Origin of the sequence: Pedobacter sp. MC2016-14, from assembly GCF_020991475.1 — a bacterium.
GTDB lineage: Bacteria > Bacteroidota > Bacteroidia > Sphingobacteriales > Sphingobacteriaceae > Pedobacter.
In genome coordinates, this window is record NZ_JAJMPA010000003.1 from 459,741 (window position 1) to 575,083 (window position 115,343).

Annotated in this window: 105 protein-coding genes, 1 tRNA gene, 1 other RNA gene and 1 riboswitch (2 of these 108 cut by a window edge); of the genes, 40 read left to right on the forward strand and 67 right to left on the reverse strand. The window is 39.0% G+C overall.

Annotated features, from left to right (window positions below; translation table 11 throughout):
* The 3 genes from gyrA to LPB86_RS17370 form a co-directional block, all read right to left on the reverse strand.
* Positions 1-1,226, reverse strand: partial view of a DNA gyrase subunit A gene (gene gyrA, locus LPB86_RS17360; RefSeq protein WP_230646298.1) — the 5' portion only. 1,390 nt of this gene lie to the left of the window's left edge; the window shows 1,226 of its 2,616 coding nt (coding positions 1-1,226); it begins with the start codon at positions 1,224-1,226; its stop codon lies beyond the left edge, outside the window.
* A 97-nt stretch (positions 1,227-1,323) separates the two neighbouring features.
* Positions 1,324-2,220: an oxygen-dependent coproporphyrinogen oxidase gene (gene hemF, locus LPB86_RS17365; protein WP_230646302.1), complete on the reverse strand. Its 897-nt coding sequence runs from the start codon at positions 2,218-2,220 to the stop codon at positions 1,324-1,326.
* A gap of 123 nt (positions 2,221-2,343) precedes the next feature.
* A complete protein-coding gene (locus LPB86_RS17370; protein WP_230646304.1) occupies positions 2,344-3,564 on the reverse strand; it encodes an MFS transporter in 1,221 nt (406 codons plus the stop codon).
* A 154-nt stretch (positions 3,565-3,718) separates the two neighbouring features.
* On the opposite strand from LPB86_RS17370, the gene LPB86_RS17375 reads away from it, so the two are divergent.
* Complete coding sequence (locus tag LPB86_RS17375; protein WP_108157071.1) at positions 3,719-3,943, forward strand: CDGSH iron-sulfur domain-containing protein; 225 nt, start codon at positions 3,719-3,721, stop codon at positions 3,941-3,943.
* A gap of 41 nt (positions 3,944-3,984) precedes the next feature.
* Here LPB86_RS17375 and LPB86_RS17380 read toward each other — a convergent pair whose 3' ends face one another.
* Positions 3,985-4,308, reverse strand: a complete 324-nt coding sequence (locus tag LPB86_RS17380; protein ID WP_230646306.1) for a hypothetical protein — start codon at positions 4,306-4,308, stop codon at positions 3,985-3,987.
* A gap of 154 nt (positions 4,309-4,462) precedes the next feature.
* Here LPB86_RS17380 and LPB86_RS17385 point away from each other — a divergent pair, with 154 nt between their 5' ends.
* Together LPB86_RS17385 and LPB86_RS17390 are read left to right on the forward strand one after the other, a co-directional pair.
* On the forward strand, positions 4,463-5,719 hold the full coding sequence (locus LPB86_RS17385) for an MFS transporter (protein ID WP_230646308.1): 1,257 nt from the start codon (positions 4,463-4,465) through the stop codon (positions 5,717-5,719).
* 19 nt (positions 5,720-5,738) lie between these two features.
* Complete coding sequence (locus LPB86_RS17390) at positions 5,739-7,367, forward strand: murein L,D-transpeptidase (RefSeq protein ID WP_230646312.1); 1,629 nt, start codon at positions 5,739-5,741, stop codon at positions 7,365-7,367.
* Positions 7,368-7,370: 3 nt separating this feature from the next.
* On the opposite strand, the gene LPB86_RS17395 is transcribed toward LPB86_RS17390, so the two are convergent.
* Entirely contained in the window at positions 7,371-8,546 is a 1,176-nt protein-coding gene (locus LPB86_RS17395) for an MFS transporter (protein WP_230646314.1), read from the reverse strand.
* Between the two features lie 216 nt (positions 8,547-8,762).
* Here LPB86_RS17395 and LPB86_RS17400 point away from each other — a divergent pair, with 216 nt between their 5' ends.
* Entirely contained in the window at positions 8,763-9,122 is a 360-nt protein-coding gene (locus LPB86_RS17400; RefSeq protein ID WP_230646316.1) for a two-component system response regulator, read from the forward strand.
* On the opposite strand, the gene LPB86_RS17405 is transcribed toward LPB86_RS17400, so the two are convergent.
* A complete protein-coding gene (locus LPB86_RS17405) occupies positions 9,123-9,896 on the reverse strand; it encodes a DUF3050 domain-containing protein (RefSeq protein ID WP_230646318.1) in 774 nt (257 codons plus the stop codon).
* A gap of 269 nt (positions 9,897-10,165) precedes the next feature.
* On the opposite strand from LPB86_RS17405, the gene LPB86_RS17410 reads away from it, so the two are divergent.
* Positions 10,166-10,894, forward strand: a complete 729-nt coding sequence (locus LPB86_RS17410) for a DUF4397 domain-containing protein (protein WP_230646320.1) — start codon at positions 10,166-10,168, stop codon at positions 10,892-10,894.
* Between the two features lie 59 nt (positions 10,895-10,953).
* A complete protein-coding gene (locus LPB86_RS17415) occupies positions 10,954-12,921 on the forward strand; it encodes a sensor histidine kinase (protein WP_230646324.1) in 1,968 nt (655 codons plus the stop codon).
* Between the two features lie 49 nt (positions 12,922-12,970).
* Here the strand turns inward: LPB86_RS17415 and LPB86_RS17420 are convergent, their stop codons facing one another.
* Entirely contained in the window at positions 12,971-13,291 is a 321-nt protein-coding gene (locus LPB86_RS17420) for a hypothetical protein (RefSeq protein ID WP_230646326.1), read from the reverse strand.
* 96 nt (positions 13,292-13,387) lie between these two features.
* A complete protein-coding gene (locus tag LPB86_RS17425) occupies positions 13,388-13,579 on the reverse strand; it encodes a coproporphyrinogen III oxidase (protein ID WP_230646328.1) in 192 nt (63 codons plus the stop codon).
* Between the two features lie 175 nt (positions 13,580-13,754).
* Here LPB86_RS17425 and LPB86_RS17430 point away from each other — a divergent pair, with 175 nt between their 5' ends.
* From LPB86_RS17430 to LPB86_RS17440, 3 genes are read left to right on the forward strand one after another with little or no spacing between them, the layout of a single operon-like run.
* Positions 13,755-14,240 carry a PaaI family thioesterase gene (locus tag LPB86_RS17430; protein ID WP_230646330.1) on the forward strand — a complete coding sequence of 162 codons (486 nt, stop codon included), beginning with the start codon at positions 13,755-13,757 and terminating at the stop codon, positions 14,238-14,240.
* A 30-nt stretch (positions 14,241-14,270) separates the two neighbouring features.
* The gene (locus LPB86_RS17435; protein WP_370632847.1) at positions 14,271-14,660 is read left to right on the forward strand and encodes a helix-turn-helix domain-containing protein; all 390 of its coding nucleotides are present in this window, start codon (positions 14,271-14,273) and stop codon (positions 14,658-14,660) included.
* Positions 14,661-14,719: 59 nt separating this feature from the next.
* Positions 14,720-16,078, forward strand: coding sequence for an MATE family efflux transporter (locus LPB86_RS17440; RefSeq protein ID WP_230646332.1), 1,359 nt, complete (start codon positions 14,720-14,722; stop codon positions 16,076-16,078).
* Positions 16,079-16,081: 3 nt separating this feature from the next.
* On the opposite strand, the gene LPB86_RS17445 is transcribed toward LPB86_RS17440, so the two are convergent.
* Positions 16,082-17,128 carry an aldose epimerase family protein gene (locus LPB86_RS17445; RefSeq protein ID WP_230646334.1) on the reverse strand — a complete coding sequence of 349 codons (1,047 nt, stop codon included), beginning with the start codon at positions 17,126-17,128 and terminating at the stop codon, positions 16,082-16,084.
* 83 nt (positions 17,129-17,211) lie between these two features.
* On the opposite strand from LPB86_RS17445, the gene LPB86_RS17450 reads away from it, so the two are divergent.
* Both LPB86_RS17450 and LPB86_RS17455 read left to right on the forward strand, forming a co-directional pair.
* Positions 17,212-18,363, forward strand: a complete 1,152-nt coding sequence (locus tag LPB86_RS17450) for a galactokinase (protein ID WP_230646336.1) — start codon at positions 17,212-17,214, stop codon at positions 18,361-18,363.
* A 15-nt stretch (positions 18,364-18,378) separates the two neighbouring features.
* Positions 18,379-18,915, forward strand: a complete 537-nt coding sequence (locus LPB86_RS17455; RefSeq protein WP_230646338.1) for an RNA methyltransferase — start codon at positions 18,379-18,381, stop codon at positions 18,913-18,915.
* A 63-nt stretch (positions 18,916-18,978) separates the two neighbouring features.
* On the opposite strand, the gene LPB86_RS17460 is transcribed toward LPB86_RS17455, so the two are convergent.
* Positions 18,979-20,445 carry a glutamate synthase subunit beta gene (locus LPB86_RS17460; RefSeq protein ID WP_230646340.1) on the reverse strand — a complete coding sequence of 489 codons (1,467 nt, stop codon included), beginning with the start codon at positions 20,443-20,445 and terminating at the stop codon, positions 18,979-18,981.
* Positions 20,445-24,956, reverse strand: a complete 4,512-nt coding sequence (gltB, locus tag LPB86_RS17465) for a glutamate synthase large subunit (protein WP_230646343.1) — start codon at positions 24,954-24,956, stop codon at positions 20,445-20,447. The genes LPB86_RS17460 and gltB overlap by 1 nt, the downstream gene beginning before the upstream one ends.
* 376 nt (positions 24,957-25,332) lie before the next feature.
* Between gltB and ffs the strand changes: the two genes are divergently transcribed.
* An RNA gene (gene ffs / locus LPB86_RS17470) (signal recognition particle sRNA small type) lies at positions 25,333-25,432 on the forward strand.
* Positions 25,433-25,559: 127 nt separating this feature from the next.
* Positions 25,560-26,231 (forward strand): fructose-6-phosphate aldolase, encoded by a 672-nt coding sequence (gene fsa / locus LPB86_RS17475; RefSeq protein ID WP_230646345.1) that lies wholly within the window; start codon positions 25,560-25,562, stop codon positions 26,229-26,231.
* Positions 26,232-26,301: 70 nt separating this feature from the next.
* Here fsa and LPB86_RS17480 read toward each other — a convergent pair whose 3' ends face one another.
* The 9 genes from LPB86_RS17480 to trxA all read right to left on the reverse strand — a co-directional run bounded on the left by LPB86_RS17480 (position 26,302) and on the right by trxA (position 34,841).
* Positions 26,302-26,796 (reverse strand): HAD-IIIA family hydrolase, encoded by a 495-nt coding sequence (locus LPB86_RS17480; RefSeq protein WP_230646347.1) that lies wholly within the window; start codon positions 26,794-26,796, stop codon positions 26,302-26,304.
* A 43-nt stretch (positions 26,797-26,839) separates the two neighbouring features.
* Positions 26,840-27,538, reverse strand: a complete 699-nt coding sequence (locus LPB86_RS17485) for a porin family protein (RefSeq protein ID WP_230646350.1) — start codon at positions 27,536-27,538, stop codon at positions 26,840-26,842.
* Positions 27,539-27,620: 82 nt separating this feature from the next.
* A complete protein-coding gene (locus LPB86_RS17490; RefSeq protein WP_230646352.1) occupies positions 27,621-28,754 on the reverse strand; it encodes a DEAD/DEAH box helicase in 1,134 nt (377 codons plus the stop codon).
* Positions 28,755-28,795: 41 nt separating this feature from the next.
* Complete coding sequence (locus tag LPB86_RS17495) at positions 28,796-30,976, reverse strand: response regulator (RefSeq protein ID WP_230646354.1); 2,181 nt, start codon at positions 30,974-30,976, stop codon at positions 28,796-28,798.
* A gap of 187 nt (positions 30,977-31,163) precedes the next feature.
* Positions 31,164-32,060: an AraC family transcriptional regulator gene (locus tag LPB86_RS17500; protein ID WP_230646356.1), complete on the reverse strand. Its 897-nt coding sequence runs from the start codon at positions 32,058-32,060 to the stop codon at positions 31,164-31,166.
* Positions 32,061-32,088: 28 nt separating this feature from the next.
* The gene (locus LPB86_RS17505; RefSeq protein ID WP_230646358.1) at positions 32,089-33,093 is read right to left on the reverse strand and encodes an aldo/keto reductase; all 1,005 of its coding nucleotides are present in this window, start codon (positions 33,091-33,093) and stop codon (positions 32,089-32,091) included.
* A 119-nt stretch (positions 33,094-33,212) separates the two neighbouring features.
* A complete protein-coding gene (locus tag LPB86_RS17510; RefSeq protein WP_230646360.1) occupies positions 33,213-33,665 on the reverse strand; it encodes a hypothetical protein in 453 nt (150 codons plus the stop codon).
* Positions 33,658-34,344 carry a hypothetical protein gene (locus LPB86_RS17515; RefSeq protein WP_230646362.1) on the reverse strand — a complete coding sequence of 229 codons (687 nt, stop codon included), beginning with the start codon at positions 34,342-34,344 and terminating at the stop codon, positions 33,658-33,660. The genes LPB86_RS17510 and LPB86_RS17515 overlap by 8 nt, the downstream gene beginning before the upstream one ends.
* A 200-nt stretch (positions 34,345-34,544) precedes the next feature.
* Positions 34,545-34,841, reverse strand: coding sequence for a thioredoxin (gene trxA / locus LPB86_RS17520; RefSeq protein ID WP_230646365.1), 297 nt, complete (start codon positions 34,839-34,841; stop codon positions 34,545-34,547).
* A 104-nt stretch (positions 34,842-34,945) separates the two neighbouring features.
* Here trxA and LPB86_RS17525 point away from each other — a divergent pair, with 104 nt between their 5' ends.
* Together LPB86_RS17525 and LPB86_RS17530 are read left to right on the forward strand one after the other, a co-directional pair.
* Complete coding sequence (locus tag LPB86_RS17525; protein ID WP_230646367.1) at positions 34,946-35,521, forward strand: sugar O-acetyltransferase; 576 nt, start codon at positions 34,946-34,948, stop codon at positions 35,519-35,521.
* Positions 35,522-36,196: 675 nt separating this feature from the next.
* Positions 36,197-36,946, forward strand: a complete 750-nt coding sequence (locus tag LPB86_RS17530; RefSeq protein ID WP_230646369.1) for a hypothetical protein — start codon at positions 36,197-36,199, stop codon at positions 36,944-36,946.
* A gap of 30 nt (positions 36,947-36,976) precedes the next feature.
* Here LPB86_RS17530 and LPB86_RS17535 read toward each other — a convergent pair whose 3' ends face one another.
* The gene (locus LPB86_RS17535) at positions 36,977-37,588 is read right to left on the reverse strand and encodes a hypothetical protein (RefSeq protein ID WP_230646371.1); all 612 of its coding nucleotides are present in this window, start codon (positions 37,586-37,588) and stop codon (positions 36,977-36,979) included.
* 432 nt (positions 37,589-38,020) lie between these two features.
* On the opposite strand from LPB86_RS17535, the gene LPB86_RS17540 reads away from it, so the two are divergent.
* Positions 38,021-38,599 (forward strand): hypothetical protein, encoded by a 579-nt coding sequence (locus LPB86_RS17540; RefSeq protein WP_230646373.1) that lies wholly within the window; start codon positions 38,021-38,023, stop codon positions 38,597-38,599.
* A gap of 24 nt (positions 38,600-38,623) precedes the next feature.
* Here the strand turns inward: LPB86_RS17540 and LPB86_RS17545 are convergent, their stop codons facing one another.
* A complete protein-coding gene (locus LPB86_RS17545; RefSeq protein ID WP_230646377.1) occupies positions 38,624-39,064 on the reverse strand; it encodes a hypothetical protein in 441 nt (146 codons plus the stop codon).
* A 264-nt stretch (positions 39,065-39,328) separates the two neighbouring features.
* Between LPB86_RS17545 and LPB86_RS17550 the strand changes: the two genes are divergently transcribed.
* Positions 39,329-40,387: an HNH endonuclease domain-containing protein gene (locus tag LPB86_RS17550; protein WP_230646381.1), complete on the forward strand. Its 1,059-nt coding sequence runs from the start codon at positions 39,329-39,331 to the stop codon at positions 40,385-40,387.
* 329 nt (positions 40,388-40,716) lie between these two features.
* Here the strand turns inward: LPB86_RS17550 and LPB86_RS17555 are convergent, their stop codons facing one another.
* Together LPB86_RS17555 and LPB86_RS17560 are read right to left on the reverse strand one after the other, a co-directional pair.
* Complete coding sequence (locus LPB86_RS17555; RefSeq protein ID WP_230646386.1) at positions 40,717-43,869, reverse strand: DUF3427 domain-containing protein; 3,153 nt, start codon at positions 43,867-43,869, stop codon at positions 40,717-40,719.
* Positions 43,859-44,254, reverse strand: a complete 396-nt coding sequence (locus LPB86_RS17560) for a (deoxy)nucleoside triphosphate pyrophosphohydrolase (RefSeq protein WP_230646389.1) — start codon at positions 44,252-44,254, stop codon at positions 43,859-43,861. The genes LPB86_RS17555 and LPB86_RS17560 overlap by 11 nt, the downstream gene beginning before the upstream one ends.
* A gap of 513 nt (positions 44,255-44,767) precedes the next feature.
* On the opposite strand from LPB86_RS17560, the gene LPB86_RS17565 reads away from it, so the two are divergent.
* Together LPB86_RS17565 and LPB86_RS17570 are read left to right on the forward strand one after the other, a co-directional pair.
* The gene (locus LPB86_RS17565) at positions 44,768-45,130 is read left to right on the forward strand and encodes a hypothetical protein (protein ID WP_230646391.1); all 363 of its coding nucleotides are present in this window, start codon (positions 44,768-44,770) and stop codon (positions 45,128-45,130) included.
* Positions 45,131-45,199: 69 nt separating this feature from the next.
* Positions 45,200-45,673 (forward strand): hypothetical protein, encoded by a 474-nt coding sequence (locus tag LPB86_RS17570; RefSeq protein ID WP_230646392.1) that lies wholly within the window; start codon positions 45,200-45,202, stop codon positions 45,671-45,673.
* Positions 45,674-45,698: 25 nt separating this feature from the next.
* Here LPB86_RS17570 and LPB86_RS17575 read toward each other — a convergent pair whose 3' ends face one another.
* On the reverse strand, positions 45,699-46,247 hold the full coding sequence (locus LPB86_RS17575) for a GNAT family N-acetyltransferase (protein WP_230646393.1): 549 nt from the start codon (positions 46,245-46,247) through the stop codon (positions 45,699-45,701).
* A 27-nt stretch (positions 46,248-46,274) separates the two neighbouring features.
* Positions 46,275-46,835 carry a GNAT family N-acetyltransferase gene (locus LPB86_RS17580; RefSeq protein WP_230646396.1) on the reverse strand — a complete coding sequence of 187 codons (561 nt, stop codon included), beginning with the start codon at positions 46,833-46,835 and terminating at the stop codon, positions 46,275-46,277.
* Between the two features lie 127 nt (positions 46,836-46,962).
* Here LPB86_RS17580 and LPB86_RS17585 point away from each other — a divergent pair, with 127 nt between their 5' ends.
* The 3 genes from LPB86_RS17585 to LPB86_RS17595 all read left to right on the forward strand — a co-directional run bounded on the left by LPB86_RS17585 (position 46,963) and on the right by LPB86_RS17595 (position 49,107).
* A complete protein-coding gene (locus tag LPB86_RS17585) occupies positions 46,963-47,580 on the forward strand; it encodes a hypothetical protein (RefSeq protein ID WP_230646398.1) in 618 nt (205 codons plus the stop codon).
* A gap of 16 nt (positions 47,581-47,596) precedes the next feature.
* On the forward strand, positions 47,597-48,022 hold the full coding sequence (locus LPB86_RS17590; RefSeq protein ID WP_230646401.1) for a hypothetical protein: 426 nt from the start codon (positions 47,597-47,599) through the stop codon (positions 48,020-48,022).
* A gap of 314 nt (positions 48,023-48,336) precedes the next feature.
* On the forward strand, positions 48,337-49,107 hold the full coding sequence (locus LPB86_RS17595) for an ATP-binding cassette domain-containing protein (RefSeq protein ID WP_230646406.1): 771 nt from the start codon (positions 48,337-48,339) through the stop codon (positions 49,105-49,107).
* A gap of 212 nt (positions 49,108-49,319) precedes the next feature.
* Here LPB86_RS17595 and LPB86_RS17600 read toward each other — a convergent pair whose 3' ends face one another.
* From LPB86_RS17600 to LPB86_RS17615, 4 genes are all read right to left on the reverse strand, one after another.
* Positions 49,320-50,171 (reverse strand): NAD(P)-dependent oxidoreductase, encoded by an 852-nt coding sequence (locus LPB86_RS17600; protein ID WP_230646408.1) that lies wholly within the window; start codon positions 50,169-50,171, stop codon positions 49,320-49,322.
* Positions 50,172-50,261: 90 nt separating this feature from the next.
* The gene (locus tag LPB86_RS17605) at positions 50,262-50,633 is read right to left on the reverse strand and encodes a DUF2784 domain-containing protein (RefSeq protein ID WP_230646410.1); all 372 of its coding nucleotides are present in this window, start codon (positions 50,631-50,633) and stop codon (positions 50,262-50,264) included.
* Positions 50,634-50,845: 212 nt separating this feature from the next.
* Positions 50,846-51,139, reverse strand: a complete 294-nt coding sequence (locus tag LPB86_RS17610; protein WP_230646412.1) for a hypothetical protein — start codon at positions 51,137-51,139, stop codon at positions 50,846-50,848.
* Between the two features lie 73 nt (positions 51,140-51,212).
* Positions 51,213-51,869: a hypothetical protein gene (locus tag LPB86_RS17615; protein WP_230646414.1), complete on the reverse strand. Its 657-nt coding sequence runs from the start codon at positions 51,867-51,869 to the stop codon at positions 51,213-51,215.
* Between the two features lie 188 nt (positions 51,870-52,057).
* Between LPB86_RS17615 and LPB86_RS20990 the strand changes: the two genes are divergently transcribed.
* The gene (locus LPB86_RS20990) at positions 52,058-52,288 is read left to right on the forward strand and encodes an ATP-binding protein (protein WP_370632858.1); all 231 of its coding nucleotides are present in this window, start codon (positions 52,058-52,060) and stop codon (positions 52,286-52,288) included.
* A gap of 38 nt (positions 52,289-52,326) precedes the next feature.
* Here LPB86_RS20990 and LPB86_RS17620 read toward each other — a convergent pair whose 3' ends face one another.
* Both LPB86_RS17620 and LPB86_RS17625 read right to left on the reverse strand, forming a co-directional pair.
* A complete protein-coding gene (locus LPB86_RS17620) occupies positions 52,327-53,064 on the reverse strand; it encodes an SDR family oxidoreductase (RefSeq protein WP_230646416.1) in 738 nt (245 codons plus the stop codon).
* A gap of 71 nt (positions 53,065-53,135) precedes the next feature.
* A complete protein-coding gene (locus LPB86_RS17625; RefSeq protein WP_230646418.1) occupies positions 53,136-54,023 on the reverse strand; it encodes an AraC family transcriptional regulator in 888 nt (295 codons plus the stop codon).
* Between the two features lie 305 nt (positions 54,024-54,328).
* Between LPB86_RS17625 and LPB86_RS17630 the strand changes: the two genes are divergently transcribed.
* Positions 54,329-54,946 carry a helix-turn-helix domain-containing protein gene (locus tag LPB86_RS17630; protein ID WP_230646420.1) on the forward strand — a complete coding sequence of 206 codons (618 nt, stop codon included), beginning with the start codon at positions 54,329-54,331 and terminating at the stop codon, positions 54,944-54,946.
* A gap of 87 nt (positions 54,947-55,033) precedes the next feature.
* Here LPB86_RS17630 and LPB86_RS17635 read toward each other — a convergent pair whose 3' ends face one another.
* From LPB86_RS17635 to metE, 8 genes are all read right to left on the reverse strand, one after another.
* Entirely contained in the window at positions 55,034-56,290 is a 1,257-nt protein-coding gene (locus LPB86_RS17635) for a thioredoxin family protein (RefSeq protein ID WP_230646432.1), read from the reverse strand.
* A gap of 12 nt (positions 56,291-56,302) precedes the next feature.
* The gene (locus LPB86_RS17640; protein ID WP_230646434.1) at positions 56,303-57,409 is read right to left on the reverse strand and encodes a TlpA disulfide reductase family protein; all 1,107 of its coding nucleotides are present in this window, start codon (positions 57,407-57,409) and stop codon (positions 56,303-56,305) included.
* A gap of 105 nt (positions 57,410-57,514) precedes the next feature.
* The gene (locus LPB86_RS17645) at positions 57,515-58,897 is read right to left on the reverse strand and encodes a RagB/SusD family nutrient uptake outer membrane protein (protein WP_230646436.1); all 1,383 of its coding nucleotides are present in this window, start codon (positions 58,895-58,897) and stop codon (positions 57,515-57,517) included.
* A 27-nt stretch (positions 58,898-58,924) separates the two neighbouring features.
* On the reverse strand, positions 58,925-62,452 hold the full coding sequence (locus LPB86_RS17650) for a SusC/RagA family TonB-linked outer membrane protein (protein WP_230646439.1): 3,528 nt from the start codon (positions 62,450-62,452) through the stop codon (positions 58,925-58,927).
* 120 nt (positions 62,453-62,572) lie between these two features.
* Positions 62,573-63,790 carry a FecR family protein gene (locus LPB86_RS17655; RefSeq protein ID WP_230646441.1) on the reverse strand — a complete coding sequence of 406 codons (1,218 nt, stop codon included), beginning with the start codon at positions 63,788-63,790 and terminating at the stop codon, positions 62,573-62,575.
* A 130-nt stretch (positions 63,791-63,920) separates the two neighbouring features.
* A complete protein-coding gene (locus LPB86_RS17660) occupies positions 63,921-64,547 on the reverse strand; it encodes an RNA polymerase sigma factor (RefSeq protein ID WP_230646443.1) in 627 nt (208 codons plus the stop codon).
* A gap of 70 nt (positions 64,548-64,617) precedes the next feature.
* Complete coding sequence (locus LPB86_RS17665; RefSeq protein WP_230646445.1) at positions 64,618-66,402, reverse strand: ABC transporter ATP-binding protein; 1,785 nt, start codon at positions 66,400-66,402, stop codon at positions 64,618-64,620.
* 288 nt (positions 66,403-66,690) lie between these two features.
* A complete protein-coding gene (gene metE / locus LPB86_RS17670) occupies positions 66,691-68,997 on the reverse strand; it encodes a 5-methyltetrahydropteroyltriglutamate--homocysteine S-methyltransferase (protein ID WP_230646448.1) in 2,307 nt (768 codons plus the stop codon).
* Positions 68,998-69,044: 47 nt separating this feature from the next.
* Positions 69,045-69,181: riboswitch (cobalamin riboswitch) on the reverse strand.
* A gap of 175 nt (positions 69,182-69,356) precedes the next feature.
* Here metE and LPB86_RS17675 point away from each other — a divergent pair.
* Positions 69,357-69,818 (forward strand): Lrp/AsnC family transcriptional regulator, encoded by a 462-nt coding sequence (locus tag LPB86_RS17675; protein ID WP_230646450.1) that lies wholly within the window; start codon positions 69,357-69,359, stop codon positions 69,816-69,818.
* On the opposite strand, the gene LPB86_RS17680 is transcribed toward LPB86_RS17675, so the two are convergent.
* Entirely contained in the window at positions 69,815-70,642 is an 828-nt protein-coding gene (locus LPB86_RS17680; protein ID WP_230646452.1) for a helix-turn-helix domain-containing protein, read from the reverse strand. The genes LPB86_RS17675 and LPB86_RS17680 overlap by 4 nt on opposite strands.
* Before the next feature lie 112 nt (positions 70,643-70,754).
* Between LPB86_RS17680 and map the strand changes: the two genes are divergently transcribed.
* Positions 70,755-71,516, forward strand: coding sequence for a type I methionyl aminopeptidase (gene map, locus LPB86_RS17685; RefSeq protein WP_230646455.1), 762 nt, complete (start codon positions 70,755-70,757; stop codon positions 71,514-71,516).
* Between the two features lie 11 nt (positions 71,517-71,527).
* Here map and LPB86_RS17690 read toward each other — a convergent pair whose 3' ends face one another.
* From LPB86_RS17690 to LPB86_RS17715, 6 genes are all read right to left on the reverse strand, one after another.
* Positions 71,528-73,735: a Gldg family protein gene (locus tag LPB86_RS17690; RefSeq protein ID WP_230646459.1), complete on the reverse strand. Its 2,208-nt coding sequence runs from the start codon at positions 73,733-73,735 to the stop codon at positions 71,528-71,530.
* A complete protein-coding gene (locus tag LPB86_RS17695; RefSeq protein ID WP_230646461.1) occupies positions 73,736-74,677 on the reverse strand; it encodes an ABC transporter ATP-binding protein in 942 nt (313 codons plus the stop codon).
* A gap of 73 nt (positions 74,678-74,750) precedes the next feature.
* The gene (locus LPB86_RS17700; protein ID WP_230646465.1) at positions 74,751-76,193 is read right to left on the reverse strand and encodes a RagB/SusD family nutrient uptake outer membrane protein; all 1,443 of its coding nucleotides are present in this window, start codon (positions 76,191-76,193) and stop codon (positions 74,751-74,753) included.
* Positions 76,194-76,204: 11 nt separating this feature from the next.
* Positions 76,205-79,744, reverse strand: a complete 3,540-nt coding sequence (locus LPB86_RS17705) for a SusC/RagA family TonB-linked outer membrane protein (protein ID WP_230646467.1) — start codon at positions 79,742-79,744, stop codon at positions 76,205-76,207.
* Positions 79,745-79,949: 205 nt separating this feature from the next.
* Entirely contained in the window at positions 79,950-81,131 is a 1,182-nt protein-coding gene (locus LPB86_RS17710) for a FecR family protein (RefSeq protein WP_230646469.1), read from the reverse strand.
* A gap of 93 nt (positions 81,132-81,224) precedes the next feature.
* Complete coding sequence (locus LPB86_RS17715; RefSeq protein ID WP_230646471.1) at positions 81,225-81,791, reverse strand: RNA polymerase sigma factor; 567 nt, start codon at positions 81,789-81,791, stop codon at positions 81,225-81,227.
* Positions 81,792-81,969: 178 nt separating this feature from the next.
* On the opposite strand from LPB86_RS17715, the gene LPB86_RS17720 reads away from it, so the two are divergent.
* The 7 genes from LPB86_RS17720 to LPB86_RS17750 all read left to right on the forward strand — a co-directional run bounded on the left by LPB86_RS17720 (position 81,970) and on the right by LPB86_RS17750 (position 90,876).
* Positions 81,970-82,992 (forward strand): sensor histidine kinase, encoded by a 1,023-nt coding sequence (locus LPB86_RS17720; protein ID WP_230646474.1) that lies wholly within the window; start codon positions 81,970-81,972, stop codon positions 82,990-82,992.
* Positions 82,989-83,765: a LytTR family DNA-binding domain-containing protein gene (locus LPB86_RS17725; RefSeq protein WP_230646477.1), complete on the forward strand. Its 777-nt coding sequence runs from the start codon at positions 82,989-82,991 to the stop codon at positions 83,763-83,765. Before LPB86_RS17720 ends, LPB86_RS17725 begins: the two co-directional genes overlap by 4 nt.
* A gap of 118 nt (positions 83,766-83,883) precedes the next feature.
* Positions 83,884-84,282, forward strand: coding sequence for a hypothetical protein (locus LPB86_RS17730; protein ID WP_230646479.1), 399 nt, complete (start codon positions 83,884-83,886; stop codon positions 84,280-84,282).
* 29 nt (positions 84,283-84,311) lie between these two features.
* Positions 84,312-85,364 carry an alpha/beta hydrolase gene (locus LPB86_RS17735; protein WP_230646482.1) on the forward strand — a complete coding sequence of 351 codons (1,053 nt, stop codon included), beginning with the start codon at positions 84,312-84,314 and terminating at the stop codon, positions 85,362-85,364.
* 12 nt (positions 85,365-85,376) lie between these two features.
* Positions 85,377-86,444, forward strand: coding sequence for a serine hydrolase (locus LPB86_RS17740; RefSeq protein ID WP_230646485.1), 1,068 nt, complete (start codon positions 85,377-85,379; stop codon positions 86,442-86,444).
* A gap of 152 nt (positions 86,445-86,596) precedes the next feature.
* Entirely contained in the window at positions 86,597-89,890 is a 3,294-nt protein-coding gene (locus LPB86_RS17745; protein ID WP_230646488.1) for a gliding motility-associated C-terminal domain-containing protein, read from the forward strand.
* Positions 89,887-90,876, forward strand: a complete 990-nt coding sequence (locus LPB86_RS17750) for a PorP/SprF family type IX secretion system membrane protein (RefSeq protein WP_230692748.1) — start codon at positions 89,887-89,889, stop codon at positions 90,874-90,876. Before LPB86_RS17745 ends, LPB86_RS17750 begins: the two co-directional genes overlap by 4 nt.
* Positions 90,877-90,901: 25 nt before the next feature.
* Here LPB86_RS17750 and LPB86_RS17755 read toward each other — a convergent pair whose 3' ends face one another.
* The 8 genes from LPB86_RS17755 to LPB86_RS17790 all read right to left on the reverse strand — a co-directional run bounded on the left by LPB86_RS17755 (position 90,902) and on the right by LPB86_RS17790 (position 97,110).
* Positions 90,902-92,086 (reverse strand): NRAMP family divalent metal transporter, encoded by a 1,185-nt coding sequence (locus LPB86_RS17755; protein WP_230692749.1) that lies wholly within the window; start codon positions 92,084-92,086, stop codon positions 90,902-90,904.
* A gap of 2 nt (positions 92,087-92,088) precedes the next feature.
* Positions 92,089-92,844: a LamB/YcsF family protein gene (locus LPB86_RS17760; RefSeq protein ID WP_230692750.1), complete on the reverse strand. Its 756-nt coding sequence runs from the start codon at positions 92,842-92,844 to the stop codon at positions 92,089-92,091.
* Between the two features lie 6 nt (positions 92,845-92,850).
* Positions 92,851-93,846, reverse strand: a complete 996-nt coding sequence (locus tag LPB86_RS17765; RefSeq protein ID WP_230692751.1) for a biotin-dependent carboxyltransferase family protein — start codon at positions 93,844-93,846, stop codon at positions 92,851-92,853.
* Positions 93,847-93,852: 6 nt separating this feature from the next.
* Positions 93,853-94,551: a 5-oxoprolinase subunit PxpB gene (gene pxpB, locus LPB86_RS17770; RefSeq protein ID WP_230692752.1), complete on the reverse strand. Its 699-nt coding sequence runs from the start codon at positions 94,549-94,551 to the stop codon at positions 93,853-93,855.
* Between the two features lie 38 nt (positions 94,552-94,589).
* Positions 94,590-94,663 (reverse strand) — tRNA-Pro (locus LPB86_RS17775).
* A 106-nt stretch (positions 94,664-94,769) separates the two neighbouring features.
* Positions 94,770-95,798, reverse strand: a complete 1,029-nt coding sequence (locus LPB86_RS17780) for a hypothetical protein (protein ID WP_230692753.1) — start codon at positions 95,796-95,798, stop codon at positions 94,770-94,772.
* Positions 95,799-95,918: 120 nt separating this feature from the next.
* Positions 95,919-96,632, reverse strand: a complete 714-nt coding sequence (locus tag LPB86_RS17785; protein ID WP_230692754.1) for a hypothetical protein — start codon at positions 96,630-96,632, stop codon at positions 95,919-95,921.
* 28 nt (positions 96,633-96,660) lie between these two features.
* The gene (locus LPB86_RS17790) at positions 96,661-97,110 is read right to left on the reverse strand and encodes a hypothetical protein (protein ID WP_230692755.1); all 450 of its coding nucleotides are present in this window, start codon (positions 97,108-97,110) and stop codon (positions 96,661-96,663) included.
* 140 nt (positions 97,111-97,250) lie between these two features.
* Here LPB86_RS17790 and LPB86_RS17795 point away from each other — a divergent pair, with 140 nt between their 5' ends.
* The 4 genes from LPB86_RS17795 to LPB86_RS17810 are packed head-to-tail and all read left to right on the forward strand — an operon-like array spanning position 97,251 to position 100,582.
* Positions 97,251-97,922, forward strand: coding sequence for an alpha/beta fold hydrolase (locus LPB86_RS17795; RefSeq protein WP_230692756.1), 672 nt, complete (start codon positions 97,251-97,253; stop codon positions 97,920-97,922).
* A gap of 30 nt (positions 97,923-97,952) precedes the next feature.
* The gene (locus LPB86_RS17800) at positions 97,953-99,029 is read left to right on the forward strand and encodes an acyltransferase (protein ID WP_230692757.1); all 1,077 of its coding nucleotides are present in this window, start codon (positions 97,953-97,955) and stop codon (positions 99,027-99,029) included.
* 17 nt (positions 99,030-99,046) lie between these two features.
* The gene (locus tag LPB86_RS17805) at positions 99,047-99,760 is read left to right on the forward strand and encodes a hypothetical protein (protein WP_230692758.1); all 714 of its coding nucleotides are present in this window, start codon (positions 99,047-99,049) and stop codon (positions 99,758-99,760) included.
* A gap of 36 nt (positions 99,761-99,796) precedes the next feature.
* A complete protein-coding gene (locus LPB86_RS17810; RefSeq protein WP_230692759.1) occupies positions 99,797-100,582 on the forward strand; it encodes an SUMF1/EgtB/PvdO family nonheme iron enzyme in 786 nt (261 codons plus the stop codon).
* Here LPB86_RS17810 and LPB86_RS17815 read toward each other — a convergent pair.
* The 4 genes from LPB86_RS17815 to LPB86_RS17830 all read right to left on the reverse strand — a co-directional run bounded on the left by LPB86_RS17815 (position 100,569) and on the right by LPB86_RS17830 (position 104,252).
* The gene (locus tag LPB86_RS17815; RefSeq protein WP_230692760.1) at positions 100,569-101,339 is read right to left on the reverse strand and encodes a TSUP family transporter; all 771 of its coding nucleotides are present in this window, start codon (positions 101,337-101,339) and stop codon (positions 100,569-100,571) included. The two genes, LPB86_RS17810 and LPB86_RS17815, sit on opposite strands and share 14 nt — an antisense overlap.
* A gap of 98 nt (positions 101,340-101,437) precedes the next feature.
* A complete protein-coding gene (locus LPB86_RS17820; RefSeq protein ID WP_230692761.1) occupies positions 101,438-101,989 on the reverse strand; it encodes a lysozyme inhibitor LprI family protein in 552 nt (183 codons plus the stop codon).
* Positions 101,990-102,046: 57 nt separating this feature from the next.
* Complete coding sequence (locus LPB86_RS17825; RefSeq protein ID WP_230692762.1) at positions 102,047-103,150, reverse strand: hypothetical protein; 1,104 nt, start codon at positions 103,148-103,150, stop codon at positions 102,047-102,049.
* Positions 103,151-103,250: 100 nt separating this feature from the next.
* Entirely contained in the window at positions 103,251-104,252 is a 1,002-nt protein-coding gene (locus LPB86_RS17830) for a 2-hydroxyacid dehydrogenase (protein WP_230692763.1), read from the reverse strand.
* Positions 104,253-104,476: 224 nt separating this feature from the next.
* On the opposite strand from LPB86_RS17830, the gene LPB86_RS17835 reads away from it, so the two are divergent.
* Positions 104,477-105,037: an arylesterase gene (locus tag LPB86_RS17835; RefSeq protein WP_230692764.1), complete on the forward strand. Its 561-nt coding sequence runs from the start codon at positions 104,477-104,479 to the stop codon at positions 105,035-105,037.
* Between the two features lie 121 nt (positions 105,038-105,158).
* Here the strand turns inward: LPB86_RS17835 and LPB86_RS17840 are convergent, their stop codons facing one another.
* From LPB86_RS17840 to LPB86_RS17855, 4 genes are all read right to left on the reverse strand, one after another.
* Positions 105,159-105,674 carry a protease gene (locus LPB86_RS17840; protein ID WP_230692765.1) on the reverse strand — a complete coding sequence of 172 codons (516 nt, stop codon included), beginning with the start codon at positions 105,672-105,674 and terminating at the stop codon, positions 105,159-105,161.
* A 22-nt stretch (positions 105,675-105,696) separates the two neighbouring features.
* Positions 105,697-105,954: a hypothetical protein gene (locus LPB86_RS17845; protein WP_230692766.1), complete on the reverse strand. Its 258-nt coding sequence runs from the start codon at positions 105,952-105,954 to the stop codon at positions 105,697-105,699.
* A 92-nt stretch (positions 105,955-106,046) separates the two neighbouring features.
* Positions 106,047-106,829: a M48 family metallopeptidase gene (locus LPB86_RS17850; protein WP_230692767.1), complete on the reverse strand. Its 783-nt coding sequence runs from the start codon at positions 106,827-106,829 to the stop codon at positions 106,047-106,049.
* Between the two features lie 85 nt (positions 106,830-106,914).
* Positions 106,915-107,886 carry an NAD(P)H-quinone oxidoreductase gene (locus LPB86_RS17855; protein ID WP_230692768.1) on the reverse strand — a complete coding sequence of 324 codons (972 nt, stop codon included), beginning with the start codon at positions 107,884-107,886 and terminating at the stop codon, positions 106,915-106,917.
* A 69-nt stretch (positions 107,887-107,955) separates the two neighbouring features.
* Between LPB86_RS17855 and LPB86_RS17860 the strand changes: the two genes are divergently transcribed.
* Positions 107,956-109,149, forward strand: a complete 1,194-nt coding sequence (locus LPB86_RS17860) for an MFS transporter (protein WP_230692769.1) — start codon at positions 107,956-107,958, stop codon at positions 109,147-109,149.
* 16 nt (positions 109,150-109,165) lie between these two features.
* Here LPB86_RS17860 and LPB86_RS17865 read toward each other — a convergent pair whose 3' ends face one another.
* The gene (locus LPB86_RS17865) at positions 109,166-109,477 is read right to left on the reverse strand and encodes a hypothetical protein (RefSeq protein ID WP_230692770.1); all 312 of its coding nucleotides are present in this window, start codon (positions 109,475-109,477) and stop codon (positions 109,166-109,168) included.
* Positions 109,478-109,720: 243 nt separating this feature from the next.
* Here LPB86_RS17865 and LPB86_RS17870 point away from each other — a divergent pair, with 243 nt between their 5' ends.
* Positions 109,721-112,324, forward strand: coding sequence for a PAS domain-containing protein (locus LPB86_RS17870; RefSeq protein WP_230692771.1), 2,604 nt, complete (start codon positions 109,721-109,723; stop codon positions 112,322-112,324).
* Between the two features lie 84 nt (positions 112,325-112,408).
* On the opposite strand, the gene LPB86_RS17875 is transcribed toward LPB86_RS17870, so the two are convergent.
* The 3 genes in view from LPB86_RS17875 to LPB86_RS17885 are tightly spaced (at most 31 nt apart) and all read right to left on the reverse strand, a layout consistent with a single transcriptional unit that may run on beyond the window.
* The gene (locus LPB86_RS17875; RefSeq protein WP_230692772.1) at positions 112,409-114,004 is read right to left on the reverse strand and encodes a PKD-like family lipoprotein; all 1,596 of its coding nucleotides are present in this window, start codon (positions 114,002-114,004) and stop codon (positions 112,409-112,411) included.
* Positions 114,005-114,035: 31 nt separating this feature from the next.
* Complete coding sequence (locus LPB86_RS17880) at positions 114,036-114,815, reverse strand: DUF4843 domain-containing protein (RefSeq protein WP_230692773.1); 780 nt, start codon at positions 114,813-114,815, stop codon at positions 114,036-114,038.
* 13 nt (positions 114,816-114,828) lie between these two features.
* A protein-coding gene (locus tag LPB86_RS17885; protein WP_230692774.1) for a RagB/SusD family nutrient uptake outer membrane protein crosses the window boundary here: on the reverse strand, positions 114,829-115,343 show its final stretch. It continues 910 nt past the right edge of the window; 515 of the gene's 1,425 nt are visible here — the last part of the coding sequence; its start codon lies off the right edge, out of view — the gene reads right to left on this strand; it ends in the stop codon at positions 114,829-114,831.

The window sequence follows — 115,343 nt, forward strand, 5'->3', positions numbered from 1 at the left end:
GCCTCTTCAGGAGTATTTGAACCTCTAATCAGTTTAATAACTTCATCAAGGTGATCTAAGGCAATCAGTAAACCCTCTAAAATATGAGCCCGTTTTTGTGCCTCGCTAAGCTCAAATTTAGTCCTTCTAACAATTACATCATGTCTATGGTCTACAAAGTGTCTAATCAGATCCTTCAAGTTCAACATTTGCGGTCTTCCGTTAACCAGTGCAATGTTATTTACACTAAAAGAAGTTTGCAGGGAAGTTTGCTTAAAGAGATTGTTTAGTACAATTGATGCATTGGCATCACGTTTTATTTCATAAACAATTCTGATTCCGTCTTTATTAGACTCATCTTTAATGTTAGAAATTCCTTCTAGTTTTTTCTCACCAACCAATTCAGCGGTACGCTCAATCATCATGGCTTTGTTAACCTGATAAGGAATCTCGGTTACAATGATGACCTCTCTGTCCTTTACGGCTTCAATTTCGGCTTTAGCACGCATTACAATACGGCCACGACCTGTTTCAAAAGCCTCCTGAACACCATTATAACCATAAATAATTGCTCCTGTAGGAAAATCGGGGCCTTTCACAAACTTCATCAGTTCAGGAATGGTCACCTCATTATTTTCAATATAGGCAATAGTGGCGTTAATTACTTCGGTAATGTTGTGTGGCGGCATATTGGTAGCCATACCTACAGCAATACCAGATGAACCATTGATCAACAAGTTCGGAACTTTTGCAGGAAGCACAGTAGGTTCCTGTAGGGAATCATCAAAGTTAAGTTGAAAATCAACTGTATCTTTATTGATGTCGGCCAGCATATCTTCAGCCATTTTCTGAAATCTAGCCTCAGTATAACGCATTGCAGCTGGCGAGTCACCATCTACAGAGCCATAATTACCCTGACCATCTACCAATAAGTAACGGAGGCTCCATTCTTGTGCCATCCTTACCATGGTCATATATACGGAAGAGTCACCATGCGGGTGATACTTACCTAAAACCTCACCAACGATACGGGCTGATTTCTTATAAGGTCTGTTACTTGCCAAACCAAGATCAAGCATCCCGTAAAGTACACGACGGTGCACCGGTTTTAATCCATCGCGTACATCAGGTAACGCCCTTGATACGATAACAGACATCGAATAATCGATATATGCAGATCGCATTTGCTCATCGATATCAATTCTGACGATCTTGTCGTTTTCCTGATTTTCTAAATCTTCTGCCATAAATATTAATGTTCGTTAAAAACGATTTAAATAAGGTATTGTTATAACCTTGCGAATTTAAGAAAATTATGGCGTTTAAGCGCATTGTGGAAAAAAATTAAACCCAGTCCACTCCTTTTATCAACTTTGTTAGAGTTGCGGCCTCTAAACTGTTTTCTGCAGGTTTGTGGTTATAGGTCCATTTTGCCATTGGTGGTAAGCTCATTAGAATAGATTCAATGCGGCCATTAGTTTCCAGTCCAAATTTGGTACCCGAATCATATACCAGGTTAAATTCTGCATACCTGCTCCTTCTCTGGTACTGCCACTCCTGTTCAACCTCTGTAAATTCAGTGTTGCGGTTCCTGTCAATTAATTCGGTGTAGATAGGCAAAAAGGAATTACCTACGGCGCATGAAAAGTTAAAGATCTGATCCCAGTCTAAACCTGTATGGTCTGGCTTTAAGCGGTCATAGAATATTCCACCAACACCACGGGTTTCTTCACGGTGTTTGATGAAAAAATAATCGTCTGCCTGCCTTTTAAATTTAGGATAAAATGAAGCATCATATTCATCACAGATATTCTTAAGGTAATGATGAAAGTAACGGGCGTCAGTATCAATCACATAATGAGGTGTCAAATCAATTCCACCACCAAACCACCTGGTTTGTTCATCCATTTCAAAATAACGGATATTCATGTGGATAATAGGCACAAAAGGATTTGAAGGATGGATTACAATAGATACACCGGTGGCAAAAAAATCTTCGCTATCCACTTTAAACGCCTTTTTAACGGCTTCAGGTAATTTACCATGAACGGCAGAGAAATTTACACCACCTTTTTCAATCACATTACCGTGCTGAATAACTCTTGTTCTGCCGCCTCCACCGCCTGCTCTTGTCCAGATTTCTTCTTCAAATCTCCCTTTTCCATCTGCTATGGTTAAACCTTCGCAAATATCATCCTGTATTTTCTTATATTCTGCAACAACCTTATCTCTAAACATCATATCTTCCTGAGTTAACTTCAAAGTTAGCCCATAAATGCCTTTATAAATTTCCTAATTACAGATAATACAAATTTTTGACATACTCTATAAGTCAATTATTAAGCCTTATGGTGGAAGACCATTTTATTTTTCAATAAAATTTAAATCCCTGCCATAAGTCTCATCCAAATTATAAAGTGCAATATAGGCTAAGGCCACTACAACTACAGCAATAATCAATGCCGAATTTACAATACCTACAATACCTGTAAGCCAGGTAAAAAGTAAAGTAACCAAAATCAGAGAGCCTCTAACCATATTAGGAACACTTGTGGTTACCGTAGCGCGAAGATTGGTACCAAACTGTTCTGCTGCAATGGTTACAAAAATTACCCAGTAGCCGGTAAATATTCCAAAACACACGCATAAAATATAAAAATTAGTAGCCGTCCATCCCGTTGTTAGCAAAAATACCAGCATGCTGATGAAGCTTAGCGTTACAAACAGGTAAACAATTTTTTTACGTGTTTTAAATAGCTGACTCAATGCACCGGTCAAAAAGTCGCCAAGAGAGATACCTATGTATGTAAACATTACTCCTTTGCCATTATCAAGCACATCTTTAGCGTGTAATGCCTTTCCAAATTCTGGTGCAATGCCCACTAAAATTCCTACTATAAACCATAATGGAACAGCTATTAAAATACAATTCAAGTATTTAAAAAAGCGTTTCCGGTCAGAGAACAGCATAAAGAAATTGCCTTTCACCACATCCTTAATGGCCATATTCTCAAACAAGCCCGATTCAAAAACACCAATTCTTAGCATGAGTAATAGCACACCCAAGCCACCGCCTACAAAAAAAGCAGTTCTCCATTCAAATAAATCACCCACAAAATAGGCCGCTACCGCACCCATTAAACCAATTCCTGCTACCAGCATTGTCCCGTAACCACGGTTTTCTTTACTCATACTTTCACTTACCAAAGTAATTCCGGCGCCAAGCTCACCCGCCAAGCCTATTCCGGCTATAAATCTAAATGTGGCGTACATGGGAATAGTGGTTACAAAACCATTGGCAATATTGGCAAGGGAATACATCAGGATAGAACCAAAAAGAACAGATAACCTGCCCTTTTTATCACCTAAAATTCCCCAGAAAATACCGCCAATAAGCAGTCCGGCCATCTGCCAGTTCATCAATCTCAAACCAGTTCCGGTAATTTCATCTGCAGGCACGCCCATATTAGCCAGGCTTTTATTCTTGATGATTAGAAAAAGCAACAAGTCATAAATATCTACAAAGTAGCCAAGAGCGGCCACAAGAATTAAAAAAAACAGGTTCTTATTTTTTACAGTGTTCATACAATTTGTTTGGTGCTCTGAAAGTACAAACAAAATCAAACATTGCAAAAAATCAATTACATACTGCCAGTATAATTAAGGAATGTTTCTAAATAGAAATGATATTCCGGGCTTTGTTTCCATTGTTCTAGCTTTGCCGCAAACTAACACACACATGTCAAAAACAAAGCTTACCATCAATAACAACGGATCTGTAAAAATAGAAGGCGATTTTGAAATCGTTGACAGAAATGGAGATACTTACGGATTACAAGGAAGAACAGTACTATCTATCTGCCGTTGCGGACTATCTAAAAACAAACCATTTTGCGACGGTGCACACAATGGTCATTTTGAGCATGAAGCCATAGCTTTTGATCTTCCGCCAAAAAAGGTATAGTAAAAAACGCTCTCGCTAATATTTTTATATAGCTTTCAATATCAACTAAAATGCACCATTTTATAAATTTGCTGCATGTAAGCCGCTTCCTGTAGGGCTTCAAAGAAATTATACCATTCTTTGCGCGTAAAAACAAGACTAATATCCGGATATGGTGTTGCCAGTACTACCACTTCCAACCCATTTGGAGAAGTTTCCATATAATTATCAAAGTCAAGGTCTTTCGTGGTTTCAATAAAGGCATGAAACTGCTGAAAAGAAAAACTGATCAATACATTTTGGTTCCAGATGTTTACCATCTTACAATTAGAACATTGAGAAACACTAATTTTTCCTTTTCTTGCGATTACAGTTGGCTTACACATAAAATAATGTAGTTTTTTACTCGTACAAAGATCATATTATTTAGAATTATTCCAAACAGTAAAAGAAAATAATCTGCAGCTTTAAGTAATTACTTGGTTACAACAAAGCCGCTTTTATCATGGTTCAAACCATATATTGTTATCTTTACCGAACATGAAACAGAATACCTCTGCAGAAAAAGCTACTTCAACTACAAAATATTACATCATTGCCTGGGTCTTCGGACTCCTTTTTTATTTCCTGGACTACTTTGCTCGCTCCGCTCCTGCTGTCATGATTCCGGAATTATCCTCTTTGTTTGAAATTGACCGCGTAGGTGTTGTAGCTATAATAGGCACTTATTATTTTACCTATTCGACCTGTAGTTTAGTAGCGGGTATTGCCTTTGATAAGTTTGGGGCCAAGTATTCAATGTTTACGGGTTGTTTAATCTTAGGGTTGGGCTGTTTGCTATTTATTGTTGCCAGTCAGTTTACAGGTAATACCGGCCGATTGCTACAAGGCGCCGGATGTGCTTTTGCTTTTCCTGGCTGTGTATATTTAGCCTCTAAAGGATTTTCAGCAAGGTCTCTGGCAACCGCTATAGGCTTTACACAATGCCTGGGTATGCTGGGAGGTTCTGCCGGACAGTTTTTGGTAGGCCCATGGATTGCCAATGGAATGACTATTAACTTTTTTTGGATTGTTACAGGTATAGCTATTATCCTGGTTGCTATAGGCTTGTTAATCATTACCCCACAGGCTCATGCATCACCAATACCTGCAGATCAAGAAAAGCAGAGCGGTTTTTTAAACCCTTATAAAATTGTCTTTAGCAATTCACAGTCCTGGCTGAGTGGTATCATATCCGGCTTATTGTTTGCTCCAACTACCATATTTGCGATGACCTGGGGCGTAGCTTTTTTTCAGACTGACCGCTCACTTACTTTTCAGGAAGCAACAATAGCCTGCGCAATGGTGCCGATGGGCTGGGTATTCGGTTGTCCACTCTTAGGATTTATAACAGATTACCTGGGTAAGCGTAAATCGGTTCTTATAGCTGGTGCAATTTTAATGGCTTTAAGTCTGGCACAACTACTATTTTTACCAACATTATATCCTCCATACGTCAGTACATTTATACTTGGTCTAGGCTCCGGTGCTGCAATGATTCCCTATTCTATTATTAAAGAATCTAATCCAGACCATGTAAAAGGCAGTGCAACGGGTGCAATAAATTTTATCACTTTCGGCGTTACCACATTATTAAGTCCCATTTTCAGCACTTTATTTGGTAAAACATTGCTAACGGCAACAAACAAAGATCTTCATTTTCAATCGGCTGGCTTATTTTGGATTGGAGGCATTGCTTTGGCGATTATCGTAAGTTTATTTCTTAAAGAGACAGGTAAAGGTGCTCCCGTAAAATAAAAATGCTACCTTCATCATAATGAAAAGCATTTGCCCTTTATATTTTCAAAAATCAAACCGCTCTATTTACCTGATGCTCTTGTTGCCTTTGTTTTATGCCCAATGTAAACCTAAAGCAAAAAAAGTAGAGCGAGATCAAACCATAACTATTAAAAATGCAGTCACCAGGTTAGTCATAGACAGTCTGGACTTAGAAAAGTACATCTCTGAAAAGGAACTGGAAGACAGTTCTGCCAACCGGCTCAGAAACTTTTACAACAGCCGTAACTTTCAATTTGCATGGCTCGCAGAAACCGGGTTAGCAGAACAGGCAAAAGTTTTTTATGACCTGGATAAAAATTATGTGGCCTCAAGCCGGGATAGTACTGCAGGTAACAAATTGCTGCAACTCAGGCTGGGCAGGTTGTTAACTAAAGACACTTTAATTAAATCTGTGAGTCCGGAACTTGTAAATTTCGAGTTGTCGCTAACCCAACATTTCTTTGACTTTGTTAGTTATTCCTATGCAGGTAAGTTAGATCCGGCAGCCTTACAGTGGTATATACCAAGAAAAAAAGTAGATGCAGTTGCATTGCTTGATTCACTCGTTGCCAAAAAGGGTGCCGGAGTAGATCAGTGGGAACCTGTGAATCATTATTACAGCACCTTAAACAAAGAACTGATGCGCTGGAATAGCATTCAGCAAAATGACAAATGGGAGCCAATTGTTCTACCCAAAGGGAAAAAATTTCTGGAAGGTGATACCGGAAAATTCATCGTTCAACTAAAGAAGAGATTAATTGCATTTGCAGCTCTTGAGCAGACAGATACCTCGGATGTTTACGATACAGCATTAACAGATGCTTTAAAAAAGGCCCAAAAACAATTTGGACTAACCACTAATGCAAAACTTAGCAAAAGTTTGTTAAAAGCATTAAATGTCCCTCTAGAACTGCGGATTCAGCAAATGCTAATTAACCTGGAACGGATGCGCTGGACACCACTTATCCCCCAAAAAAAATTTGTACTGGTCAATATTCCCGAATATCGGCTACATGTTTTTGAAGAACGAAAGGAGGTTTTAAACATGGGGATTGTAGTTGGAAAAGCGGCAAATAAAACGGTGATTTTTAGCAATGAGATTAAAAACATTGTATTTAGTCCTTATTGGAACATACCGCCAAGTATTGTCAGGGCAGAAATATTGCCCGAAATCAGAAAGAACCCCAATTTTTTAACAAGAAAAAACATGGAACAATATGGCAGTGGTGATGGCTTACCACTAATCAGGCAAAAACCCGGCAATGGCAATTCATTGGGCAGGGTTAAGTTTCTATTCCCCAACAGTTACAATATCTACCTTCATGATACACCTTCAAAATCACTATTTGCTGAAGAAAAACGTGCTTTTAGTCATGGCTGCATACGCCTTGCACAACCTAAAAAACTAGCTGCTTATCTTTTGGCAGAACAACCCGAATGGACTGATCAAAAGATAGAGAAGGCCATGAATTCAAAGAAAGAAGTTTGGGTAACACTAAAGCAGAAAACACCAGTTTTTATTACCTATTTTACCTCATGGGTAGATAAAGACGGTCTCATCAACTTCAGGGATGACTTATACGGGCATGATTTAAAAATGAGCAAGCAACTATTTAAAACCCAATAACAGTTATACCGCTAGTTCCAGTTTTAATGCTGCTTTTCTTTTGTTCATTGCTATTAACATCCACGCAAACGCGGCACCAATTAAAGCCATCAAGGCACCCACCCATACAGGTGAGGTATAATCGTATCCGGCTGCCAGTGGTAAACCACCTAAAAAAGCACCTAAAGCGTTACCAATGTTAAAACTGGCCTGACTCACTGATGCGGCAATCATTTCAGATCCTTTTGCTGTATTAATCATTAACATCTGGATCGGCGACGCCAGTGCAAAAGAGATTGCTCCAGTTATAAAAGTCATCAATAGCGCAAGCGGCTGACTGTATGAGATGTAATGTATAATTACAAGTGCTATGGCCATCAAAACCAGCAGTGCCACAGAGGCCTTAGCAGGAGAAAATTTGTCTGCAAGTCTTCCGCCAATAAAATTACCTACCAGCATTCCCAACCCTGCTAATGCAAGGATATAGGTGATGGAGTTGTCAGAAAAACCACCAACTTCAGTTAATAAAGGGGCAATGTAACTGTACCATGAAAACAGTCCACCGGTACCAATGGCAATCATAAAAATAATCAGCCAGGCTTCAGGGAGTTTAAAAAACCCCATTTCTTTCTTCAGGTTTCTATCTTTTGTAGCTGGCAATGCAGGCATCCACAATTTAATGCTCAGCAATGTTATCAATCCAACAATTACAATGATCACAAAAGTATATCTCCATGAAAAATTATGTCCTATATACGTTCCAAGTGGCACGCCTAAAATATTTGCAATTGTTAACCCGGCAAACATCAATGAAACTGATTGAGCTTCTTTTCCCTTTTCGGCTATACGACTGGCCACCACAGAACCTACGCCAAAAAATGCACCATGTGGTAAGCCTGCAAGTAACCGTGCAATAAACATAAAGGTATAATCCGGGGCAAAGGCAGATAAAGCATTAAAAGTCACAAACATCAACATCAGCACCATTAATATCTTTTTTGGGGGATAACTTCCTGTTATCGCAACCAATAATGGCGCTCCAATAACCACACCCAGGGCATAAGCAGAAATCAAGTGGCCTGCCTGGGGTATGCTAATGGTTAAGTCCTTCGCAATATCCGGAAGCAAACCCATCATCACAAATTCGGTGATGCCAATTCCCAGCCCCCCTAGTGTTAAAGCAAGTAAACTTTTTTTCATCTGATATAATTTGTTCTTAAAGTGAGGAAGCTATTTTATTTATAGTTAGTGTAAAAAATACACAGTGCAAAAATAGGCAATCAATTTATTTTTCTCGGTCTTATTAAGGTAAATATTAGCGTTTAAACACCTATTTTTATGCAAATCACAAATAAAAAGTACCTATTCTTTAAAATAGTATATTTTATTACCTTTACCAGAATTAATTTTTAATAAATGCGTAAACGCCTGTTAATCATTGATGCTGATCAATCCATTTGCGAGGAAATAGCCGCTGCCTGCAGCGCTAACTTTAATATCAAAAAATCCTTTGGTAAAGAAAATATTTTTAAACTCATTGATGATTTCAAACCAGATGTAGTATTGATAGAATATGTGCTTCCAATTCACAATGGCGCAACACTGTGTGATTTGGTTAAGTTAAATCCTGACACTACAAAAACGCCAGTCATTTTACTCTCCTCTGTTCCTTTAAATGAGGCCATCACAGATTGCTTTTGCGATAGCTTTATCAGTAAGCCCTTTAAAATCGAGGAACTTCAAAACATCATCAACTACTATTGCGCAAAGCATTAGCTATTTTCTGGTAATCTCATCATAGGCACCGTTCCATAGCTCTATACGTTGTTTTAGCGCAGCTATGCATATCTCTTTTGCCTCCAGCCATTTGCCTGCTTCATCTCCGCAAAGGCTTGCTGTCATCTCTAATGCCAAATGACTGTGATGATCCCCATCTACCTCAATATGCCTGTCAAGGTAATATTTAAACAAAGAAATCTGATCAGGAAATTTCTCATTCAAATCACTCACTATCGTAAAAAACATATTCGGGATTAAATCCTCTCTGCCAAATGTAAATGCACTCGCTTGTAAATGGGCTGCATTACTATTGATTACCTCAAATGTAAAATCAACAAAACGTCGTGCTGCCATCGGACTGTCGGCACGTTCGTAAGCAGTATTAAAATCAGCTCCAGACTTCAATGCTGTAGTAAAAGTATTAATCTCAACCGTACTTGCACCACATTGCTCCATCGCCTCTAAATACATTTCAAAATGACTTTTTCTTATGCCAGCACCATCCACATCAGATTCTTCCCCGGCTACAATCTCATTGATCAGGTATCTTGTATCTGCAGAGCCCACTGGAAACCATGGTACTGAGGTACAGGTTAAATTGATCTGTAAAGATTTCAGTAGTGACATAAAATCCCAAACGGCATAAACGTGGTACTTCATAAAAACCCTAAGGTCACTTAGGTTATTAATCACAGCATATACCTTATGTTCAATAATTTCCTGCCTTAAGACTGCTATTTCTTCTTCTATATTTTGTAGATACTGCTTCATTTGTTAAAAATAATTACGTGTCATAGTATGCTGGCAAACTAAAAACGGATGCAAAGGTACAATAAGTAATTACCAATTTATGTCAAAAGCAACTCCCGGCTCAGGGTATAATATTCGGTATTTAACAAAATTTAACGCCGTTTTTACCAAATAAAAGGCATATTTGCATGCTAAGCGTATTTTTGCCGCATTTGCTGTTCCAAACTCTCGTTAAGGTGTAGCATTTTTTAAAGCAAATCCGTTTTATCTTAAATAGAATTTAGAAAAAAATGATGAATATTTTTACGAAACCAAACGCTAAAAGATCCAAATTAATCCTTGCGTTTTCCACTTTGTCGCTAATGCTTTCTACTTTTAGTGCCTGTAAAAAAACAGATGATACGTCCACACCAATATCCTATTTGTCAGTTGTTAATGCCTCACCTACTGTTGGTACATACAATATTTATTTTAATGATGGACTGGTAAACACTTCGGGAGCCATCTCCTTTGGCGGTGGTGTAAATTACAAACAGCTTACTCCAGGAACCTACACTGTTAAGTTCACTACAGCAAGTAGTATTGACAATGTATTTAGTAAAAGTGTAACATTATCAGAAAATGCGGCTTATTCATTTTTCCTCATCAATAAACTTCCTACACTAGATGGTTTGCTGGTTCAGGACGATGTTTCAGGCGTTTCAACAGATAAAGGATTCATCAGGTTCATCAACTTATCACCAGATGCACCAGCACTTGATCTTTTTGTTACCGATGCCAGCACAAGTACCATTTCAGATAAAGCATATAAATCTGCCAGTGGTTTTGTAACGGTAGATCCTAAAACATACTCATTTACAGTTAAAAACAAAATAACTGGCGCAACAGTAGGTAAACTTGACGGCGCGGTAGTTGCCGCAGGTGTGCATTACACCATTATTGCAAAAGGTCTGATAAATGCCGATACCGAAGGTACCGACCGTGGTTTCGGTGTACAAATCATCACCAATCAACAATAGTTATTAATTTTTTAATAAAGCCAGGCATGATCTTCCATCGCCTGGCTTATTGTTTTTATATGCGCCTCGCGGTTCTACTTTTAATTTTTCTTCAAGCCTTTACCCTTCCTGCAAGTTGCCAGGTAGTAGATGCCAAAGCAGATTATGGCTACCAAAACATAGGTAAAAAGGTTAGTTACTATGAAGACAAAACAGCAGCACTATCCATCGCTCAAATTAAATCTATAGATAGCGCTGGTAAATTTGCTCCGGGCAAACAGGAGATACTCAATTTCGGAAACACTTCATCTGCCATTTGGATAAAAATAAATCCTCCCCATCATATTTCTTTCCAGGCTTATCTGGTTGTAGATGCGCCAAACTTAGAGCATATAGATTGCTTTCTTACTCATACCAACGGCGGCATAAAGCAAATGAGTTCAGGCTGCTTTTCCTATGCCAATCCAGACGTTAGCATAGAAAGTAACTTTGTGTTTAAACTGTTTCAGGAAAAAAACAACCTCAATCCCATCTACCTCCGGCTGCAAACCAACAACATTATGTTGGTACCTTTAAAAATTGCCGGCCCAGAGGCTATAATGAAAGGAAAGGCTTCCAAAGACAGGATTGAATACATTTACATAGGTGTACTCATGTCTTTGCTGCTTTTTAACCTGTTTCTGTTTACCAGCCTTAGAGATGTTACCTACCTTTATTACACCGTTTATGTGCTCACCCTCTCCTCTTATCTACTCATTTATATAAGGGGCTACGGATTTTTGTTTGGAGATGAGCTACGGATTTTTTTCAATACCTATCCGCATGTCTTCCTAAGTCTATCAATGGTTTCGTCACTTGCCTTTTGCTGGAAGTTTTTAAACTTAAGTAATACAGTGCCCTTTATGACCAGGGTATATTATTTTCTTGGCTGTTGTGCTATAGTATTGTTCGTAACCAGCATTAGTGGAAACAAATCCCTCTCAGCTGCTATCGCTCAGGTATTAACGGTAACCCTCTCTGTAATGGTTTGGGTTTCTGGCGTTATCGCATATAAACGTGGTCATAAACCTGCAAAATACTATATCATTGCCTGGTTTTTTATTTGGATTACAGTAGGATTGGTAACTTTTAGTTTAGCCGGAATTATCAAAAGCAGTGAGTTTACCATGCAGGTTGTACCTATTGGTTCAACTATAGAACTCTTATTGCTCTCTTTTGCATTGGGCGACCGATACAAAATCATCATTAAAGCAGAGCAAGACCTTCGCGATGAACATCTTTTACTTGTTCAAACTCAAAACCAGCGTTTAGAAGATGTGGTAAAAGAACGTACGGCCATGCTCAGCAAAACCATATCAGAACTGGAAGCTTCAGATGCGGTTAAAAACAAACTCTTTTCCATCATCGCTCATGATCTGCGGAGCCCGCTCAACAGCCTCATCAGTATGCTCTCTTTAAATGATATGGAAGCACTTACCATGGAAGACATCCAATTGATGCTCAAAGAAAATAAAAAGAACATCGAAACCATCTACAATACACTCAACAATCTTTTACATTGGGCCAAGAGCCAAATGAGTGGTATTAAAACTGAACCCAGTCCTGTAGATTTAAAAGTCCTTATCGAAGAGTTGATCCTGGTGTATGTTCCGCTGATGCAAAAAAAGGGAATAACCGCCGTTATAGATATCCCAGCTATTGCTTTGGTTTATGCAGATGAAAACCATGTCAAATTAATTTTACGCAACCTTATTGACAATGCAATAAAATTTACCCCAAAAGCCAAACAGGTTACCATCACTATCAGGCAACAGCAAAACAAAGTAAAAGTAATGGTTTCCAATGCGATAGAAAATGCAGCAGAAATAGACCCATCAGGCATGATGAATCAAAATTCAATTGCGCCAACCTATGGCACAGAAAATGAAAAAGGTGTTGGTTTGGGTTTACTTTTGTGCAGAGAATACATTAAAAGCAATGGCGGAGAATTGGATATTGTTCTCGATGCAGATGAAATTTCCTTCTCCTTCCTACTGCCAGTTGCCTGATACAGATTAAAAAAGAGGCATCCTAAGAGATGCCTCAACATTCCGCAATTTAAACGGTCTCTTTTGTAACGCTTATTGTTTTCTGCATCGCATTCACAATAGCATTTTTATACGTAACAAAATGCTCCTGCCTAGCTTCATCAGTTTCACTTTCTTTAACTAGTTTTTTACCTGCTTTAATGTCTTCAAGTTCATTTTTATACAGGTCCATAAAAAGATCCGGTTCTTTATTCTTTAAAATCCTAATCACATGAGAGTAGTTTTCGTGACCGTCACTCAGCACGGCTAAACCTTTTTCACTGTAAGCCTCAACTCCAACAATTTTTGTCAATAGCTTTTCCAGCTTTCCTCGTTCTTTTGCGTAACCCATAATTAGCGCAAATATATAAAAAGCTAAGTTGATAAAACAATACAGGCCATCCTTTACGCAAAGGGATGGCCTGTATGGTGTGTTATAAAAAGAATATTACATTTTGTTTGTGGTGTCTACTGGAGTTGTAGTTGTTGTGTCTACCACTGTAGAGTCTACAGGTACAACCGTTGTTGAATCTACCACAGCGCTATCTGAAGTTTCAGATGCATTTTTTGTTGAGTTACATGCAGATGCAGCGATCATTAACGTACCGGCAAAAGCAATACTTAAAATTATCTTTTTCATAATATTTTGAGTTTAATTACTAGTTTAACAAGCATTTAATAAATTGGTTTTAAATAATATCTTTAAAGATTTGAAATTACCTTGTCATTCAGCCAGAATATTCAAACATGTATTTATTTAGTAAAATATCTGCCTGTAGTTTATAAATTCAATAATCTTTCAGATATTTAAAGAAATGGTTGTATCAGAAAAAACCCTCAAATGGGCCTTGCGTTTATATCCCCCCTTATTATTTCAAAGAATATGGGTAAAAAAGTTCCATAAAGATTTTAGGGGTGTTGATGTTAAAATTTTCAAAAGTACATTTAACAAAAATTATAACGGCTCTATATTTGGAGGCACTATTTATAGTGCTACAGATCCCTTTTATGCATTATTATTTGATCAGGTGCTGCAGCGTCAGGGCTTTAAAGTACGCGTATGGCTTAAAAGCGCTTCCATACAATACCTAAAACCTGGCAGGGGCCATCTTTACTTTACCATCTACATTACTGATCAAATGAAGGCCGAAGCCATTGAGGCTTTAACCCATACGGGCAAGTTTATAAAAGCTTATCCAATGGAAATCACCAACGCAGCCGGAGAGTTGTGCGCAACCGTTATGAATGAGGTATATGTTAGAAATCTTCACCATGGAGAAGCGCCACGTGTTGCTTACTAAAATACAGATCACTGCTTAAAGACCAAAAAAATGAACATCAGGAAATTAATCCTCCAGGGCGAAGGCACTACACTTGATTTTAAAAGAACCATTACCAATCACGAAAAAATAGCCCGGAGCCTTGTTGCCTTTGCCAATAATAAAGGTGGCCAATTGCTGGTTGGTGTAGCAGACGATGGAAGTATCCTGGGCGTTAAATCAGAAGATGAAGAGCGTTATATGATTACCAAATCGGCACATCAATACTGCAGGCCCGCTATAGAACCTTTATTTGAAGAGATTTATATTGATGATAAACTTGTGCTCGTGGTAAAAATCCTGGAGAGCGATACCAAACCTCATTATGCCGTAGATGAACACAAAGACTGGTGGGTCTATTTTCGCGTAAACGATAAAAGTGTACGTTTGGAGAACGTATGACAACCTATGGACAGTTCTGAGGTAAATTAAATTTACCTTTGCGCTTTCATATTTTTGTTATGTTGACTACCTTCTTTGCCAAATACAAGCCTTATTATGCAGACAATTTAAAGCTTGCCATCCCTATCGTGGTGTCCCAGTTGGGCCATACCCTTGTTCACATGGCCGATAGTGTAATTGTTGGGCATTTTGCAGGCACCGTACAATTGGCTGCCGTTTCTCTGGTTAACAGCCTTTTTATGCTGGTACTTGTTATCGGCCTCGGTATCTCTTACGGTTTAACACCCCTAATTGCACAACAAAATGGAAGTAAAAACTACGATGAATGTGGCAAACTGCTTTCCACCAGTTTAATCATCAATATATTAACCGGAGTATTTCTGTACCTGTTTGTCCATTTTGGCACTTTGAGTATAATAGACCACATTGGTCAGTCGCCAGATGTAGTATTCTACGCAAAACCATATCTAAATTTACTTTCCCTTTCTATCATTCCGGTAATGATATTTCAAACCTTCAAACAATTTTCAGAAGGCCTTGGTTTCACAAAACAGGCCATGTACGTATCCATTTGGGGTAATGTTATCAATATTGTTCTGGGAATCATTTTTGTAAAGGGCATGTTTGGCCTTAGTCCAATGGGTGTCAAAGGTGTAGGTTTAAGCACCCTCATAGATCGTGTGGTTATGGCCCTGGCTATGTTTGTATATGTGCTGCGCTCCAAACATTTTAAAGTTTACCTTCAAAACTTTAAAATCACTTTCATTGATAAAGTTAGGAGCATTCAAATCGTTAAAATAGGCGCACCCGTTGCCTTGCAATACGCTTTTGAAATCAGTGCTTTCAGCGGGGCGGCAGTATTGGCGGGTACCATAGGTACAGCACAACAGGCAGCCCACCAAATTGCCATTAACCTGGCCTCTACAACATATATGCTTGGCAGTGGTATTGCCTCCGCGGCCACTATTAAAACAGGTAATAATTTAGGAAAAAGCAACTTTACAGACCTCAGGCGCTCAGCTATAGCCAGCTACCATGTTATCCTGGCATTCATGAGCATCACTGCCTTAATCTTTATCTTATTGAACAGTATACTTCCTTTCATTTATACAGAAGATCAGGTGGTTATTCAAATTGCGACACAATTGCTTATTATAGCCGGTTTCTTTCAGCTTTTTGATGGCACCCAGGTAGTAGGTTTAGGTGTACTAAGGGGTATTGGCGATGTGAATGTACCTACCCTAATCACCTTTTTGTCATACTGGATCATTGGAATCCCGCTTGGGTATTTGTTTGGTTTCTATTTCAACCTGGGTGTAAACGGAATCTGGTATGGTTTAACCATTGGCTTGCTCAGTGCTTCCATCCTGTTGTTTTTTCGTTTTCAATCCAGAACAAAAGCACTGATTCGCATCTAATTATTAGACTATTACCGCCGTTTCAATCTTATAAATGGTGGTTTGCTTATAAGTTTCGCCAGGCATTAGTACAGTTCCGGTAAATTCAGGAACATTCACGCTGTTAGGATGGTGCTGCGTTTCTACACAAAAAGCATCAAAACCACTGTAGTCCTTTCCATTTTTACCCCCATGTACCATCAGGTGTTTGGCGGTATAAAAATGTGCCACAGGTGCAGTGGTGAACACAGAAAATTTCAAACCACTATTTTCATCGCTGGTTTCCGAAGCCATCGTCAGCTCCCCTTCTACCTTATCCAGTACAAAAGTCTGGTCGTATCCTTCATCCGGGTTCCAGTTTAAGCCTATTTTTTTACTCGCCAGAAAATCAAATGAACTCCCTTCAACAGGAATCAGCTTGCCGGTAACCACATAATTTTCATCCTGCTCCAGGTAATGGCTTGCTGGCATTCTATGCATATGGTCTTTAATATTGCCACCTTCCTCAGCCAGGTTAAAATAGCCATGATGGGTTAAGTTTACAATGGTAGCTTTATCTGTCCTTGCCTTATAATCCAGCACCAATTCATTGTCATCTGTCAGTTTAAAAGTAAGCTGTACCGTCAGGTTGCCCGGAAAATTCCCTTCTCCATCCGGACTGGTGTACTGCAATGTTAAACTTGGATCTATCGTTGGCAATATATCCCATACTTTTTTATCAAAACCAATGTAACCACTGTGGAGGCAATTTGGCGGATCATTTAGTTCCAACTGATATTCTTGTCCCGAAACACTAAATTTCCCATCTTTAATTCTGTTGGCGTACCTTCCAATTACCGCGCCCAAATATGGATAATTTGCGAGGTAATTTTCGCCTATATATTGGTCAAAATTATCAAACCCGAGTACAATATCCTGCTTTTCGCCCTTCGCATTCTGCACCACAAAATTGCTCACAATTGCACCGTAATTGTATATTTTAACATAAGTTCCATGAATATTGGTCAATTCAACTGCAAATACTTCTTTTTCATCAATAACATGACCAGTCTTTACTAGGTTTAATTTCATAAAATTGTATCTTGTGCCTTATTTTAAGGAAACAATACTATCAATACTTTCTTTAAAACAAGAATAATAATTTAAATTTTACAATGAAGATCGATCTAACCAAGCAATTTGAAGAAGAGTATGGCACAGCACCTGCAAAAACTTATTTTACGCCCGGCAGGGTCAATTTAATCGGAGAACACATTGACTACAATGGTGGTCTGGTAATGCCCTGTGCGGTAACCCTGGGTACCTGGTTATGTATAGCACCCAATAACGATGGAGTGATCCGTTTTAAAAGCCTCAACTTTGAAGAACAACAAACCTTCCCGCTTCAAAGCAGTTATGTTAAGGAAAGTAATGGATGGTTCTATTATCCACTTGGTGTATTTCACGAGATTTTAAAAGAAAAAGAAATTCCTGCTGGTCTGGATTTGCTTTTTTATGGTAATATCCCTATTGGTTCAGGTTTATCCTCTTCGGCTTCTATAGAAATCGTTACCGCATATGCGTTAAACGAGTATTTTAACCTTGGTTACAACAGATTACAGCTGGTGCTGATTGCTAAAAAAGTTGAGAATGAATTCATTGGTTTAAATTCTGGAATCATGGATCAATTTGCCGTAGCTTTTGGCGAAAAGCACAAAGCATTGGTTTTAAATTGCGATACACTGGATTATAAGGCGGTAGATTGCAACCTTGGAAACTATGCCCTTGCCATCATCAATACCAATAAACCCAGAAAACTGGCAGAATCTAAATACAATGAGCGGGTAACAGAATGTCAAACTGCCCTTAGAGAACTGAATACAGAACTGGATGCTGCAAATCTTTGTGAACTGGATGCAGCAAAGTTTGCCCTATATAGCCGTTTAATCACTGATCCGGTAGTATTAAAACGCGCTACTCATGTTGTTGAAGAAAACGACAGGGTTGGTTTGGCCGCCGATGCATTGTCTAAGGGCAAGCTGGAAGAATTCGGACAACTGATGTATGCCTCTCACGAATCCCTGAAAACACTTTATGAAGTTTCCGGTGCAGAATTGGATGCGGTGGTAGATTTTTGTCAGGACTATGCATATGTAATTGGCGCCAGGATGACTGGTGCAGGATTTGGCGGATGTGCCATCGCTTTACTTGAAAAAGGAAAAGAAGAAGAATTTACCAACGCGCTTACAGCCTATTATACGGCAAAAATCGGCTATGCACCTGATGTATATTTTAGCGAGATTGGTAACGGTGCAGCCGCAATTTAATTTTACTTTTGCACCATGCAAAAATTAAAGTTAGATGAGCTGAATCGGGTTAGCGTAGAAGAGTTCAAGCAACAGGAGAAACTTCCCCTTGTTGTAATACTGGATAATGTACGGAGCATGCACAATGTGGGCTCCGTATTCAGAACTTCAGATGGCTTTTCTATTGAAAAAATCTATCTCTGCGGTATCACTGCACAACCTCCACATAGGGAAATCGAAAAAACAGCTTTGGGCGCTACGCAATCTATCGAATGGTTGTATGTTGAAAATACTGTAGACGCAGTAACACAATTGCGCAATGAAGGATACCGGATTCTGGCCATTGAACAAGCAAAAGACAGTAATATGCTACACACTTTTGTACCAGACCCTAGTCAAAAATATGCGCTGATCTTTGGAAATGAAGTGAATGGCGTTAGTGATGAGGTAATGGCTGTAATTGATGAATGTATAGAAATACCACAATTCGGCACCAAACATTCTTTTAACATCGTCATCTCAGCAGGAATTGTCCTGTGGGATTTCTTTGCCAAACTCAGACTAGGTTACTAAATAAAAAACGGGTAGGTTTAAATAACCTACCCGTAAATCAATTAGTATAACTAAGCGCGCTGCTTATGCAAATGGAATACCGTCCTTGCAAGACAGCTTGCTCTCTCCCATTAAATACTCGTCAACTTTTCTTGCGGTTTCCCGGCCTTCAGATATTGCCCATACTACAAGTGATTGACCTCTGCGCATATCACCAGCTGCAAAAATTTTCGCAATATTGGTTTGGTATTTTCCTTCTTCAGCTTTCACGTTACCGCGGGCGTCCAATTCTACACCTAATTTCTCCAATAATCCCTCTTTCTGAGGATGTAAAAAGCCCATAGCCAATAAGACCAGCTGTGCAGGCAGTTCACGTTCAGTTTCCGGTTTCTCTGTAAAGTTCAATGGTCTGCCACTAGGGTCAATTTCCCATTCCACATCTACTACCCTTAAAGCCCTCAAGTTGCCATCAGCATCCTTTAAAAACTCTTTGGTGTTTACACCCCAGGCCCTTTCGCAACCCTCCTCATGAGAAGAAGTTACCTTAAGTAGCATTGGATAAGTAGGCCAAGGCATATTGTTGGTACGTGCAGATGCAGGCATCGGCATGATCTCAAATTGCATCACAGATCTAGCTCCGTGACGGTTGGAAGTTCCCACACAGTCAGAACCTGTATCACCACCACCAATCACAATTACGTCTTTACCAGTCGCCATGATCGGCTCCTGCTCAAAAGGAATGTTCCTAACACGTTTGTTTTGTTGCTTTAAAAAGTCCATCGCCACATACACGCCTTTGGCGTCACGTCCCGGAAGGTTCAAATCACGCGCAATGGTAGATCCACCAGCCAAAACAATAGATTGGAAGTCACGCAGTATGGTGTTCAATTCTACATTTACACCCACATTAGCGTTGCATTTAAAAATAATGCCTTCCTTCTCCATCAAATCAATCCGTCTTGCCACCACATCTTTTTGCAGTTTAAAATCAGGGATACCATAATTCAATAGTCCTCCAGGTGTATCATCACGTTCGTAAACAGTTACTTCATGCCCAGCTTTATTCAATTGAGCAGCAGCAGCTAAACCTGCCGGACCTGAACCAATTACGGCAATTTTCTTACCAGTTCTAATTAGCGGTTGTTCTGCTTTAATGTATCCTTTTGCAAAAGCAATTTCAATGATGTGTTTTTCAATCTCTTCAATAGATACCGGAGATTTATTGATGCCAAGCACACAGGCAGATTCACATGGTGCAGGGCAAATTCTTCCTGTAAATTCAGGAAAATTATTGGTGCTTAATAAAATTGTTGAAGCCAGTTCCCAGTCGCCCTGGTAAACAGCATCGTTAAATTCAGGGATCACATTACCAAGCGGACAACCCGACTGGCAAAAAGGAACCCCACAATCCATGCAGCGTGCAGCTTCACGGTTTATCTCTTCTTTTTCAAATGCTTTTACAAACTCATTATAATGACTTAAGCGTTCTTTAGCATCTTGTTTTAAAGGAGCAGTTCTTTCAAACTCTAAAAATCCTGTAACTTTTCCCATTATGATGTTTTAACTTTATCGGTTCTTTTTAATAATACTGCTTTGTATTCTTTAGGGAATACTTTAACAAAGTGTGCAGATTGTGTTGCCCAATCACTTAAAATGAACTCAGCCAATTTACTACCTGTCAGTTGGATATGTTTTTTCAATAAGGCATTAATACGCAACTCATCCTGTTCATCCAGCGGATCGAGATCCACCATCTCCTTGTTACATTTATTTGGGAAATCGCCATTAGCATCATAAACCCAGGCCACACCACCGCTCATACCAGCAGCAAAATTGCTACCTGTATTTCCAAGAACCAAAACTTCACCACCGGTCATGTACTCACAACCATGATCACCTAATCCTTCCACTACAGCAGTTGCACCAGAGTTCCTTACTGCAAAACGTTCTCCCGCTAAACCTCTGGCAAAAAGTTCGCCCGATGTAGCGCCATATAAAGCAACGTTACCAATAATAATGTGTTGCTCAGGAACGTATTTCACTTCTTTAAAAGGATAAACAGAAAGGCGTGCTCCAGACAAACCTTTTCCTACATAGTCATTTCCTTCACCTTCCAGTTCAAGCGAAATCCCTCTTGCTGCAAAAGCACCAAAACTTTGTCCGGCAGAACCATGGAATTTAAAGTTAACTGTATCTGGAGGTAAACCAGCTCCTTTATAAATCTTGGACACCTCGTTAGATAACATGGTTCCGATAGACCTGTCTGTGTTGATCACTTCAAACGCTGCAAATACAGGCTCTTTATTTAATAAAGCTGGTTGCGCAGCAGCTATCAGCTGATGGTCAAGCACGTGATCAAGGCCATGATCTTGTTTTTCTGTATTGTATAAACTTAAACCATTGTCTGGCGCTTTAAATAAAATAGCAGAAAGGTCAATGTTTTTCAATTTCCAGTCCGCAGGATCAATATTGCGCACTTTTAAAGCGTCTGATTGGCCAACCATTTCTTCAATGGTCTTAAAGCCCAGCTCTGCCATAATTTCACGCAGCTCTTCGGCAAGGAACCTGAATAGATTTACCACATGGTCCGGATCACCTGTAAACAGTTTCCTCAAATCAGGATCTTGTGTAGCCACACCTACAGGACAAGTATTCAAATGGCATTTTCTCATCATGATACAGCCTGCAGTTACCAGCGCTGCTGTAGCCACACCCCATTCCTCTGCACCTAATAAGGCAGCAATTGCAATGTCTCTACCTGTTTTCAGCTGACCATCACCTTGTAAAACTACCCTGCTGCGCAGGCGATTTTTTACCAGTGTTTGATGTGCTTCTGCCAGTCCAAGTTCCCATGGCAAACCGGCATGTTGTACAGAAGTTAAAGGCGAAGCACCAGTACCCCCATCAAAACCAGATACCAAAATCACATCCGCATGTGCTTTAGCTACCCCTGCAGCAATGGTACCTACACCAGCTTTAGAAACCAGTTTTACGTTAATACGAGCTTCTCTGTTTGCATTTTTCAAATCAAAAATCAGCTGAGCCAAATCCTCAATAGAATAAATATCATGATGTGGTGGCGGAGAGATCAAACCAACACCTGGCGTAGCATGGCGGGTTTTAGCAATCCAATCGTCCACTTTATGACCCGGCAGCTGACCACCTTCTCCAGGCTTAGCGCCTTGTGCCATTTTAATCTGCAATTCATCAGCATTGGTCAGGTAGTTACTGGTTACACCAAAACGTGCCGAAGCAATTTGTTTAATGGCAGAACGCATAGAATCTCCGTTCTCCATCAATTCATACCTCAGTTCATCTTCACCACCTTCTCCAGTGTTGCTCTTACCACCAATGCGGTTCATGGCAATGGCAAGTGTAGAGTGAGCTTCATGAGATATGGAACCGAAAGACATCGCACCTGTAGCAAAACGCTTCAGGATAGATTCAGTAGATTCTACCTCCTGCAAAGAAACAGGTGTACGGTTATAAGAGAATTCAAACAAACCACGGATGGTAAATGCTTGTTTTCCCTGGTCGTTTACCAGTTTAGTATATTGTTTAAAGATGTTGTAATCATTTTTACGGGTTGCATTTTGCAACAAGTGTATGGTCTGAGGATTGAACAAATGCTGTTCTCCTTTTCTTCTCCATTTGTAGTTACCACCAGTAGGCAAAATTGCATCAGGTCTGGTATGTTTACCAAAAACACGACCATGTTTAATCAAGGCCTCACGCGCAATTTCGTCAAGTCCTAATCCACCAATTCTAGATACAGCACCAGTAAAGTAGTTGTCTACTACATTTTTATGGATACCTAAAATCTCGAAAATCTGGGCACCATGGTAAGATTGTAAAGTTGAAATTCCCATTTTAGAGAAAATCTTCAATAAACCACTGTTTACGGCATAAATATAGTTTTGAATTAATTTCTCTGGTTTAAGCTGACTTTCATTTTCAAAACCAGTAATGGTTTCTAAAGCCAGATAAGGGTTAACTGCGGTAGCACCAAAACCAATCAGGGTAGCAAAATGATGCACTTCCCAAACGTCTCCGGCTTCAACCACAATTCCTACCGCACCCCTATGCCCTTTACGGATCAAATGATGGTGTACAGCAGATACCGCTAAAAGTGAAGGAATGGCAGCATGTTCTGAATCCAGTGCACGGTCAGAAAGTACAATTACCTGGAAACCATCTTCCACCGCATCCACTGCATAACGGCACAAACGCTCAAGACCTTTAGCCAGTGAGCCTGGTTTACCATTTGCCCTAAAATAAGTTTGCAAGGTTTTAGACTGGAATACGCCAGTATCAATACTACGTACCTTCTCCAGCTCAAGATTGGTCAATATCGGGTGTTTAATGCCCACACAATGACATTGCATGGCACTTTCTTCTAAAAGATTGCCATTGTTACCCATAAATCCGGCAAGACTCATTACCACTTTCTCGCGGATCGGGTCAATTGGTGGGTTGGTAACCTGGGCAAAAAGCTGTTTGAAATAAGAAGATAAATGCTGAGGTTTTTGCGACAAAATAGCCAGTGGAATATCAGTACCCATAGAGCCTATCGCCTCTTTGCCTTCCAGCGCCATTGGTTTCAACACCAAATCAATATCTTCCCTGCTGTAACCAAATACCTGGTGGTATTTAAAAATAGATTCTTCAGAAAGACCTGTAAATACTACCCTTGGGTCAGACAGTTCTTCTAAACGGATCTGGTATTGGTTAATCCAGTCGCCATACGGACGGCTGCTGCATACTTTATTTTTAATTTCATCATCACTAATGATTCTTCCTTCTTCCATGTCTACAACAAACATCTTTCCGGAAGTTAACCTGCCTTTTTCAATCACTTCGCTTTGATCCAGTGCCAAAACACCAGATTCCGAAGCCATGATTACGCGGTCATCTTGAGTAATGGCATAACGTGCCGGTCTAAGACCATTTCTATCCAATGTACCACCAATCAGGTTCCCATCGGTAAAAGCAATAGCTGCAGGACCATCCCATGGCTCCATCAAAGTAGCGTGGAATTTATAGAATGCCTGTTTCAGCTCGCTCATGTCTTCGTTACCATCCCAAGCTTCCGGAATCAGCATCATCATTACATGAGGAAGAGACCTGCCAGAATGCATCAACAGCTCCACAACGTTATCCAGACAGCCCGAGTCAGATTGTGTTTCATCAATAAAAGGAAGCAACATATTCAGCTCCTCGGTAGTAAAATAGCTGGAAGCAAAAGACCTTACACTGGCACGGAACCAGTTCAGGTTACCCTGAAGGGTATTGATCTCACCGTTGTGTGCAATATAGCGGAAAGGCTGGGCCAATCTCCATGAAGGAAAAGTATTGGTCGCAAAACGCGAGTGTACCAATCCAAAAGCAGACACCACACGTTTGTCGCCAAGTTCGGCAAAATACGTACGCACCTGCATAGAGGTCAGCTGACCTTTATATACGATAGTCCTTGAAGAGAAAGAAGCGATATAAAAATCAGACTTAATGCCCTTCACGGTATTGTTAATAGTTTTAGTCAGGTAGTTTTTGAATACATATAACTTACGTTCAAAATCTGCTCCTGCTTTGATGTCATAAGGACGGGCAATAAAAAGTTGCTCCATCTCTGGTTCTACAGAAAGCGCCATATCGCCGATACCATCAGTATCGGTCCACACTCTTCTAAAACCCAGTACTTCCAGGTTAAGTTTTTCTGCAGCCCGGTAAATAATCTCCCGGCACTCTTCCCTCGCCTTTACGTCTTTAGGTAAAAACAGCATTCCCACGCCATAATTACCAGATTCATTTAAGCTGAATCCAATTTTAAGACATTCGTCATATAAAAATTCGTGAGGTATCTGTATCATAATACCAGCACCGTCGCCTGTGTTAATTTCCGCTCCGACTGCTCCGCGATGATCAAGATTTTCTAGAATGGTTATGGCGTCCGAAATGATTTGCTGCGACTTTCTGCCCTTGATGTGGGCAACAAAACCGATGCCGCATGCATCATGTTCAAACCGCTGGTCATATAACCCCTGGTTATCTTGTAATTGTTCCATAATTTAGTTTGATATTTGAATCACTAAGATAAGTAAAAAAAGTATAGCATTGTAATATTCGCATATTTTTTAGGAAACAAGCAGTATATTCCAAATATAAAGTCAATTTATTAACAGAATTCAAATTTTAGAGAATTAGAATTGTAAAGTTCACAAAATTCTTATTTATATTCATTTTAGATAATAATGGTTAAAGGCCATATCAAATAGCTTTTTGGCTCAAAAGCCGGTAAAACCATTAAAACTTATCCAATAGAATTTATATGCAAAAATTAATTAGCTTCTTTCTCAACCCCTTACCGGAAAAAAGCCATTTAAAAGGCAGAAAAAGCAAAATATGTTTTTGCAGACTAATGTCTTTTGCTACATTTGCAGTGGGCAAGTCTTTTACGATCAGCTCCCTTTGAACTCCCCCAGGGCGGGAACGAAGCAAGGGTAGAAGGTTGTAGCGGTGCGATAAAAGTTGCTTGCCCATTTTTTTTCTTTCCCATTCGGGGAAAAGTCTAAGGGCTATCATAATCACAAATTTTTCTCGGTTCCATCAACTAAATGTTTAATTTAGCGCATCGATAATTGAATAATCAATCGCAAAAATCAGATAATATGAAATTTTTTATTGACACCGCCAACCTTGATCAGATTAAAGAAGCTCAGGATCTTGGTATTTTAGATGGCGTAACCACCAACCCAAGCTTAATGGCTAAAGAAGGTATTACTGGTGAAGACAATGTAATTGCCCACTACAAAGCCATTTGTGCTCTTGTAGACGATAAAGTAAGTGCAGAAGTAATCTCTACCACTTACGAAGAAATCATTAAAGAAGGCGAAGCGCTTGCTGCCCTGGACGCTAAAATTGTAGTTAAAGTTCCAATGATTAAAGATGGTATCAAAGCCATTAAATATTTCAGTTCAAAAGGAATCAGAACCAACTGTACTTTAATTTTCTCTGCAGGACAGGCTTTATTAGCTGCTAAAGCTGGTGCAACTTACGTTTCTCCATTTTTAGGCCGTCTGGATGATATAGGTACAGAAGGTCTTACTTTAATTGAAGACATCCGTTTAATTTTCGACAATTACGGTTACCCTACAGAAATTCTTGCTGCATCTATCCGCGGACCATTACACATCATTAGCTGTGCTAAATTGGGTGCTGATGTGATGACTGGCCCGTTATCAGCAATTTTAGGTTTATTAAAACACCCATTAACTGATAGTGGCCTGGCTACTTTCCTTGCAGATCATAAAAAAGCAGCAGAAGCAGCTAAAGTTGTTTAGTAAATAGATCTCTCCTATCGTCGAGAAGACGATGAACATAAAAAAAGCGCAGCCAATGGCTGCGCTTTTTTTATGAAGCCAGAACTTCCTTTATGTGTTCGTAGCTGAGCTGTTCATCTGGCTCAATTAAAATCCCCTTTACTCCTGCCCCGTTAGCGGCTTCTACATCGCGTGGTTTATCACCAATCATCACAGAAAGCGCCGGATCAATGTCATAAGTTGCAATTGCTTCCAGCAACATGCCCGATTTAGGTTTTCTGCAATCGCATTCTTCAGAAACAGTAGGGTGATGTGCACAATGGTAAGCTTTTGTAATTACTGCGCCCTGAGCTGCAAATTTATCAAATAGCATCTGGTGCATTGTAGCCAGCGTATCTTCAGTATACCTGTTTAAAGCAATACCGCCCTGATTGGTAATTACAATGAGCATGTAGCCTTCATCATACAATTTTTTTAAAGGTGGAATTTGATATTCCAGCACTTCAAAATCTTCTACCCTGCAAATGTAGTCATTCATTTCATGGTTAAGGACCCCATCGCGGTCAAGAAAAACAGCTTTATTCATTTGATGTTAAAGTTATCTGGCAAATATACGTTTTGTAAATGAGCTAAAATTTATAACCAACCGAAAGGCCGAAACCTTTGTTTTTTATTGCCCCATTTCTTTTTACGCCACTAAACATGGGTTGTAGATTGGCCAGGCCGATTTGAGCGTTGAGCTGTACAGACAGTCTTCCCATGAATTCATAACCGGCTAAAAAATTAGCTCCGTAATCAAATGGTCTGCCATATAGGTAATTTTCAAACTCTCCGTCCTTATAGTCATTCCTAAAAATAACGTTTCCTTTACTGTCCGTCATAATGTCGCCAATTAAAATCACATTGTCTGATTTCCATTTACCACCAGTGCCATAAGCAAGGTAAGGTCCGGCACCGAAAACCAGATTTCCCGATTTAAACTTGGGTTTGTAAAGCACGTTCACAGGCAACTCTATATAAGTAACGTTGACCCTAAAATTTGAAGCTGCATCATAATACCCCCCCGTTTCCTGGTTGTAGCCCTTTCTTGAGTACAGCAGGCCGGGCTGTATAAAAAAACCGTCCATCACAGGCACATCGGCGGTTAAGCCCAATAAAATACCCGGTGTAGATTGAGTTTCCGCTTTATTGCCCTCTTCATCTTTAAGGGTAATACTGGAAAAATTGACTCCTGCCCTAATGCCAACTTTGGTTTGGGCAGTCGCAAGCTGGTAACCGAAAGCCAGCGGTAGCATCGCGGCGATCAGGTGTAACTTTGAAATTTTCATTTTGGTGTGTAAAAGTGTGTGTGTATTTAACTCGTGTACAAACCAAATGTATTAAAATTACCAATAGCCTGGTATAGAAATTTTAAATGATTATGGTTGCACCATCAATGATACTCACCTGTTTACCCATTTTCTTCTGTATCACTTCAAAATGATGCAACTCATCCAGACTTATTAGCGAAATTGCTTCACCAACTGCCTCTGCACGTCCGGTTCTACCAATCCGGTGTATATAGTCTTTTGGCGATCTTGGCAATTCGTAATTGATCACATAAGGCAAAAAATTAATGTCTATACCTCTTGCCATTAAATCCGTAGCCACCAGAACCCTTAGCTTACCAGATTTAAAATCTGTTAAAGAATCCGTTCTGTTTCCCTGGCTCTTTTTACTGTGAATGGCCCTGGCCGCTATGTTGTTTTTACGCAGTTTATTCACAATGGCTTCCACCAGCTGTACAGAAGAAGCAAAAACCAACACCTGTTTCATATTATGGTGTTTAATCAGGTAACGCAAAAATGGACCTTTTCTTTCGGGCGCTACAATATAAGCTAGCTGATTAATAAGATCAAGAGAGGTTTCTTCTTCCTCAATTTTTATCACCACCGGCGCCTGCAGTACCAGCTGCTGAATGTGCTCCAGGTCTTTGCTTAAAGTTGCGGAGAACAGAATATTCTGACGCTGCACAGGTAAAAGGCCAAGGATTTTATCCACTTCCTCTTTAAAGCCCAGATTGAGCATTTTGTCTGCTTCATCCAATACCAATGTTTCAATACCAGATAAATGCACAGCATTTGCATCCAGCAACTCCAGCAAACGGCCCGGTGTAGCTACCAAAATATGAACACCCTGTAAAGCCATCATTTGCGGATTGATTGATACACCACCATATACCGCCAGTGTTTTAACCGGATTGGGCAATGCCTTACTAAAAGTTCTAAAAACCTCTTTTACCTGTTCGGCCAATTCACGCGTAGGCACCAAAACCAGCACATTTGCATGGCGGTTTTTAATGCCCGCCCATCTCTGTGCATTCATCAGCAATGGTAAAACGTAACTGGCCGTTTTTCCAGAGCCTGTTTTGGCAATTCCCAACACATCTTTTTTATTCAAAATGGCTGGTATAGCAGCTTCCTGAATTGGCGTTGGCGAGGTAAAATTTTGGTCGGCAAGCGCATTTAACAAAGCAGCTGATAAACCCAGAGAACTAAAAGGCATAAAAATTAGGAATTAAATAAAGGGCGCAAGTTAAGCATAAATCAGGGCGTTTTTACGCCCAATACTTTACTGATGTTGTCCAGGAGGTTTTGTTCCGTAAAGGGTTTCAAGACTATACCATTCATTCCTGCTGCCAAATACCTGTTCCGGTCTTCCTGTAACACGTTTGCTGTTAAGGCTATAATCCGCAATGCCGCTTTGCCCTGATCGTTATATTGCCTGATCATTTTAGAGAGTTCAATCCCATTCATTTTCGGCATCTCAATATCCGTTAACAACAAGTCGTAATCCTGCTGTTCAAACATGGCAAAAGCCTCTAAACCATCTTCAGCAACATCTACATTGATTTTCCATTTTTTTAAAATGGTTTTCAATAGCAATACGTTTAGGTTATTGTCTTCGGCAATCAGTACGTTAAGTCCTGCCAGTTCCAGGTAGTTATGCTCCTTTTCATTTCGGTCTTCCAGCTTACAATCATTAATTTCCTCCGCGAGCTCAAAAGGCAACTCAAAACTAAACACAGAGCCTTTTCCAAGTACACTACTTACACTAATCTTCCCCCCCTGCAACTCTATGATCTTTTTAGAAATGGCCAGCCCAAGGCCGGTTCCTTTTTGTGAGGCTTTTTCCTGTGCAGCGTCTACCTGAGAAAATTCACCAAAAATATGCTCCAGATTTTCCTTGCTAATGCCAAGTCCGCTATCCCTAACCTGAACGCCCAGCAATTTCCTGCCCGTTTTATCTTCCCTTATTCTAGCTTTTAAGGTTACCGCTCCAGATGATGTAAACTTAACCGCATTGCTCAGGAAATTGACAATAACTTGTTTTAAACGAAAGGCATCTCCTTTAATGCACAACGATGAATCAAGATTAAACTTCTTTACCAATAAAATACCCTTGGTATCTGCCTGTATTTTAAGCGTATTATACGTTTCATCTAATACCTTACATACATTAAAAGGCTGCTGATCAAAGCTCATTTTGCCGGTTTCAAATTTAGAGAAATCCAGTATCTCATTCACCACATCCAGCAACATCTTTGACGAGGCGCTGATGGCATTTACCTGTTCCTGCTGTTTGTGGTCCAAACTCCCCTGCCCCAATTGCTCAGAAAAGCCAATCACAGAATTCAATGGCGTACGTATTTCATGACTCATACTGGCCAGAAAGGCACTTTTTGATTGGGCATATTGTTCGGTTTTAAGACTGTAAGACAGCAATTGCTTTTCACTGCGAAATATTTTCCAAATGTTATATAAAATAATGGATACCAGAGAGATTAGAAATAGAAAGGTCAGTCCAGAAAGGCTTCTAAACCTAAACACCACGTCGTGCAAACTACTTTCCAGGCTAACCCTACTACTGTTGATGTGAAGCTGCTCACTTTGTTTGAAAGATTTGAGCTTGCTGATGATTTCATCAATTATTTTTTTGTTCGTAGCCAGCAAACTTTCTTCATTTTCCTTTAATTCAGCACTATTGTTCAACATCTTTTGGTAGTTGTTCTGATAACGGGCATTCATTTCGGCGGTATAGGGCGAAATTTGTACAAGCGTATCATACTTTTTCTTAATGATGATTTTCCCTTCAGCTGATGGTGATTTTTTTGAGCTGGCTTCTGCTTTTGGAGAAGCAAAGGCAGCAAGTAAACGGCCAAAGAATTTGCGCCTGCGCGGTTTTTCTTCTTCCGGAACCTTTATGGTGTCTATACGTATTTTGCTGACGATTTTACTAATGACCGGCGCTACTACTACCTGATTCTTTTTAGCTGTTACTGCTTCGTTAATCCTGGCGGCAGAAAGCAGCAGACTATCTGATAAGCTTCGCAGATAGATGTCGCTTTGCATAAAACCCGCTTTCTGCTCTACAAGTGTATCAATTTTCCGGTACAAAATATTTTTAGGAAGTAAATTGTTGCTACCCATTTGCTGCACGGTTCGGTTTACAAAGTTTATTTCTTCCGAAAATTTCTTGTAATACCCCTCATCACCAGTCAATGTATACAGGCGACTGTTGTTATCTGCCGTATATAGATAAAGTAAACAACTATCTATTTTTGCAGCACTTTCCCTGGCAGAAACCATCTGGGCCACATTATACCGTAAACGGACGGCGTTAGAATAATAGAGGTATAAGTAAAAAGCGCTTATGAATAATACTATGATGAGTGAAACAATGAGGGCATAACGAATTACGGGTATTCTTCTGACGGATTGAATCATTAAAATAAAATAAGGAAAGAGTGAAAAAACAATTACACTGAATATTGGCAAGGAAAATGCCAAATCACCCCGTTTTGAGGCATATATTCCCCGAGTGTTTTGTTTTTAGTGCCAGAATCGGCTTTTTAAAAGTATTTCCTCTATCTACAATTTGAGGTTTTAAAATAGATACAAATCAAATTATAACTCAATTGAAAGAGCGTTTAAATTCCAGTGGCGATTGCTGTGTTTTAGTTTTAAATAATTTACTAAAAGATTGCGGGTGCTCAAAACCGAGTTCATAGGCTACCTCACTTATTGATAAGTCTGTTGTAGACAGTTTTTCTTTTGCTTTTTCTATCAGCCGCTCATGAATATGCTGCTGTGTATTCTTTCCGGTATGTATGCGAAGCAGATCGCTCAGGTAATTTGCAGAAAGGTTCATCTGTCCCGCTATATAGCTAACGGTTAACAGTCCCTGCCTGTCAGAAATATGTGTATCAAAATATGCAGCTAATAAATCCTCAAACCGCTGTAGCAAATGATGGTTGTTGTTTTTACGGGTAATAAACTGACGTTCATAAAAACGATTCGAGTAGTTTAACAGCAATTCAATTTGAGCAATAATAATCTCCTGGGTATGTTTATCAATGTGCCTGCATTCTTTGTTGATATTCTCCAGTATCGTAATCAGGTTGTCCTCCTCCTCGGCAGAGAGGTGTAATGCCTCATTAACGGCGTAAGAAAAGAAACCGTAACTGCTAATATTTTTTGCCAGCATATTGTTTAGCAAAAAATCCGGATGAAAAATCAGCAAATACCCAGACCCGCATTCCATGTTCTGCAGGTCCAGGTATTGCACTTGATTAGGTGCTGTAAAACTCAGTACACCCTTATCGTAGTCATAATGTTGCTGGCCATATCTAATTTTACCTTTAGCCTCTCTTTTTAGGGCCACGCAATAAAACCGGTTTACAAATCCCTTCCAAACCTCATCCTCTAAAAATATACTCTCCGCTAAATTGATCACACTTACCAGTGGATGCAATGGTTGGGGCAAGGAAAGCAGCCGGTGGAATTCAGAAACGGAATTAATGGCGTTCATGGTACAAATTTATTAAATTAAAGCTATACTAATCGATAAGCCCCATGCTAAACTCATCATAAGGTTTTCCTGTATCGGTACCTAAGGGAACAATGCCTTCCAACTTTAACAGTTCTGCCTGTGTCAGTTCAATATTTACTGCTGCAATGTTTTGCTCCAGGTATTTTCTGCGTTTGGTACCTGGAATAGGAAGAATACCTTTACCAATTACCCATGCCAAGGCCAATTGTGAAGCGCTAACTTCTTTTTCTGCGGCTAATTCCTCTATAGCCTTAACCAATTGCATATTTTTATAAAAATGCCCTTCCTGGAATCTAGGCATCCCTCTTCTAAAATCGTTCTCTGGCAGGTCAGCAATACTGCGTATCTGTCCCGAAAGAAATCCGCGGCCCAACGGAGAATAGGCAACAAAGCCGATCTCCAGTTCATCCAGTGTTTTGAGGATACCACGTTCTTCTACCGTTCGTTCAAACAAAGAAAACTCACTTTGTACCGCGCTTATAGGGTGTACAGCATGCGCCCTCCTTATGGTTTCAGAAGAAACTTCTGACAATCCGAGGTAACCTATCTTGCCTTCTTTTACCAATTCGCTCATGGCTTCTACAGTCTCTTCAATTGGAGTTGATTTATCCAGTCGGTGCAGGTAATACAAATCAATGTAGTCGGTTTTAAGGTTTTTTAAAGAACGCTCCAATGCCTTTTTTACATAGTCTTTTTTACCATTTATGGCCCAGGTCACTTTGTTATTGTCGTCAATCTCCCATCCAAACTTGGTCGCAATAATATACTTGTCACGTTGTCCTTCAATGGCCTTCGCAATTAGCTGTTCATTTTTTAAGGGCCCATAAAGATCTGCGGTATCCAGAAAGTTTCCACCAAGTTCCAACGACCTATGGATAGTGGCTATAGCTTCCTGCTCATCTACCTCGCCGTACATGTTTGCATCTTCAAAGCCAGTCATGCCCATACAGCCTAAACCAATGGCCGGCACAACCAAGCCTTGATTACCTAAATTGATTTCTCTTAATTCCATAATATTTACGTTATGGTCACAAAGATCTATAAGACATTCTAAGCTGGCATAAGCAAAGCCCTTAAGATTGTAGCCAAATCAAGGATCATTCAACAAGCCTATAAAATGAGCGGAGAATTTTAACCGTGTGGCTCCTTCATCATAAGCGGTTGCACGCTAATGATGAGGTTATCCTGATCAAAAAGTACCTTCATAAAGTCAGTAGGTTTCTCTGGCGCGTTGGCATATGTAAATTGGATTGCCAGGTAGTTGATTCCCTTAAAATCCTCTACGCGATGCGTATATATTTTAAAGGGGCCCGGTTTAACGAATGAGCTTAGCTTACTGAACACAGTTGCAGTCATCATGTTTCGTACTTGGGGTGCTAAAAAGGTTTTGGCGCCTTCAATGTCCCCTTCCCTAAGTTTAACAATAAACTGATCAAAACAGCGCTTTGCAGCCGAAACGAATTGATCATTCAGTTGGGGCAACTTCCCTGCTGCCTTTTTTTCTACAGCTGATATTTTCTGAGCCGATGCATTGAACAGGCAAAATGTAAATGCAATGAGGGCTATTGTGTGTAATTTATACATCGTTTAGACTTACAAAGCTTATATCCTTATCCTTACCCTCATAAAAATAACAGAAAGCAATCACATTTGTGGGCCTTGTAATTGAATTGCGTGAAGGCTTCACAATTTTTAAACCGTTTTTTATGCTGTTAAACACAGCCTCGGTGAGTGCCCTATTCTGGAATTTTTTAAGAATTTCAATTTTAGAGATCGACAAATCAACATTTAGCTCTACCTTAAATACTGCGAATAGCTCTTTATCAGTGTATCCTTTAATAGTAGCCAAATCTTTGTTAAAAAGAAACAGGCCTGCTGGATTTGGGTTCAGAATATTTTGGTGGCTTAAATAAGCTAAAACTTGTTCTTTTAGCAAAATAGATTTTCTGTAATTATTTTTGGCATTTGGATACTTTATTGGATCAAATGCTCTGTCTAATTGAAAACTACCTGAGCAGAAATTAAAACTCAAAAACCCCTGCCACACAGAAGCAAATACAATCCAGGTTGAGTTTACTTCTGGCAAAAAGGCACATGAACTATTCAATACACTTAGAATTTTAATGTCTGTTCTAGGCTTACCTTTGTACAATGTAACCATTTGAATTTCTGCGTTGTGGTAATCTGTGTTTATAGTATCCTGAGATACTTTTAGAATCTTAACTTTTGCTACAAACTCAGCCTGTTGAAAATTATCTGTCACGCGGCTAGGCGCACACGAACATGCAAACACATTTACTGCGCTAAACAGTATTGCTATTAAAATTAACAGTCTAAAATTGATCATGATTTTAATTACACGTTGCATCTATACCTATTTAGATTCCAAGTTACGCATAAATATTATGAATAATGGTAGCTAATTATTCATACCACTAGCTAAAACCTGATTTTGTAAAAACATTACAAATAACGCTCAACAATTCCTTTTAGCTGATTTGCTTGTATTACGCCACTTTCGCGCCATTTGGTTTCGCCATTTTTGAACAAGATCAGCGTCGGCACCCCCTGGATGTTATATTTCCTGGATACTTCCGGATTTTTGTCAACATCCACTTTTAGAATAGTGGCCTTTTCGCCAATCATACCTTTCAATTGCTGCAATACAGGAGCCATCATTTTACATGGTCCGCACCATTCTGCCGAAAAATCTACCAGTACTGGTTTATCTGAATTTATGATGTCATTAAAACTTGCCATAACGTTGTTATTTATGATATAACAGTGCAATTTAGCAAAAGTTTATTGGTATGGTTTGCACCGACCATTTTGTTTGGCGACTTCAAAAACCTAAATTAGTGAACATGAAGTCTGAAAAAGAGAAAATGCTTACCGGGGAGTATTACCTGGCTAATGACGAAGTCCTGGTAAAAGAGCGAACCCGATGTAAATCATTACTGAAGCAATTGAATATTGAAGAATATGTAGTAAGTGATAGGACAAAGGAAATTCTTATGAAGTTATTGCCAAATGCCCATTCAAGCATTTACATTGAACCACCTTTTCATTGTGATTACGGTTATAATATGATATGCGGAGAAAATGTATACTTCAATGTGAACTGCGTAGTGCTGGATGTAATGCCTGTAACCATAGGGAATAATGTTTTCTGCGCACCAGGAGTTCAAATTTATACGGCAACTCACCCACTGGAAGCATTAGCACGAAGAGAAAAAGAAAATGCGAAGCCAATACATATTGGAGATGATTGCTGGATTGGTGGAAATGCGATAATTTGCCCGGGCGTTACCATTGGCAACCGGTGTGTTATTGGTGCAGGAGCTGTAGTCACAAAAGACATACCTGATGATTCATTAGCGGTAGGCAATCCTGCTGTTGTGATTAGAAAATTGAATAAAGAATCTACGCAAACTAACTAAACCCTCTTCGATATTGCTTCATCTTTTGATTGATCAATCTTTGCCATCACAATTTCGTTCTATTGGACCGAGTTAGCCATAATGGTAACCTGTTCTAGTATTCGCTAGTATATCAATAGATATTGCTTATAGAATAGTTAGGTTTTACCCTTGATACCCTAAGCATACCCTAACGATAAACTAACCATAATCCAACCAAGGGTACAACAAGATACTACAGTTTTACAATTTGGGTTACCATTTTACCATTACAGGATTAATAACTAAAGATTGACTAATCAATTCAATTTATATAGTTATGGAAATCTTCGACCTTATTATTACAGTCCTGATTCTTGCACCTTATTTAGCAGTACCACTCACACTAACAAGGTTGTATAAAAAACGTAATTACAAAATATTTACTGATACGTATTGGCTATCAGGTGTTATCATCCTTTTGTATCCATTTCTATTTATTTGGATCAGAAGTTTGGGTGCAGAACCGACAGGGCATGGCAAGTGTTATAACACAGAAGCGGGCTTCCTTGTCTTTAATACTATTTTTATGCTTCCACTCACAATGGTAATTCAGTGGGCCAGCAACACTACAGTTAACCTATCTTCCAACATTTCCGAGACAGACCAATAAAAAGCTTGATCTTTAGAAATCAATAATAATAAAAGCCAGAAATTATGAAATTGAAGCTTATTTTTCTCATCAGCATATTCATTGTAGCTACAACACAAAGCTTCGCCGGCTGGTACAAATGTTATAACTTCTCGGGATTTATTGGGGCTTATCCAATTACACTATCGTTTCAACACGCAGAGGGATATTTTGGTGAGTCTGCTAAAAAGAAATATAACGTTATTGGTGTTTATAAATACAACAAATTCAATACGCCAATAAGATTTGAAGGAATCTTTAATCCGGTAACCAAACAAGTTGAACTTTTTGAAATTGGCACTAATGCCAGCGTCACTGCAACGTTCAAACTCAATTTTTCAGGGACACAATTAGTTGGCAACTGGAATGACAGCAAAAATACTTTAACAGTAACACTTACGCTTACAAACCGACTCTTCGATCAACCCGATATAGCATTTAATGGCATCGAAATTATTCAGTACCCATCCCTGGATAAATACTATTTTGTTGGGGTTTACAATAAAAACCAAAAATCCGAAGCGTATATGAGTGCATTAAAAATCATCAATAAGGAAACCAACAAAACATTTCAAACCCTCAATTTTGAAAATATTGACACCCCTACCGGGACTTTAATGACCATTATCTATGATAACGTTACAACAAATAAGGGTTATAATTTTATAATCTCTAATAGCATTGGCCGGGTTGGCGGATACCTAACTGTCAATTACCATCCAAAAAAGAAAATGTTTGTTTTGAATCCGGAGCCTGTTGCCGAGGGTCCAAATTGAAAGATAAACTACTCGATGTTAGCTTTACTATTATTCTAGTGGACTGAAATTCGTAAACCTTGTATGAGGATCAAAGTCGCTTTTCTTGTCCTTCACCAGGTATTTTCTCTTTCCGTTTTTATCCACCAGTCGTATATTTATTTTGTCATCCAAATTAACACTAGCAAATTCTTTTAAACTGTCCTTTTCAATTTTTAAAAATACAGTAGTAGAACCTCCGTGCACTAAAAATGCATCAATGCAATTCAGTTTTTTGTTGTATAACATGTTTGGATAATCTTCTGAATTTTTCATATAGATTAGCTGATCTGTGATGCCATCATAAATGAAAAGATTTCTCACATCATTAGCTCCTCTTGCAGCCACTAGAGATTTGTAAGTTACATCATTGAAGCCATCGTTATTAAAATCTGCCAGTTCGGTAAAGCAGCCCATTAGATCCTCTTTTAGGAAATTAAATTTTTGCTTTAACGTCCACGAATCCTTTTGAGTTCTTTTATAGAAGTTAATAACTACATAACTGCTATCGATAGATCTAAGAAACACCAGTTCAATTTTATTTTGCTTTGGTCTTCCTATGCTTAAACTATCTACAAAATATTCCAGGAGTTCAATTGAATCTTTTACACTGTTTTTTGACACTGGATTTGTAACGGTATCAGGTTCTATAGTTTGGGACTTAAAATCACCTATCCTCTGGTCATGCCTACTATGGCACGAGCATAAAAATAATATAAATATAGCTAGGTAAGGTTTCATTTCTAAGGTTGATTTGCTGGCTGTATTTCTATGCCAAAACATGATTGCAATTTACAAAGATTAGCTAGTTTTAAAACTTATATACAAACTAGTCTTCTAATACTTTATGGTGTTTAGAAATTACTACTATCTCTTATCTGGGTAAAAATTTAATTCAATACAAATTACAGCAAAATTGGTTTAAATGGATTTTTAGAAGGCAGGTGTTTTAAACCCGGAAATGCTTTTATATCTTTGAATACCAAAGGAAAAGTATTCTACTATCTTCAGGAAAGTATATGTTTGAACTCGGCATTAAATTCGGCATGGCAGCTAATGATAAAATATAAATATAAGAACCTTGATATCGAATTGAGCCATAGTCCTGAGATCTATGATTCATCTGCTGAAAGAGTCACTTATTTAGAAACCCTTTACAGTGAATCTGACCCGCGGTATGGAGGTTCACGTTACGAGGTTAAAGTATCTCAGAACGGTAAAGAATTACGCAGCTGTATTTTAATAAGTTCTTACGGAACTGACTTGCATCCTTTCTTATCATTATTAGATGACCATTTGTTGCTGGTTTGTAATGGAGGTACTGTATTTTGCTTGAATTTACCAGACCTTCAGCTTAACTGGCAAGCTAACGTTGATTACATTTATTGTTTCAAAATATTTAAATTCAAGGATGATTACTTGGTTAATGGTGAGCTTGCCATCTCGAGAATCAATAAAGCAGGAGAAATTAAATGGAGTTTTAGTGGTGCGGATATATTTTTTGTAATGGACGGTACAGATGCCGTTGTCGTAAATCATGATCATATTCTTTTAACTGATTTTGAAAAAAATACCTACAAAATTGACTTCGATGGTAATTTGATTTGGGATTCTATTAATCGAGCCTGTAAATAGTTAAAGGTTGCCACTATCGCATAGTTACAGCAGATCACTAATTCTAAAAGTATCAGTATAAAAATCATCTGTAGTATACTCAGCGTGCACTTTATAAAAGGCAGTTCCATCTTTGTTAATCTTCAATGTATGTGCATCTAGTTCGCTTTCTGGAATGCTTAAATTTTCAATTTCTTCTTCTGCTAGATTTACATAAGCCCAAGATTGGTTGGTCCTTCGGGTCCCAGAAAGTATTTGTATTTCGGTATCATTGGAAATTTTAAAATAACCAAGTGGAGCTTCCCAATAAACATTGCAACTAAAATATTGGTCGTCTTTAAATGGCTCTATCGCTTTCAATCGTCGCTGCATGAGAGTTTTCCATTCTGGTATGATTTCAATTAGAGCGAAATCGCATTTATCCCAGTCGCTATTAGCTATTGCCCCTATAATGATGTGTTTAGTTGGCTGTTCAGATCTTGTCATTTCCAAACTTAAAAGTTTTACTATAGAAAATAACGATAAAGTTTCCAACACATTAGGCGATCATCTTGCTACTAAATATTGACAGGAAAACATTTGAGTTTAGTTTTACATTTAAATAAATTAGCTACTAGAATGCGGCCATTCAATTATACTTTTGCAGAATCCAAATTGAAGTTATTGAAACTAATTATTCAAATCTAAACTTCAACTACTCGGATTTTGAAAATGTAATGTATCTTCATAGCAGAAAGTGTTCAAGCCAATATGAGTGTCCTGCCCTTAAGTGATTCATTACCAATACAAGCGTTAGCTTCTTGTTTTAGGAGTACTGCGGCAGCCTATAAATTTTACTGGTTTTTATCTATTTTGCAAGAAGTAGAGCGAGGAAATCATAAGATAAGAAAGATGGATTTATTTGCTGGCATGATAGCCAATGCCTGGTATACTATCAATTATTTTAAATTAAGCTTCGGAAAATTAGATCAGTTACAAATCGCAGTAGAAGAAATCAGATTAAATGAAAACATAAATATCGATGAAAATAAATCTGTTATTTTGAATATTTTAAAGAACAGCAACAATCCTCGAACGTCATCTAATTTGAGACATTTTGATAAAGAGGTACCTCACAGATTTCTTAGTCCGTGGTTTAGCAATATCAAAGGGAATAGAAAAGAAATTTATAGTCTATCTCAACTTTTTTCTAACGAGTGCCTGTATGCATTAAATGAAACTGACATAGTTATTAATCCCAAATGGATAGATTACATAACTTATAACAGCGGAGTGTTAAAACATTTTTGTTATTGGAATTTAAGTCTATATGTTCAGAGACACAACCCTAATGTTCCAGACATCCCTAATAAACTGATTAAACCCGCAAAACGAGGCAGTTTATTCAAACATCGACAATTTTGGAATAATGTCATTAATCAATATGGACCCATACATTGCATTTATACGAACCGTATATTAGATATTGATGATTATGCTGTGGAGCATTTTGTACCATACGCTTTCGTGTCCCATGATTTAATCTGGAACTTAATACCAGCCGATCAGCGGTTCAACAGTGTCAAATGTGATAAACTACCTCCTCTTGATAAATACTTTGATTCATATTTTGATATTCAAGCATTAGCTATAAGAACTGTATTAGAGCGTTCTTGCGACAAAAAATTCCAGGAAGATTATTTAACAATCATTCCGGACTTGATATCTGTAAACACAATTTCCAAGGAAAGCTTAAAAGAGCGCTTTAAAAATAACATTCAGCCACTAGTTACAATTGCGAATAATAATGGGTTTGAGTTTATTAAATAGAATGTCTAATTTAAAAATTGCATTTATTTGAACTTTAAGTTTGGCATTAACTGAGCGCGTTAACCATATGGATCACATTCATTGAAACATACAATTCAATAGCCTAATATTATTTATGGATAAATATAGATAAAGTGAATGACATGTGCTTCATTGTCGTAGAGAAAATTTTCAGCAGTTTCCATTAGAAGACATACTACATCCAGTACATCGTTTACAATACGCATAAGCAGGTGGACTTAAACATAATACTAGGCGACGCTAAAAAGATATCTTAAAAAATTGGGTATATGCAGGCCTTATATGAATTTAATAGTTTATTTTACAATCTATCCCACCGCCAATTTCCCGCTTTCCTTCCAAATGTAAGCCGGCATTGGTTCTGCTAATTGCCATTCAATATTCATGGGCTTCTCTCCTGCTGATTTTACAAAAGAAGCTTTGCCTAAGAATACAAATCCGACGGTATTGCCAAACTCATCCTTAGTTTGTTCGCGAACGAAAACCAGGATAGTTTTATCATTTTCCGATTGCTCAATGTAGGATTGCCCAGATTTATTATATGGTGAGGCCCGATTTTGAGATTGCCAATGAAACAAAACTTCACTAATAGCATAATCATCATATAATGTGGTTGGTGAATATTCTTTGTCTGATTTTTTAAGCGTTACAAACAAGCCTTCCACATTCAATGTTTTATTTTCAGCTACTCCTTCTCTATTCGATGAGGCTTTTTCAAACTGGTGAAGTCTAAGTGCCACCAATATCTGATCGCGATTATATCTACTATGAACCCTTAATGGAAACATAAAGTTTAGGTTGTGATCTTTCTCTACAAAACTTACTTGGGCAATTAAATACCGGAGAGCTTCTTTCAATTCTGAAAGCATATTAGGGTTATTTAAAAGCAGACTAAAGGCATCATTTAAACTTTCAAATCCAAGTTTTGAGCCAGCATCTTGCCATATATCGTAATAGAACATCAGTGCCATAGCTTGTTCTTCTTTATTAAGATTAACCATGTCAAAATCTTGATCTATGAATTTTAACAGGAACCTAAAGTAGCTAATCGAAACACCTTGCATCAGCTTCTTAATTCCACTTGCCAAAACCTTTTCATGTGGTTCCTGAAAATTTGGTATTACTTCAGCGTCTGCACATAATCTACTCCAACTGCCTCTCTTATAAATCAACGCAAGATCGATATGGTAGAAATTTATAAAATTTTCCAGCGTAAGCTCTGCGGCACTACTGTGCTTATAGTTTCGTATTTTATTGAGTATTTGATTTCTATTAAAAGCAGTAGCATCCTTAATGTTTTTTAAGATTATTTCTTTTGCCTTTTTCTCTAACACAATAGAACAACCTAATGGAAGATGAGGGAAGTCATCTTCAATTTCCTTAATCATAGATGTATGCGTTTTCCCAACTAAAGCTCTAAACTTATTTTCAAAGTCGTACTCCGGTCTGGAATTGCCAACAAAGTCCAAAACGGTTAAACATTCCTTTCCTTCAGCTAACCTCAGTCCTCGGCCTAGCTGCTGTAAAAAAACAGTTAAGCTTTCAGTCGGTCTTAAAAACAGTACGGTATCAATTTCAGGAATGTCAATTCCTTCGTTAAATATATCAACAACAAATAAATAATTAATATCCTTATACTTTAATCGTTCCCGAATAGCGTCACGATTCTGCTTCGCATTCTCGCTAGTTAGGTAATCAGCTTTTAAACCAGCATAGACGAATTTTTCCGCCATGTACCGAGCATGTTCTGCGCTCACGCAAAATCCTATTGCACGTACATCCTCTTCATCGGTTAGGTATTTTCTGCAATTGAATAAAATCTCACCTACTCTGCGATCGTCATTAGTATAAATTTTGGTAAGTTCTTTACTTTCATATCTACCATTCTTCCATGAAACCCCATTTAAATCAACCGAATCTGATATTGCAAAATATTGAAAAGGAGAAAGTAACTTTCTGTTCAATGCTTCAGGCAATCTGATTTCTGCCGCAATAACACCACAAAAATCTTTTAAAATATCTTCTCCATCCATACGCTCTGGCGTAGCTGTTAAGCCTAACAACAACTTTGGATTGAAATGCTTGACAACTGGTCTGTAGGTATTAGCAGCAATATGATGTACTTCATCAATAATAATGAAATCATAGAACTCTGCCGAGAGTTTTAGACCAGTCAACCTGTTATTCAATGTTTGTACAGAGGCAAATACATAATCATATTTAGATGGCTCAATGCCATCTACCCATAATTCGCCAAAGTTAGCATCCCGTAAAACGTGCCTAAATGTTTCCTGTGCTTGTATTAGTATCTCTTTTTTGTGGGCTACGAAGAGCAAACGGGCGCTCGGTTGTTGATCCTTAAACCGCTTATAATCAAAGGCAGATATTACTGTTTTACCTGTGCCAGTAGCGGCTACAACTAGGTTTTTATTTCTTAAGTGAATTTTCCTTTCTGAATGCAGCTTCTCTAAAATTTCTTCCTGATATGGAAAGGGTTTTAAGTCAAAAAATGTGGTGATGCCTTTTCTATCGCCAGTGCTTTGCTGTTTAAGGGCTTTATTTAGTTTTTCCCTATCTTTATCTAAATTATAATATTCAAAGTCTCTATCCTCCCAGTAAGTATCAAATGTCTTTTGAAATTTGTCTATGATATGGCTAATTTCCCTGGATGTAACTTTTAAATTCCACTCTAGTCCATTTGTTAAGGCTGATCGAGAAAGATTTGACGAGCCAATGTAACCAGTATTGAAGTTGGTGTTTCGTAAAAACAAATATGCTTTAGCATGAAGTCTTTCGTGCTCAGTATTATATGAAACCTTTATTTCCGTATTTTTTAATCCAGCTAAAAACTCTATGGCTTTTAAATCAGTAGCCCCCATATAGGTTGTGGTGATGATTCTTAGCTTTTTGCCACTGTTCGTAAACTCTTCAAGGGCATCCTTAAATAATAGTATCCCAGAATATTTTATAAATGAAACAAGCCAACAGATTTCATCTGCTGATAATATTTCCTTTTTAATTTCACTTTCTAGCGAGATGCCTACATTACTACCAGTGAATAATTCACTCTGGCTAAGTCGAGTATAAGGCATGATTTGTTTGATGCGTTCATTTAAATCTGGATATGGGGAATCTAGCTTGGAGACAATTGCCTGTAAAAGTTTGCCTTCATTGTCAATTAGGTTATTTGATAACTCAAGCTGAGGCAATTGTTCTATCAGCAATTGGATAATCTTGTTAGATAAATCTATCTTTTTGGTAATAGCTTTATCATCTTCTTCTTTTACATGGGTTAATGCAAATTGAATAGTTTCTGCCAAATAAAGAGACAAGTATCTCGATGCCTCTGCTCTATCTAAAGCTACACTTTTTATAAAAAACTCTTCTGTTCCCAGATCATTCAGCTTATTTGCTATTAATTTGGTTATCAGTTGTTCGTACAATCCTAATTCAAGTGACATTTAAAGAGGTTAAGTAATTTGCAACTATGGGAAGATCCGCTTCTGCCCAATCCAAATCTAATAAAACATTTGGATGTAACCACCTGTATTGCGAATGTTCTCTTAACTCAATAGAACCTTCTGTGATTTCGCAAATAAAGGGAATGAGATTGATGGAGAAATCGGGATAGTTATGTTTATTGGATGGTAATTCTGATAAGATTTTGATTGTTACGTTGAGTTCTTCTTTTATTTCACGTATTAAGCAGATGGCGGGTGTTTCGCCAAATTCCATTTTCCCGCCTGGAAATTCCCATTTTAAAGGTAGCTTCATAGTGGCGCTACGCTGCGTTACAAGAACTTGCCCCTCTGGATTAACAATAATTGCACACGTTACATCAACCATCGTTGCAAGTTAACGATTTGCTCAATAAGTATAAATAAATTTTATTGTTCAAGATTAATAGAATACGTGCAGAGACTAGAACGGCGAGATAAAACAGTAAGTAGACAACCATCTAAAAGCTAAAACTTTTGCCTATTTTAAATAAGACCTTCTTATCAAAGACTGACTTTTTAAGCGACGCATAATAATTTATGATATTTTTGTAAAAAAAGGATAGATTAAATGCTCGCGGAAAGACCATTCACTAGTTCTGAAATTAAGATTTTAAATCGGGATTTGACACATCTTGTTAACAGGAGTAAATTTCAAATAAAGTTTCTGGTTGGCTGGCTAATTCTGGCGGCTGTAGTAGGTGTTTTTTTTTATTTTAAACTTGAAACCAGTCAAGAACGGTATTTGCTGATTGGAACCATAATTATTTATAGTTTAGTTGGCTGTTGGAATTTTGCACAGGAGTATTACAGTATAAATTCAGCCCGTAAAAACTTAAATTTTGCATTGCTAAAGAACAAGATGAAATTTATTCGGGTTGTAGCTGAAAGTTACATCGAATTGCCCGAGTACGAAGATGAAGGGGTGCATTACTTGTTCCAGCTTCCCGGCAACCAGATCCTATCTATTGGTGGTCAAAATTTTCATCAGTCCGATACGTTTCCTAGCACTGATTTTGAAACTGCTTTTTGCAATGGCTTAAATAATGAAGTTGTTTTATTAAAAACCTACATTTATGGTGTAAAACTTCAACCCATCTGTAAAAAACATAAAGAGATGAAATGGAATTTGATTGGGCACCCAAATTATCCTGATCCCGAAAAGTTCACCATTATTCAAGGTCGGCTTGAAGAAATTGAGAATATCATTTTGTCATCTAACTGATGTTAGTCCCATTTATAACATCCATTAACAAGAATAGAATTATTATAACTTTGAAATAAAAAACAAATCATGGTTTTGCCTCTTACCTTCAGAGTAGTAGTTTTAGTATGTCTCGCTACAAGCATTTTATTTGGTGTAATAATTTCGCGCAGCACAAAAGAAAAATCAGACTATGATCACGTCACCAGCAGGATCACCTATTTGGATCAAAAGCTTGGGGATCTTCCATCTAGAAATTTAGGTTCTTATCGTTATTTGAAGATAGAAGGTTACCAGTATCCATTTGAAATTTATATTGACGAACAGAGTGCTCGAATGGATAGTTTAAAGATAGGTGACGTAGTTTCTGCTTACTTTTACCAAACAGACAATACAGAACAGGAGGGCATAAATCGCTTTATACAGTTTGTAGAGAAAGATAATAAGGTTTATTTTCAACGTGGAAACATAGTTGTAATAACATGTATTATTGGCATGGTTGGACTTATCCTATTATCAGTTTGGTGTTACTTCCTGTATAAAAAAGGTAAAATACCTTATTAACCAATAAGGAGCTGAACTTTTAAGATTAAGTGTTTTTACACTGTTTCTCCCAATCTTCTTTTATTATTTCAAACCAATCACTTAGCTCACCCTCATACTCAAACTGTGTAGTAATTTTAAGTCCAGCTTTTAGCAGCGCATGCCTGGAAGCTGCATTTGCGTGATGCGCCATAGCACATACCACTTGAACTTTTAGCACTTCAAAAGCATATTTTAATGAGGCTTTGGCTGATTCCGTAGCATAGCCCTGCCCCCAGAATTTTCTGAGCAACCTATATCCTACATCGTAATAATTGCTATAGCCGTTTACGGTATCAGTCCTGAATTTTAAACCACCCCAGCCTACAAACTGATTGCTCTGCTTATCAATAATCGCCCAGCGACCGATTCCATGATCTACATATTGCTGCCGGATAAATGCTATCTGTGCTTCGGCCTCTTTAATAGTTTTAATGGGCTTTTTGCCCAGGTATATGTGTACTTCAGGGTCACTGTCCATTTCAAACATGGCTTCAGCATCTGTAAGTTCTATTTCTCTTAAAATGATTCGGTCTGTTTCTGCGTGTATCTTCATAACGGTTTTAATGCTTTGCAGTAATTTCTAACAATCATACTGCATATGCAGGTACTCCTCCCCCATAAACTGCTTTTTATCTACCACATCAAATCCCAGTCTCGCATAAAGCTTTTCAGCTTGCGGGTTGTCCTTACTCACAATTAAGCCAACTTTATGATGTCCTAAGGTCCGGGCTTTTTCAATTAAGCCCAGGATTAGCTTCTTCCCTATCCCCTGCCCCTGCTTTTCTGCAGATACGCCTAAACAATCAATATAATATTCCCCAGCCTGTGTTTCAGTCTCGGGCGAAAATACGCTAGCCCCATTTGCTTTTACATACGCTAAAAAAGGTGATCTAAGCACTTCCAAATCTGCACCATCATACGCCGTAATTGCACCATAAATAGCATTTTCATCTTCATAAACCAGCGTATTCTCATAACTGTATTGATTTGCTGGTTGTGCTGCAAAGTGCTCAAACAATGCATTAATTGCCGAAGGATTCGATGTTCCGGCAAACTTTTTAGCAAGGCTCCCCATAGCCTGAATAATAAACCTGGCTATTTGTGCTGCATCTTCTGGTAAGGCTTGTCTGATTGCTTCCAATGTTAATATTTTATTTTAATAATTATTGCCGTGCTAAGGTACCAAGATCCATAAATTAATTACTGGCATAGCTTGTGCAGTACAAATGGAAACTAAAGCAATATTATATAAATAGTCTCGAACTTAAATGAATATACGCCCCTTAACCCTCAAATTAATTTGCTCATTAGCACTTTGTACTTATTTCTCCAGCTTTGCGCAAACTCAATCAAAAAAGGATTCTTTTAGCAGCGTGATCAGTAAAGCTACTGGAGATCTAAATAAAGATCAATTGCCAGACTTCGCTATAGTTACCCAGGACACGTTAGCGGATACGGCACCCTACCGGTTACAGATATTCTTTGGAACTCCTGGTGGAGGCCGCAGACTTGTAGTAAACACCACTAAAGCCATAACCCCACAACATGTAAATGGTAAAGATGGCTATCGGGACGGAAACAGTTTCTCTGAAGTTACAATCGCCAAAAATGTTCTTACACTATCTAGAGAACTGTTAAGAGGCGGCAATGATTATAAATTTAGATATCAAAACGGATCCTTTGAGCTCATAGGATTTAGCGAATCTGTATCTGATGGTCAAGGACATATTTTTAGTACCGACTTTAACCTATCTACCAACACCATAGTTCACGAAAAAGAAAATTACGAGACTAGTACAATGATGGAGAAAACTACTAAGACATTAAGAATTCGACCGCTTCCAAAACTTCAGGACTTTGATCCTGATAAACTATCTTTATACTAATATTAATTCCCCACTTATGCAAAAGACCAGCACGCTCCAAAATGTAATGAGAATAGTTTTGGGATCTTTTATGATCCTCGCCGCCATTGGGCATTTTACTTTTCAGCGGGCTGATTTTCAAGCGCAGGTTCCCAATTGGATCCCGATTTCGAAAGACCTTGTGGTGCTTTTATCTGGTGTAGTTGAAATTTCACTGGGCTTAGCCATGATATTTTGGACAAAGCAAAAAGTTAAAGTAGGTATTGCGCTTGCTATATTTTACGTCCTGATATTTCCTGGCAACATTGCCCAATACCTGAATGGTACTTCTGCTTTTGGATTAGATACCGATCAGGCACGTTTAACAAGACTCTTTTTCCAACCTGTACTCATCTTATGGGTATTGTGGTCTACCGGTGTATTTCAATATTTTAAGGCGAGAAGAAATACTTTGAATAGCTAATTATACTTACTGCAGCTTAATAAAAATCTATTTGCTAAGATAAGTAACTTAAATCGCTATCTTGTCGTCACAAAGAATTCCGTTCACATGCGTAAGATTAGTGGCTTGTACTATTTTTATCAGAAAATTATTTTTCCCGCTAGCATGCTGTCGGCACTTTTATCCTTTCTATTGCTATATAATGAAAGTTTTCTTAAAGGGATTGGCATTTCATTGGCTTTTTTAATACCTGTTTGCCATTACCTGGTTTATGAAATTAGCTATCCCCAGGAATATTACTTCTATTACAACCTTGGCTTTAGCAGGTTAAATCTATGGATCTATACGGCCATTATGAGCTTAGTGATGGTTTTTATTTTTTCCATGGTATGAATGAACTAAATGTAGACAGTGTAAGGAAAGAAATTGATGGCAGACAAATTCTGAATGATATCTTTATCTCTTGCAGCCCCGGCCAAATAGTAGGCCTTTTAGGAAGAAATGGCTCAGGAAAATCAACGTTATTAAAAATTATCTTCGGCTCGTTAGCTGCTGACAATAAATTCATACGCATTGATGGTAAAAAAATAAACTCCATTTCTGATCATAAAGGATTTCTCGGCTACCTGCCCCAAGATAGCTTTTTACCTGATCATATTAAAATTAAAAACATCATAGCATGCTCCTGTAGTAAAGAACATGCAGATGTAATTATGGATTATGATCTAATTAAACCTATACTGCAACAAAAACCGAAGCAACTATCTGGTGGAGAAAGAAGGGTATTAGAAATTTTACTGATGATCCACTCTAACGCCAAATACTTGCTCTTTGATGAACCCTTTAATGGCATTTCTCCAATTTACGTTGAACTTATACAGGAGATCATTAAAAAGCATTCAGTCCGGAAAGGTTTTATCATAACTGATCATGATTACAGAAATGTATTGGCCATTTCTTCTAAAGTTATCCTGCTAGACAATGGAAATACCAAATTGATCAAAAACTTTAGTCAGCTAATTGACTTGGGGTACCTCCCTCCCAACAGGGATTACAGCCATGAGCATATTCAACACCCATACTCAACCGGGGAAAAACCAGATTAAATCCAGACTAAAGGCATAGCAAGCCCACACGAAAGGCACACGGTGTGTGCGTTCTGTGTGGGTTTGCTGTGCGTTCTCTGTGCGTTTGCCCCGAACCTGGCTAGCTCAAGACTACTATAAGGACAGTAAGTGGACCGGACCTGGTATATTTTTAGGCCAAATATGGCACTTGTATGGTACAAAAAATATACAATAACCTGATTTACTGGTGTTTATTTCAATGATTTGATCACAGCCATGAGATCTTCATCTCCTAATCCTTGGTTAACTGCCTGATTAAAGCTGCTGAGCAAGGTTTCGCTCATTGGAGAAGCCAGGCCTGCATCTTTAGCTAAATTTAAATCTTTAACAATGTATTTTAAAGCAAAGGCCGCTGGAAATTCATTGTTTAGAATGGATGGCGTTTTCAATTTTGTTAGTCCATTACCTACTGCGCCTTCATTGATAATCGTGAGCATATTCTCCTTACTGATGCCATTTTTCCCGGCAAATAGTACGGTTTCGGCCAGCCCTAATATATTGATCCCCAATAAATAGTTGATGGCAAGTTTAGCAGAACTTCCCGCCCCTGCCTCGCCTAAATGCAGTGATAGTTTTCCTAATACATCAAATAGTGGCTTCGCCTTTTCGTAATTTTCAATACTGCCGCCCGCAAGGATAATCAGTGTACCATCTTGTGCAGGCTTTACACTTCCCGATACTGGTGCATCCAAAAAATTAGCCTCATGTTTTTGGCAAAGTGACGAGAGATATTTAGATGTATCTGGTGAGACCGTGCTCATGTCAATAAATAATTTTCCTGCGCGGGCTTCTGAAAGTAGTTCCTCTTTATTGTAAACGGCTTTGACAGCATGATCATCAGACAACATCGTAAAAATCACATCGCAGGAATCAACTAAATCTGGAAGACTTGCTGCAGAACTTGCACCAGCTGCTGTAAGCGCTGCTTCTTTGTCTCTTGTGCGGTTATAAACGATTACTTCATATCCTGCTTTTAAAAGATTGGATGCCATTGCTGTACCCATATTGCCAAGTCCAGCCCAGCCAATTTTTAATGCTTTCATATTTTATATAACGATGTTTGCTTTATTAAATTCTACAATAGTATTGCTTTAGCGCTAGTATGCCTAATCATTTAATTACTCTTTACTAAATTATTTGTTAGCAGATTTATGAAAGAAGTTGAGGTAAACCGACATCAAGGCTGCAATAGCAAATCCAAGGGCAGTAGCAATATCCACCAATTGCGATGAAATGTCTGCGCCCGTAACTTTATCTGCGTAATATTTGATGAATGAATTAGGAAGATTGGTTTCGCCCATGCTTTCTTTGAGTTGCCAGTGCCAATCGGTTATTGGACAGTACCCTATTCCGTACCAGATCCCCAGGATCAGCCAACTGCCAGCAGTTAACAGCACCACAATAAAATGCAGCCTTCTTGTAGCGGGCCAAATCCAGCCGAGCAAATTAAATCCTACTATAACAAGATGCAGTACAATAAAAAACAGATCAAGTATTTGGTTCATATCAAAGATTTGATACAATAATACTGTTTTCAATGATTTAGATAAAGCGGTGAATGTTATTTTCACCGCCTTTTAAAAACTAAGGTTCAATATTTTTGAGGGTCATATTTCTAAGAATAAGAAATATCACAAACAGGGCTAAGAGAACCAACAAGATTTCTGACATCCCAATACTATGATCAAAGATGATGATTGCTGATGTTTTTAGCATCCTAACCTGCTTTTAAGGTTAGAAAATCAATCAGTCGTTCTTCCAGCAACTCTGTATTGTAATTTGCATCTGTAACGTGGTTATTTACTTCAATTGCCTCATCAGAGATGACCAGGCTAAATGCATTACCCGTTGTAATTTCTGGAAATGAAATGTTTACTACGTCATAAACGTGCGTGTATTCAACATTTAGGTTGGCATCCAGTGCTGTATTCAAATAGTCGGAGAATTCCTTTTTTAAGAGATCAAAGAGCGCTTCTGGATTTAATGGTTGTACGTTTTTTATAGAAATCATTTTTTTTATCCTGTATACCAATAATGGTGCCCCGTTTAAATCCTATCAGAAAGAATTAAATTTATATAGCTGGCTATCCGGCATAAACCAATCTCTTAAACCGTAAAAATTTATGATCTATCACCTCAAATTCGTAGATCTCATTGTGTTCACCCTCGCTGATGTGCTCACCAAATTTATCCGTATTGTTAAAGTACGCCATATTTAAGGATAGTATTTGTCTATCTTTATCAAAGCTGGCGTACAGCGTGTATTTTTCGTTCTTAGCATTAAACTCAGGACTTTCTGCCTGCCCGCTTTCATAAAGTTTTGCAGACTTAATTTTGAGCAGGCCTTTTATAAATTCGGGATGAAAAAGCGCTGATCGGGATTGCTCAAAATCTTGTTCTGTATATACTCTTGGCTCGCTATGGGGCTTTCGCAGGTCTACATCTTTGCTGGGGCTCCAAAGCTGACTGGAATCCGAATCCAGTGGAAAGGCAAAGTAGGTTTTTAGCTTTGCTACATCGTCATCGTTAACAGCGTTTCTAAAGTTCTTAAAATCATCTATCCAGGTCTCTACATCAGGATATTTTTGCGCAGTAGCTAATGTTGGTGTTACGGCAACACTCGCGACACTATCTGCTTTAACTGCCGGTTTTTTTGAGGTAGAGTTTTCATTGCATCCTGTTAAAGCGGCGAGTAAAAAAATAGTAAAGCAGCTATTTAAAGTGTTTATGGTGAGTCTCATTGTTAAAGAATGTTATTTAAGTAACTTAATAACACCAGGCACATATTTTTGTGTCGAATTGAATTAATTTATGGAATATCGGCATTACGCATCTACTGCATCAAACCTTAACGGGGCGCTAATGGTCAGCTTTAAGGTGACCAAAGAAGGGAAAGGTATGGATAAGTTGTCAAAAACAGGGCGATGAAATCGTCGTATCTGTAACCGCCAAGGGCATTGGCATCAATGCCAGTGATCATGATAAATTATTTGACAGGTTTTACAGGGTAGAGAGCGAAATAATGGGTACGGTGTCTGGCTTTGGTATTGGTTTGTACCTGGTGGCGGAGATACTACGCTTGCACAACACCAAAACTCTGTTAAACAGTGCTGAAGGTATGGGTTCTACCTTCAGCTTTAGCCTGCCGATACATGCGTAGCCGTATCAATAGGTACAGTCTTTAATTGTCCTGTTAGCTTACCAGGGACTAATTCCAGTTTCTGGTGAATTGTCGTCACTAAAGAATTGACCAGTTGGTCCCTCAGCACCTAACACGGCTGCCTTTACAACTCTGGCTGCGGCATCCTCTACAGTACCCGGTCCGGAATGGTGGTTAAAATCTGTAGCGGTATAACCAGGATCAACTGCATTTACCTTAAATAGTGTTTCACGCAAGTCGTATGCCAGGGTAATGGTATAGGAATTAAGTGCCGCTTTAGAGGAAACATAAACTGCTGCCTTAAAAGGATAATATTTCCAGGACGGATCATTGTGGAGGCTGAGTGAACCTAATCCCGAGGTTACATTTACAATCCTTGGCGCCGTTGAAGCCTTTAACAGATCAATAAATGTTTGTGTAACCTCTATCACACCAAAGAAATTGGTTTCAAATACTTCTTTAAATACAGTGATGTCAGTTTCCAAGGAGGTTTGCGGAAAGCTACCGGAGATACCCGCATTGTTAATCAGCACATCTAAGACTTTAGTTTTTGCACCGAGCAGTACTCTGGCGGCTTTTATGGTTTCGATATTGTTGACATCAATTTCTATAGGCTCTACCTGGTCTAAGCCTTCTGCTAATAATAGATTTACGGCCTGCTGCCCCTTTATCAAATCCCTGCAGCCCAGGTATACATAATATCCTTGTTGTAATAATTGTTTGGCGGTTTCAAAGCCGATGCTTTTGTTTGCTCCTGTTATCAGTACAGTTTTCATAATTAATTCTAATTTTTAATAGTACAAAACTACCGCACAATCGTTTCGTTAATGAAACACATCCAACGGTATTAATGGTACATTTTACGGAAAGCAATGCGGCACTCGGATGGAGTTATACCGGTTTCCCGCTTAAAAAAACGATTAAAGTAAGACGCATCTGAGAAGCCGAGATCGTAAGCAATTTCTTTTGAAGATTTATTGGTATGAAAAAGTAAACGTCTTGCCTCCAAAATCAATCGATCATGAATGTGTTTTATGGCGGGTTTGCCGCTTTGCATTTTAACTACTTCACTCAAGTGGCCTGCAGAAATATTTAATAGCGATGCATAATCCCCTACTTCATGCAGCTCATGATAGCATTGGTCAACCTTAGCCTGAAACTTTCTTAACAATAACTTGTCTATGGCGTTATCATCGTCCTTAAATTGTTCGTTATATAATCTACTTAAATAAGTAAGTAACAACACCAAATGGGCACTTAACATTCGCTGTTGCCAATCTCCCGGTTGCTGATACTCTACATTAATCTTGGTGAGTATATCTTCAACAAAAAGTACGTCGGCTGCGGAAAGCAACAACTCATGTGCATCTTTAGCATTTTGAATAAGGGGCAATCTGTTTAACGCATCATTACCCTGAGTCAATAGAAATTCGCGTGTAAAGGCAATTCCCGTGGCCCACAATTGCTCTACCCCCTCTTTTACGATGACCTGATTTGGTCCCATAAAGTAAATGGTATTGTCTTTTAACACATAAGACGACATGTCAATCCAATGTCTACTGCCGCCACGTCTCATAAAAACCAGCAAATAATGATCTTTCCGGTGCGGAACGAGTAAATCACCTTGATCTGGCAAATCACCTTCAAAGTTATATACCCTGAACTGCTTGTTGCCGGTCTCATCGGCTTCTAAAGAATAAAGCGGTAACTGCGGATTGGGACTTATTACTTCCATAACTCAATAGTACGATTAATTTTTAAAGCCTTTATTTATCTTTGCCTAACGCTAAGCCGATGTTTGAATTAGTAGAGCTATTTTTTTGCCTGCTTGAACCAGAACCGAAAAGTAAAATTGGAGAATACATAAAATATTCACTCATCTTTCTGGTAGTGCTTACATTTATAATATGTGCGGCTTTGAAAGTCTATAATTGGATAATTAGGCTTTAATGACTTAAGAATGTCGCAAAAAAGACGTAAAGAATTACGATTTATAAAAATACCTTTGCTGTCATAATTAACGATCTATTGACGGTAAAAATGAAAAATCAAGAACTTGGAGAAAAAATTAAGGCGTTGCGCCTACGTAATGGCTTAAGTCAGGAAGAACTTGCTGAAAGGGCTCAACTAAGTTTGCGCACAATTCAACGAATTGAAAGTGGTGAAACAGCGCCAAGGGGTGACACCTTAATTAGGCTGGCAGCAGCATTAAAAGTAGATACAGAAGCGCTGACCGATACTACGCTTAATGAAGTAGAGGCAGAAGATAGACGTTTCCTGGCGCTACTAAATTTATCAGCATTGAGTTTTATCATATTTCCCCTACTTGGCATTATAGTTCCACTAATATTATGGATTTTAAAAAGAGACGAAATTGAAGGGGTTGATGAAACGGGCAAAAAGATCCTTAACTTTCAAGTATCGTGGTCTATCATCAGATCAATTATGATTGCAACGTTATTTCGGAAGTTCATGTTTCAAGTGACCGTAATACCACTTTTTACGACTACACCGCCACAATCAAACTTTTTTGAAAATAGCGTCATCGTTCTCATTTGTGCTTATGCATTTAATGCATTCATGATTATTTATAACGTCATAAGGGCACTAAATGACCAACCTGTAGTCTATCAGCCGGCCTTTAGATTGCTTAAATAGGATTATTACATAATACCTAAATAGAAATAAAAAAGACCACATCATTAGCGATATGGTCTTTTTTATTGAAATGAATTAACACCAGATTTAATTTTGCCTAACGGTATTTGTAAAAGCCTGAATCATTTTTTTACGTTCTTCCTGCTTTTTTAAAAACTCCTCTTGCTTGCCCTCCATCACTTTGATAAAAGCAAGTTCAGTTCTGGCTTTTTCCAATGCGGCGGCATCGTCAAGACGTTCTAAAATCTTTACTTTGGCGTCCATAATTTTTGCCAGATAAGGCATATTAAAGGTAAAATCATTGTTGAAGGTAAACGATACCCAGTTTAGTGCACTCTTAAAAACCTCTTTGTCTGTACAATCACTTTCCAAAACTTTTTGGTACCATTGCGAAGATATGCCCCCAACAACATTTTTGTAAAGACCGCTTTCTATGAGTGAGTTGATTTTTGCAGCGTACCCCTTCCAATCTTTCTGGTACATAAAAACTTTTACCCGCATACCCTCCAAAAGCATGTCCCTTTCAGAAAACTTCTCCTTATCTAACAAGGTGCCGAACTGTTTAAAAGCCACCTCATCAAATTTCTTTCCCTTTATCACAGGTAATAAAAGTGAGCTTGCGTACCTGGAATAAATATTTGTTAAAGCGAGGTCTGTTCTATTTTTACCAAATTTTTGATCAAACGCAGCACGGTTTTCAAAAAGATAAGTGACCGCCGGAGAAAAGGGATTTTTTGCCTGACCGGCAATTAAAGCAAAAATATCTGAATCTATATATTTCTCTTTTGGAAGAATAGATAAATAATAAGTAGCAATTTCCTGAGCTCTGGAATCTGATGTTTCTACAAGAGAGTTGACATAGGCCCTTACACTTGCAGGATCTTTTTTATTCTTCTCGTATTGTTTTTCCAGTTCTGCCAGCCTGCTGCCGCCATTCAAAGCTGTATGTGCTTCTGCAAGCAAAACATCAACTTTTATAAAACTAACCACACGGTGCACCACATTTCCATTAGCATCTATCCATAGTAAAGTTGGATAGGCACCCACATGGAACTTCCTGGCCAAATCTATCCCTTCTCCTTTTTCCATATCTACTTTATAATTAATAAAGCTTCTATTGAAGACATCCCCCACTGCTTTTTGCGGAAAGATCTCGGCAGCCAGTTTTTTACAGGGACCACACCAGGAGGTATAACAGTCTATGAAAATTAGTTTCTTTTCATTTTTTGCCCTCGCGGTAATCTCTGCCCAGGAGCCACGCGCAAACTGAATTCCGTCATCTGCATTTGCTAAGGCAAATACAGCATAGAAAACAAAGGAGATCATGAATGTAATTTTCTTCATAAGTATTTAATATTAAAAAAGTTCTGCTAGTTTTTTATTCAAATCTTCTGCTTTGAGATTTTTCGCAATGATCTTTCCCTGGGGATCTATCAATACGTTTTGAGGAATGGCTTGAATACCATATAATTTTGCTGCAACGTTATTGGGTTTCAAATCAGACACCTGCTTCCAGGGTAAATTATCGTCTTTAACTGCTTTTAACCAATAGTGTTTAAACTGCTCCACATCTAAAGATATGCCCAGTATTTCCAAACCTTTGGGATGATAAACTGAATAAGATTTGGCTACGTTTTTGTTTTCTGCCCGACAAGGGCCGCACCAGGATGCCCAAAAATCTACAAGCACATACTTACCTCTATAATCAGACAGTTTAACCAATTTACCTTCTGCATCAGGTTGTGTAAATTCTGGAGCCTGTTTACCTATTGAAGTAATTCTTAAACTTTCCATTTGGGCCGCATAAGCTTTTCCTGAAGGAGTGGCTTTTACCTTTTCAGACAATTTTTCGTATAAAGGAGCAGCGACTTCATATTCTGGAATGTGCCCTGTGTACTTATTTAAAGCATACAAACTTAAAAAACTATCAGGATTTGCTTTAATAAAAGAGAGGCAGACAGCCTTACGTTCATTCGTAATCACATCCTCTTTTTGATCAAAACCAGCAATTATATTTTTATCATTTCGTTGTATTTCTGATAAAGCACTAAACTCTTTATCGAGCTTTGTTTTTTTATCTAGCACAGGCTTAAGGCCAACCATCAATTTTTGGTAATCTGCATTCGCTTTAGCGCCTTTAACAGCTATTGATCCAGCAGTGTCTTCCGTCTGTTCAAAACCCGTTATACCTGGTTCCAGGTAAAAAAGAATGCGTTCTGACTTCAGCATGCCTTTATACTGAACAAGTATAAAGGCCTCAGCAGGTTCTTCAATAGTTCCTTTAAATTCAAATGTGCCGTCGGTAATATCTACATCCTTACGTATGTTAAATTGACTGCAGGTAAAATAAACTTTACTCACAACTTGATCTTGTTTCAATTTACCTTTTACTATGTAATCTCCTTTCTGTGCCATTAACGCTACCGGAAATAAGAGCAATACTGATAAAACTAGTTTCTTCATTATGATATTTGTATTTAATAAATCCTCAAAAATTAAACTACTTAATGCTTTTAAATAATAAGTAATCAATCATGCCGATTTAATGTATTCTCAACTATTTGTTAATTATGGATTTTGTGCCCAATCCTGGTTATAATAAAGGATCTGAGCTGGAATTTGCAGCACATACCGCGGACTGCCTGGTGCTAGCGTAGCAATAATTTGACCTACACCATTGTATCGGTTAACCGCAGGCATTCGTCCCTCTGCATCCAAACGGCGCATATCAAACCATCGATTGCCACAAAACGCAAGCTCAAGCCCTCTTTCGGTTAGCACTTTTTGTAAAACTTCTTCTTTGTCTGTAGAGCTAAACTTTACATAAGTTGCTGCGGGGAAACGCATTTTACGCAACAGGTCCAGCTGATCACATGCTACTGCTGTTTCATTGTTACGGGCTGCAACTTCGGCAAGGATTAACCGCATATCTGCCACAGAAATAGCCCAGGTTGGCACGGGACTTCCCGAAGAAACACCGTAATGCTGAAATTGGGTACGTCCTCTTATGGTAAAACTATAATCTCCAACAAGCGTATAAAACACCTTTAACCTAAGGTCGCTGGTGTCAAAGCTTTTCAAAAACTCTAGCGTAGGAATTTCTTTTCCCAGATAGGTTAAACCGCTATTTTTAGCATAAATTACATCTGGTCTTCTAATCAGTGCGGGTACAGAGATGACATTGGTTGCAGATTTATAATCAAAAACAACATTTGGGCCATTATCTAGCGCCAATTGCGCTTCTGCGGCAGCTTTCGGAAAATTACGCATGTACAAATATGCCCTTGCCATTACCCCATGGGCAGCAGCCACCGTACCGCGGAAACGATTGGTGGCATTGTCTTTTGGAAGATCAGGAAGTGCCAGATTGATGTCTTCAAAAATGTGGTTATAAATTTCCTGAACCGTACTGCGTGGTGGCGTGGGCTCGGTAACATCAATTGAGGTAACAAAAGGCACGGCCAGGTCTGTAGCCGCGGTTGATGGATTGTACATTTTGGCATATAGATTTACCAAAGAAAGATATTCAAAAGCCCTGCCCAGTAAAGATTCAGCCTTTAACCTTCTTCTGTCCTGATCAGTACCACCCGTTGCTTTATCTACGTTATTGATTACAGTATTGTGTAAATAAATGGCCCTGTAGTAATTGCCCCATATAATGGCCGTTCCGGGTACCTGTTCAGAAAATTGCGCCTGCCAGGTATAGGTTTTCTCGTTGCTGCTGGTTAAAGTAGCGGTGACTGTTGGAAGATCACTATGGTCATCCAACATGTTTAGCTGAGCTGGTGTGGAAGTTAGCAGGTCCATGTTGTTTAGCCAGGCATCGTAGTCACGTATGGTTTCCAGCAGTTGTACTCCTTTTGGCTGCACATCAAGGTACTTGTTGCAAGACAGCAGCAGCAATATCGGAATTAAAGTTAGCAGGAATAGTGGGTTGGTATATTTTTTCATTATTTTATGATCTAGCATTTGAAAAAATTAAAAATTGACGTGAAGCGCCATGGTATAAGTAGGCGTTAGGTAAGATTTCTCATAACTGCGGGTTGCTACACTATAGTTATATTTATTCATAGCTACGGTATATATATTTGAAGCCTGGGCCCTAAGTTCTACGTTAGAAAGTTTGGCACGTTTTACAAACCTGCTTTTCCTGAAGCTATAAGCTGCGGTGAGATCGCCCACCGTAATATAAGTTCCGTTAACCACAAACCTATTTGTAGCGCGCAAATAGTCATTATAATTGCTAAATTTAAGGGCTGGCAATACATCCGGCAGGTTCTCATCTCCTGCTTTTCTCCAGAAATTATTGGCGCCTTCAAGTGGCCGTGTTACTGCTGGATCTGGAATAGGCATCCTTACACTAAATTTGCCAAAGTAGTTTAGCATGGCATACACATAGAATTCGCCAACATCTACCCGGTTACTCATTCCGAGGTTATAAGCCGGAATAGAAGAATCTGCATAATCTACATCATTAAGTCCTTGATCATTAACATCAAAATTCTTGGTATTGCCATCTTTATCATAAATCAGAACCGCTCCTTTATCATCCAAACCTGCATATCGATAGGTAAAAATTGCACCAACAGCGTAGCCTTCAAGGTAACTGGTTCTATTGCCAATGGCATATTGAAAGGATCTTGGATTATTTACCGGAACCTGGGTATTGTATACCTTTAGCAGCTTGCTTTTATTGTGCGAAAACACAAATCCTGTATTCCAGTTGAAATTACCTCTTCTTATCCAGTCTGCACGTAAACCAATCTCCAGCCCACTGTTTTGTATCGAACTCTCATTTATAATAGCAGAACCCAAACCTTTTGTAGGATCTATCTGGTTAGAAGCTAAAAGATCGGTACTCTTTTTCATGTAGTAGTCTACATTACCTGAAATGTTTTTAAGAATACGGTAGTCTACACCTAAATTAAAGTTATAAGTTTGTTCCCAACGCAACCTGCTGTTTGCTGGCGACAATAACGACAAGGTATTAAGTGTGTTATCAAACACATTTAAGCCTGCCGAAGCAATTACTTCTGGTAGCGCATTTTTAGCCACATTTCCATTAAAACCAAATGCAGCACGCATCTTTACTGCGTTGATCCAATCTTGCGACTGTACAAATTTTTCCTGATCTATATTCCAGCCAGCCCCTAAAGACCATGACGGTTTATAACGTGTACTTGGGTCTGTACCAAACAAATTGGATTGATCTACACGGATACTTCCGGTAAGCGAGTACCTGCTTTTGTAATTATAAACGGTATTGAAGTAACCCGATATAAAACGGTCGTCTACGTAAGTCTGCCCAAAAAGACCAGAATAGGATAATTTAGTATTCGTTTTCGCGTAAGCAGGCACGAAGGTGCTAGACTCTAACAAGTTAAAATTAACGGGAAGTTGTAATAAGGTTTGATTGCTGTAACCAAAATAAGCGGTTGAATTGCCTTTATTGAGAACTCTCCTGATCTCTCCACCTGTAATAAGGTTAATAGAATGGTTGCCCATCAACTTACTATAATTTAGTTGTATGCGCGCGGTATAGCCCTCCGTACTGGTATTAGATTGCTTAAGCTGGTCACCTTTAGGGATATTATAAACTATGCCCGTGGAAGGAAATTCCATGTACCGATTGATATTTTGCCTGGCCTCAGACGAATTCTGATTGGCAAAATGGCGTTTTTCTGATCGGGAGGTTTCATAAACCCCACCAAAGTTGAGGTTAAATCCTTTACCCATATCATAACGAAAATTACCTATAAAACGGTTGGTAATGCCATGGGTTTTATCGTTTACGAGGTTAATTTCTTCAAGGGGATAATAAAGGTTATCCAGCGAACCAAAGCCCATCATAATGGTATTGAAAAACGGACTGACCTTTGATCCATTGAAAACAGATTGAGGATTTCCTTTCTCGTCTTCCAATCTCTCGTAAGGATAAAGATTATTAATGGAAGGTACAGGAACAGCGTTAGCTTTAGATTCCTGGAAGCTGGTATTGATTTCTACAGAGAAGCGTTTGGAAAGTTTAAGGTTGGTACGTGCAGAAAGGCTAATCCGGTTGTTATTATTTTTTATCTGTGTGAGGTCGCTGTTATTGTACATCGCTGTAATGAAGTATGTGGCATTTTCAGAACCTCCGGAAATATCCAAGTTATGTGTTTGCGTGGTAGAATTTTGCAGAAACAAACGCCCGTAATCTTCTGTATTGTTGTAAGACTTAAGTATGTTGAGCTGTCGATCTGCCTCTTCTGTTGAAATGATACCTGCGGCGCGGCGGGCAATAATCACTACCGGGGGCGAATAGGTAAAGGAGGCACCAATTGAAGGAATAGTCATCAGGCTCCATCCGGTTGCACCAAAAGTTGCATTACTTTCCTTAGCAAACTCAATGGCTGTATTGGAAGCATCTTTATCCCACCGGTAACGCTCATAATTCTCTTTAGGCGTTAAACTAAAGGTAGTCCGATAGTTTACAGTTGGCTTACCTATTTTGGCTTTCTTACGCTCTACCACAATTACTCCATTTGAAGCCCGTACACCATAAATTGCCGCGGCAGCGGCATCACGCAAAACTGTAACTGACTCAATATCATTTGGGTTTATGCTTGAAAGTGAAAGTTCTGTAGGGAAACCATCAATAACTACCAATGGTTGCTTATTGCCTCCAATGGTAGAGATACCACGGATCTGGAACAAGCTGTTTCCTTCAAATTCGATATCACTATTGATGAGTAATCCCGGAATTTTACTTTGTAATCCGGCAAGAAAATCCGTTGTATTGATTCTACTATCGTATTCTTTATGTGTAAGTAAACCAACACTTCCTGTGCTCTGCTCTGGCTTAATATACTGGTAGCCAGTAGAAATACTGACTTCATTTAAATTATCATTTGCAGGCTCAAGTTTTACATCTATGGTTCGCTTACTACCAACAGATACTTCTTTTACAGTATAGCCAACGTACTTAAATATCAAAACATCGCGTTCTTCTACGCTAGCTATGCTGTAATATCCATCTTTATTGGTAAGCGCAACAGCTCGTTCTTTTCCTTTTATCCTTACAATTACCCCGGGAACAGGTTTATTATTTTCATCCCTTACTATCCCTTCTACCTTAACGGGTAAAACCCTGCTGCTGCGTAAAGGCGCTTCAATTACCGTAATTATGACGGTGTTATCCAGCACTTTATAATGTACGGGTTTACCTGCTAAGCTTACTTTTAACACCTCTGTTAAACTTGCATTTTTTACATTTAGCGCAACTGGAGGTAGTTCCCTGATCAGGTCATTATTGTAAAAAAAATCGTAACCGGCCTGTCTTTGGATCTCTTTAAAGATTTTTTCAAGGGTGATTTGTTTATTATTTATAGTGATTTGTGCACGTGATGCTGCATGTACCTGCAACAAGGCGAAAAAAATCAATAAAGTGGTTAGCTTCATAGTCAGTAGTATTTTAAAGGCACAGGATTTTACTCCATGCTCTATAGCATGTAAAATTTCATACATTTGTTATTGGGTTTAGTTGTTTGATAATTGTGTTTGAGCAATAATTAAAGATAAAACCTCACAGATCAGGGGCGGTGCAACGCTCCTGATTTCTAGTTTTATGCTTTTTTGTTTTTAGTATCAGGTTTTTACAAAAAGCTTCCTCCCTTCCATTTTAAAATTAACATTTCCAGCTGCTTCTATAATTTTGATAGCCGATTTTAGACCTTTTGAGCGGGAAATAATCCCATTAAATTTTTGGTTCCCTGGTTTACCAACAAATACGATCTCCACATCGTACCAGCGTGAAATTTTGCGCATTACACTTTCCAGGTTTTCATCGTTAAACTGAAGGTAACCTTTTTTCCAGGCTATAGCCTCATCTGCATCATCAGCATCCTCTACAGCAAGTTTCCCACCCCTGTTGATGCTTTCTTGCATAGGTTTTAGTATCACCTTATCTTTATTTGTAAACACGGTTACTGCACCTTCTAAAAGCGTTGTTTTTACCACAGGCTCATTATCATAGCTATTTACATTAAAATGTGTACCCATAACCTGGATGCTTTGGGTATTGGTTTTTACAATAAAGGGATGTACCTTATCTTTAGCCACTTCAAAATAAATCTCACCTTTAATAGTTACCTCTCTTCTTTTTGTATTGGCAAAACTGGTAGGATAAGTGATGGAAGATGCGGCATTTAACCAAGCCCTGGTTTGATCTGGAAGGATAATCTGGTATTGCTCTCCATTTGCCGTAAGCAGGGTGTTAAAGGAGTTGCCATTATCATTTTCGGTTGGGATAACACTATATATTAATTGTCCGTCTGTAGTTTTGGAGATACTTACACCAGCCTCAGTGGCCAGCTTACCATTGGCAGCATTAGATAGTATAATTTTACGCCCGTTTGCCAACGTAAGTGTTGCTGCGGTTTTTACCGCAGCAATATCATTGTATCCATCAGTGGCAACTAAATTTTGTTTGGTACGAGGATGCTGAAATACATTCAACAGAATAGCCAGCGTACCTACTACAAGCGCAATAGCAGCTGCCACGGCAATACGCGCCCAAAGTTTCTTAACTTTCTTATCTAAGTTAGGAATTTCATTTTGAGGGTGTACATCACCTAATTTCTGTAAAGTTTTATTCCAGACAACCACTTCCATTTCGTCAGAAAGTTCCTGGAATTGCTGTAGTTTATTTGCTATAACTTGTTCATCTTTAAATTGATTATAATATAACAGATTTTCTGAAGAAGCATTTATCCATAATTTCAACTCCTCTTCTTCCAAATCAGAAAGCGCATTGCTAAAATGGCCTGCTAAAAGCTGTGGGATACGGAAATCTATGTTGAACATATTTATAATATTAGGCTATTTTCTATTTTTTACTCCCATTTAAAAAACCAGCGAATACAGTGAACTAAAGCTGCTTTTAAGTATAGAAACTCCAGCGGAGCTAAAAAGCCCAAAACAATTTTTAATTATTTTAAAAACGGCCAATAAACATCAATAGAGCCATATACAGCGGCCCGGTAACTCCCTTTTTTAAAAATGCCGTTTTAAGAATGGTGACAGCATTTGCTTTGTGATTGCGGACGGTTTTTACAGAGAGGTTGAGTTGTACCGCAATTTCATCGGTTTTTTTGCCTTCAAAATAAATCAGGTTAAATACCTCCCTGCATTTTATTGGTAAAAGTTTAATTTCTTTATCCAGCAGGTGCAAAAATTCAGCTTCAATAATTTCGTTTAAAATGGTATCGCCGCTTTGTTCCAGCTGATTAAAGTAGAGTTCCTGGGCAGCTGTTCTGCGTTTTAAGTCGCGCAAATAGGTTAAGCACTCATTGCGACATGTGATATATAAAAATGCTTTTACATTAGCCTCCGTTTTAAAGTTGGCACGCCTTTCCCAAATTTTCACAAAACACTCAGAAACAACATCCTCTGCTTCTAATTTATTTTGGAGCAACCTAAATGAGAAGTAACTTAAAGGCTTATAATGTTGAGCATAGAAATATTCCAGAGCGGCATTGTTACCATTGGCAAATTGCTGCATCCAGTATTGTTCATTTGTTTTCCCTGTTGGCTCCATCAATAAAATTCTAACCGATGCCAATATCTGCAATTATTTTGAATTAGAGCGCCTAGAAATCCCAGCTTACTTTATATGGTAAGGTTCTTTATACTCAATTGAGCATCATTTCATCTAACTTATTGAGTTCTTCCACTAACTTGCGCTTACCAACCTGTTGGCGCCACATGGCATAGTATAAGCCCTTTTGTTCAATTAGCTCATCGTGGTTACCGCTTTCTACAATCTGGCCATTCTCCAATACATAGATTCTATTGGCATGCATTATGGTGGATAAGCGGTGTGCTATAATTAGGGTAATGTGATCTTTAAGTTCTGAAAGCTTATTTACTGTTTTGGTGATCTCTTCTTCTGTAAGAGAGTCTAAGGCAGAAGTAGCCTCATCAAAAAGAAGGATATTAGGATGTCTTAACAGTGCACGGGCAATGGATAAACGTTGTTTTTCTCCACCCGAAACTTTAACACCACTTTCGCCGATTAAGGTATCCAGGCCATCTTGCGCCCTGGAAAGCAACGACTGGCATGCGGCTTTATTTAGAACTTCCATACATTCTTCATCTGTTGCATCCGGCCGTACAAATCTTAGGTTATCACGAATATTACCAGAAAAAAGCTGGGTATCTTGGGTTACAAAGCCAATTTTACGGCGCAGTTCATCCAGGTGTATTTCATCCGTATGTGTTTTATTGTAGAATACATCGCCTTCAAAAGGTTTGTACAATCCAACGAGCAATTTAATTAAAGTGGTTTTACCCGAGCCCGATGGACCAACAAATGCTACGGTCTCCCCTTCTTCGGCATGAAAGGATATACCATTGAGCGCGTTTCGGTTACTGTTCTTGTATTTAAAAAACACGTTTTTAAACTCGATGTGTTGAATTTTATCGAGGCTTGTTGGGTCATCGGGCTTGGCTTCTACAGGCATATCCATGATGCGTTTGAAATTGCCAAATGAAATCTGGGCCTCACGCCAGGTTAAGGCCATGTGCCCGAATTCTTGCAATGGACCGAATAAGAAATAGGAATAGAGCAGGAAACTAAAATACTGACCTGCTGAAAGCTCCCTGTCAAAAATAAGCATCAACATCACTACAATCATTACACTACGCACAACATTCACGGTACTGCCTTGAATAAAGCTGAGCATCCTAAGAATTTTTGTCTTTACAATTTCCAGGTTAAGGATCTTATAAGTGGCTGTATTGAGCCGTTCTATCTCCTGATCGCCTAATCCATGGCTCTTTACCAATTCAATGTTTCTGAGAGATTCTGTAGACCGGCCGGCCAGTACAGATGTTTTTGATATGATGGCCCTATGGATGACCTTTACTTTTTCGGACAGTTTCCAGCTTAAATAGGTGATGATAGGAACGGCGGCAATAAAAACAACTGTTACTTTGTAACTGATGAAAACAGAATAAATGCTGACGAATATGATCCCAAATAGAGCCATAAACGTAACATTGATTGACGATTTGATGAAGTTTTCGGAGTCGCTCCTCACCCGGGAAAGCATATCTAATTTTGCACCGCTTCTTTGCTCTTCAAAAACATAATAGGGCATATCTAAAGAATGTTTCATGCCGTCGGCATACATCTCTGCCCCTGTTTTCTGCGCTACGGTGATGGTAAAGAAATCCTGAAAGTTATTGGCGATCCTTGATATAAATGCTGCACCGATACCCAGGCCAATTAGGGTTAAAATTCCGGTAAAGTATTCGTGTCTGCTGAGGAGCTCACGCTTATTGATGTAATCATCAACTAATTTCCCGGTAATCAGTGGTTCGACAAGCGAAAATCCCTGATTGATTGCTGTCATTAATAGTGCTAATAGTACAGTATACTTGTGTTTTTTAAGGTAGCTCAGCAATATCTTCATAGTTTCGGCATATAATACATTTAAATTTCACTAAAAATGATGCCAACCTTGTTATTATTTAAGGTTAATTGTATTTTTCTGTTTTGATCCTCAATAATTTAACTAAAATATCACCTTTCTATGATCAAGGCTTAAAATGCCAAAGCCTTGAGCTATGAAACTGGACATTTTTTATGCAAAATGTAAAATATCAATTTCTTCCACCAGTAAAGAACTGAATTTAAGGCAATGATCAATGATAAAGGCCGCTACATTGTATAACGGCCCTTATCAAACATTTTATGGGCATTAAATCAGGCTGCTTACGTTTATCTGTTCGCGTGCATACCTTGCAGCAGCAACCATGTTTTCCAATGCAGCTTTTGTTTCCGGCCATTTTCGTGTCTTTAATCCGCAATCTGGATTAACCCATAAATTTCTTGCGGGGAGCAACTCGGCTGCCTTAGCCAGCAATGCAGCCATTTCTTCCGTTCCTGGCACTCGGGGAGAGTGAATATCATACACGCCGGGGCCAATTTCATTTGGGTAATCAAAATGGGCAAAAGCTTGCAACAGTTCCATTTGAGACCTGGATGTTTCAATGGTGATGACATCGGCATCCATAGCCGCAATGTGTTCAATGATGTTGTTGAACTCACTATAACACATGTGTGTATGTATTTGAGTTTGATCTTGTACGCCACTTGCGGTAAGGCGAAAAGCCTTTACCGCCCAGTCCAGATAGTGTGGGTGTTTCGCTTTTCTTAAAGGCAATCCTTCCCGTATGGCGGCCTCATCAATCTGAATAATACCAATTCCTGCTTCTTCCAGTGCCAATACTTCATCACGGATGGCAAAGGCAATTTGGTTGGCTGTGGTTTCACGAGGCTGATCGTTACGTACGAATGACCATTGCAAAATAGTTACCGGGCCAGTAAGCATTCCTTTCATAGGCTTATCGGTTTGTGCAGCAGCAAATTTACTCCAGCGTACCGTCATGTTTTGAGGGCGGCTTACATCGCCAAAAATAACAGGTGGTTTTACGCAGCGACTGCCATAGCTTTGAACCCAACCGTTTTTAGTAAATAAAAAACCATCCAGTTGCTCGCCAAAGTATTCTACCATATCATTCCGTTCAAACTCTCCATGTACCAGCACATCCAGGCCAATCTCTTCCTGCCATCTAATGGCATCAACAGTAGCCTGTTCAATGACCTGATCGTATTGTTCAAGACTTAAATCCCCTTTTTTAAATTTGGCACGCAACTCACGGATGTCATTCGTTTGAGGAAATGAACCGATAGTGGTTGTAGGAAAGGCAGGAAAATTAAAGCGTTCGTGGTGTAGGAGCTGACGCACTGGAAAGGCACTTTTACGTCTGCAATCTTCCTCTTTGATTCCAGTAATACGATCTTTAACGGCTTGTTTGTGTACTTTTTGCGACAGCTGTCTGCTTTCAAATGCTTTTTTATTAGCTTCAAGCAATTCTGTACTGCCTGTTGCAATTTTACGGATGTCGCTTACTTCAGTCAGTTTTTGTTTGGCAAATGCCATCCAGTTCCTGATCTCCGGATCTATATCGATTTCCAACTCCAGGTCTATTGGGCTGTGCAACAGCGAGCAGGAAGGTGCAATAATTACCCTTGCTGCACCTAATTTCTCAACTGCTTTATTGAGCAGGCCTAACGATTGTTGGTAATCATTTTTCCATACATTCCGTCCATCTACAAGTCCTAAAGAAAGTTGGAGACCATCAGGGATCAATGCAAGGACTTCATCCAATTTATTTGCTGCACGAACCAGATCGATATGTAAAGCGGCTACAGGAAGATTTACGGCCAGTTGGGTATTATCCAGCAGGGCATCAAAATAAGTAGCCACCAGCAGTTTAACCCCATTTACTCTTTTTGCAATAGTACGATAAGCGTAATCGAATGTCTCTTTTTCTTTCCTAGTGAGGTCTAAGGCAAGGCAGGGCTCATCCAACTGTATCCAGGTGGCACCTTGCTGTTGTAAACGGTTGATAATGTCAATATAAACAGGAACAAGTTTTTTAATCAGCTCAATGCGCTCAAAGCCTTGCTCCTTTTCTTTGCCTAACATCAAATAACTTACCGGCCCAATTAAAACCGGCTTGGCTTTATCGCCAAGCAACTGCCTGGCTGCATTATATTCTCCAAATACGTTTTCATTAAAAATTTTGAATTCCTGATTTGCTGTAAATTCTGGAACAATGTAATGGTAATTGGTATCTAACCATTTGGTCATTTCCATTGCGGTAATATCCAAACCATCTTTTTGGTAACCGCGGGCCATGGCAAAATAGAGGTCAATCTCATTGTTTTTTTTAACTTGTGAAAGTACCGGGGCATAACGCTGAGGGATAACGCCCAGCAGCAAACTGGTATCTAATACCTGATCATAAAAGCTAAAATCATTACAAGGGATGAGATCAATTTCTGCATCTAATTGAGTTTGCCAGTTTTGCTCTTTGATGGTACGGGCCACTTTATTCAATTCTGTAAGGTCAATTTTGCCTGCCCAATAGTGTTCGCAGGCTTTTTTCAATTGTCTTTGGCTCCCTATCCGCGGGTAGCCGAGGTTTTGTGTTAACATTTTTTTCAACTTTAATGGTTAATAATGGTAAGCTTCAATCGCGAAAGCATGGTCAATGCGGAACAGGCAGGTATCTGACTTGTAAAAGCTTTAGCTATTACTTACAGTTGCGCGACAGTCCGTGATTTACACACGGTTCCCTATTCATCTACAGCTAAGTAGAACCTTCTCCGATTGTTGAAATATGTAAAGAACTCTAATTTTTACAAATCAGCTTTAAACTTGCTCAAAGATACATTTGAAGCTATTAATACTTAAGTAAAGATAAAAATTGGATATTTTTACCTGCATATCCATAAAGTTGAAGTGTTTTATACTTTATAAATATTATTTTTGCGGGCAACTAAGAATAATATGCTATGACTGATTTGGACGAAACAGATTTGATGCTGCTAAAGATACTGGCCAACAACGCAAAACACACCAACAAAGAACTCGCAGCGATGGTGAACCTGTCTCCCTCTCCTGTTTTTGAGCGGATGAAAAGGCTGGAGAATAACGGATACATCAAGAAGTACATTGCCATTCTTGATGCAGAAAAATTTAACCAGGGATTTATTGTATTTTGTAACATCAGGCTTAAACAGCATGATAAAAAAATAGGGCATAACTTTGTGGCCGATATTATGGACATTGAAGAGGTAGTGGAGTGCTATAACATTTCGGGAGACTTCGATTTTATTTTAAAGGTATACGCCAGGGACATGAAGCATTACCAGGATTTTGTTTTCAATAAACTTGGTTCAGTGGAAAGTATAGGGAGTACCCACAGTACTTTTGTAATGGCAGAAATAAAAAATACACATAACATCAGCTTTTAAAAAGTACTCTTTAAGTATTCCATTGGTGTTTTACCAGTATATACTTTAAAATCTTTGAGAAAATGATTGGCATCGTAATAGCCCGTATTTACGGCAATGCGCATCAAGTCTACCTCCTTATTGCCTACCAATTCCAGATAAGCATGGATAAAACGCTGCAGTTGGATGTATTCTTTTGGCAAAAGACCTATATTTCTTAAAAAACTTCTTTCCAGCCATTTATAACTTACGCCAACATCTTTTGATACAGCGCTAACGGTACTGTTGCCTTTAATTTTATGAATGTAATCTAAGGTTTGTTGCAGAACGTTTGGTGTATGCGTGCTTTTTAAAGCTTGCTGTGCATAGGCTTCTACAAAGGCAATTTTATCCTGTACTGATTTTGCTTTGAAAAAATCTGCTGTAGAGAAGTTATTGGGCCCCGCTATCTTTTCAAGGGGAAAGATGGGCTGCTTCTGGAAATAAGAGGCGCTGACATTAAACAATTGATGAAAGGCCGTTGGATGAAAGCGGACAATAAAAAGCTGTGCTGTAGGGTTATTGTAATTTACATAAATGTTTTTAACCGAGCCTGCACTTGCCCAGGCACCTTTAACTGTACTGGAGGTATTTTGGTCTGTAATGGATACTGTATCTTCACTGTTCTGTAAAAACACTATGGTAGGATAGCCATCGTTAAAAATCAATTGTTTATGATCGTTAAGGTCTCTGGAAAAAACGTAAAATCCTTCGATAAAAGCTTCCAGTGCTATTGAAGGACTAATTCTATATCCATCTAAATTAAACTCTCCTAACTGTATCTTTTTAAGATAATTAATCGGCATGCTGCAAATTTATGAAAAATGTTAATGGTCATGGCATAATGACTTGTCTAATATTTACTATGAGCGCAATTACAATAGCACTAATTTTGTAAAACATAAGGTTAACCTGATTATGATTATAAAAACTGAAGAAGAGCTGCTGGGCATGAAAAAAGTAAGTGATGCTGTTGCCCTTACCTTGCTAAAAATGAAGGAATACACGCAAATAGGCATGTCTACTAAGGAAATAGATGAGTATGGCAAAAAGTTATTGGAAGCATTTGGGGCTAAATCTGCACCTTTTGAAACCTATGGCTTTCCGGGTTACAGTTGCATCAGTGTAAACCATGAGTTTGCACATGGCATCCCTTCAGAAAAAGTAGTTTTAAAAAATGGTGACATCATTAACATTGACGTATCTGCAGAACTTGAAGGCTTTTGGTCTGACAACGGCTGTTCTTTTATTGTTGGAGAGGATATTCAGGGCTTGCAACATCTGATTGATACTTCTCATGAAATATTATTGGAGGCACTTTCTCAAATTAGCGGGGGTGTAAGAATTGCGGATATTGGTAAGTTAATAGAAACGAAATCCAAAAAGGCAGGCTATACAGTGATCAGAGATTTAGGCGGTCATGGTGTGGGCAGAAGTTTGCATGAAGAACCTGACGGCATCATGAACTTTTATGACCGTTTTGATACGCAAAGGAGATTTAGGAAAGATAGCGTAGTGGCCATAGAAACCTTTATCTCCACTCAATCTACATTCATTGAAAAATCGGATGATGGATGGGGATTTAGTGGAAATAAAGGCGGTTTTGTAGCTCAACATGAACATACGATACTGGTAACTTCAGGTAAGCCGATCATTTTAACCGAGGCTAACGGGATTTAGTTACAAGTTACTTACCTGCGTTTACGGTAGATTAACAGTGAAGCACCTGCAATCAATAAGGAGATTGGTAAAATTCCAAAGAAAAATGTACGGATCAACAGCAGTCCGTTGACATCATTTGTAATCAAATCTTTAGATTTTGGGCGATAAGCGGATACTGGAAATTCACCATAATTGAACCAGCTGAAAACTTCGGTGGTAAATTCAAAGTTTTTAGTTACAGGTCTCCCTCTGTAAAATTCTGCTGAACTCATAAAATCAGCATCGCCTGTTACCATGATTCGCTGTTCTTTACCATTTAAGTTTCGTGTTAAGGTTAAAGCGACAGGTACCTTGTTTTTGGCAACCAATAGAGGTGTAACCGTAAAATCTTTTACATTGTTAACCGATAATGCTGTAGCCTTTGGCATGGAAACTACACCGTTATCTGATTTAAAGAGTTTAAATTTCGGATACTTTTCTGCAGCTTGTTCGGTAAATGAGGCCAATAGAAAGTCTGGTGCAAAATCCCTGCTCTTTTCATTAATGGTATCAGCCTTAATTTGCAAACCCAAAGTTTCCATAACGGGGTTTAAAATGCCAGCCTTACCAGGCTCACCTGCCAATAACAGATTACCACCACCAGCAATATATTCCCTGATTTTATCAAGATCGGGTTGAGTAAACCGTTCTGTAGGATCTGCAATTACCAGGATGGAAGTAGATTTTGGGATATCCTGTTTCTGCAATTGTACGGTATCAAGGTTAAAACCCTGATTAATTAAAGAATAGCGAAAAGTAAGTTCTCCTGTCGCGGTTTTGTAATCCGCATCTCCCTCTTTGTCTTTACTCCGTTCCCCGTTTCCGGTTAAAAAGCTTACCGTAGGAATTTTATCAGGTTCAACAATTCTTTTAATTGCAGCCGTAATTTCCTGCTCGTTAGGGTACCGCACAATGTCATTAAAGTACCTTAGAAAGCTTTTTTGATTACCATAAGCCAATTGACGCACCAGCCGGTTTTCTTCAGGTTTAAGATCTACAAGCTTGAGGATTTGTAAGGGGCTTAATACATCTTCAAAATTTACACCTTGTATTTCTGAAACTTTACGCGCAATTTCTTCATCGCTTTTACCTGGATTTTCTTTATATAATCCTCCGTTTTTGGAGGTATCATAAAAATATACGTAATCCATTTCCAGTTCGGGAACAAATCTTCTGTATTGCATAAAGAACTTCTCATCTGCACTTTTTGATTCTGGTTTCCCCATGTAAAAGTTTTCGTCCAGCAGATTGATGTAGGTGGTAATTTTTAATGGTTTATCCATCTTCTTTACCAATGCAACGCTATTTGCGTTTAACGTGCGGCTTTTAGTAGCAGTCATGTCCAGATAGCCCGTTAATTTTGGTCTGGAACTGATATAGCCCAAAAAGCAACATGCTGCAATGAGCAAGGCATACCGCATTATCTTTATCTGCAGTGGTTTAACTTCTCTACCCGCCTGTAAGCGCATTCCGGTTAAGGTGAGGAACAAAACAATGACTAATAAAAAGTAGATGACATCTTCTGTACTAATCAATCCATTGATAAATTGCTCTGTACGACCGGAAATTGAAAGAAAATAGGTAACGTCGCGAATAAGATCTACGCCTTGAAACAGTCCGCCTACAAAATTCAACACGCCAAGAATGGCCAGTGTGCTTATTGCAGCAACAACCTGGTAGGAAGTTAGCGATGACATAAACAAGCCTATAGCTGCATATGCACAAATCAAAAGGTACAAACTTAAGCCACCGGATATGATGATTTTATAATCAATATCTGAAATGGCATAGGCCGCAGATAAACCGAAGAGGCCAAGGATTAGCATTAAAATTAATCCATACCCCATAATTGCCAGGTATTTACCCAATACAATATCAATAACTTTTATAGGTGAGGATAAGAGTAGTTTAATGGAGCCGCTGTGGATTTCACGACTAATGAGACCCATGGTAAGTAAGGGAATGTATAGATACAAGGTGTTCTTTACACCAGCATAAAAGCCATAGTTGCCACCAAATATTTGACTGGTAACTTCAGAAAATTCCTGGCCCATCCGCTGGGCGCGCCCCAGCATTTGCAGGAACTTAGTGAGGTCCAGACCTGCTTGAATTGGAAAGATGATCAGCACTAGCCAGGCTACAGGCGAATAAAATAACTCACTTAACTCTGTGCGGGCAATTCTAAATATAGTTCTCATTTATTTTGCGATCTGATTTGGTTTTTGATTAGACAACTGAGCGAAAATGGCATCAAGCGAGCTTTTCTCTAAGGTTATTTCACTCAATCCCCAGTTCCGCAAAACACTGGTTTTTACCAGGTCTTCTGTAATTTTGGGCGAGACATTAAAATGCATCCTGATGACTTTAGCACTTAAAAATTCAACCTGCTCTACTCCATCTATGGCCTTAAGTTCCTGCGCATCGGGTGGATGCTGCAGCGTAACCAGCAAACTATTTGGTTCTATGTAGTTGTTGAAGGCATCCATGGTATTTTTGAACACCATTTTCCCGCCCTCTATCATAATGATATCCTGACAGGTGGCTTGTATTTCTGCTAAAATGTGCGAGGAGAAAATAACTGCCCGCTCTTCTGCTATTTCCCGGATTAAATGGCGGACTTCAAGTATTTGATTGGGATCGAGACCATTGGTAGGTTCATCTAAAACCACCAGCAGCGGCTGATGAATGATTGCCTGTGCAATACCTACCCGCTGCCTGTAACCACCAGAAAGGTTCCCTATTAACCGGTTACTGAAATGCGCCACACCGCAACGTTCTTTAACGGCATCAACAGCTGCTTTAATTTTATCTTTGTCTATTAATCTTAAGTGCGCACAATAGGTTAGATATTCATTTACGGTAAGTTCCAAATGTAATGGTGCATTTTGAGGAAGAAAACCAATCCTTTTTTTAGCTGCTTCGGGATCTTTACGGGTATCAAAACCTTCTATTAATACTTTACCTTCTGTTTGACTGAGTACGCCACAAAGGATGTTCATTGTGGTGGATTTTCCAGCACCGTTAGAACCAAGTAGTCCCACGATGCCATTTTTATTGATTTCAAAGCTTACATCACGTACCGCCCAGTCTTTACTATACCTGTGCGATAGTTGCTCTATTTTTAAAATTGGTTCTTGCATTTGTATTTTTGTGAATTGAACGGGCATAGTACACCCGTTCAATAGTAAATTGTTAGCTGTGCAAAATGCTGCTTTATGGATTTAGCGTCCAGTCTGGATTAAACACAGAGGCAGCTGGCCATATTTGACGGAGATAATTAGGACTATTTGGTGTTAACGTGTAGGTTACCCCTTCAGCCACATGCGTAATGGTTTTCTGAAATCTTGTTTCTTTGTTTAAACGTTTTAGATCAATTACGCGCATGCCGGTAAACACAAGTTCTCTTCTGCGTTCTTCTAATACAAAGCGTAGTACCCTTTCACTATCATTATTAAAATCTGCCGGTGTAAATTCATGGTATGCAGCCGGGACGATTCTATTTAATCTCAGTTTATTGATGTCTGCCAACGCTCCGCTAAGGTTGTTAGCTCTTGCTTTACATTCTGCACGATTTAAATAAACTTCTGGTACAGCAAGGCAGTTATTGTAATAATCGCCCCTTAGAAAAATCTTAACGCCATATCTATCCATGTAATTGAAGGGGGGTGCCGGTGGCCAGGCATTAGCAAAATACAATGCCCACCTCCTATCATTATTTGAAAATAAACTGGTCAGCTCTGGCGTTGCACAAACATCCATTCCCAGTCCAAATGGACGCAGGTTTGTACGAGCTACCAGACTCTCTGGATGACGCTCTGCATTGGGGATATTGGTCCATCCCAAAGGCGCCCCTGGAATATTAGGATCATTAGGGAATGGTCCGGGCACGATGACATTGTAGCCATTCATGTTTGCCAATTCATTTTGTAAGCCAAGAGCCAGATCGGCGTTCTTTAAGGCGTTCGCATAATCGCCCATGAAAAGATATACCCGGCTTAAAAACGCATAACCACCAGCTTTGCAGGCCCTAAACTTAGATATTTTGTTTTTTAAAGGAAGATCTTTAACAGCTTCCTCTGCATCGGCAATGACCTGGTTGTATACCTCCTGAACTGTATTTCTACTATTTTTTGCGCTGATATCTGCTTCTAAAACAAGGGGGGCGCCTGGATCTGTACCAGCGGTTGCTGCGTCATAATGCTTTCCGTAAACATTTACCAACATTAAATGCTCCAATGCCCTACCCAACAATGCTTCGGCCCTGATGCTTCTCTTTTCAGCTTCGGTACTACCCTGCGCTTTCATGATATTATTTGCAACCGTATTAAAGTAAAAAATGCGTTTATAGCCCTCACTCCATAGGATATCGTTATCCCCTTCTCCGTATACGTCTTTGTTGAAAGTGTAAATCTTCCTTGCACTTAGCCGTTGTTTGGTGTACAAGTTACCTGGCTGCCCTTCTGGCAAAAAGGCATCATCCGTAATTAAATCTTCAAAGTAATCTCCGTAAGTGGAAACAGTTGCATAATTGAGCATATTTTCATAATCTTCAACTGTACTGGGGATAAACTTGTCTTTAGGAACAATGTCCAGAAATTTCTTGCAGCTGCCTAGGCTTAAAAAAACAAATGCTATATATAAATATTTTATTTTCATGGTTTGCAGGGTTAAAATGTAAAGTCTACACCAATCATATAGGTTGGCGTAACTGGTAAATTTCTATTGGAATAAGTGCCATATTGGCTATACGCTTCAGGATCTAAGCCCTTATCATTTCTGTACCAGTGGAAGGCATTTTGAACTTGTAAGGTAAGTTTTGCGGAAGCAATCTTTTTGTTCTTAAACAAATCTGGCGCAAAATTATAGCTCAACGAAATATCCCTTACCTTCACATAGTCTGCCTTCAGCGTATTTTCATCCAGCGCATACCATAGCGAGGCAAAATAAGAATTTCCTGAACCGGCAAGATCGGGAGCCGGTATGGTTCCCGGGATTGCTTCATCACCAGGTTTTCTCCAGAAATTTAATGCCCGTTGATCGAGATTCTGAGAAAAATTACTTGATGTTAAGAGTTGTGGAACTGCATCTCTGAACACGTTTCCTCCATTTGCAATGATCAGTACATTAAGACTTAAGTTTTTATAATTGAAGGTATTAGTTAGCCCAATGGTATAAGTTGGTAATAAAGTACCTCCATATACTAATCCATCTACATCATTCATATTGGCCACCAGTGAGCCAGATTGATCATAATTGGTGACTACATTTCCGTTTTTATCAAAAACCCGAACGGTTCCATTGGTTGGATCCAGGCCTGCAGAACGGAAATTAAAAATACTGCTGGTTGGGTATCCGATCCTGGATACTCCATTTCCATCGGTGTAGGTATATACAGATTCACTTTGCGGCGCAATCTCCGTCATTTTATTTTTGTTGTGACTATACGTTAACCGGCTTGCCCAGTGAAAATTGCTGGTCCTTAAATTTTCGGTATTTAATGCCAGTTCGTAACCCTTATTGGTCATACTGCCATAATTGATTAAAGCAGATAGAAATGCATTTGTTGGATCCGTTTTACGATCGCCCAATAAATCTGTACTTTTTCTGCTATACAGATCTATGGAACCGGAGATTCTGTTCTTTAAAACACTAAAATCTACGCCAAGGTTTGTTGTAGCCGTACGCTCAAATCTTAATGCTTTATTGGGTGGACTTACGATTTGGGTAGCGGTTGCTCCGGTTATAATGCTAAATTCGGAGGCAGCTTGTAAAAAAGGACCTACATTTTTAGCCACATTACCACCTAAACCGTAAGTTAGCCTCATGTTTAAGTGATCTAGCCAGTTTGCATCTTTCATAAAGTTTTCGTTACTCAACTTCCAGCTTCCTCCAAAAGACCATAAAGGAATATATCTGTACTTAGGATCGACACCGAAAAGGTTAGAGTCATCTATTCTCACACTTCCTGTTAAATTATATTTGCCGGCATAAGTATGTCCCGCGTTGGCGTATACCGATACATAGCGGTTTTCTACTGACGTAAAGTTGTTGTAAGAACGATTGTTGTATTCAAAGGTATAAGTTAACGATTGTGTGTTGGTTAACCTGGCAAGATCTAGCGTATTTACAGGTAGAAACTGCAAATTGTTATCGCTATAGCCCATTCGGTGCAGGCTGGTAGAATTTTGTACGGTGGCGCGTTTCTCAGCTCCTGCAAGTATGGTTAGATGGTTTTTATCGTCTAATACTTTATCAAAATTCAGCTGTGTACGTAGTGTGTAAGATTTAGAGTCTCCTCTGGTTTCATAAATTTGTCCTCCTTTTGGAACATTCCACTCAATATCTCCGTTCGTTTCTACAGTTGCCGCATCGTTTATCATATTTTTGGCGGCATAGGATTCATTGTTATGATAAGTTTTGTAGAAACTGTTTCCTCTTTCTGTCTGATATTTAACATCAAGGCTTAAACCTTCCATAAACTTCACATTGAAACCACCCTGCAAACGCACGTAATTATTCTTGCTGCTAATTGCCGACTTGTCTAACTCATTCAGAGGATTGTATGTTTCATCATAAAGTCCTAAGCCAATTAAACGATCAATCTCATAGGCAGACTTGCGGTAATTCCAGGGCGAAACATTTCCATTTTCATCCTTTAACACTTCATAGGGCATATTGAGGTAATAGCTACTGGTGTTTATTGGTTTGCTCTTAGCATTACCTAAATTAGTAGTTATCCCAACATCTGCAGTAAGCCACTTGGCTACTTTAACCTGATCTCTCAAAGCGATATTGACGTTTTCATCTTTACTTCCAATACTATAACCCCTATTGCCAAGATAATTGAGGGATACATTGAACTGGTTATACTCATTACCACCATTTGCTGAAAAGCTATGGCGCTGTTTGACCATCTTTTGCATCAGCAAATCTTCCAGCTGTGGTTGTGCATTTAAAGTTTTTAACCGATTCAAAGTGGCAGCAAGTTCAGCATCTGTGATTAATCCCTCTGAGTTTTTATATAAGGCTTCTATGGCTTTTGGTTGTGCAGCACGCATAATACCATCATTGTAATCGGGATGCCTCATGTTAAATAATTCCTGCTGAAGATCTACCATTTGTGATGAATTCAGGAGGTTGAGGTAAGATGCATCCGGCAGCGGAGTTATAAATAAGGTGCTGTTGTAATTGACAGTTAGTTTACTTACACTACCAAGACGCGTTGTAATTACAATTACACCATTTGCTGCACGGGTACCATATATAGAGGCTGCTGCCGCATCTTTTAAAACGGTTACGCTCAGCACGTCTGATGGGTTGATATAATTGATATCACCTTCGTAAGGAAATCCATCAACTACATACATGGGTTGCTGCTCTGCATAAAGAGTAGCAAGACCGCGAATGGTTACGGCCCCATTTTTCATAAACAGACCAGGAACGCTTCCCTCCAGCCTGTCCAATATATTGGTCTCCATTCTCAGGTTGATTGTTTTTTCGCTAACTACACCGTAAGCGCCAGTTGAACGTTCCAGGGGTAAAGTCTGATATCCAGTATTGATGGTTACTTCATCAAGGCCGTTAGTTATTGAGCTCATGACAATATTGCTCAGATCAGCCGTAGCTTTAATTTCAAGAGCTTTATAACCGATATACGAAATTAATAGCACATCATCATCATCTAAACCTTTATATTCAAACTCGCCTTTTGAGTTTGTTACAACCACTCTTTTTGACTGTTTAGACTTTATGGTTACACCCGGTATGGCTATGCCTGCTTCATCAACAATTTTCCCACGTACATCAATGGCTTTAAAATATTCCATAACCTGATTTAAGATGGATTTTTCCTTCATCCTGATGACGATGGTTTTTTCGTCAATGGAATAGGTTAATGGCATGCCTTGCAGACTTTTAATAAGCACATGCTCTAGCGGTGTCTGGTTAAAATTTGCGTCAAATGGCCTGGAAAGATTGAGTTGATTTAAGTTCCAGACTACATTATATCCGGTTTGCTTTTTTATTTCTTTAAAAAGACCAGTCAGCGATGCTTTTTTCTGCTTAAAAGTAACTCTTTGGGCAAATCCCGCAGCGCTAACCTGCATCATGGCAGCTATTAAAAAAACGGTGGTTAATCGCATAATCAACAGAATTTTATGGGCATACCGCTTGTGCAGGCCTATTTTCTTGGTGTAATTTTTATACATTTGTTAAGTTTGGTTTACAGCGAACCAGCTATGCTTTTTAAGTCATAGCTTCATTCGCGGGTTAGCAGGTGCTGTTATACTGGGGAGTCTAACAGTGCCATACATGTTAAGGTTAATACAATTGCTATTTATTGACGTAATGCCAAATCATTTTCCGGTAGTGTGCATACACTGCCGGTTTTTATGACATCATCGTTTCTGGTATTTATTTAGTAACGATAATCCTCCTTCCTTCAATTTTAAAATGTACAGATCCAGTCATTTCGAGCATTCTCAAAACCCTTGAAACATTTTTAAAGCGGGAGATGGTACCTCCAAATACTTCGTTACGAAGTTGCTCATCCTCATAAACTACTTTAACATCATACCATCTGGCTACTTTTCGCATGATGATTTCCAGTGGTTCATTATTAAATATGAACTCATTATTTTTCCAGTCTATGGCATGTTCTACTTCAGCATCTGATACTTTTAATGAACTGCCTGATAAAATGGCCTGCTGACCTGGCTTTAAAACCTGTCTTTGCAAAGTTTTGTTCCACAAGATAGAGGTGATCTGTACAGAACCTTCCAGCAAAGATGTTTTAGTAACACCTTCATCTACGTAACTGTTGATGTTGAAATGCGTTCCCAGTACTTGAACCTCTTGTGTATTCGTTTTTACGATGAAGGGATGTGCATGATCTTTAAAAACCTCAAAGTAAGCTTCACCTTTCAATTCCACAATCCGATCCTTTAAACTTGTAAAAGTTGCGGGAAATTTAATGGAAGAAGAGGCATTAAGCCACACCTTAGATTGATCAGGTAACACAATCTGATATTGCTGACCATTTGCCGTTGAGAGTGTATTGTAACTGGTTGATTTATTGCGCCCAGCTGAGCTGCCTTTCTGCAAGCTGTATACAATTTGTCCGTCTACGGTTTTGTTGATGCTTGCGCCTGATTCTTCTGCAAGCTGACCATTAAGCGCATCTGTAAGTGAAATTTTTCGACCGTTGGCTAAAGTAAGTGTTGCACCATTGCGCCCCGCTGGCAAGTCATTTTTTAAAGCATCAATTGAAGTTAATGAGGTATTAGCAGGTTTAGTATAGAAATACAGGCTTAAACCTGCAACAATAATTACAGCGGCTGCGGCCGCCCATGTTTTGATGGATTTTAAAGGGTGGAGTGGAAGAACTTTAACAGCATCCAGTCTGCTTCCAGCCATAACCTGTTTATGGTGTGCTGCGAGTGACAATAAATCGGCCTCGAGCTCCTCAGCAGATAGTGAAAATGGTGCATCAACATTCCATTGTGCGTACCATTGCTCTATAAAAGCAGCTTCATCAGCAGTACAGTTCTCTTGCTGATAACGAATTAACAATGCTTTAATTTCTTCTTCCTGCATAGCTTTAAATGGCTGAATTGTCGGTATACCCGATTTTCAAATATTAAAGACGAATGAGCAGTACCTTGGGGGTAAAGAAATTTTAAAAAAAAATTATAAGGTCAGGAAAAACAAGGACCCCAGTTTAACACGCAGCACCCTTAGTGCATTGTTTACTGTTGTTTTGACGGTTTGTTCAGAAATATCCAGCTGCGCAGCAATTTGGCGATGGGAAAGAAAGCCTTTCCTGCTCAGTTCAAAAATCTCACGCGTACGTGCAGGAAGTGCGGCAATTTCATTTTCAATAATTTCAGCCAGCTGATGTTGTCTTACCAAATGGTCTGTATGACTAAGCCCGTCTTTCTTAAATTGTTGTATTGAACTGATGTATTCCTTCTTGAGCTTCTTCCTTGCCAGAAGATCAAAAATACGGTTTCTGACTGCTTGATATAAATAACCGGATAGCGCTTTTGTAAAGACCAGATCCTCGCGTTTTGACCACAACACTGCAAACAGCTCCTGAACTAAATCTTTGCATTCTTCCCGGTCTTGAAGCCGTTTAAAAGCATGAATGTATAATGCAGCATGATAACGGTTATAAATCTCGTTATAAGCCCCAGCATCGCCGGACTTTAACAATTCAGTTAACCTGTCATCTTCATATGTGCTGTATATACTCATACCTTTTGTTCATCTAATCTACGTACAAATTCTGTAAAAGCTGATTTTACCTGCAATATTAGCAATTTGTGTAAGCTCGTATTCCTAAAATCCAGTTAAACTAAGCATTTCATCCCCTATTTTTTCAGCCTCACCTTGTCTGTAAATAGATCATAAAGGAAAAAAGCTAATTTAGCGCATGGATAATAATGAAAGGCGCATTTGCTTGTACAGCTCCTTATTGATTGCCTTGGTTGTAAATTCTGGCCGTTTATTGGCGTTGAGACCCAATAGCATCATGGCTCGTTATTGGCAGTTTGACTTTGGCGAACTTAGCTTCCAATTGCTTTTTAACCTGGCCTTTTGCTGCTTAATCTTTTATTTAAATCTAGCAGAAGGTACTTTTTTGATGAAGTACCGGAAACGAAAACAATTGGGTCTGTATGTTGCTGCTAATGGATTAGTGGTAGTGACGTGTATGGTTATTGGAAATGCGTTTCAACACCTGCTATTTGCTGGCAATCATATTGGTGGCTCATATAAAATGGGGTATTTTGTGCGTTTTGGACTGAGCAGCGTACTAATTTTTATTATATTGAGGATAATTCTTTTATTAAGAGCTGCCCGGGCTAAAAATGTAATACACGAACAACTAAAGCATGCTTACCTACAGGCACAGTTGGAATTGCTGAAACAACAACTGAACCCTCATTTGTTGTTTAACTCTTTAAGCAGTCTATCGGGTATAGTAAGAGAGGACCCTAAACTGGCTCAATTTTACATTCTACACCTGTCTAAGGTATTTAGACATGCACTGTCTCATTCTGGTTCAAACCTGGTTACACTTGATAAAGAACTTGACACAATTAAATCTTATGCACAATTGCTTAACATGCGTTTTGAACAAGCTTTTTGTTTGGAAATTGATGTGCCACAACCATATCTTCAAGCTCAAATACCACATTTATCCATACAGCCTCTATTAGAAAATGCGGCAAAGCACAATTCGGCAACACTGGCCTCGCCCCTAATAGTTCGCATTTACATTGATGAACAGATGCTTATTGTTAGCAACAATCTGCAAGAGCTTACCGGCCTGGAAGATAGCCACGGTATTGGACTCCTGAACCTGACCGAACGTTTTAGGTTATTGGTTGAAAAGGATATCGAAATAGAAAAAACAGACAATTTTTTTAAAGTAAAACTGCCGCTAACTTTATGAAAACATTGAATATAGTTTTAGTAGAAGATGAGCCGGTTACAGCGCGTAATCTTGCGCATGTATTGCAGTCTATTGATAAAAACACACATATAGTTAGCATACTCAGCAGTGTGTATGATACTGTAGACTGGCTAAGTAGGCATGAAGATGATTATGACCTTATATTTATGGACATCAGGCTTACAGATGGGTTATCTTTTGATGTCTTTAAAAAAGTAAAAGTATTAAAGCCTGTAATATTTGTGACCGCTTATCACGACTTTACTATGGATGCTTTTAAAAACAACGGCATCGACTATATTTTAAAGCCATTTGATGAACAAGAGGTGACCAGGGCGCTGGATAAGTTTAAAACTTTGATAAGACCAGGTACACCAGAAATAGATGCAAACCTGAGCCAGCTGATTGAACGGCTTCAAATAGACATGAAGCCCTATAAAAAATCATTTCTGGTACATTATAGAGCTAAACTTTTACCAATAGAGACGGCAAAAATTGCCTGGTTTTACACCGCTAATGAAATTGTTTATGGACAGATGCTGGATGGCGATCAATACATCTTTGACTTTACCATGGAGCAATTGGAGAAACAAATAGACCCGCAACTGTTTTTTAGAGCCAACAGACAATTCATCATCAACAGGCTGAGTATTATAGAAGTGGATTTTTATTTTAACGGAAGATTGTCTTTAAAAATCAATCCGGCACCTTCAGAACGCGTATTGATTAGTAAAGCGCGCGTCCCTGATTTTAAAGCCTGGATGAATTACTAAACACTTCGGCACCGGATTTTTCAGCTTGACCTGGATTCCTCGTATTTTTCTATACTTATTACTGAACTTTACCTCAAGAGGCATAGCTAAAAAAGAATAAATATTTAAAAGAAAAAAAATGAAGAACAGTAGAATCAAAAAAATACTTACACTGTCTGTAAGTCTGCTAATCATCGCATTTGCAAGGCCAGTAATGGCTCAAAGTAAAACTGCAATGAAGAATAAGACGCCGGAAGAAAGGGCACAATTCCAAACCAATTTATTAAAAGAGAAACTGAGTCTCGATTCTGGGCAAGCGGTACAATTAAATAAAATTAATTTAAAGTATGCCCAAAAAAATGAACCCATTATTAATGGCAATGGAAGCAAGTTTTCTAAACTTAAAGAACTCAAAGACCTTCAAAAGCAAAAGGATGCTGAACTGAAAAATATCTTTACTGCTGACCAGTATAAGCAATACCAGGCTTTACAAGCGGAAATGAAAGATAAAATTAAATCACAATTGGGTAGAAACTAATGGTCTTATGCATTCAAATGAAAAGTATAATGAAAGCGGTTCTTTTTAAAGTTGGTTTAGTATTATGCGTGTTATTATCGGCTTGTTCCAATAGCGTTGATGACTCTATAGATCCGGAAACAGCAGACGATGATCTTGAAGGTCCGATATCCCGCCCTACATCCGGCTACGGTGTTGACGGAGTTTATAAGGTGGCTGAATTGAGTTTTCCTAATACTGAGTACCCTGGCACCCAGGTAACCATCTTTTATCCTCAGGGTACAACTTCTGGCAGACCGACAATTTTTTACGCACACCCTTATGGCGGAGAGGATAAAGAATACAATCGGGGATTATTTGAATTCATTGCAAAGAAAGGTTATGTGGTGGTTTTTGTTCCTTACCCTACAACTGATATCAGTATCGATCACCGGTATCTAACTTTATGGACTGGTTTTACTAAAGCGGCAACTGATTACCCCAACATAATTGACACTAAAAAAGTAGGTTTTATGGGACATTCCTTTGGTGGTGGGGCTTCAATAGGTTTAGCTTATAAAGCATTCACTGAGAAAGGCTGGGGACAAGATGGACGCCTTCTGTTTACCATGGCACCCTGGTATAGTTATCAAATTAGCCCTGCTCAGCTTCTTAACTTCCCCTCTAATACCAAAATGGTTGTTCAGGTGTATGATGAAGATAAGTTTAATGATCATAGGCTAGCCATTGACATCTTTAAAAACATAGGTATTGCTAATGCTGAAAAGGACTTTTATTATCTTAAATCGTCTACGGTGGCCAACTACAGGTATGGTACAGATCACAACCTTCCAAATAGTCGTTCAGCTTATGATGCCTATGATTATTATGGTGTTTATCGTATATTAGATGCACTGATGGATTATAGTTTTAATGGTAATGAGGCCGGAAAAAATATAGCCCTTGGAAATGGTTCTACTGCTCAGGTTACGATGCCAGGTTATAAGAATGAACTCATGGCGCCCCTTGAAGTTACGGACAACCCCTCCCCAAAATATACGCAAAGCAAATACCTGTTTCCATGCAGTAGCCAGGAAAACCCCAGGATTGCAAATTGTAATTGATGAATGATAAAGATGAGAAAGATTGTATACTTATTACTTGTTATGACATGGTTTGGCTCCGCCCTTGGTCAACAGCAGCAGTTTTATAAAGTAGATAGCTGGATTAACCAGAATGCTTCGAACATGGGTGGTCGTTTGATGCTTCTGATATGGAAAGATGGAAAAATAGTTTACAATTGTACGCAAAGCGACATGAGCGTAAGAGACAAAATGATTGTTAAACTGATGGCCAAAAAGCAAGGTAAAACGGCCGACGTTAGTAAATATACCGCAAGTACGCGCCAGCCAATAGCCAGTTGTAGTAAATGGCTAAGCGCAGCGCTTGTAATGACATTTGTAGATGAGGGAAAATTACGACTATCAGATACCGTAGGTAAATTTTTTCCGGTTTTGTCTAAGCATCATAAAGGAGCAATCACAATTAGCCAATGTCTTTCGCATATGACTGCAATACACTCTCCCGACCTAAGGGAGAGCCTGGCAGACCTACGCGATGTTAGCAGCATGGGTGAAATGATAGAAAAGATTGCAGCTTACCCTATGGAAGGCCAGCCGGGTAAGGTTTTTAGATACAGTAATACGGGACTGCAAATTGCTGGTGCAGTTCTTGAAAAAATAAGTGGCAAAAGCTTTGAAATGTTATTTGCAGAAAGGATAGCCGGACCACTAAAGATGAAAAACACAGATTTTGGGCAGGCAAAAGTGGCCTTACCGGCGGGTGGCGCCACAAGCACGCCGGAAGATTATATGAATTTCCTGGTTATGATTTTAAATAAAGGAATGTTTGAGGGTAAGCGCATCTTAAAAGAGAGCAGCATTGCACAAATGCAGGCCAACCGGTTGTCCTCAGATGTTAAAATGGCCTATAGTCCGGCAGAAGCTGGGGGTTTGGGCTATGGCTATGGAGAATGGTTAATGGGCAATGGCGTACTTAGCAGCCCTGGTCTGTTTGGTAGTTTTCCATGGGTAAATAACAATGAGAAATATTGTGCATTTTTAATGGCAAACTACTTAAAAACTGACGCCAGACAGGAAAAGTATGCTGAATTGAGAAAACTAGTGGATGAAGCGATTAGATAATACAAATTGTCTCTTTAGTAAATCAACACATATTTTGAGAAAACCCTCTAGTATTCCATTTTTTTACTTAAATTCATCAAAATTTTTGTAGTAAACGAAAAGTAATACACAATAGTTGCCTTACACTGATTATAAATTAGCTGCTCCACTTAATGAAAAAGAATCTTACGCTCGTTTTTTTTATATGTCTTTTTATTATTTATGATTGTACCGGACAAAGTTTTAGGCCAGAATGGGTCAATACGGTAAGCGGAACTGAACGTTACAGGGCCACCTCTATCGGCAAAGATGCTTCTAATAATATTTATAGCGCCGGACATTTTACTGGAGTTGCAACATTTTATTCTACTGATGGCTCAACCAGACAATTGACTGGGGCAGGAGGTAACGATGCCTACATTGCCAAGTATGCTCCTGATGGCAAAATCATTTGGGTTGTAAAATTTGGGGGCTCTGGTAGTGAGTTGATAAATAATATGACAATCGACGACAATGGTAACGTACTAGTCATTGGTCAATATGCATCAACTATAGATTTTGGTAGCGTCTCCCTATCATCAATAGGGAGTGAGGACATGTTTTTAATTAAATACAATACAAATGGGGGCTTTGTTTGGGCCAAATCATTAGGTGGTTCTGGCATTGAGCGTGGGCATCAGGTTACAACGGACAAAGACCAGAATATTTTTATTACCGGAATTTATGATTCTGTAATAGACTTAGATCCGTCATCAGGGGTAAGTCAATTAACAAATAATACCCCATATTTCAAAAGTCTCATTGCTAAGTATGATGCAAACGGAAATTTAGTATGGTATCAGGCTCTGGGAAGTGGAGCTAGCGGAGATGGATCCTCCGCCACCCCAGTTACGATTGATAAAAACACAGGTGACGTACTGATAGCCGGGGACTTTGTAAGTCAATTTGACTTCAGTTTTACAAACCAGCCTGGAGCAGTTGTTAACCCACAAGGCAGATCAAGTTATTTAGCGAGGTACACAAATAATGGGACATATAAATGGGTTAAAACATTTCCCGGCACTTCTTCTTGCCAGTCTATATGTATCAATGATCAGTTAGATATCATTATGCTCTCGAGATATAGTGGGACATTTTATCCTGGTGGATCAACTGGTCTGGCATTAACCGCCAAAGGCAATACTGATGGGCTCTTGCATGCCTATAATAGCACTGGAATTTTCAAGTGGAGAAAAGTAATTGGCGGAGCAGGCGCTACAGTAACAGTTAATCGTGCATACCTGGATGAGAATCAAAATATCGTTATTTGCGGTATATTAACAGGAAGTGCTGACTTCGATCAGGATTCACCCGATGGGATGTTAAGCCCTGTAAATGGAGGAGCGGGAATATTTTTTGGAAGATATGACAAAGTTGGAAATGCTAAGACATACGCTGTGATAGGCGGAGGCTGTAGTTTAAATGCAGCATATAAAGTAGTGGCTACGAGCAACGCATTTTACATTACCGGCGGATTTTGTCAAACTCTGGATTTTGATCCTTCAAATTGCAATGTGCTAAGTTATACCGCCAAAAATTCGCAGACTGATGCTTACTTAGCTAAATACCTTGACGATCCCCCAACAAATATTGTTAACACAATAATGTCCCCCTTGATTACCTCCTTTTGCAATACTTTAAACCCAGAGAATATCATTGGCTCTGCTGTAAACCAAGCCAGTTATCAATGGCAAAGTGCTGGAGAAGATGGCATCTATACTAATATACAGGGAGCAACTTTTAAGGATTATGATTTACCTGTTATAGATAAGACCACTTATCTACGTAGGGCTGTTACAGTTTGCGGCCAACCATATTATAGCAACCTGATCATTTTTAGTCAAACAAATGTTCCAATTACAAACAATAATATCACCGGTCCGGCGAATGCTGTTTTTTGTGGTGCAAGTAACCCTGATATAATCGCAGGTAGTGTACCGCAGGGTGGCGGTGGAAATTATATCTATCAATGGCAAAGTTCTGCAGACAATTTAACTTTTAATGATATAAACGGCGCCACAGGAAAAGACTATGATCCACCGGTCATACACGCAACTATTTATTACCGGCGTCAAACCACCTCAACAGATTGCATGACATTTTCCAACAGCAATGCAGTTACTTTAACAATTTTACCTATCCCCGCAACTCCTATTCCTTTTGCCCCAACTATAGCGGTATGTGTGGGCACCTCAGCCACGTTTTCAATTGCTGCACCTCTGCAGGGTATATCTTACAAATGGTATCCTACCTCTGCCAGGACCAATTTGCTGCATACAGGAACAAGTTTTACTACTGACCCAATTAACAATACAACCAATTTTTATATTGAAGCCAGCAACGGCTCGTGTATTAGCGCGACTCTAGCTCAAGTGCAAGCCACAATTTTACCGCCAGCACCAGCACCCATCGTCAGTGTTCCTGAACCTAGTTGCGCAGGTAAGATAGTCACATTAAGCATTAACAATCCACAGGCCGGCATCATCTACAAGTGGTATACCTCCTCAACAGGAGGAGACTTAGTGCATACCGGATCTGATTTTAGTACTAAATCTGAAAATATTACCTACTACGCCGAGGCTGTCAACAGTAACTGTGCTTCATTACGAAGAGCAGCTGTAATAAATACACTTACGCCCCCAGCTGCCCCCAATTTGCAAAACCTATCCATCTGTCCTGGAAATACCGCTATAATTAAATCACCAAATGTTACAAATACTATTGTCAATTGGTACAGCCAGTCAACGGGTGGAAATATTATTACCTCCGGAAATGAGTTTACGACTCCTGTATTAAATTCAACAACAACCTATTATGCAGAATCTGTAAGTAGTATCAGCGGTTGTGTTTCTAATCGTACCGCTGTAATCGTTTCCATGGTGAAGGCATTACAATCCCCAATAGTACATGTGGCAACAACAATGTCAAATAGTGTGACCTTTAGTTGGAACGCAATAAGCGAGGCAATTGCTTATGAAGTAAGCATAGATAATGGCATAAGCTTTAAAAACATAGGAAATAAATTAAGCTACACCGTAACCGGGATAAAGACAGGCGCAAGTGTTTCTTTATTAGTCAAATCTAAAGGAACTTCTGCTTGCATGCTCAGTTTAAGTTCAGCGGCAATTACAGGTACCGCTCTTGATCCTATGGCGGGTGAAATATTTATACCCAATGTCTTTTCACCTAATGGGGATGGAAAGAATGATATATTATTTGTGAGAGGTACTTCAATTAAGTCGCTTTTATTTAATGTGTATGACCAGTGGGGAGAGCTAATCTTTAGGGCGAACGACAAGTCTGTAGGATGGGATGGAACTTACAGAGGTAAACTGCAACCAGTAGGTGTGTATGCCTACTATACTGAAATAGTTCAACTTGATGGCAGCAAAGTAATTAGAAAAGGAACAGTTACATTATTACGGTGAAAAAGATAACAATAACTATACTGCTTGCATATGTATCTATATGTAAGCTATCTGCACAGATTGATCCACATTTTTCACAATATTATGCGAATCCATTATGGCTTAATCCTGCGCTTACTGGCGTGGTAGATGGGGATATTCGTTTAAGCTGTAATGTTAAAAATCAATGGGGGCGTGTGGGAACTGGCTATCAAACGCAAGGTTTGGCCGTAGATTATCGGCCTACTAACCAAATAGGCCTTGGATTTACTGCTCTCAGTCAGGGCGCAGGTACCGCAGGATATAAATATTTAGCTGCCTACAGCTCATTCTCTTATGCCGTAGCACTTTCCAATGAATTTGAATGGCTGAACTTTGGTCTTCAAGCTGGCTTAATCAACAGAAGCGTTGATCTTTCTAAATTTCAGACCGATAGTCAGTACGACCCCTCTTTTGGATATAATCCAGGCCTTCCAATTAACGAAAGTTTACTTTCTGAAAATGCCACGATATTTGATGCTGGTATTGGGGTTTTCTATCGTAATGACAATCCTTATAAAAAAGCAAATTATTTTATTGGAGCAAGCGCCGCGCATCTTTCCAGGCCTAATGATCCTTTTGCAACTGATGTTCAGAACTATAGGCTGCCTGTGCGCTTAAATTTTCACGGTGGCGTAAAATTGACGATGTCTAAAAATCTGGGATTGACTCCACACTTTATTTACATCCGGCAAAATAAAAATGAAATAGCGGCAGTCGGTTCTTATTCTGAAATTAGGGTTGAAAACGATGATACTTTAATATTAGGGATTATGTATCGACTTGATGACGCAATCTTAGCCAATATTGGTTATCGCGTAGGACGTTTAGGGATTTGTGCAAGTTATGATTTTAATACATCCGCATTCAACAACGCCACCAGAGGTCATGGGGGTTTGGAATTTGCTTTTAGTTATACATTTGGGAAAGGTGTAATAGGCCTTTCTCCGGTACTCCCAAAGTTTTAGCTACGAATTTAGTAACCGTCTGAATTTAATTTCCTGAAATCATTTGAACAATGGTGCCATACCCCATCCAGATCATAATGGCCACCACAAGGATTCCTGAAACGGTGAGCCATAAAGGTTGCTTATAATCTGCTATGATCCGTGTACGGTAAGCCGCTACGAGCATTATGCCCAATGCAATGGGTAGTATGAGTCCGTTTAATGCCCCTACAGCAAGCAACACCTCTACCGGTTTACCTACAATTTCAAAAATGATACAGGAGATGGAGATAAATACGATGATGATTTCCCTATTGTACTTTAATATCACAGGGTGAAAGCTTTTGATAAAAGAGATGGAGGTATAAGCTGAACCGACAACAGAGGAAATACCTGCTGCCCATATCACAAGTCCGAACACTTTATAACCAAACTGTCCGCTGGCCAATTGAAAGACAGATGCAGCAGGATTTGAGGGATCTAAAACGGCACCTTTACTAACCACACCAAGGGCGGCTATAAACAACAGCAAGCGCATTAGAGATGCCAGGCCAATAGCACTAAGAGCACCTTTATTTACGCCCGAAAGGTTTTCTATTCCTGTTTGACGTGCATCGAGTAAACGGTGTGCTCCTGAGAAAGTGATGTATCCGCCAACGGTTCCACCAACAATAGTGAGCACCGCCGTAAAGCTAAACTGAGTGGGATTTACCGCCCTGATTGCCGCTTCTGCCAGTGGAGGATCACTGATGTATGCGATGAATAAAGCGAGTCCGATTTTCAATAATCCCATGGTTTTTGCAAAAACATCCATGGCTTTTCCTGCCTCTTTATAAAGAAATATACCAATAGCGATGATGGCACTGATTATTGCACCCTGCCCTACGCTGATGCCAAATAAAACATTCAGTCCAAGTCCTGCCCCTGCTATATTTCCAATGTTAAAAGCCAGTCCACCAAGAAAAACAAGAAAGGATATAAAATAACCCAGTCCGGGAAAAACATTATTGGCAATATCCTGTGCGGGCTTGTCTGCAACGGCTATGATGCGCCATATGTTCAGCTGTGCAACAGCATCAAGAATAATAGAAAGCAAAATGACAAAGGCAAAACTTGCGCCCAACTGTTGCGTAAATACTGCTGTTTGCGTGAGGAAGCCTGGTCCAATTGCTGATGAAGCCATCAAAAAAGCAGCTCCGAGTAATACGCTCCAGTTGTATTTTTTATTCATAATTATGGTTTCTTAAGCTCAATGCCTTGAGATTTTAAGGTTTGGTTTATTTTTTTCGCAAATGCAACAGCATGTTCACCATCTCCATGCAGACATAACGTTTCTGCCAGCAACTGAACGGTATTCTGATTGGTGGAAATCACCTGTTGATTCATCACCATCTTCATTACCTGATCAATAGCTAGCTCTTCATCTTTAATCATGGAATTTTCATGACTCCTTGGGGTTAGCAAACCGTTATCCTGATAAGTCCGGTCGGCAAAGACCTCAGAAGCCGTAGCCAATCCTAGCTTTTGTGCAGATGTTATCATTTCACTTCCAGCCAGTCCGTACAAGATTAGTACAGGATCAAAATCATATACCGCCTGTGACAGTGCATCGGCCAGTCCTTTATCTCTGGCAGCCATATTGTAAAGTGCGCCATGCGCTTTAACATGATGCAACACCCCTCCGGATGCCCTAACAAATGCACTAAGTGCACCAATTTGATAAAGACAAATCTGGTAAGCTTCTCTTGGACTAATCGCCATTTCCCGTCGGCCAAAACCTTGAAGATCCTGCAGACCAGGATGGGCACCAATAGCTACATTATTCTTTATGGCCAATTTAACTGTTTTTTCCATTGTTCTGGCATCTCCGGCATGAAAACCACAGGCGATATTTGCTGAGGTAATGAACTGCATCAAAACCTCATCATCAGGCATGGCATAGTTCCCAAAACCTTCGCCCATATCACAGTTTAAATCTATCCTTTTCATTTGAAATTAATATGATAACCTGCTTGCAATCGCAGCATCCAACTTTTTTAGTTCCTTCTCTCTGGCAATATATAGCTTTTCGGCTTCATCATGGCTGATCTTTTTGAAATTGATCACATCTCCAGGTTTGAGTTGAGCGCAAAGGGGCAAATCTACTTCCGTCACCTGTGCTATTCTGGGATATCCACCGGTGGTCTGACAGTCTGCCATTAATAAAATAAGCTGCCCGGCACCGTTTACTTGTATGCTGCCCGGAGTAACTGCAGTACTTAACAACTCTTTCTGAGTAGTTCTTTTCATGGCCATCCCTTCCAGTTGGTAACCCATCCTATTGCTCTGGAACCCGATTTTGAACGGATCATTTAGCAAGCTGAAAATGGAGCTATCTTCAAACCAGTCATGTTCCCTGGCCATAAATACCCTGATCGTTTTGCGCTTAGCGGAAAGGAATGACTGCGTGTGTATCCGCAAAGCTTTTTCAGCATTTTCAAGATTGTTAAATTTTCTGATAATTGCCGCGGTTATATTAGTAATTAAAGGATTAGCGTTTATCAGTTGAGCAGCCGTAAGTACCTCTCCGTTAATGCCGCCAAGTTTTGCTGTAAGGTAAGTACTGCAGCTGCCCATAACGGTAGGGACATACCATCCTCCTGCAATAGCCAGATAAGTTCTGGCCCCATCCGGATTATTGATTAGTTTTACCCTTGAACCCCTGGAAAGAAATACAGGGCTATCGGAAATTAATTGTATACCGTTATGGACTAGAAAGGCCCCAGCTCCGGAATATGCAATCAAAACATCAGTTTCACAACTAAACTCTGCTGATGCGTAGGTGAACTCGATGGTAGGAGCATCATCAGGATTTCCCAGTGCTTTATTTGCCAGTCTATGAGAAAGGGTATCCATTGCTCCTGAAACCGCCACTGCTTGTGAGCGATAACTATACCTGCCCAAATCCTGGACGGTTGACAAAATCCCTGGTTTTAAAATCTTTATTTGCATGCCCCTTTAGTGAAAATCGTTAAACTCTTTAGCTGTAATAGGAACGAATTTAACAGATTCTCCGGCCTGTAGCAATGACGGTTGAACACGTTGATGATCAAACAGTGTCAATGGTGTTCTGCCTATAATCTGCCATCCCCCGGGTGTTTCTAATGAATATATGCCTGTCTGGCTGCCAGCGATACCAACTGAGCCGGCAGGAATCTTAGCTCTTGGCGAAGACTTTCTAGGCGCAGATATCCGTTCGTCCATTCCTCCCAGGTATGGAAAACCCGGTACAAAACCAATCATAAAGATCTTGTAAATGGCTGAACTGTGAATATTGATGACCTGATCTACGGGCATTCCGGCATGATTGGCCACTTCCTCCAGATCTGGTCCATAACAGCCACCGTAGAGCACGGGTATTTTTATAATTTTTTGTTCCCTTAAATCGGTAATTCCAGGCAAAGATTTCAAGCTTTCAAGATGCGTACGGATCTTTGAAAATACATTTACACCAGGTAAATCGCTCTCATTTACTACTACTGCACTATAAAAAACCGTAAGCGTAGTATAACCAGTTACCGTTGTGATAAATCCCCTAAAAGGATTCTCCTTTAAAAGAAGATCGAAACGATAAATAGCATCAGCTATATGTCCACTAATCTGCTGGCCAAATTCCAACGTTACAGATTGCTCACTCAAAGGATAAATACTAAACATACCTGGCTGAATTATTTGAAATGGGATATTTGTATTTGTCGGGATGGCAGGATTTGAACCTACGACCTCCAGCACCCCATGCTGGCGCGATACCTGGCTACGCTACATCCCGATGGTGATTGTGTTTTAGACAGTCAGGGCTGCAAATATAAAAACGTCCTGCATTTAGACAAAATATATTTTAGATATAACGATGGTGTTACCTTCCTTTCCGGAAGCTAATTTCCAATTTCAATTGGTCCGAATAAACCACCATGAAGATTGATGTCTTTAAAAATCAGCTTAGGCGTACTGGTTGCTGCGGCAGCAAGAGGCACTTTGTATACCACACCTGCATCCTGACTTGTAGAATTGGATCTGCTAATCCAGTATAAATATCTGTGTTTCGAATCAATATTGAGCCCCAACACGGTTGAAATGGGATGGTTGGCAGAACCCCCTGAAGATATTACCGTAGTAGCAGGATTTCCATTAACGTCTCCTTTAAACAAATAACTGGTTCCAGTGGCTGAACCCTGTGAACTGGCAATGTATAAGTTGGAACCATCAATAGCAATTCCGGTAAAGCGGTCAATTTCGGCTACCCTAATTGGCAAACTCGCTTTGTTGTACAACAATACTGGTGTACCTGTACCATCCAGGTTTGCTTTATAAACTGAAGATTCCTTTCTGGGCAAACTTTCCAGATCATTTTCAACCACATAAATTTTATTGTTTGCACCATCAATATTAATACTAACCACATCTCCGAACTTAAACGAACTGAATAACATGGTATTTCCGGTGCCATCTAAATTGCAACGGTACAGATATTCACCAACCGCTTTTTCATCATAAACTACATAGTATAGTTTCCTGCTAACCGGCTCTACCGCCATCGCACTAATCACCAACTGCGGAAGGGATAATATGCGTTGTTTAGGACCACCGGAGGTATCGCCCTTGTTTACATAACAAGTGAAGTTAGAAGAGGTAACCGGCTCAATGTCCATCTCGGCCCAGTAAATCTCCTTTGTGCCCGGATGGATTTCCAATGCCACCAGTGGATCATACAGCCCACCGTCGTACAGTTTAGTTACTGTTTGAGTTCCGTCTGATTGAATTGTACCTTTTAGTAGGATCATATTTTCAATGCCCCCACCAAACCAGTAGGCCGTTTCTACGGTGGAAATGATAGCCTTTTTCTTGCAAGAAAAGAGAATGGACAACAGAAAGAGTGCGAGAATAGATTTTTTCAACATCATCATTATTGGAGGAGTTAATAATCAACAACATACAAATATACTCCTTTAATGAATGTACGCAAATTTAATTCATATTAAAATAAGAATTTATTTAAGAAATCCCGCCTATGCATAACAATCGCCCTATAAGCTGTTCAATTCTTGAATACTGATGCCAGTAGCCTCGGATATAATCGCCAGGCTAACTCCTCTCCTTTTTAGGATCTTTGCTATTTCTCTTTTTTCTCTGTCAAAGCTTTGGGATCCATCGAGATCATCATATGTGACAACGGTTTTAACACTTATATTCTCAGTATTTCCGGTTACCGCTTTGATTTGCCCTGCCCTTGATGCTGAATCGAAATTATCAAAGTAAGTAATGACAACTGGCCCTACAGACTTAACCTTGCCCTGCTTATATGATCCATCAAATACATCGTAATAATTTATCGCAATGTTTCCGATTGATTTAATTTTACCATTTTTCTCCGCACCATCAAAACGATCATAATAATTGACTGAGACATCATTTATCGCTTTAAGCTTACCTGCTTTATCAGAGCCATCAAAAACATCGTAATAATTGAAGCTCAAATTCCCTAAGGATTTTATCTTGCCATTTTTGTCTTTACCATCAAAATTATCATAGTAACTGATTGCTGCATTTATACTCAATCGGTCAAGATTAATTGAACCTTCTTTTTCAATAAAGACAACAGTTTTATCGAACACAACTTTAATAGACTGAATCGATTTTAAGTCTTTTGATAAGCTAAATACTGTTTTAGAAAATACCTGAGCATCAACGGTCAGTACCGATGCGAAAAGAAGTAGGAAGAATAGCAGTTTTTTTAACATGATTTTTTAAGGATATTGTATTTATGTTTTATTTGATCAAGCCAGAATTTAATTTAACTGGGCTAAGCTCGCTTTCCTGTTGCTCATCTTCCCCATATGTAATAAGAATATCTTCAGCAAAGATTTCGTTTAGATCACGATTGGCATATTTGTCACGCAATACGCTCAGCACATCTTCTGTGATGTTTATGCCTCCTCCTCTTTTTTCTCTATTCATTCTGAGCATATCAAACGTATAAATTGGGCCCCAAGGTATTCCCCACCAGCCAAAAATTCTGGATAATCTGTTGTATTTCTTTCTATAAGTTGACGGCTTTTCTCCTGCTTTAATATAATATGGTGCAGACATCAGGCGGTATGTAAAAGCAATTGCAGAGATACAATAGCCATAAGAGATTATGCATCCTCCGGCAGACAGGCTAGTATAAAGTTGTTCAAGGCTGAGACCAGCGGTGTTGTTAATTTTATAAGTTTTCAAAATGCACTTGCTTTAGAACGAGAATAAGATATAATAGACCTCGCTAAAATACAATTTTATCATTAGCAGTTGTACAATTAGTTATTGTTATATTTAACGATATTAACAATTGATAGTTGCAATAAATACAACATAAATTTATGCCAGGTTTATTAGAGCAAAACAAGAATAGAATATATTTTATAAGTGGTTTAGGCGCAGACAGAAGAGCTTTTAAAAAACTTACTTTCCCTTCTCATTTTGAATTAATTTATCTCGATTGGATTAATCCGGTTCTTAATGAATCTTTAGAAGATTATGCTTGCAGACTGGCTGCGAGAATAGATACGTCAAGTCCTTTTTATTTAATTGGTTTATCTTTTGGTGGAATGATTTCCGTAGAGATTGCAAAACGCTTTAATCCTGTTCATACTTTTTTAATTTCCAGCACTCCGGTTTTTAATGAATTGCCCTGGTATTTTAGGTTAGCAGGAAAATTGAGTCTGCAAAAAATATTACCGCTAAACTTATTGAAGTCTAATGCGAATGCTGGTCTTAAGTTTATGGGTGCTAAGACAAGTGATGATAAAATTATGCTAAAACAACTAATTAAAGACAGTGACCCATTGTTTTTAAAATGGGCGCTAACATGCATTCTAAACTGGAGAAATATTGAAAGGCCAGAAAATATAACACATATACATGGAAATGATGACTACACCCTTCCAATGAGATACAATAAACCTGACGTTGTGATTAATGGCGGAGGGCACTTCATGGTGTATAGCAATGCATATGAAATAAGTAACATAATTATGGGTAAAATTGGATGATGCCTTATTATTCCTTATTCTTGGACTAATATGAGCAAATTGAACCCTGAAATTCTAAAACCAAAACAGCATTTTGAAATACTAGATGGACTAAGAGGCTTTGCTGCGCTCGTCGTTGTTTTATTTCATTTTATGGAATGGATATTTACCGATCCAGGCAAAAACTTTATCGGACATGGATTTTTAGCGGTAGACTTCTTTTTCTGCCTGTCAGGTTTTGTAATTGCTTATGCTTATGATAACCGCATGGCAGAAATGGGCATCGTTGAATTTTTTAAATCCAGATTTATAAGATTGCACCCATTGGTTATTGCGGGATCAGTATTAGGCCTGCTGGCATTTCTCTTTGACCCTTTTGGCGGGCACCCGGAATTGTATACTACCGGCAAAATCATTTTAACTTTTATTTGTTCTATTCTACTTGTTCCTTTTCCTGTTATAGAAGACCGTGGTTTTAATCTATTCAGTTTCAATGCACCTGCATGGTCATTATTCTGGGAATACGTTGCCAATATTGTTTACGCCTTTGTATTGTATAGAATTGGTCGCAGTTTGCTGTTTTTGTTCACTGTAATATCTGCCCTGGCCGTTTGTTTTGTAGCTTACCGCTCCGGTAATTTATTGGGCGGATGGAGTGGCCCCACATTTTGGGACGGAGCTGCCCGTATTTCATATTCATTTTTAGCAGGAATGCTCATTTACCGTTCCAAATGGATTATCAAAAATAAACTGGGATTTATTGGCCTTACTGTGTTGTTATTATTTGCATTTATCTCTCCTTCTTCAACCTGGAACTGGTTAGTTGAGCCTTTCATTGTACTGTTTTATTTCCCAGTGATTATTGCATTGGGTGCAGGAGCCACATTAACACCAAGCCTGCAAAAACTTTGCACTTTTTCTGGTAAAATATCCTATCCCTTATATATGACACACTATGCTTTCCTCTGGATGTTTGGCAACTATTTTACTAACCACAAGCCCGACAACATGCAACTGGCAATAATTATCATCAGCGCATTAATTCTGCTACCTGCCTTTGCATATCTAATCATGGTGACATACGACATTCCATTAAGAAAATACCTGACCAATAAAAGAAAACGTTAATCTCAATTTAACTCCAGATGAAACTCCCTATGAAATACCTGTTTTTTTTCTTGCTAATTATTTTCAGTTCTGTAGTATCCGCCCAAAGCAAAGAGGAAAGTGCCTACAAGCAGTACCGATTTAAAATTTCTACTCCTCCATATGGTTTGGCCAAGGTAAAATCATTGGTTGAGAAAATCCCCAATGACTCAGAATCCATTAAACTAGGCGTTAAAACCTATCAGTCCTTGAGTTTAAGAGAAAAATTCACCTACACCATGATTCATGCGGAAGACTATGCGCAGAATTGCGACATCATAGAGCCGATGCCTCAGGAGCACACCAAGATATTTGCTTATTTAGATGAACCTTTTCCAGAATATACCTGGAGCGAACGCCAACGACTGTTTTTAAATTCAAACCGGGACAGTGTGATGTCACTAATTAAAGAGTCTGTAACCAGAAGTAAAAGAATGGGATTAAACTATAAAGTAGCTTTATACACTATAAACGCCAAAGAAATGATCCCATTCATTATTTCAAATTTTCAAAATGACCGCAAGGACATGGGATTGCTTACATTATTGTTTTTAATTATGAAAGACAATGAATATCAACCATTTTTAGCGTCAGAAAGTTATAGAAAGTTGTATGGTGATACGGCAAGTCACAGGACATATATTCAATACAACAAGGCTAATGAAGATTTAATCATTAGCAGGGCAATGAATTTTTACCATAAAAACAAGTAGGTGCGGCTGTTATTTTTACTGTTAACAATGATTTTTGTGACTCAAGTTGAGGCTCAAACAGCTAATAGAGAGATAGAAATTCCTTCGGGAAGTTACTGGGTAGGATCTAAAGGCCATTCCATTAACCCCTACAGAAAAATACAGCTGAATTCCTTTAAAATTTCTAATACCGAACTGACCAATGCTGAATTTGAAAACTTCGTTACTGCCACGAATTATATTACCGATGCGGAAAGATTAAAAAACGCTATGGTTTTTAAGGCCGGACTTCCGGAATTTAGATGGATAAATGACAGTACTGCCTATTGGAGGTACCCAAATGGCATAAGCAGGGGCGGCATTAAAGATAAAATGAACCACCCAGTAACCACCATTAGCTACAACGACATCCAGGCCTACTGTAAATGGGCTAAGGTACGCCTCCCCTCTTTCGAGGAATGGGAAGTGGCATCAAGGGCCGGAAATGGTGATGACCGATACTTTTGGGGACCAGAGAAATCAGAAATTTCCGGGTATGCAAACATTTGGCTGGGCAAAAATCATTTGGAACCCGATTATGCAGATGGATTTATGTATACTGCCCCTGTGGCAAGTTTTAAACCCAATAAATGGGGCTTATATGATATGTATGGCAATGTATTTGAATTCTGTCAGGGAAGTTTACCAACTGATCCGGCTAAAAGAACAATTGTACATGCCCGCGGAGGATCCTGGTGGTGCAGTAAAAATTCCTGCGACTTTTTTAACTCTGTTGACATTGGAAATATAAATCCTAAAGCATCCTTCAGCAATCAGGGATTTCGTGTAGTTACAAGTCTTTAAGGAAAATATCCCAGGCAAACCTCAAAATGGTACCTGCTATAATGATCAGGAAAAATATCCGGATAAATTTATTGCCTTTTAACAGTGCTAATTTCGTCCCCAGATAGGAACCAAGCAGGTTAAACGCTGCCATTGGTATCGCAAATTCATAAATAATATGACCCGTGCTGCCAAAATAAATAATCGCTGCAATATTCGTAGCCACGTTTACATACTTTGCAGATGCACTGGCATGAATAAAATCACTTCCCAACAGACTAATAAAGGCCAGTACCAGGAATGTCCCTGTTCCGGGACCTATTAATCCGTCATAGAAGCCAATGACGAAACCAAATGTGAGTCCGGTACTTAAAGCTTTGATATAGGAAATTACTTTATGTTGCTGTAAACCAAAATCCTTTTTTGTAAAAGTATAGAGTCCTACGGCAATTAGAATAACCAAAATTACAGGTTTGATAACTGCACTGTCGATCATAGATACGCAATAAGCACCGAGTAGCGAACCAAAAAAAGCAACTACTATTACAGGTAGAAGCACCTCATAAGCTAGTGTCACGTTTCTTGAGTACTTATAAGCCGCCAATGCGGTTCCACTAATAGAGGGTATTTTTGTAGTTCCAAAAATTGTTGCAACAGGATACTGCGGCAGGATGATTAGCATAGCCGGCGTTTGTAGTAGTCCACCGCCGCCCACTATAGCATCAATAAAACCAGCACATAAAGATACCAGGCACAGTAGAATTGTCTCTTGTAACATTTGTGCAAAAGTAGTCCTTTGCAACTAAAAAGCATAGCCTGAGCCTCTCAGTAATGTTACAAAATGATCATGTTTCGCATCTAACAGGTACTTATCCTCTATTTTATAGAATAAATGCTATTGTAGTAATTGAATATCGCTAAGGTTCTTTGAACAACAAGATCGGCATAGGCAGCCGAGGCAATATTTGACTGAATGGTTCCGCCACCTGAATAGATATCTTTTCTCATCGTAGAGATCAATTTGGTCTCCGCATCACGGTACGTGATCCAGGAACGTTGCGCAGCAATCAGTGCATTTTTATCAGCTGGTTTTAAGGCATTCAAAAGCAATTTGTAGTATTTATTCAGCAACTTATCATAAGATGATGCCCTATCAACAACAGTATTTGTCATTCCAGAGGTTGAGTAATCCACATCCATTCTTAGTCGGGCAACTTCTTCTACTTTAAAAGTATCTGTAGAAAAATTAATTTCAGTTGCTGTTAACTCTTCTTTATCAAGCGACTGCTTAAACTTAATTGATTTTGTTTCTGCTTTACTTTTTATACTTGCCAGAATAGCAGGCGTCAGTTCCTTTGGGCGGTCTGACTGGGAAAAAGCAACCGGACTTAACAATAATGCAAACACTAACATCGAAAGGGATTTCATAAAAAATATTTAGGATGCAGGAAGCAATTTTCAGACCAGTTGCCTTTTCAAAAATACTTAGAACTTATATCCGTACCAGATTTTGAGATATTTTACAATGGCACGTTCAAAACGCGGCGCAGAGATAGAAATCACCGCATCATTATTTCGAACTGTAATTCCCGGAGTTTCAATTTGTAATGCCGAGATGTTATCGTTGAAGCCAATTATGGTTTTCCCTTTTGCAGCTGAACCATATTTACGGGTAAGGAAACCACCGTTAAAATATGGCCTATAACCAGACTTCGCATCACCAAACAAATCTTCATTTTTTTCAGGCATTTTTAAATCATTACCAGGCACAGCGTGTACTTTTTCAGCTTCCAATAAACCGCCAAAGCTTTCATTTCCGCGAATAAGCGCAGAGAATTTTTTATCAGGATTGGCCTTAGCAATGGCATATATTGTGGATGAATCTGCCAACTGATCTAAATAAGCATCATCCTTTCTCAATGCCTCAGCTGTCAATCCATAACCAATTTCAGTTTGGTCTATAAATTTGCTACTTAGTAACTTACCGCTTACAGAAATATAAGGCATAGGTGCAGCATACGTATGCGCATGTCCATGAACATCTACAAACAAAGCACCTTTACCAGTTTTTTGTGCATTTGCCATAGCTGTTCTTGCTGTTAACATCATTTCATGATAGCTAAGCCATGATTTTTTTGCATCTTCATTGGTGTAACGCTCATCTACTTCATCTGGAAAAGTATTTGGATCCATTCTCTTCCTCCCTAGCGTATTGATCACCATCCAGGGCCTTTTACGTGTATCCTTTCTAAATGCATCTGAAATTGCAGTAGCAAAAGGTAGTGTATTAATATCTCTGCCAGTTTTTCCTGTTTCAGGAATTTCAGGATCACCTTTAACCTGACCGTCATGCGGAACGCCAAGTAGCAATGGGGCATCCTTATCTCCCACAACCAGTTTTATATAATTTTTATAGCCGTAAACCGTATCCCCAGGCAAATATTTTTTCCCGTTATACATCAGGAAATTATCATCGACAGATAGCACTTGATTGCGATCTGTTTTGGTAATATTAGTCTTAAAGGCAAAAATACCTGTCAATATCATGCCCAGGCCAATAATTTTCGCAATGTTTGTTTTGTGGTTCATAACAGATAGACTGAAAAACAAACTCCTGGGACCGAAAAATATCAGATTTAATAATGTAGCTCAATTAAAGCTGCAAAATCAAAAAAAGAAAGTTCACAATCTACGCCAGTACAACTGATGGATCTTTGTGTGGTAAATGATGGATCAGTTCATTGATGCTGTTTAGTGTAATGCTGGAAATCTGTGCAAGTGCATCTTCAGTAAAAAAGGCCTGGTGCCCGGTAACCAGCACATTTGGAAAACTCATTAAACGTTGAATTTCATCATCTTCGATGATTACACTGGACAAATCCTTGAAGAACAATTTATCTTCCTGTTCGTACACATCTATACCAAGATAGGAAATTTGACCGGTCTTTAACGCTTCGATTACATCCTGTGTATGTAATAAACCACCGCGACTGGTATTGATAATGGTAACGCCTTTGGGCATTTCTGCCAATGATTCTTTATTGATCAAATAACGGTTATCTGCTGTTAACGGACAATGTAAAGAAATGATCGAAGCGCCATTTAAAACCTCTTTAAAGGGCAAATATTGAATCCCTTTATCTTTCAGTTCCTGGTCTTCGTAAATATCATAAGCTATGACCTTACAACCAAAGCCCAGCATAATATTGCAGAAAGCCTTTCCTATCTTGCCTGTTCCTATTACGCCTACAGTTTTGCCATGTAAATTAAAGCCCAGCAAACCATTAAGTGAAAAGTTCTGTTCACGTACCCGGTTGTAAGCTTTGTGGGTTTTTCTGTTCAAGGTCAGCAACATCGCTACGGCATGCTCAGCAACAGCTTCAGGCGAATAAGCAGGTACCCTGCAGACTTTAATGCCATGCTTTTTTGCAGTTTCAAGGTTTACATTATTAAATCCTGCGCATCGTAAAGCAATTATTTTAACACCTTTTGCTGCAAGTACATCTATTACTTCTTCATTCAATTTATCATTTACAAATGCGCAAATTACTTCTGTACCTTCATCAACTGCGTTTGCAATGTGCGGACCTAAATGGGTTTCCCAATACTGCAATTCAAAATTATAGGGTGCATTGTGCTTGTTGAAAAATGTCTTATCGTAAGGTTTGGCAGAAAAAAATGCTATTTTCATTTCGTTAAATGGATGTTAAATTAGGGCCTGTAAACCCTGTAAGTATAGGTAAATATTCATCTGTATGCAACATTTTATAAAGATCATAGCAAAAACACCAATTCCTGCATATAGCTGACCTAAACATTAATAACTTGTAGCCATTATCACCACCATGAACCTTGACATGATAAATGCTACTGCGAAAGAATACGGCATATAGCGCTTATATACGATGCATAGAGATGAAAAACATATTATTTTTTGGAGATAGCCTAACTGCCGGTTACGGCCTTATTAAAGTACACGAACAGTCATTCCCTGCTTTGCTTCAGCAAAAATTGAATCAATTGAACCTTGACTACATCGTTATAAATGCAGGAATTAGCGGAGACACATCTGCAGATGGACTTGCTCGTATTGCTAGCGCGCTACAAACTCAAGTAGATATTTTTGTACTGGAACTTGGTGCCAATGATATGCTGAGGGGGCTTCCGGCTCAGGATACAGAGAACAACCTGCAAATGATTATTAATCAGGTGAAAGAAAAGTATCCTTTTGCAAAACTCTTACTGCTGGGAATGGAACTCCCTGCCTGGATACCAGGTGAACGGGCCGAGGCTTTTAGACGAATTTACAGAAATTTGGCCAGGGCAAATCAAATGGCATTTGTACCTTTCTTTTTGGATGGAGTTGCCGGGGTTCAGCATCTAAATTTAGTTGATGGCATTCATCCTCTTGCAGAAGGATATGAAATTATAGCGCAGAACATTTGGCCTGTATTGAAAGAAATAATAGAGCACTAAAAAAATAATAGCGACTGTATTTGATACACAGTCGCTATTTGAATGAAAAACTTACATAGATTTTGTAGCCGATATTATTCTGATTTACGCTCCACTCCAATCTAATTAAGATTACTTCAAATTATTTGCCGTAAACAAATACTACGCTGTCTTTAACAATTAAGCCACTCATATTTTGACCTGAATACTTGAGGGTATATGTAGCAGGTTTGGTAATTGCATAACCTTTTAACACATCTACGGTTACAGCTAAACTATCACCAGGTTGGACTTTTAAATAGCTATCTGCCGGAGGTGGCATCACCCTTTTAGCCATTGCACCTTGGTAAGCTACTTCATTACCATTTTCATCAGTGATGTCAAGGTATTTACTGATCAATGGTTCAAACGGCGTATGCCATTTACAAAATTGCATGGCCGTATCAGCCGGATTGTAAACCGTAAATTTCAATAATACAGAATCCCCTTGTTTGATATCCGCCTTGATATTCATTTTTGCATATAGCAATTTTTCTTCAGCCTGGGTACTTACTGAATCTGCATTAACACTATTATTGTCAGTAGATGTTGTATTTGGGCTGCAAGATGCAAATGCGACTAAAATACTGGCAGCTAATAGTAACTGGTAATTTTTCATTTGTTGTGATTATGTATGTAATTTAAGGAGATACGGTTTCAATGTCTGGAGCACCCGGCTGAGCTTTGTGCTCATCTGATTTATTATTTTCTTCTTCAGTAGCACTGTTTTCTTCTGTTTCACTTTCTCCTGTTACTTCAGGCGCTACTGTTTCTTTTGAATCTTTCTTTACTTCATTATCATTTTCTATTGCGTTTTTTTCTGTATCAGGTGTAACAGTTTCAATCTCCAATTGAACATCATCTGAGGGCTTCGGTTGTTGCTTTGATTCATTTTCCATATAAATATCTTTAATGTACTTTGTATAATTAAATTGTTTGACAACCAGCCCAGCCCTAATATTAAAAGGCTATGGGCTGGTTATTTCTTAAACTATTTGGTAAGACCATCTTTTTTTGCTTTCTGTTCAACAGCCGCCGCACGATCGCCACTATCAGGATGCGAACTCATCATTTTCTGCATTTTGCTTTGTTTCTCGCCAGAACTCAAGCTCTGTAATTTTTTGAAAGCCGTAGACATTGCCATTACGTTGTATTTATGTTTCTTTAAAAATTCGTATCCATAATCGTCTGCCTGTGTTTCCTGCTTACGGCTAAATTTTGACTCTAACATTGAATTTGCAAGAACACCAAGCTGTGTATCAGATAGCGCACTAATTACGCCAGATTGCGAAGACGCGGCATCATTTATAGCTGCACGTTTATAAGCTGAGCGCATGGCATCGCGGGTATCATGATTTTTAACATGACCAATCTCATGACCAATAATGGCCAGAAGTTCTTCATCAGTCATTTTATCCATCAGTGCTGAAAACACACGAATAGAACCGTCAGCACAAGCAAACGCGTTAATATCTACAACTTTATAAACTTTGTAGTTAAGTGTAAGGCCATCTTCATTTTTATGCTTACCAAATATTTTATTCAATCTAATGGTATAAGGGTCGTTAGCGCTAGCTACTGGATTGTGTGCATCCATCCAGTCTATACTTTCTTTAGCAAGCTTGGCTGCATCTTCATCACTGATGGTTACAGCTTTAGCACCTTTTTGAAGTGCACCGATGGCTTTGGTATTCAATTTGATCTGTGCCGACGCACTAGCTGCCGCTGCCAGGAAAAGGCAACTGATTACTGTTTTTTTGATGTTGTTTGTCATAATAGATTGTTTTAAGATATACTGCTGTGTAAGCAAATCTGTATCCAAAATTCCAAAAAACTCTATTTATGCATGGAATATTTTTTTAAAGTTCCAATACTATTTTCCCAATATGACTGCCCTCTTCCATTAACTGGTGGGCCGCCGCAGCAGCAGAAATTGGGAAGACAGCATAAATAATAGGTTTAAAGCTACCTGAGTTTATCAAAGGCCAAATGTTTTTTAAAATGTCCTGAGCTAATGCTGATTTAAATTCAGTATCTCTGCCGCGCAGTGTGCTTCCGGTAATTGTGATTCTTTTCTGCATCATTTTCATAATGTTCAGTTCAACCGTGTTACCAGCCATCGAATTGATATAAACCATGCGCGCCTCGGGGTTCATAATTTCAATATTTTTATTAAAATAAGCTCCACCTATCATATCCAAAATCACATCTATTCCAGAACCTTTTAATTCCTTTTCAAAATCATGGTTTCTGTAATTGATGCAATATAATGCCCCTAAATCAATACACGCTTTACATTTATCATCCGAGCCAGCCGTGGCAAACACCTTTGCGCCCATTGCCCTCGCCAGTTGAATAGCAGTAATGCCAATTCCACTACTGCCACCATGTACTAAAAAATGTTCATCTTTTTTAAGCATCCCCCGTTGAAATACATTATGCCATACTGTAAATATGGTTTCAGGTAAACTCGCAGCCTCAATAAAAGTAAAATTCTCTGGCACCGGCAAACAATGCCCTGCATCAACAGCTACATATTCTGCATATCCTGCACCAGCAACCAGCGCACAAACCTTGTCTCCGATTTTCCACTGCGTTACACCTTCCCCTAATTCTTCAACTACACCAGCTACTTCCAAGCCGGGAATATCTGCCTGTACGCCTTCAGGAGCAGGGTAATTGCCTTTGCGCTGAAAAACATCTGGACGGTTTACACCTGCCGCTTTTACCCTGATCAAAACCTGGTTGTTGTTGCTGATTTGCGGAATTGGACGATCTTCAATTTTTAAAACTTCGGGCGCACCGAAACTGGTTATAACAACTGCTTTCATGTAGTAATGTATAACATTATTAACAGTCATTCTGGTATATTTGTTCCTTAATTCTGCTATACCCTTTTGATGCCGAAACCTTCTGAGACGATTTATTCTTTACAATTTGGACTTGTTTGTTTGAGTTCCTTTCTTTTCTCCGCCAGCTTTAATATGCTGATACCTGAGTTACCTGCTTATTTGAGTAGCATGGGTGGGTCGCAATACAAAGGCTTAATCATTGCTTTATTTACTTTGACAGCTGGGATTTCAAGGCCTTTTAGCGGTAAGCTTACGGATACAATTGGACGGGTTCCTGTCATGGCGGTGGGCTCACTGGTTTGCTTCGCCTGCGGCTTTCTTTATCCCGTACTAACTACTGTTGCCGGCTTTTTGCTGCTGCGCCTGATCCATGGCTTTTCAACTGGTTTTAAACCAACAGCTACTGCCGCCTACGTTGCAGATTTGGTAACTTCGGGAAAATGGGGAGAAGCAATGGGCGTACATGGTATTTGTTTTAGTACAGGTTTGGCTATTGGCCCGGCAATAGGAAGTATGATTACGGAGTATTTTTCCATCAATGTGCTTTTTTATTGCTCTTCTTTATTCGCACTGATGTCGATAGTAATCCTCTACAACATGAAAGAGACTTTAAAGACTAAACAGCGTTTTCAATTTTCGCATTTAAAGATCAATCGTAAAGACATTTTTGAGTCGCGTGTGCTGCCTTCCATAATTATTATGTTTTTAAGTTATATAAGTTACGGCGTAATTTTAACCATAATTTCTGACTGGAGTGCTTTTTTAGGCACCAGCAATAAAGGCTTGTTTTTCATGGTATTTACGCTCACTTCCCTGTTAATCAGATTTGTGGCAGGCAAGGCTTCAGATCAATACGGCAGAACGCAAATCTTAAAGCTAGCACTCTCGCTTCTGGCAGTTGCATTATTTTTAATTGGTAGTGCTGGCTCCTCACTTACGCTAATGCTGGCTTCAGCATTGTATGGTGTGGCAACAGGTATGTTATCCCCCACTGTTACGGCCTGGACGGTAGATTTAAGCAATCCTACGGAGCGGGGAAAAGCAATGGCAACAATGTACATTGCGCTGGAAGCAGGGATAGGAATGGGCGCATTATTAGCTGGATGGTTGTTTGTGGAGGACATTAAAATGATCCCCGTAACCTTTTACTGCTGCACAGGTATTACTGTACTTGCCCTTTGTTACCTGCAATTTATTTATAAAAAGAAAACTGCCACTGAGGGGCTTACCGTTTTAGATTAATGCTAATTGATTTGAATTATGGTGCTTTAAAAATATTAAGCGTTTCTGTTTTCCATTTAATATATCCCAATTTATCACATTCTTTGGCTACTCTATTTTCGGTATCTATTGGTACATCATTAACTATTCTCCAGCGCACAGCGTAATTTTTGTTGTAACTAATGTAAATAACTACATCCTCGTACAAAGGCTCAACAGTGCTTAAACTACTTAGATGTTCATCCTGAAGTACTTTAGCCAAACGTTGCAAACGTTCATTCATCACTTTAGATAAGGGCGCAGCTGGTTTAATTTCGGGTTCTGTAATTGCAAGCACGGTTACAGTCATATCATCAGTTCCTTTACGTAAATACTATAAATATTAGCAAATATAAACATTTGCTTTTTAAGGAATGACAGCTTAGTTTAATAAAAACAGGATAAGACCTAAATGGACTGATTACCAGTTTGTTTAAAAATCACCTTTGATATAGCTTAAAACTACTTACAGTAATAAAGTTACATAAACAATTTTAGGAGCGCATGAATACTCGGAAAATTATCTTAATTTCATAACATCAAACTCTTTAAAATGACATTGGACGAAATTAACGCAATTTACAATGCTATGCCGGCCCCAAGCTTGGTTTTAAAGAACAATACGCCTCATTTCACTGTCCTTTCTGCCAACCGTGCCATGCTAAAACTTACAGGCAGGGCTATAGACCAATGGCTTGGAAAAGAAATTTCTGAGGTTCTGCCCTATTATTCTAACCCTTCTATGGTTGATGGCCATACCTTAAACAATGCGCTGAATGAGGTGGTCGCTAAAAAAAATCCGCAGCAAGTTACCGGTATGCCGCGAAACTGGCGGATAGAGAGTTATCCCATTTTGAACGACAACGAAGAGATACTTTACATTATACAGAGTTTGATAGACCTTACCGCTGCTAATGATTATACGGTACCGCTAGAGCATCTGGAAAAAGAGGTTTTGGAATTAAATTCTGTGAGCAAAGCCTCGATTACAGAAGTGTTAAAAACCTACATAAAAGGCATAGAAAGTATTTTTCCAGAAATGCTGTGCTCTATTATGAAGGTGAAAAATGGTCGCATTTACAACTGGCTATCTCCATCTTTACCTGATGCTTATAACCTAGCCCTTAATGGTCTTGAAATTGGCAACCTTGTGGGTTCCTGCGGAGCGGCAGCTTTTTTGAAACAGAAAGTAATCTCCAGTGATGTTGCAAACGATGAACGATGGAAGGACTTTAAAGACATTGCTTTACGTCACAATCTGAAATCATGTTGGTCTTACCCTATTTTTAATTCTGATAATGAGGTTGTAGCTACCTTTGGTATGTATTACGCCGAAGTAAAAACGCCTGATGAGGGCGAGTTAACGATTATAGAACGTGCGGCCGCCTTAGTTACTGTAATTATGGAAAACAGGCAGTATGCTGAGCTGTTGGAGGAAACCTCTATTTTAATGAATCAAGGGCAGGAACTTGCACATTTCGGTAATTGGTCATGGGATATACCTTCAAATACAGTAACCTGGTCGGATACGCTATATTCTATTTATGGCTTAAAGAAAACAGAATTTAAAGCCACTTTTGAAGGGTATCTGGAACTGCTGCATGTAAACGACAGAGAAAGAGTTGTCCACACTATTCATTCAATATTAGAAACAGGTAGGGATGCAGAGTTTGAAGAGCGCATTTTAAGGCCAAATGGAGAGATCAGGCACCTAAAATCATGGGGTACATTGAAGTACGACTTAAGCGGTAATCCATTTAAAATGGTTGGCGCCTGCCTGGACATTACAGAAAGCAAAAAAATCCAGGAAGATCTGCTCCGCTCAGAGAAAAACTATCATGATTTATTTCACCACAGTCCTCAACCCATGTGGGTATATGAGTTGCCTTCCTTAAAATTTTTGGCAGTAAATGATTCTGCAATTGCTGACTATGGTTATTCCAGGGATGAATTTCTTCAAATGACGCTAAGAGACATCCGACCTCCGGAAGATGTTGCATCACTACATGAAATTGTAGAAAATGAAATTGAAGATGGTGTGCTGCACAGTTGTCTTGCCAGACATGTAAAAAAATCAGGAGAGATTATTTTTGTAAATGCCCGAGGAAATTCGCTTCAGTACAATGGAAAAAATGCCAGGATAGTGGTAGCATTGGACCAGACTGAAAAAATTATTGCGGAGGAGAACTTAACTGAAAGTGAACGACGTTTTAAAACCTTGATACAAGACGGTGCTGACCTGATTGCCATCATGGACATCGATACCATTTACAAATATGTGAGTCCCAATTCTGAACGAATTTTAAGTGAGAAAGCTGAACATCTTGTTGGCAAGGCGGCTTTAAGTTTCATCCACAGGCTGGATAGAGAAATGGTAGAACAAGCGTTTACGCATCTGAGTATACATAAGCGTGTAGAAATTCCGCCGTACAGGTATTTTAACGGAAATAAAAAATTAAGGTGGGCAGAAACAGTGCTTACAGATATGCGAAATGATCCTGCAATTGCGGGAATCATTACAAATTCAAGGGATATTACGTTAAGGATGGAGCATGAACTTAAGATTAAGAACCATCTGGAACGATACAATATTGTTTCAAAAGCCACTAGTGATGCCATTTGGGATTTGGATATGCCAACAGGTAAAGTAGTATGGAACCAAGGAATTAAAGGGATATTCGGACACGCCAAGACGCTTCAGAGTTACGAATGGTGGATGGCCAATGTGCATCCTGATGATATCACTCCAATTACAGAGAAAATACAGCAACATATCAAATCTAAGGAGTCGCGATGGACTTCGGAATACCGTTTCAGATGTGCTAATGGTAGTTATAAATTTGTGCAGGACCGTGTTTTCCTAATTTTTGACGATTATGGCCAACCCCTTCGTATGATTGGAGCCATGCAGGACATTACCGACAGAATTAATTACATACATACTATTGAACAACATAACCGCCATTTAAGGGAAATTAACTGGGCCCAATCACATCTGGTACGCGCGCCTCTTGCAAGAATATTGGGAATACTGGAACTGCTGAATCATCCTAACACAGATGCAGATACCAATGCAACCTTGCTGGCCTATCTTACGCTTTCAGCAAAAGAATTGGATGCGGAGATCTCCGAATCAATTGTGAGAACTAAAGCTTAAACAGAGAGGGTGCAATCATTTCTGATGCACCCTCCCTACTTAACGATAATAACTTAAACAGTTAAAATCATAAAATCATTTAAATTAGAGCTCACTATACTTTACATCTACCACTTTCCCCAACCCGGTAAAAGATGGCGTAGCCAGGGTAAGGTCTCCCATAAGGGGAGATGCACTAAAGATATCTACTGTTCCTGATGTTGCTGGATTTTGAGCATCATAGCTTCCGACAATAATACCGTAGCCAGGGGTGCCTAATCTGGTCAAATTACTTGGCACGCTAGCTACGCCAAACTTCATAGCATTATATTTCAAGAGTGTTACTGTGCGGCTTCCGTAATCTTTGGCAAGCTTAACTACCTTATTATTCATGTCATATTGGTAAAGCTTGCTGCCACTCATGTAAAATAGATAACCATATTGCTGGTCCAGTACAAACTTATCAGCAGTGCCAATACCGGTTAGCCTATCGGTAACCTCTTCAAAAGAAGTTACGCTCAATGTAATGGAAGTTGACGTAGCAGTAGCGTATGGAAAACTGATTCTTGCCAGATAGTATCGGCTATTGTTATCTTTAAGTATTGCTGCTACTTGCCCGCTAAATACAGCAGTTGAACCCATCCATACCAGATCCTTTTCTACACTGGCCATATTGAGGCCCTGACCGGTAACAGTAATTATAGTTGCGGCACTCACAGTTTGATTGGCTCTTAGAAAGCGTTTGCCCTGGGTATCAAAAAATATGGCATGCATATAGGTATTTGGCGGAGCAGCCAGATGTTCTGATATTGGAAATGTACCTTGAGTACCTGTAATGCGGTTAATAGGAGTTCCGTACAAAGAATAGGTAGTATGATAAAGATACAGTTGATGATCTTTGTAGGCGTATGCGCCATTTGAAAAACCAGGATAGATAGTAGAAACGAAAGTCGGCTCTCCTGATATTGTTTCATTAGTGAAAACATAACGCTGCTTATCCCAGATAAATCCTGATGTGATATTGATCCACTGTGTTTCCTTATCTGTATTGATATAGAGTCTGTAAACCGAGGTCGCGTTAATCACATCTTTATTTTCGAATGCCGTAATAGATACGGGTTTACCTGTTAGTTCCATTGCATTTCCAGTATTTACATCCTTTATGAGCGAGGTAAAATCGCGATAGATTAGTGGAAAGGTATTCCAGGTAGTCCGGTCTTCCTGATAATAATCTAACCTGGATTTACCTGAGATGTCATTCAATACAAACCATCCGCCCGGCTGAAAAGTACCATAAATGGCCAGATTAAACATCTTTTGCCAGGTAATGCCTGTCGATTTCTGCGTAACCACATAATAAACCCGGTAATTACCGATAGCCAAAGGAATGACTACATCTAAATTTTTACCATTATGAATGATTTTTTTTGCAGAAGTATTGCCAACGTACGAGGCCCATTCATAACTAAAGTCATTTTCTGCATAAGCACTGCCCTTTAAAAACTTTAAATCAGGTTTGATGTCTGCTTTGGTGCCAATGGTAAACTGGTACCTTTCCTGCATGTTGCCGATATCAAGAGAATCTACAGGATTGATATCGTAATTCCCTAAATCTTTTTGGCATCCGCCAGTTAACACAGCCATTAAAAAAGCTAAGATCAGAGAAAATAGCGTAGCCGTATATTTTTTATTGGTCTTCATAAAATTTTGTTTTTGATTAACATTTAATCCACTAATTTGCATACTGCCCCATTTTAATAACTACCCCATTCTCATCCAAATATTCTCTTCCTTCAGTGGCTTCTTTGTTAAGCCAATAGTACATATACCTGCTAAAAGACAAAATTTGGGTGGTGGTAATGGTACCAGCTGCAGGATCATAAAAGAAGCTTGGATTGAGTTTTAACACTTCTATCATGAGGTCTACCTTTCTTCGGGAATAGACGCCAAAATAATTTACAATTGCCGCCGCTCTGGAATAGGTAGTCCATAAATAAGATACGCCTGCAATGTCATCCAGCAAAATTTTGTACTTCAGGTATATTTTTGAAGTGTCCACCAAACTAGTCGTAAATACGCCATTCTGTTCCAGTAGGAGGTTTATTTCATACTGTTTGAGTGCCATATCTGCAGTTCTGTTAATTCTAAGCAGCAGTGTATCCACTACCCTGCCTGCACGAATTACAGGCGGACGTAAAAAACTATAGTGGGTACCTGAGATAGCTGTTGTAGCATTGGTGATGGTTAGTTGGAATGTTCTATCTTCATTGCTTGGATAGCCAGTTACCGCTACCGGGATGGCAAGCACAGAGTCCATGACGCTATAACCAACATATCCAAATGATACATTTTTTTGAAGCTGGATTTTAGAACTGATGGCTTCTTTAAAATAAATACTGCTTCCATTAGCGGCCTCATCATATAGTTCGAGGCCTTTTTTCTTGCAGGAAAGTATGCTGAGCACTACAACTCCTGTTAATGTGAGTATTAATAAACTGTTTCTGTTCTTCATAATAGCCTATAATTTATCTTGAACTGAGTTCTGACTCAGGAATTGGAAATACATAATTTGAAAGTGCGATAGTGTAGTTACCTCCACCTGTTACCGTATTTGGACTTGCGATGCTCGTCATTTGATTACGTTTATAATAATACCAAAGCTGCCCCTCCCCATAAAATTCCTTTAGGTATTCTTTGGTGAGTTCGGTACGGAAACTGGCATAATTTGTAATGTCTACCAGCAGGTTCCTTTTTTGCCGAACAGTATTCAGGTAAGTTAAAGCCTGAGCGGTATTTGTTTCGCATTCTGCAGCAATATAATACACTTCGCTTAACCTGATCAATGGAATGGTAAAACGACGTGTAAGCGTGCTGGTAGACATGTCCTGATATTTAATGAAGGTTCTAAACGTAACAGCACCGCCAGAAGGATATGGCCAGGAATAAGTAAAACGATAATCGCCCTGATTGCCTTCATAAACAGATTCTACATAATTATTCTGCCCGGTAGATAGAATCCTGAGTTCAGCAATACTGGAAG

Excerpts from the sequence above, each read along its gene's own strand:
- hemF (WP_230646302.1), bottom strand. The coding sequence starts at position 2,220 with ATGATGTTTAGAGATAAGGTTGTTGCAGAATATAAGAAAATACAGGAT.
- LPB86_RS17370 (WP_230646304.1), bottom strand. The coding sequence starts at position 3,564 with ATGAACACTGTAAAAAATAAGAACCTGTTTTTTTTAATTCTTGTGGCC.
- LPB86_RS17375 (WP_108157071.1), top strand. The coding sequence starts at position 3,719 with ATGTCAAAAACAAAGCTTACCATCAATAACAACGGATCTGTAAAAATA.
- LPB86_RS17380 (WP_230646306.1), bottom strand. The coding sequence starts at position 4,308 with ATGTGTAAGCCAACTGTAATCGCAAGAAAAGGAAAAATTAGTGTTTCT.
- LPB86_RS17385 (WP_230646308.1), top strand. The coding sequence starts at position 4,463 with ATGAAACAGAATACCTCTGCAGAAAAAGCTACTTCAACTACAAAATAT.
- LPB86_RS17390 (WP_230646312.1), top strand. The coding sequence starts at position 5,739 with ATGAAAAGCATTTGCCCTTTATATTTTCAAAAATCAAACCGCTCTATT.
- LPB86_RS17395 (WP_230646314.1), bottom strand. The coding sequence starts at position 8,546 with ATGAAAAAAAGTTTACTTGCTTTAACACTAGGGGGGCTGGGAATTGGC.
- LPB86_RS17400 (WP_230646316.1), top strand. The coding sequence starts at position 8,763 with ATGCGTAAACGCCTGTTAATCATTGATGCTGATCAATCCATTTGCGAG.
- LPB86_RS17405 (WP_230646318.1), bottom strand. The coding sequence starts at position 9,896 with ATGAAGCAGTATCTACAAAATATAGAAGAAGAAATAGCAGTCTTAAGG.
- LPB86_RS17410 (WP_230646320.1), top strand. The coding sequence starts at position 10,166 with ATGATGAATATTTTTACGAAACCAAACGCTAAAAGATCCAAATTAATC.
- LPB86_RS17415 (WP_230646324.1), top strand. The coding sequence starts at position 10,954 with ATGCGCCTCGCGGTTCTACTTTTAATTTTTCTTCAAGCCTTTACCCTT.
- LPB86_RS17420 (WP_230646326.1), bottom strand. The coding sequence starts at position 13,291 with ATGGGTTACGCAAAAGAACGAGGAAAGCTGGAAAAGCTATTGACAAAA.
- LPB86_RS17425 (WP_230646328.1), bottom strand. The coding sequence starts at position 13,579 with ATGAAAAAGATAATTTTAAGTATTGCTTTTGCCGGTACGTTAATGATC.
- LPB86_RS17430 (WP_230646330.1), top strand. The coding sequence starts at position 13,755 with ATGGTTGTATCAGAAAAAACCCTCAAATGGGCCTTGCGTTTATATCCC.
- LPB86_RS17435 (WP_370632847.1), top strand. The coding sequence starts at position 14,271 with ATGAACATCAGGAAATTAATCCTCCAGGGCGAAGGCACTACACTTGAT.
- LPB86_RS17440 (WP_230646332.1), top strand. The coding sequence starts at position 14,720 with ATGTTGACTACCTTCTTTGCCAAATACAAGCCTTATTATGCAGACAAT.
- LPB86_RS17445 (WP_230646334.1), bottom strand. The coding sequence starts at position 17,128 with ATGAAATTAAACCTAGTAAAGACTGGTCATGTTATTGATGAAAAAGAA.
- LPB86_RS17450 (WP_230646336.1), top strand. The coding sequence starts at position 17,212 with ATGAAGATCGATCTAACCAAGCAATTTGAAGAAGAGTATGGCACAGCA.
- LPB86_RS17455 (WP_230646338.1), top strand. The coding sequence starts at position 18,379 with ATGCAAAAATTAAAGTTAGATGAGCTGAATCGGGTTAGCGTAGAAGAG.
- LPB86_RS17460 (WP_230646340.1), bottom strand. The coding sequence starts at position 20,445 with ATGGGAAAAGTTACAGGATTTTTAGAGTTTGAAAGAACTGCTCCTTTA.
- gltB (WP_230646343.1), bottom strand. The coding sequence starts at position 24,956 with ATGGAACAATTACAAGATAACCAGGGGTTATATGACCAGCGGTTTGAA.
- fsa (WP_230646345.1), top strand. The coding sequence starts at position 25,560 with ATGAAATTTTTTATTGACACCGCCAACCTTGATCAGATTAAAGAAGCT.
- LPB86_RS17480 (WP_230646347.1), bottom strand. The coding sequence starts at position 26,796 with ATGAATAAAGCTGTTTTTCTTGACCGCGATGGGGTCCTTAACCATGAA.
- LPB86_RS17485 (WP_230646350.1), bottom strand. The coding sequence starts at position 27,538 with ATGAAAATTTCAAAGTTACACCTGATCGCCGCGATGCTACCGCTGGCT.
- LPB86_RS17490 (WP_230646352.1), bottom strand. The coding sequence starts at position 28,754 with ATGCCTTTTAGTTCTCTGGGTTTATCAGCTGCTTTGTTAAATGCGCTT.
- LPB86_RS17495 (WP_230646354.1), bottom strand. The coding sequence starts at position 30,976 with ATGATTCAATCCGTCAGAAGAATACCCGTAATTCGTTATGCCCTCATT.
- LPB86_RS17500 (WP_230646356.1), bottom strand. The coding sequence starts at position 32,060 with ATGAACGCCATTAATTCCGTTTCTGAATTCCACCGGCTGCTTTCCTTG.
- LPB86_RS17505 (WP_230646358.1), bottom strand. The coding sequence starts at position 33,093 with ATGGAATTAAGAGAAATCAATTTAGGTAATCAAGGCTTGGTTGTGCCG.
- LPB86_RS17510 (WP_230646360.1), bottom strand. The coding sequence starts at position 33,665 with ATGTATAAATTACACACAATAGCCCTCATTGCATTTACATTTTGCCTG.
- trxA (WP_230646365.1), bottom strand. The coding sequence starts at position 34,841 with ATGGCAAGTTTTAATGACATCATAAATTCAGATAAACCAGTACTGGTA.
- LPB86_RS17525 (WP_230646367.1), top strand. The coding sequence starts at position 34,946 with ATGAAGTCTGAAAAAGAGAAAATGCTTACCGGGGAGTATTACCTGGCT.
- LPB86_RS17530 (WP_230646369.1), top strand. The coding sequence starts at position 36,197 with ATGAAATTGAAGCTTATTTTTCTCATCAGCATATTCATTGTAGCTACA.
- LPB86_RS17540 (WP_230646373.1), top strand. The coding sequence starts at position 38,021 with ATGATAAAATATAAATATAAGAACCTTGATATCGAATTGAGCCATAGT.
- LPB86_RS17545 (WP_230646377.1), bottom strand. The coding sequence starts at position 39,064 with ATGACAAGATCTGAACAGCCAACTAAACACATCATTATAGGGGCAATA.
- LPB86_RS17550 (WP_230646381.1), top strand. The coding sequence starts at position 39,329 with ATGAGTGTCCTGCCCTTAAGTGATTCATTACCAATACAAGCGTTAGCT.
- LPB86_RS17555 (WP_230646386.1), bottom strand. The coding sequence starts at position 43,869 with ATGTCACTTGAATTAGGATTGTACGAACAACTGATAACCAAATTAATA.
- LPB86_RS17560 (WP_230646389.1), bottom strand. The coding sequence starts at position 44,254 with ATGGTTGATGTAACGTGTGCAATTATTGTTAATCCAGAGGGGCAAGTT.
- LPB86_RS17565 (WP_230646391.1), top strand. The coding sequence starts at position 44,768 with ATGAAATTTATTCGGGTTGTAGCTGAAAGTTACATCGAATTGCCCGAG.
- LPB86_RS17570 (WP_230646392.1), top strand. The coding sequence starts at position 45,200 with ATGGTTTTGCCTCTTACCTTCAGAGTAGTAGTTTTAGTATGTCTCGCT.
- LPB86_RS17575 (WP_230646393.1), bottom strand. The coding sequence starts at position 46,247 with ATGAAGATACACGCAGAAACAGACCGAATCATTTTAAGAGAAATAGAA.
- LPB86_RS17585 (WP_230646398.1), top strand. The coding sequence starts at position 46,963 with ATGAATATACGCCCCTTAACCCTCAAATTAATTTGCTCATTAGCACTT.
- LPB86_RS17590 (WP_230646401.1), top strand. The coding sequence starts at position 47,597 with ATGCAAAAGACCAGCACGCTCCAAAATGTAATGAGAATAGTTTTGGGA.
- LPB86_RS17595 (WP_230646406.1), top strand. The coding sequence starts at position 48,337 with ATGGATCTATACGGCCATTATGAGCTTAGTGATGGTTTTTATTTTTTC.
- LPB86_RS17600 (WP_230646408.1), bottom strand. The coding sequence starts at position 50,171 with ATGAAAGCATTAAAAATTGGCTGGGCTGGACTTGGCAATATGGGTACA.
- LPB86_RS17605 (WP_230646410.1), bottom strand. The coding sequence starts at position 50,633 with ATGAACCAAATACTTGATCTGTTTTTTATTGTACTGCATCTTGTTATA.
- LPB86_RS17610 (WP_230646412.1), bottom strand. The coding sequence starts at position 51,139 with ATGATTTCTATAAAAAACGTACAACCATTAAATCCAGAAGCGCTCTTT.
- LPB86_RS17615 (WP_230646414.1), bottom strand. The coding sequence starts at position 51,869 with ATGAGACTCACCATAAACACTTTAAATAGCTGCTTTACTATTTTTTTA.
- LPB86_RS17620 (WP_230646416.1), bottom strand. The coding sequence starts at position 53,064 with ATGAAAACTGTACTGATAACAGGAGCAAACAAAAGCATCGGCTTTGAA.
- LPB86_RS17625 (WP_230646418.1), bottom strand. The coding sequence starts at position 54,023 with ATGGAAGTAATAAGTCCCAATCCGCAGTTACCGCTTTATTCTTTAGAA.
- LPB86_RS17630 (WP_230646420.1), top strand. The coding sequence starts at position 54,329 with ATGAAAAATCAAGAACTTGGAGAAAAAATTAAGGCGTTGCGCCTACGT.
- LPB86_RS17635 (WP_230646432.1), bottom strand. The coding sequence starts at position 56,290 with ATGAAGAAAATTACATTCATGATCTCCTTTGTTTTCTATGCTGTATTT.
- LPB86_RS17640 (WP_230646434.1), bottom strand. The coding sequence starts at position 57,409 with ATGAAGAAACTAGTTTTATCAGTATTGCTCTTATTTCCGGTAGCGTTA.
- LPB86_RS17645 (WP_230646436.1), bottom strand. The coding sequence starts at position 58,897 with ATGAAAAAATATACCAACCCACTATTCCTGCTAACTTTAATTCCGATA.
- LPB86_RS17650 (WP_230646439.1), bottom strand. The coding sequence starts at position 62,452 with ATGTATGAAATTTTACATGCTATAGAGCATGGAGTAAAATCCTGTGCC.
- LPB86_RS17655 (WP_230646441.1), bottom strand. The coding sequence starts at position 63,790 with ATGTTCAACATAGATTTCCGTATCCCACAGCTTTTAGCAGGCCATTTT.
- LPB86_RS17665 (WP_230646445.1), bottom strand. The coding sequence starts at position 66,402 with ATGAAGATATTGCTGAGCTACCTTAAAAAACACAAGTATACTGTACTA.
- metE (WP_230646448.1), bottom strand. The coding sequence starts at position 68,997 with ATGTTAACACAAAACCTCGGCTACCCGCGGATAGGGAGCCAAAGACAA.
- LPB86_RS17675 (WP_230646450.1), top strand. The coding sequence starts at position 69,357 with ATGACTGATTTGGACGAAACAGATTTGATGCTGCTAAAGATACTGGCC.
- LPB86_RS17680 (WP_230646452.1), bottom strand. The coding sequence starts at position 70,642 with ATGCCGATTAATTATCTTAAAAAGATACAGTTAGGAGAGTTTAATTTA.
- map (WP_230646455.1), top strand. The coding sequence starts at position 70,755 with ATGATTATAAAAACTGAAGAAGAGCTGCTGGGCATGAAAAAAGTAAGT.
- LPB86_RS17690 (WP_230646459.1), bottom strand. The coding sequence starts at position 73,735 with ATGAGAACTATATTTAGAATTGCCCGCACAGAGTTAAGTGAGTTATTT.
- LPB86_RS17695 (WP_230646461.1), bottom strand. The coding sequence starts at position 74,677 with ATGCAAGAACCAATTTTAAAAATAGAGCAACTATCGCACAGGTATAGT.
- LPB86_RS17700 (WP_230646465.1), bottom strand. The coding sequence starts at position 76,193 with ATGAAAATAAAATATTTATATATAGCATTTGTTTTTTTAAGCCTAGGC.
- LPB86_RS17705 (WP_230646467.1), bottom strand. The coding sequence starts at position 79,744 with ATGTATAAAAATTACACCAAGAAAATAGGCCTGCACAAGCGGTATGCC.
- LPB86_RS17710 (WP_230646469.1), bottom strand. The coding sequence starts at position 81,131 with ATGCAGGAAGAAGAAATTAAAGCATTGTTAATTCGTTATCAGCAAGAG.
- LPB86_RS17715 (WP_230646471.1), bottom strand. The coding sequence starts at position 81,791 with ATGAGTATATACAGCACATATGAAGATGACAGGTTAACTGAATTGTTA.
- LPB86_RS17720 (WP_230646474.1), top strand. The coding sequence starts at position 81,970 with ATGGATAATAATGAAAGGCGCATTTGCTTGTACAGCTCCTTATTGATT.
- LPB86_RS17725 (WP_230646477.1), top strand. The coding sequence starts at position 82,989 with ATGAAAACATTGAATATAGTTTTAGTAGAAGATGAGCCGGTTACAGCG.
- LPB86_RS17730 (WP_230646479.1), top strand. The coding sequence starts at position 83,884 with ATGAAGAACAGTAGAATCAAAAAAATACTTACACTGTCTGTAAGTCTG.
- LPB86_RS17735 (WP_230646482.1), top strand. The coding sequence starts at position 84,312 with ATGAAAGCGGTTCTTTTTAAAGTTGGTTTAGTATTATGCGTGTTATTA.
- LPB86_RS17740 (WP_230646485.1), top strand. The coding sequence starts at position 85,377 with ATGAGAAAGATTGTATACTTATTACTTGTTATGACATGGTTTGGCTCC.
- LPB86_RS17745 (WP_230646488.1), top strand. The coding sequence starts at position 86,597 with ATGAAAAAGAATCTTACGCTCGTTTTTTTTATATGTCTTTTTATTATT.
- LPB86_RS17755 (WP_230692749.1), bottom strand. The coding sequence starts at position 92,086 with ATGAATAAAAAATACAACTGGAGCGTATTACTCGGAGCTGCTTTTTTG.
- LPB86_RS17760 (WP_230692750.1), bottom strand. The coding sequence starts at position 92,844 with ATGAAAAGGATAGATTTAAACTGTGATATGGGCGAAGGTTTTGGGAAC.
- LPB86_RS17765 (WP_230692751.1), bottom strand. The coding sequence starts at position 93,846 with ATGCAAATAAAGATTTTAAAACCAGGGATTTTGTCAACCGTCCAGGAT.
- pxpB (WP_230692752.1), bottom strand. The coding sequence starts at position 94,551 with ATGTTTAGTATTTATCCTTTGAGTGAGCAATCTGTAACGTTGGAATTT.
- LPB86_RS17780 (WP_230692753.1), bottom strand. The coding sequence starts at position 95,798 with ATGATGATGTTGAAAAAATCTATTCTCGCACTCTTTCTGTTGTCCATT.
- LPB86_RS17785 (WP_230692754.1), bottom strand. The coding sequence starts at position 96,632 with ATGTTAAAAAAACTGCTATTCTTCCTACTTCTTTTCGCATCGGTACTG.
- LPB86_RS17795 (WP_230692756.1), top strand. The coding sequence starts at position 97,251 with ATGCCAGGTTTATTAGAGCAAAACAAGAATAGAATATATTTTATAAGT.
- LPB86_RS17800 (WP_230692757.1), top strand. The coding sequence starts at position 97,953 with ATGAGCAAATTGAACCCTGAAATTCTAAAACCAAAACAGCATTTTGAA.
- LPB86_RS17805 (WP_230692758.1), top strand. The coding sequence starts at position 99,047 with ATGAAACTCCCTATGAAATACCTGTTTTTTTTCTTGCTAATTATTTTC.
- LPB86_RS17815 (WP_230692760.1), bottom strand. The coding sequence starts at position 101,339 with ATGTTACAAGAGACAATTCTACTGTGCCTGGTATCTTTATGTGCTGGT.
- LPB86_RS17820 (WP_230692761.1), bottom strand. The coding sequence starts at position 101,989 with ATGAAATCCCTTTCGATGTTAGTGTTTGCATTATTGTTAAGTCCGGTT.
- LPB86_RS17825 (WP_230692762.1), bottom strand. The coding sequence starts at position 103,150 with ATGAACCACAAAACAAACATTGCGAAAATTATTGGCCTGGGCATGATA.
- LPB86_RS17830 (WP_230692763.1), bottom strand. The coding sequence starts at position 104,252 with ATGAAAATAGCATTTTTTTCTGCCAAACCTTACGATAAGACATTTTTC.
- LPB86_RS17835 (WP_230692764.1), top strand. The coding sequence starts at position 104,477 with ATGAAAAACATATTATTTTTTGGAGATAGCCTAACTGCCGGTTACGGC.
- LPB86_RS17840 (WP_230692765.1), bottom strand. The coding sequence starts at position 105,674 with ATGAAAAATTACCAGTTACTATTAGCTGCCAGTATTTTAGTCGCATTT.
- LPB86_RS17845 (WP_230692766.1), bottom strand. The coding sequence starts at position 105,954 with ATGGAAAATGAATCAAAGCAACAACCGAAGCCCTCAGATGATGTTCAA.
- LPB86_RS17850 (WP_230692767.1), bottom strand. The coding sequence starts at position 106,829 with ATGACAAACAACATCAAAAAAACAGTAATCAGTTGCCTTTTCCTGGCA.
- LPB86_RS17855 (WP_230692768.1), bottom strand. The coding sequence starts at position 107,886 with ATGAAAGCAGTTGTTATAACCAGTTTCGGTGCGCCCGAAGTTTTAAAA.
- LPB86_RS17860 (WP_230692769.1), top strand. The coding sequence starts at position 107,956 with ATGCCGAAACCTTCTGAGACGATTTATTCTTTACAATTTGGACTTGTT.
- LPB86_RS17865 (WP_230692770.1), bottom strand. The coding sequence starts at position 109,477 with ATGACTGTAACCGTGCTTGCAATTACAGAACCCGAAATTAAACCAGCT.
- LPB86_RS17870 (WP_230692771.1), top strand. The coding sequence starts at position 109,721 with ATGACATTGGACGAAATTAACGCAATTTACAATGCTATGCCGGCCCCA.
- LPB86_RS17875 (WP_230692772.1), bottom strand. The coding sequence starts at position 114,004 with ATGAAGACCAATAAAAAATATACGGCTACGCTATTTTCTCTGATCTTA.
- LPB86_RS17880 (WP_230692773.1), bottom strand. The coding sequence starts at position 114,815 with ATGAAGAACAGAAACAGTTTATTAATACTCACATTAACAGGAGTTGTA.